Origin of the sequence: Aeromonas sp. QDB23, from assembly GCF_027707745.1 — a bacterium.
GTDB classification, from domain to species: domain Bacteria; phylum Pseudomonadota; class Gammaproteobacteria; order Enterobacterales; family Aeromonadaceae; genus Aeromonas; species Aeromonas allosaccharophila.
This window is the reverse complement of record NZ_JAPCJA010000005.1, coordinates 56,929-157,372: the sequence shown is the minus strand read 5'-3', so window position 1 is coordinate 157,372 and position 100,444 is coordinate 56,929. Positions and strand designations below refer to the sequence as shown.

The 100,444-nt window shown below is 58.5% G+C and carries 104 protein-coding genes (1 of these 104 cut by a window edge); 73 read left to right on the top strand and 31 right to left on the bottom strand.

The window, feature by feature from the left end; genetic code table 11:
• The first annotated feature begins 61 nt into the window (after window positions 1-61).
• Window positions 62-3,175 carry a pullulanase-type alpha-1,6-glucosidase gene (gene pulA / locus PG888_RS04345; protein WP_232093601.1) on the top strand — a complete coding sequence of 1,038 codons (3,114 nt, stop codon included), beginning with the start codon at window positions 62-64 and terminating at the stop codon, window positions 3,173-3,175.
• Between the two features lie 212 nt (window positions 3,176-3,387).
• Here the strand turns inward: pulA and PG888_RS04340 are convergent, their stop codons facing one another.
• The gene (locus tag PG888_RS04340; RefSeq protein WP_182938740.1) at window positions 3,388-5,841 is read right to left on the bottom strand and encodes a zinc/cadmium/mercury/lead-transporting ATPase; all 2,454 of its coding nucleotides are present in this window, start codon (window positions 5,839-5,841) and stop codon (window positions 3,388-3,390) included.
• Between the two features lie 186 nt (window positions 5,842-6,027).
• Between PG888_RS04340 and tpx the strand changes: the two genes are divergently transcribed.
• Window positions 6,028-6,528, top strand: a complete 501-nt coding sequence (gene tpx / locus PG888_RS04335; RefSeq protein ID WP_182938741.1) for a thiol peroxidase — start codon at window positions 6,028-6,030, stop codon at window positions 6,526-6,528.
• Between the two features lie 58 nt (window positions 6,529-6,586).
• Here tpx and PG888_RS04330 read toward each other — a convergent pair whose 3' ends face one another.
• On the bottom strand, window positions 6,587-7,414 hold the full coding sequence (locus PG888_RS04330; protein WP_182938742.1) for a transporter substrate-binding domain-containing protein: 828 nt from the start codon (window positions 7,412-7,414) through the stop codon (window positions 6,587-6,589).
• Window positions 7,415-7,558: 144 nt separating this feature from the next.
• On the opposite strand from PG888_RS04330, the gene PG888_RS04325 reads away from it, so the two are divergent.
• Complete coding sequence (locus PG888_RS04325; protein ID WP_182938743.1) at window positions 7,559-8,788, top strand: DEAD/DEAH box helicase; 1,230 nt, start codon at window positions 7,559-7,561, stop codon at window positions 8,786-8,788.
• Window positions 8,789-8,790: 2 nt separating this feature from the next.
• On the opposite strand, the gene PG888_RS04320 is transcribed toward PG888_RS04325, so the two are convergent.
• Window positions 8,791-9,621 carry a CPBP family intramembrane glutamic endopeptidase gene (locus PG888_RS04320; protein WP_182938744.1) on the bottom strand — a complete coding sequence of 277 codons (831 nt, stop codon included), beginning with the start codon at window positions 9,619-9,621 and terminating at the stop codon, window positions 8,791-8,793.
• 120 nt (window positions 9,622-9,741) lie between these two features.
• Here PG888_RS04320 and PG888_RS04315 point away from each other — a divergent pair, with 120 nt between their 5' ends.
• Entirely contained in the window at window positions 9,742-10,485 is a 744-nt protein-coding gene (locus PG888_RS04315) for a substrate-binding periplasmic protein (protein ID WP_139707424.1), read from the top strand.
• A gap of 220 nt (window positions 10,486-10,705) precedes the next feature.
• Window positions 10,706-11,455 carry a substrate-binding periplasmic protein gene (locus PG888_RS04310; RefSeq protein ID WP_182938745.1) on the top strand — a complete coding sequence of 250 codons (750 nt, stop codon included), beginning with the start codon at window positions 10,706-10,708 and terminating at the stop codon, window positions 11,453-11,455.
• Between the two features lie 42 nt (window positions 11,456-11,497).
• On the opposite strand, the gene PG888_RS04305 is transcribed toward PG888_RS04310, so the two are convergent.
• Entirely contained in the window at window positions 11,498-11,794 is a 297-nt protein-coding gene (locus PG888_RS04305; protein ID WP_033135544.1) for a hypothetical protein, read from the bottom strand.
• A gap of 79 nt (window positions 11,795-11,873) precedes the next feature.
• Window positions 11,874-12,248 carry a YacL family protein gene (locus tag PG888_RS04300; RefSeq protein ID WP_042656337.1) on the bottom strand — a complete coding sequence of 125 codons (375 nt, stop codon included), beginning with the start codon at window positions 12,246-12,248 and terminating at the stop codon, window positions 11,874-11,876.
• Window positions 12,249-12,457: 209 nt separating this feature from the next.
• Here PG888_RS04300 and PG888_RS04295 point away from each other — a divergent pair, with 209 nt between their 5' ends.
• The 7 genes from PG888_RS04295 (at window position 12,458) to PG888_RS04265 (ending at window position 19,878) form a co-directional block, all read left to right on the top strand.
• Entirely contained in the window at window positions 12,458-13,573 is a 1,116-nt protein-coding gene (locus tag PG888_RS04295; protein WP_182938746.1) for a sugar diacid recognition domain-containing protein, read from the top strand.
• Window positions 13,574-13,690: 117 nt separating this feature from the next.
• On the top strand, window positions 13,691-14,953 hold the full coding sequence (locus PG888_RS04290) for a GntP family permease (protein WP_058059709.1): 1,263 nt from the start codon (window positions 13,691-13,693) through the stop codon (window positions 14,951-14,953).
• 9 nt (window positions 14,954-14,962) lie between these two features.
• Window positions 14,963-16,096: a glycerate kinase gene (locus PG888_RS04285; RefSeq protein ID WP_182938747.1), complete on the top strand. Its 1,134-nt coding sequence runs from the start codon at window positions 14,963-14,965 to the stop codon at window positions 16,094-16,096.
• A 226-nt stretch (window positions 16,097-16,322) separates the two neighbouring features.
• Window positions 16,323-16,886, top strand: a complete 564-nt coding sequence (locus PG888_RS04280) for an NnrU family protein (RefSeq protein WP_182938748.1) — start codon at window positions 16,323-16,325, stop codon at window positions 16,884-16,886.
• Window positions 16,887-16,944: 58 nt separating this feature from the next.
• Window positions 16,945-17,481 (top strand): glutathione peroxidase, encoded by a 537-nt coding sequence (locus tag PG888_RS04275; RefSeq protein WP_182938749.1) that lies wholly within the window; start codon window positions 16,945-16,947, stop codon window positions 17,479-17,481.
• An 82-nt stretch (window positions 17,482-17,563) separates the two neighbouring features.
• Window positions 17,564-18,499, top strand: a complete 936-nt coding sequence (locus PG888_RS04270; RefSeq protein ID WP_042063184.1) for a LysR family transcriptional regulator — start codon at window positions 17,564-17,566, stop codon at window positions 18,497-18,499.
• A gap of 182 nt (window positions 18,500-18,681) precedes the next feature.
• Window positions 18,682-19,878, top strand: a complete 1,197-nt coding sequence (locus PG888_RS04265; protein WP_042063182.1) for a NupC/NupG family nucleoside CNT transporter — start codon at window positions 18,682-18,684, stop codon at window positions 19,876-19,878.
• A gap of 100 nt (window positions 19,879-19,978) precedes the next feature.
• On the opposite strand, the gene PG888_RS04260 is transcribed toward PG888_RS04265, so the two are convergent.
• The 5 genes from PG888_RS04260 to PG888_RS04240 all read right to left on the bottom strand — a co-directional run bounded on the left by PG888_RS04260 (window position 19,979) and on the right by PG888_RS04240 (window position 22,975).
• Window positions 19,979-20,398 (bottom strand): DUF4426 domain-containing protein, encoded by a 420-nt coding sequence (locus tag PG888_RS04260; protein ID WP_182938750.1) that lies wholly within the window; start codon window positions 20,396-20,398, stop codon window positions 19,979-19,981.
• A gap of 43 nt (window positions 20,399-20,441) precedes the next feature.
• The gene (gene yggU, locus PG888_RS04255; protein WP_005341417.1) at window positions 20,442-20,744 is read right to left on the bottom strand and encodes a DUF167 family protein YggU; all 303 of its coding nucleotides are present in this window, start codon (window positions 20,742-20,744) and stop codon (window positions 20,442-20,444) included.
• Complete coding sequence (locus PG888_RS04250; RefSeq protein ID WP_042011910.1) at window positions 20,744-21,295, bottom strand: YggT family protein; 552 nt, start codon at window positions 21,293-21,295, stop codon at window positions 20,744-20,746. Before PG888_RS04250 ends, yggU begins: the two co-directional genes overlap by 1 nt.
• Window positions 21,296-21,306: 11 nt before the next feature.
• Window positions 21,307-22,131 carry a pyrroline-5-carboxylate reductase gene (gene proC / locus PG888_RS04245; protein ID WP_182938751.1) on the bottom strand — a complete coding sequence of 275 codons (825 nt, stop codon included), beginning with the start codon at window positions 22,129-22,131 and terminating at the stop codon, window positions 21,307-21,309.
• A gap of 142 nt (window positions 22,132-22,273) precedes the next feature.
• Entirely contained in the window at window positions 22,274-22,975 is a 702-nt protein-coding gene (locus tag PG888_RS04240) for a YggS family pyridoxal phosphate-dependent enzyme (protein WP_182938752.1), read from the bottom strand.
• Between the two features lie 39 nt (window positions 22,976-23,014).
• Here PG888_RS04240 and tapT point away from each other — a divergent pair, with 39 nt between their 5' ends.
• The 4 genes from tapT (at window position 23,015) to PG888_RS04220 (ending at window position 26,628) form a co-directional block, all read left to right on the top strand.
• Window positions 23,015-24,049 carry a type IVa pilus ATPase TapT gene (gene tapT, locus PG888_RS04235; protein WP_042063177.1) on the top strand — a complete coding sequence of 345 codons (1,035 nt, stop codon included), beginning with the start codon at window positions 23,015-23,017 and terminating at the stop codon, window positions 24,047-24,049.
• A 28-nt stretch (window positions 24,050-24,077) separates the two neighbouring features.
• A complete protein-coding gene (gene tapU, locus PG888_RS04230; protein ID WP_111806244.1) occupies window positions 24,078-25,187 on the top strand; it encodes a type IVa pilus ATPase TapU in 1,110 nt (369 codons plus the stop codon).
• Window positions 25,188-25,234: 47 nt separating this feature from the next.
• Window positions 25,235-26,008: a peroxide stress protein YaaA gene (gene yaaA / locus PG888_RS04225; protein ID WP_182938753.1), complete on the top strand. Its 774-nt coding sequence runs from the start codon at window positions 25,235-25,237 to the stop codon at window positions 26,006-26,008.
• Window positions 26,009-26,202: 194 nt separating this feature from the next.
• Window positions 26,203-26,628 carry a hypothetical protein gene (locus tag PG888_RS04220; protein ID WP_042063174.1) on the top strand — a complete coding sequence of 142 codons (426 nt, stop codon included), beginning with the start codon at window positions 26,203-26,205 and terminating at the stop codon, window positions 26,626-26,628.
• Window positions 26,629-26,986: 358 nt separating this feature from the next.
• Here PG888_RS04220 and PG888_RS04215 read toward each other — a convergent pair whose 3' ends face one another.
• Entirely contained in the window at window positions 26,987-27,478 is a 492-nt protein-coding gene (locus tag PG888_RS04215; RefSeq protein WP_182938754.1) for a methylated-DNA--[protein]-cysteine S-methyltransferase, read from the bottom strand.
• A 28-nt stretch (window positions 27,479-27,506) separates the two neighbouring features.
• Window positions 27,507-27,923, bottom strand: a complete 417-nt coding sequence (gene arfB, locus PG888_RS04210; protein ID WP_075113904.1) for an alternative ribosome rescue aminoacyl-tRNA hydrolase ArfB — start codon at window positions 27,921-27,923, stop codon at window positions 27,507-27,509.
• Window positions 27,924-28,124: 201 nt separating this feature from the next.
• Here arfB and glnK point away from each other — a divergent pair, with 201 nt between their 5' ends.
• The 5 genes from glnK to PG888_RS04185 all read left to right on the top strand — a co-directional run bounded on the left by glnK (window position 28,125) and on the right by PG888_RS04185 (window position 33,520).
• A complete protein-coding gene (glnK, locus tag PG888_RS04205; protein WP_005341406.1) occupies window positions 28,125-28,463 on the top strand; it encodes a P-II family nitrogen regulator in 339 nt (112 codons plus the stop codon).
• Window positions 28,464-28,721: 258 nt separating this feature from the next.
• Window positions 28,722-29,729: a Fe(3+) ABC transporter substrate-binding protein gene (locus PG888_RS04200; RefSeq protein WP_197970805.1), complete on the top strand. Its 1,008-nt coding sequence runs from the start codon at window positions 28,722-28,724 to the stop codon at window positions 29,727-29,729.
• Window positions 29,730-29,768: 39 nt separating this feature from the next.
• Window positions 29,769-31,394, top strand: a complete 1,626-nt coding sequence (locus tag PG888_RS04195; RefSeq protein ID WP_182938756.1) for an ABC transporter permease — start codon at window positions 29,769-29,771, stop codon at window positions 31,392-31,394.
• An 82-nt stretch (window positions 31,395-31,476) separates the two neighbouring features.
• On the top strand, window positions 31,477-32,511 hold the full coding sequence (locus tag PG888_RS04190; RefSeq protein WP_182938757.1) for an ABC transporter ATP-binding protein: 1,035 nt from the start codon (window positions 31,477-31,479) through the stop codon (window positions 32,509-32,511).
• A 103-nt stretch (window positions 32,512-32,614) separates the two neighbouring features.
• Complete coding sequence (locus PG888_RS04185; RefSeq protein WP_182938758.1) at window positions 32,615-33,520, top strand: Dyp-type peroxidase; 906 nt, start codon at window positions 32,615-32,617, stop codon at window positions 33,518-33,520.
• A gap of 90 nt (window positions 33,521-33,610) precedes the next feature.
• Here the strand turns inward: PG888_RS04185 and argR are convergent, their stop codons facing one another.
• Complete coding sequence (gene argR, locus PG888_RS04180; protein WP_005340378.1) at window positions 33,611-34,081, bottom strand: transcriptional regulator ArgR; 471 nt, start codon at window positions 34,079-34,081, stop codon at window positions 33,611-33,613.
• A gap of 201 nt (window positions 34,082-34,282) precedes the next feature.
• On the opposite strand from argR, the gene PG888_RS04175 reads away from it, so the two are divergent.
• From PG888_RS04175 to PG888_RS04150, 6 genes are all read left to right on the top strand, one after another.
• Entirely contained in the window at window positions 34,283-35,023 is a 741-nt protein-coding gene (locus PG888_RS04175; RefSeq protein WP_111806084.1) for an ATP-binding cassette domain-containing protein, read from the top strand.
• Between the two features lie 24 nt (window positions 35,024-35,047).
• Window positions 35,048-35,785: a transporter substrate-binding domain-containing protein gene (locus PG888_RS04170; protein WP_042024243.1), complete on the top strand. Its 738-nt coding sequence runs from the start codon at window positions 35,048-35,050 to the stop codon at window positions 35,783-35,785.
• 3 nt (window positions 35,786-35,788) lie between these two features.
• A complete protein-coding gene (gene artQ, locus PG888_RS04165; protein ID WP_111806089.1) occupies window positions 35,789-36,439 on the top strand; it encodes an arginine ABC transporter permease ArtQ in 651 nt (216 codons plus the stop codon).
• 3 nt (window positions 36,440-36,442) lie between these two features.
• On the top strand, window positions 36,443-37,105 hold the full coding sequence (gene artM / locus PG888_RS04160; RefSeq protein WP_058053931.1) for an arginine ABC transporter permease ArtM: 663 nt from the start codon (window positions 36,443-36,445) through the stop codon (window positions 37,103-37,105).
• A gap of 221 nt (window positions 37,106-37,326) precedes the next feature.
• Window positions 37,327-38,262, top strand: coding sequence for a malate dehydrogenase (mdh, locus tag PG888_RS04155; RefSeq protein WP_005340384.1), 936 nt, complete (start codon window positions 37,327-37,329; stop codon window positions 38,260-38,262).
• Window positions 38,263-38,630: 368 nt separating this feature from the next.
• A complete protein-coding gene (locus tag PG888_RS04150; RefSeq protein WP_156129202.1) occupies window positions 38,631-39,242 on the top strand; it encodes a tetratricopeptide repeat protein in 612 nt (203 codons plus the stop codon).
• Window positions 39,243-39,341: 99 nt separating this feature from the next.
• Here the strand turns inward: PG888_RS04150 and hmpA are convergent, their stop codons facing one another.
• Window positions 39,342-40,535, bottom strand: a complete 1,194-nt coding sequence (hmpA, locus tag PG888_RS04145) for an NO-inducible flavohemoprotein (protein WP_182938759.1) — start codon at window positions 40,533-40,535, stop codon at window positions 39,342-39,344.
• A 111-nt stretch (window positions 40,536-40,646) separates the two neighbouring features.
• On the opposite strand from hmpA, the gene PG888_RS04140 reads away from it, so the two are divergent.
• Window positions 40,647-41,117, top strand: a complete 471-nt coding sequence (locus PG888_RS04140; RefSeq protein WP_182938760.1) for an Rrf2 family transcriptional regulator — start codon at window positions 40,647-40,649, stop codon at window positions 41,115-41,117.
• A gap of 40 nt (window positions 41,118-41,157) precedes the next feature.
• Here the strand turns inward: PG888_RS04140 and PG888_RS04135 are convergent, their stop codons facing one another.
• Together PG888_RS04135 and PG888_RS04130 are read right to left on the bottom strand one after the other, a co-directional pair.
• Window positions 41,158-42,438, bottom strand: coding sequence for an HlyC/CorC family transporter (locus tag PG888_RS04135; protein WP_270692735.1), 1,281 nt, complete (start codon window positions 42,436-42,438; stop codon window positions 41,158-41,160).
• Window positions 42,439-42,478: 40 nt separating this feature from the next.
• On the bottom strand, window positions 42,479-43,267 hold the full coding sequence (locus PG888_RS04130) for a cytochrome C assembly family protein (protein ID WP_042059703.1): 789 nt from the start codon (window positions 43,265-43,267) through the stop codon (window positions 42,479-42,481).
• A 202-nt stretch (window positions 43,268-43,469) separates the two neighbouring features.
• On the opposite strand from PG888_RS04130, the gene ffh reads away from it, so the two are divergent.
• The 5 genes from ffh (at window position 43,470) to rplS (ending at window position 46,982) form a co-directional block, all read left to right on the top strand.
• Window positions 43,470-44,846 (top strand): signal recognition particle protein, encoded by a 1,377-nt coding sequence (ffh, locus tag PG888_RS04125; protein WP_182938761.1) that lies wholly within the window; start codon window positions 43,470-43,472, stop codon window positions 44,844-44,846.
• Between the two features lie 177 nt (window positions 44,847-45,023).
• Window positions 45,024-45,272, top strand: a complete 249-nt coding sequence (rpsP, locus tag PG888_RS04120; RefSeq protein WP_042059663.1) for a 30S ribosomal protein S16 — start codon at window positions 45,024-45,026, stop codon at window positions 45,270-45,272.
• Window positions 45,273-45,296: 24 nt separating this feature from the next.
• Window positions 45,297-45,818 (top strand): ribosome maturation factor RimM, encoded by a 522-nt coding sequence (rimM, locus tag PG888_RS04115; protein WP_139406811.1) that lies wholly within the window; start codon window positions 45,297-45,299, stop codon window positions 45,816-45,818.
• Between the two features lie 34 nt (window positions 45,819-45,852).
• Window positions 45,853-46,602, top strand: a complete 750-nt coding sequence (trmD, locus tag PG888_RS04110; RefSeq protein ID WP_005340400.1) for a tRNA (guanosine(37)-N1)-methyltransferase TrmD — start codon at window positions 45,853-45,855, stop codon at window positions 46,600-46,602.
• A 32-nt stretch (window positions 46,603-46,634) separates the two neighbouring features.
• Window positions 46,635-46,982, top strand: a complete 348-nt coding sequence (gene rplS / locus PG888_RS04105) for a 50S ribosomal protein L19 (protein WP_005313505.1) — start codon at window positions 46,635-46,637, stop codon at window positions 46,980-46,982.
• A 108-nt stretch (window positions 46,983-47,090) separates the two neighbouring features.
• On the opposite strand, the gene PG888_RS04100 is transcribed toward rplS, so the two are convergent.
• Window positions 47,091-47,414 carry an isoamylase early set domain-containing protein gene (locus tag PG888_RS04100; protein WP_019445584.1) on the bottom strand — a complete coding sequence of 108 codons (324 nt, stop codon included), beginning with the start codon at window positions 47,412-47,414 and terminating at the stop codon, window positions 47,091-47,093.
• Window positions 47,415-47,494: 80 nt separating this feature from the next.
• Window positions 47,495-48,169, bottom strand: coding sequence for a DNA mismatch repair endonuclease MutH (gene mutH, locus PG888_RS04095; protein WP_182938762.1), 675 nt, complete (start codon window positions 48,167-48,169; stop codon window positions 47,495-47,497).
• A gap of 733 nt (window positions 48,170-48,902) precedes the next feature.
• Between mutH and rppH the strand changes: the two genes are divergently transcribed.
• The 8 genes from rppH to PG888_RS04055 all read left to right on the top strand — a co-directional run bounded on the left by rppH (window position 48,903) and on the right by PG888_RS04055 (window position 56,501).
• Entirely contained in the window at window positions 48,903-49,430 is a 528-nt protein-coding gene (rppH, locus tag PG888_RS04090) for an RNA pyrophosphohydrolase (RefSeq protein WP_033135511.1), read from the top strand.
• Between the two features lie 14 nt (window positions 49,431-49,444).
• The gene (ptsP, locus tag PG888_RS04085; RefSeq protein ID WP_182938763.1) at window positions 49,445-51,724 is read left to right on the top strand and encodes a phosphoenolpyruvate--protein phosphotransferase; all 2,280 of its coding nucleotides are present in this window, start codon (window positions 49,445-49,447) and stop codon (window positions 51,722-51,724) included.
• A gap of 67 nt (window positions 51,725-51,791) precedes the next feature.
• Entirely contained in the window at window positions 51,792-52,616 is an 825-nt protein-coding gene (gene lgt / locus PG888_RS04080; RefSeq protein ID WP_182938764.1) for a prolipoprotein diacylglyceryl transferase, read from the top strand.
• Complete coding sequence (gene thyA / locus PG888_RS04075) at window positions 52,616-53,410, top strand: thymidylate synthase (RefSeq protein ID WP_182938765.1); 795 nt, start codon at window positions 52,616-52,618, stop codon at window positions 53,408-53,410. Before lgt ends, thyA begins: the two co-directional genes overlap by 1 nt.
• 223 nt (window positions 53,411-53,633) lie before the next feature.
• On the top strand, window positions 53,634-54,824 hold the full coding sequence (gene nhaA / locus PG888_RS04070; protein ID WP_111806101.1) for a Na+/H+ antiporter NhaA: 1,191 nt from the start codon (window positions 53,634-53,636) through the stop codon (window positions 54,822-54,824).
• Entirely contained in the window at window positions 54,821-55,228 is a 408-nt protein-coding gene (locus PG888_RS04065) for a hypothetical protein (RefSeq protein WP_182938766.1), read from the top strand. The genes nhaA and PG888_RS04065 overlap by 4 nt, the downstream gene beginning before the upstream one ends.
• The gene (gene nhaR / locus PG888_RS04060; protein WP_005340434.1) at window positions 55,215-56,147 is read left to right on the top strand and encodes a transcriptional activator NhaR; all 933 of its coding nucleotides are present in this window, start codon (window positions 55,215-55,217) and stop codon (window positions 56,145-56,147) included. The genes PG888_RS04065 and nhaR overlap by 14 nt, the downstream gene beginning before the upstream one ends.
• Before the next feature lie 51 nt (window positions 56,148-56,198).
• Window positions 56,199-56,501, top strand: coding sequence for an ArsR/SmtB family transcription factor (locus PG888_RS04055; protein ID WP_182938767.1), 303 nt, complete (start codon window positions 56,199-56,201; stop codon window positions 56,499-56,501).
• A 49-nt stretch (window positions 56,502-56,550) separates the two neighbouring features.
• Here the strand turns inward: PG888_RS04055 and rpsT are convergent, their stop codons facing one another.
• Window positions 56,551-56,814, bottom strand: a complete 264-nt coding sequence (gene rpsT, locus PG888_RS04050) for a 30S ribosomal protein S20 (RefSeq protein ID WP_005308808.1) — start codon at window positions 56,812-56,814, stop codon at window positions 56,551-56,553.
• A gap of 191 nt (window positions 56,815-57,005) precedes the next feature.
• Between rpsT and murJ the strand changes: the two genes are divergently transcribed.
• From murJ to tapY2, 12 genes are all read left to right on the top strand, one after another.
• Window positions 57,006-58,568, top strand: coding sequence for a murein biosynthesis integral membrane protein MurJ (gene murJ, locus PG888_RS04045; protein WP_075113919.1), 1,563 nt, complete (start codon window positions 57,006-57,008; stop codon window positions 58,566-58,568).
• A 154-nt stretch (window positions 58,569-58,722) separates the two neighbouring features.
• Window positions 58,723-59,697, top strand: coding sequence for a bifunctional riboflavin kinase/FAD synthetase (gene ribF / locus PG888_RS04040; protein WP_163129015.1), 975 nt, complete (start codon window positions 58,723-58,725; stop codon window positions 59,695-59,697).
• On the top strand, window positions 59,697-62,558 hold the full coding sequence (gene ileS / locus PG888_RS04035) for an isoleucine--tRNA ligase (protein ID WP_270815642.1): 2,862 nt from the start codon (window positions 59,697-59,699) through the stop codon (window positions 62,556-62,558). Before ribF ends, ileS begins: the two co-directional genes overlap by 1 nt.
• On the top strand, window positions 62,558-63,055 hold the full coding sequence (gene lspA, locus PG888_RS04030; RefSeq protein WP_005340447.1) for a signal peptidase II: 498 nt from the start codon (window positions 62,558-62,560) through the stop codon (window positions 63,053-63,055). Before ileS ends, lspA begins: the two co-directional genes overlap by 1 nt.
• Window positions 63,052-63,504: an FKBP-type peptidyl-prolyl cis-trans isomerase gene (fkpB, locus tag PG888_RS04025; protein ID WP_182938769.1), complete on the top strand. Its 453-nt coding sequence runs from the start codon at window positions 63,052-63,054 to the stop codon at window positions 63,502-63,504. The genes lspA and fkpB overlap by 4 nt, the downstream gene beginning before the upstream one ends.
• Window positions 63,504-64,439, top strand: coding sequence for a 4-hydroxy-3-methylbut-2-enyl diphosphate reductase (gene ispH / locus PG888_RS04020; RefSeq protein WP_182938770.1), 936 nt, complete (start codon window positions 63,504-63,506; stop codon window positions 64,437-64,439). Before fkpB ends, ispH begins: the two co-directional genes overlap by 1 nt.
• A 110-nt stretch (window positions 64,440-64,549) precedes the next feature.
• Entirely contained in the window at window positions 64,550-64,954 is a 405-nt protein-coding gene (locus PG888_RS04015; protein ID WP_182938771.1) for a type IV pilin protein, read from the top strand.
• Window positions 64,955-64,957: 3 nt separating this feature from the next.
• A complete protein-coding gene (gene pilV, locus PG888_RS04010; protein WP_042059698.1) occupies window positions 64,958-65,527 on the top strand; it encodes a type IV pilus modification protein PilV in 570 nt (189 codons plus the stop codon).
• Window positions 65,524-66,519 carry a PilW family protein gene (locus PG888_RS04005; RefSeq protein ID WP_182938772.1) on the top strand — a complete coding sequence of 332 codons (996 nt, stop codon included), beginning with the start codon at window positions 65,524-65,526 and terminating at the stop codon, window positions 66,517-66,519. Before pilV ends, PG888_RS04005 begins: the two co-directional genes overlap by 4 nt.
• Entirely contained in the window at window positions 66,516-66,953 is a 438-nt protein-coding gene (tppD, locus tag PG888_RS04000; RefSeq protein WP_163128879.1) for a type IVa pilus pseudopilin TppD, read from the top strand. Before PG888_RS04005 ends, tppD begins: the two co-directional genes overlap by 4 nt.
• A gap of 10 nt (window positions 66,954-66,963) precedes the next feature.
• Window positions 66,964-70,650: a pilus assembly protein gene (locus tag PG888_RS03995; RefSeq protein ID WP_270692742.1), complete on the top strand. Its 3,687-nt coding sequence runs from the start codon at window positions 66,964-66,966 to the stop codon at window positions 70,648-70,650.
• Window positions 70,647-70,928 (top strand): type IVa secretion system protein TapY2, encoded by a 282-nt coding sequence (tapY2, locus tag PG888_RS03990; RefSeq protein WP_111806121.1) that lies wholly within the window; start codon window positions 70,647-70,649, stop codon window positions 70,926-70,928. Before PG888_RS03995 ends, tapY2 begins: the two co-directional genes overlap by 4 nt.
• 34 nt (window positions 70,929-70,962) lie before the next feature.
• On the opposite strand, the gene PG888_RS03985 is transcribed toward tapY2, so the two are convergent.
• Both PG888_RS03985 and PG888_RS03980 read right to left on the bottom strand, forming a co-directional pair.
• Entirely contained in the window at window positions 70,963-71,490 is a 528-nt protein-coding gene (locus PG888_RS03985; RefSeq protein WP_182938774.1) for a GspH/FimT family protein, read from the bottom strand.
• Window positions 71,491-71,588: 98 nt separating this feature from the next.
• The gene (locus PG888_RS03980) at window positions 71,589-72,260 is read right to left on the bottom strand and encodes a GspH/FimT family pseudopilin (RefSeq protein WP_232093602.1); all 672 of its coding nucleotides are present in this window, start codon (window positions 72,258-72,260) and stop codon (window positions 71,589-71,591) included.
• Between PG888_RS03980 and PG888_RS03975 the strand changes: the two genes are divergently transcribed.
• From PG888_RS03975 to luxS, 4 genes are read left to right on the top strand one after another with little or no spacing between them, the layout of a single operon-like run.
• On the top strand, window positions 72,254-73,876 hold the full coding sequence (locus PG888_RS03975; RefSeq protein WP_182938775.1) for an NAD+ synthase: 1,623 nt from the start codon (window positions 72,254-72,256) through the stop codon (window positions 73,874-73,876). The genes PG888_RS03980 and PG888_RS03975 overlap by 7 nt on opposite strands.
• 9 nt (window positions 73,877-73,885) lie before the next feature.
• Entirely contained in the window at window positions 73,886-74,224 is a 339-nt protein-coding gene (gene glnB, locus PG888_RS03970) for a nitrogen regulatory protein P-II (RefSeq protein WP_005308848.1), read from the top strand.
• A 59-nt stretch (window positions 74,225-74,283) separates the two neighbouring features.
• Window positions 74,284-74,877, top strand: a complete 594-nt coding sequence (locus tag PG888_RS03965; protein ID WP_332107294.1) for a transglycosylase SLT domain-containing protein — start codon at window positions 74,284-74,286, stop codon at window positions 74,875-74,877.
• A gap of 18 nt (window positions 74,878-74,895) precedes the next feature.
• A complete protein-coding gene (gene luxS / locus PG888_RS03960) occupies window positions 74,896-75,405 on the top strand; it encodes an S-ribosylhomocysteine lyase (RefSeq protein ID WP_005340462.1) in 510 nt (169 codons plus the stop codon).
• 324 nt (window positions 75,406-75,729) lie between these two features.
• Here the strand turns inward: luxS and tppF are convergent, their stop codons facing one another.
• Window positions 75,730-76,353 carry a type IVa pilus pseudopilin TppF gene (gene tppF / locus PG888_RS03955; protein WP_269475278.1) on the bottom strand — a complete coding sequence of 208 codons (624 nt, stop codon included), beginning with the start codon at window positions 76,351-76,353 and terminating at the stop codon, window positions 75,730-75,732.
• 41 nt (window positions 76,354-76,394) lie between these two features.
• Here tppF and PG888_RS03950 point away from each other — a divergent pair, with 41 nt between their 5' ends.
• The 7 genes from PG888_RS03950 (at window position 76,395) to deoD (ending at window position 83,615) form a co-directional block, all read left to right on the top strand.
• A complete protein-coding gene (locus PG888_RS03950; RefSeq protein WP_182938777.1) occupies window positions 76,395-77,174 on the top strand; it encodes a TatD family hydrolase in 780 nt (259 codons plus the stop codon).
• Between the two features lie 216 nt (window positions 77,175-77,390).
• A complete protein-coding gene (locus PG888_RS03945; RefSeq protein ID WP_058053950.1) occupies window positions 77,391-78,665 on the top strand; it encodes a NupC/NupG family nucleoside CNT transporter in 1,275 nt (424 codons plus the stop codon).
• A gap of 125 nt (window positions 78,666-78,790) precedes the next feature.
• Window positions 78,791-78,961: a XapX domain-containing protein gene (locus PG888_RS03940; RefSeq protein WP_005340467.1), complete on the top strand. Its 171-nt coding sequence runs from the start codon at window positions 78,791-78,793 to the stop codon at window positions 78,959-78,961.
• Window positions 78,962-79,385: 424 nt separating this feature from the next.
• Entirely contained in the window at window positions 79,386-80,159 is a 774-nt protein-coding gene (deoC, locus tag PG888_RS03935) for a deoxyribose-phosphate aldolase (RefSeq protein WP_058053951.1), read from the top strand.
• Window positions 80,160-80,268: 109 nt separating this feature from the next.
• On the top strand, window positions 80,269-81,600 hold the full coding sequence (deoA, locus tag PG888_RS03930; protein ID WP_042063211.1) for a thymidine phosphorylase: 1,332 nt from the start codon (window positions 80,269-80,271) through the stop codon (window positions 81,598-81,600).
• 14 nt (window positions 81,601-81,614) lie between these two features.
• Entirely contained in the window at window positions 81,615-82,823 is a 1,209-nt protein-coding gene (locus PG888_RS03925) for a phosphopentomutase (protein WP_182938778.1), read from the top strand.
• Between the two features lie 75 nt (window positions 82,824-82,898).
• Window positions 82,899-83,615, top strand: coding sequence for a purine-nucleoside phosphorylase (gene deoD / locus PG888_RS03920; protein WP_033135484.1), 717 nt, complete (start codon window positions 82,899-82,901; stop codon window positions 83,613-83,615).
• A gap of 75 nt (window positions 83,616-83,690) precedes the next feature.
• On the opposite strand, the gene PG888_RS03915 is transcribed toward deoD, so the two are convergent.
• Both PG888_RS03915 and PG888_RS03910 read right to left on the bottom strand, forming a co-directional pair.
• Window positions 83,691-85,556 carry a sensor domain-containing diguanylate cyclase gene (locus tag PG888_RS03915; RefSeq protein ID WP_182938779.1) on the bottom strand — a complete coding sequence of 622 codons (1,866 nt, stop codon included), beginning with the start codon at window positions 85,554-85,556 and terminating at the stop codon, window positions 83,691-83,693.
• Between the two features lie 66 nt (window positions 85,557-85,622).
• Complete coding sequence (locus PG888_RS03910) at window positions 85,623-86,234, bottom strand: AhpA/YtjB family protein (protein ID WP_111806135.1); 612 nt, start codon at window positions 86,232-86,234, stop codon at window positions 85,623-85,625.
• Window positions 86,235-86,354: 120 nt separating this feature from the next.
• Between PG888_RS03910 and serB the strand changes: the two genes are divergently transcribed.
• The gene (gene serB / locus PG888_RS03905) at window positions 86,355-87,365 is read left to right on the top strand and encodes a phosphoserine phosphatase SerB (protein WP_182938780.1); all 1,011 of its coding nucleotides are present in this window, start codon (window positions 86,355-86,357) and stop codon (window positions 87,363-87,365) included.
• A 28-nt stretch (window positions 87,366-87,393) separates the two neighbouring features.
• Window positions 87,394-88,299: an alpha/beta fold hydrolase gene (locus PG888_RS03900; RefSeq protein WP_182938781.1), complete on the top strand. Its 906-nt coding sequence runs from the start codon at window positions 87,394-87,396 to the stop codon at window positions 88,297-88,299.
• A 54-nt stretch (window positions 88,300-88,353) separates the two neighbouring features.
• Here the strand turns inward: PG888_RS03900 and PG888_RS03895 are convergent, their stop codons facing one another.
• Window positions 88,354-90,732, bottom strand: a complete 2,379-nt coding sequence (locus PG888_RS03895) for a PilZ domain-containing protein (protein ID WP_182938782.1) — start codon at window positions 90,730-90,732, stop codon at window positions 88,354-88,356.
• 100 nt (window positions 90,733-90,832) lie between these two features.
• Here PG888_RS03895 and radA point away from each other — a divergent pair, with 100 nt between their 5' ends.
• Window positions 90,833-92,200 (top strand): DNA repair protein RadA, encoded by a 1,368-nt coding sequence (gene radA, locus PG888_RS03890; protein WP_005340481.1) that lies wholly within the window; start codon window positions 90,833-90,835, stop codon window positions 92,198-92,200.
• Window positions 92,201-92,279: 79 nt separating this feature from the next.
• Here the strand turns inward: radA and PG888_RS03885 are convergent, their stop codons facing one another.
• Window positions 92,280-92,660, bottom strand: a complete 381-nt coding sequence (locus PG888_RS03885) for a PilZ domain-containing protein (protein WP_042063002.1) — start codon at window positions 92,658-92,660, stop codon at window positions 92,280-92,282.
• 100 nt (window positions 92,661-92,760) lie between these two features.
• Window positions 92,761-93,243 (bottom strand): Rsd/AlgQ family anti-sigma factor, encoded by a 483-nt coding sequence (locus PG888_RS03880; protein ID WP_042063003.1) that lies wholly within the window; start codon window positions 93,241-93,243, stop codon window positions 92,761-92,763.
• A gap of 330 nt (window positions 93,244-93,573) precedes the next feature.
• Here PG888_RS03880 and PG888_RS03875 point away from each other — a divergent pair, with 330 nt between their 5' ends.
• A complete protein-coding gene (locus tag PG888_RS03875) occupies window positions 93,574-93,846 on the top strand; it encodes an HU family DNA-binding protein (RefSeq protein WP_033135475.1) in 273 nt (90 codons plus the stop codon).
• Window positions 93,847-93,988: 142 nt separating this feature from the next.
• Here PG888_RS03875 and PG888_RS03870 read toward each other — a convergent pair whose 3' ends face one another.
• The 3 genes from PG888_RS03870 to PG888_RS03860 all read right to left on the bottom strand — a co-directional run bounded on the left by PG888_RS03870 (window position 93,989) and on the right by PG888_RS03860 (window position 96,778).
• Window positions 93,989-94,432, bottom strand: a complete 444-nt coding sequence (locus PG888_RS03870; protein ID WP_139406857.1) for a PACE efflux transporter — start codon at window positions 94,430-94,432, stop codon at window positions 93,989-93,991.
• A 152-nt stretch (window positions 94,433-94,584) separates the two neighbouring features.
• On the bottom strand, window positions 94,585-95,445 hold the full coding sequence (locus PG888_RS03865; protein WP_182938783.1) for a hypothetical protein: 861 nt from the start codon (window positions 95,443-95,445) through the stop codon (window positions 94,585-94,587).
• A 109-nt stretch (window positions 95,446-95,554) separates the two neighbouring features.
• The gene (locus PG888_RS03860; RefSeq protein ID WP_182938784.1) at window positions 95,555-96,778 is read right to left on the bottom strand and encodes an Nramp family divalent metal transporter; all 1,224 of its coding nucleotides are present in this window, start codon (window positions 96,776-96,778) and stop codon (window positions 95,555-95,557) included.
• Window positions 96,779-97,015: 237 nt separating this feature from the next.
• On the opposite strand from PG888_RS03860, the gene rpsF reads away from it, so the two are divergent.
• The 4 genes from rpsF to PG888_RS03840 all read left to right on the top strand — a co-directional run bounded on the left by rpsF (window position 97,016) and on the right by PG888_RS03840 (window position 99,004).
• Window positions 97,016-97,402 carry a 30S ribosomal protein S6 gene (rpsF, locus tag PG888_RS03855; RefSeq protein WP_033135470.1) on the top strand — a complete coding sequence of 129 codons (387 nt, stop codon included), beginning with the start codon at window positions 97,016-97,018 and terminating at the stop codon, window positions 97,400-97,402.
• Window positions 97,403-97,432: 30 nt separating this feature from the next.
• The gene (rpsR, locus tag PG888_RS03850) at window positions 97,433-97,663 is read left to right on the top strand and encodes a 30S ribosomal protein S18 (protein WP_005313392.1); all 231 of its coding nucleotides are present in this window, start codon (window positions 97,433-97,435) and stop codon (window positions 97,661-97,663) included.
• Window positions 97,664-97,712: 49 nt separating this feature from the next.
• On the top strand, window positions 97,713-98,159 hold the full coding sequence (gene rplI, locus PG888_RS03845; protein WP_042063007.1) for a 50S ribosomal protein L9: 447 nt from the start codon (window positions 97,713-97,715) through the stop codon (window positions 98,157-98,159).
• A gap of 101 nt (window positions 98,160-98,260) precedes the next feature.
• A complete protein-coding gene (locus tag PG888_RS03840; RefSeq protein ID WP_182938785.1) occupies window positions 98,261-99,004 on the top strand; it encodes a ferredoxin--NADP reductase in 744 nt (247 codons plus the stop codon).
• A 37-nt stretch (window positions 99,005-99,041) separates the two neighbouring features.
• Here the strand turns inward: PG888_RS03840 and PG888_RS03835 are convergent, their stop codons facing one another.
• Window positions 99,042-99,338, bottom strand: a complete 297-nt coding sequence (locus tag PG888_RS03835) for a hypothetical protein (RefSeq protein ID WP_111807709.1) — start codon at window positions 99,336-99,338, stop codon at window positions 99,042-99,044.
• Window positions 99,339-99,593: 255 nt separating this feature from the next.
• Between PG888_RS03835 and PG888_RS03830 the strand changes: the two genes are divergently transcribed.
• Window positions 99,594-100,444: the 5' portion of a Preprotein translocase subunit SecY gene (locus tag PG888_RS03830; RefSeq protein WP_182938786.1), read on the top strand. Its footprint extends 160 nt past the window's final position; only the first 851 of its 1,011 coding nucleotides appear in the window; its start codon is at window positions 99,594-99,596; its stop codon lies beyond the right edge, outside the window.

The following is a 100,444-nucleotide window of genomic DNA, read 5'->3' as shown; positions in this document are numbered from 1 at the left end:
AAGAGCCGGCTGGAATGACGACTATCGGGCTCAGTTATTCTTTGGTTAAAATATCAACAAAGTGTGCTCCCGCCCTGCGGGTGCCAGCGCCCATCTGATCGATGGCAATACCCTGATCTGGCAAGGGGGCAAGGACAAGCCCCACGTGCGCCTCTATTACACCGACTCGGGCACCATCAAGGCCAATGCCGATGGGGTGTTCGATTTCCCCTATGTCACTCTGACCGCGACCAGTCTGACTGCCGAGCAGCAGGCCAAATATCCGCACCTCAAGGATGCAGCCGCCTTTGCCCTGCCTGCCGGGAAAGATCTCAAGCCCCTGCTCAAGGGCGAACTGGTGGCTATCGGCACCGATGCTGACGGTATCCTGCAGGGGGCAACTCTGGTACAGAGCGCCGGAGCCCTCGATGCGCTCTATGCCCCCGAGGCGACCAAGCTGAGTTATGGCGCCGTGGTGGAGGGCAACCGGGTGACCTTCCGCCTCTGGGCGCCGACCGCCAAGTCGGTCAAGCTGGCCCTCTACAACGCCAGCCACCAGAAGAGTGGTGAAGTGGCGATGACCTTCGACAGCGCCAGCGGCAGCTGGAGTTACGAAGGGGGCAGCGAGCTGGTCGGCCAGTTCTACCGCTACGACATGGAGGTCTACCACCCGCTGAGCCGCAAGGTTGAGCACTACGAGGTGACCGATCCCTATTCCCTGAGTCTGGCGATGAACTCCGAGTTCAGTCAGGTGGTGGATCTCGACGATCCTTCCTTGAAACCGGAAGGGTGGGATAGCCTCAAGGCACCCCACAGCCAGCAGAACCCTGCCGACATCACCATCTATGAGGCCCATGTTCGTGACCTGACCGGTAACGATTCCTCCACCGATGAAGAGAAGCGCGGCAAATTTGTTGGTCTGACCCAACCCGATTCTGTACCGGTCAACCATCTGAAAGCGCTGGCAAAAAGCGGCGTCAGCCACCTGCACCTGCTGCCGGTGTTCGACATCGCCACCGTCAACGAGGATCCGGCCAAGGTGGCCAATATCGGCGATGACTTCAGCAAGCTCTGTCAGGTCAATCCGGATGTGAAAACATCCCAATTTGGCACCTACTGCGGTGGCGGCCAGACTGTCGGTCAGGTGCTGGATGCTCTCAAGTCAGGCGACGGCAAGGATAATCCGCAGGTGCAGGAGCTCTCCGGCTACCTGCGCGGCGTCGACTCCTTCAACTGGGGTTATGACCCCTACCACTACACCACGCCGGAAGGCTCCTATGCCACCAACGCCGAGGGTACCAAACGTATTCTGGAGTTCCGCGAGATGGTCAAGGCCATCAAGCAGAACATCGGTATGAACGTGGTGATGGACGTGGTCTACAACCATACCAACGAGGCGGGACTGGGGCCCAAGTCGGTGCTCGACAAGATCGTGCCCTGGTACTATCAGCGCCTCAATCCGGAGACCGGCTCGGTCGAGAACTCCACCTGCTGCTCCAACACGGCGCCGGAACACGCCATGTTCGCCAAGCTGATGGATGACTCGCTGGTGACCTGGGCGCGCGACTACAAGATCGACGCCTTCCGCTTCGACCTGATGGGCCACCACCCGAAAGATCAGATGGTGCAGGCACTGGCCGCGGTGAAGAAGGTCAACCCCGAGATGTACTTCTACGGCGAGGGGTGGAACTTCGGCGAGGTTCAGGATGACAAGCGCTTCGTGCAGGCGACCCAGAAGCATCTGGGCGGCACCGGCATCGGCTCTTTCTCCGACCGCTTGCGCGATGCGGTGCGTGGCGGCAGTCCGTTTGATAGTAAAGATGCCATTCGTGAAACCCAGGGATTTGGCAATGGAGCCTTCGTCGATCCTAACGAAATGAGCAAGGTGGAGCTGGCTACGGCCTTGCACCAGTCTGATCTGGTGCGGCTCGGCATGGCGGGCAACCTCAAGGAGTTCGTGCTGACCGACAAGGATGGCATGCCGAAGAAAGGCGCCGAGATTGACTACAACGGTCAGCCTGCCGGTTATGCCCAGGATCCGGTGGAAGTGCAGAACTATGTCGACAAGCACGACAACCAGACCCTGTTCGACAACCTGATCTACAAGGCGCCTGCCGGAGCCGATCTGGTGCGGATGCAGGGGGTCTCGCTGGCGACCGCCATGCTGGGTCAGGGCATTCCCTTCACCCACGCCGGTGTCGAGCTGCTGCGCTCCAAGTCCATGGAGCGGGACAGCTATGACTCGGGCGACTGGTACAACAAGGTCGACTACACCCTCGCCGACAACAACTTCGACAAGGGGTTGCCGCGCAAGGACAAGGATGGCGACAACTATCCGCTAATCGAGCAGGTGCTGGGCCAGCATGTCAAGCCGAGCGGTGCCGACATGGCGACCATGGTGAGCTTCTATCAGGAGCTGGCGGAGCTGCGCAACTCCTCCCGTCTGCTGCGTCTTGGCAGCGGTGCCGAGGTGATCAAGCGGGTCGACTTCCGCAACACCGGGCCGGATCAGGTGCCGGGCCTGATCGTGATGACGGTGGATGATGGTGCCAGCGTAGGGGCGGATCTGGATCCGACCATCGACGGCCTGGTGGTGATGATCAACGCCACCAACCAGAGCCAGAGCATCGGCGACTTCCGTGACGGTAACGATCAGCCTATCGATCTGACCAGCCTGCGGTTGAGCCCGGCCCACCATGCCAGCAACAGCATTGCCCGCGATGCCGTCGCCAATGGCGGTACCCTGACCCTGGGAGCCTGGTCGGCAGCGGTGTTCATCAAGCCACAGTCTGGCGAGCAAGGCCTGGGCCTGCCGGTGAGCAAGAAGACCGACCTGAGCACGCTGCCCCCGTTCGGGAAAACCGATATTTTTATTCGCGGTTTCCTTGGCCAGTGGGATCCGGTCAATCAGATGGCGTTTAGCGGCAACTATATGTATGAGCTGACCACCCCAGTGGCCGAAGGGCAACTGGGTGAGGCGACGCTCAAGATTGCCGATGCCAACTGGGGGGCGATCAACTACGGCAAGTGTGCGCCGAGCGACGTGCTGACCATTTCAGCCCCTCTTACCTTGTGCAAAGGGGGTGATAACGTTGGTATGACCCTGAGCAAGGCAGGCAACTACAAGTTTGTCTTTACCGCGATGAACAAGGAGAAGCCGACCCTGAGCGTCAGCGTGGCTGAGGCAACGCCATAGGCAAACCCATTGAGCCCGGGGGATGGCTCGGCGTCCCCGGGTTGAATTCCACCTTGCCAAGGGTGGGATAACTCCGAGAGAGTAAGCAAAGCGCGACTGCCGACCGGCAGGCGCGCTTTTTCTTTGTCGGGTGAGTCGCTTGCATAGAAAGAGAAAAGCCGTCCAGGTTGGGGACGGCTTCTGGATGATAGGTATTGGCTACCTTGTCCGGATCAGCGCTTGCGCAGCAGCCGCAAGGCGTTGGCGGTCACCAGCGCGGTGGCGCCGGTATCGGCCAGCACCGCAATCCACAGGCCGGTGATGCCGAGCAGACTGGTAACCAGGAAGATAGCCTTCAGTCCCAGCGCCAGCGCGATATTCTGGTGAATATTGGCCAGTGCCGCCCGCGACAACCGGATCATCGCGGCGATGCCACCGAGCTGGTTATGGGTCAGCGCCGCATCGGCGGTCTCCAGCGCCACGTCGGTGCCGCCCCCCATGGCGATGCCGATGCTGGCCCGCTTCATGGCAGGGGCATCGTTGATGCCATCGCCGATCATCGCGACTTTCTGCGAGCTGGCCAGCTTGGCGATCTCTTCCACCTTGTTCTCCGGCAGCAGACCGGCACGCCAGCCCATGCCCAGCTCGGTGGCGATCGCCTCGGCGGCACGGGGGTTGTCCCCGGTCAGCATGATGCTGTTGAGCCCGAGCCGATTAAGCTCTTGCAGCGCAGCCGCCGCCTCTGGCCGGATCTGATCCCGCAGCGCCAGCAGGGCGACCGGCAGCGCCTGGTCGCCGCGGCTCTGGCAGAGCACCACGACAGTTTTGCCCTGCTGCTCCAGCGTACCAATCCGGGTCTGCTGTTCCGCATTCAGGGTCGCTACCCGGCTCGGTGCCAGCAGTTGCCACAGCTCGCCATCGATACGCCCCTCAACCCCCATGCCCGGCAGGGCACGCAGGTCGCGGGCGTCGGCCAGCGTAAGCCCCTGTTCGGTCGCGTTGGCGACCACGGCGCGGGCCAGCGGGTGGTGGGAACCCTGCTCGATGGCAGCCGCCAGTGCCAGCAGTTCGGTTTCCGGCTGGCCATTAAGGCTCACCAGCTCGGTCAGTTGCGGCTTGCCCAGAGTCAGGGTGCCGGTCTTGTCAAACGCCACGGTATCGATATGAGCCAGTCGCTCCAGCGCGGCACCACCTTTGATCAGAGCCCCCTGACGGGTGGCCGCCGCCAGTGCCGAGGTAACCGCTGCCGGGGTGGAGATGACCAGCGCGCAGGGGCAACCGATCAGCAGCAGCGCCAGGCCGCGATAGATCCACTCATCCCAGCTCTGGCCAAAGACAAGGGGCGGCACCAGCACCACCAGCAGGGCAACCAGCATCATGGCCGGGGTGTACCAGCGGCTGAAGCGGTCGATAAAGCGCTCGATGGGGGCGCGCTGGCTTTCGGCCTCCTCGATGAGGTGCAGAATGCGGTCGATGGCGTTGTTGCCGGGCTCGGAGACGACTTCAAGACGTAGTACCCGATCGGCCGCCAGACTGCCGGCCGGCACCTTGTCACCCTGGCGGCGTTCCACCGGAATGGATTCGCCAGTCAGGGCGCTCTCGTCAAATCCACCGAGCTCATCGAGCAGACGGGCATCGGCGGCCAAGCGGGCACCCGGGGCGATTTCGATGATATCGCCGGGACGCAGCTGATCGGCAGCTACCTCTTCCCGCACCTCGCCCTCGGCAGTGGTACGGATGCGCAGCGCCTTGTCGGGCACCAGCGCCATCAGAGCGGTCACCCCGGCCCGGGCGCGTCCGGCGGCGTAGGCCTCCAGATGTTCCCCCAGCATAAAGAGCAGCAGCACCATGGCCGCTTCGGCGGTTTCACCGAGGAACAGGGCGCCCAGCGCTGCCACCGTCATCAGGGTCTCGATGGCGAAGGGGGAGCCGCTTTTGGTCAGCGCCCACGCCTTGCGGGAGATAGGCCACAGACCCCACAGGGTCGCCAGGGTAAACAGCGGCTTACCGATTTCGCTCGGTAGCAGAGCGGCGACCAGCATCAGACCCGCCAGTGACAGGGGCTGCCAGTATTTGCCCAAAAAGTTGCCGAGCGCCTTGCCAAACAGATTGCCCAGCAGGGTCGGTTGTGAAGCTTGCTCGCGGCCAGCGGCCTGCTTGCCAGCGCTTTCCCCCTTGAGCTGGAAACCGGCGGCCAGTACGGCGGCGGTGACGGGATCGGGGGAGAGGCCGGGGGCCAGATCCACAACCAGCTTCTCGGTGGCAAACAACACGCGCGCCTGCTGCACGCCGCTCACCCGGCTGACGGCGGTCTCGATCTTGCGAGCGCAGCTGGGGCAGTCCATCCCCAGCACCTGCCAGCTGTGGCGGCTGTTGCCTTGCTCTGGCGCAACCAGCGGGTCGGCAGGTGGCATATCGTGATCATGTTCATGATCGTGAGCCGACGATAAGGGGGCACTGCAGCACGCTTGATCGTGGCAACCTCCTCGGGGAGGCTCATCATCCCCGGGGGATTCATTGCCGTCACGGGATGCGTGCTCATGAGGCGATGTGGCTGAACCGCCACTGACGGGCGTAGCGTTGTCGCAGCAGTGGCTATCGTGGTGATGTTCACTCTGGCCGGAGGCCGCCTTGCTGACGGCCTTGATGGGGGCGGCGTGCTGATGATTGCAGCAGGATTTGCTCATGATGAGTCCCTCTTGATGGATCCCGCCCCTGCGAGATCCCTGATTACTGAGGGGGAGTCTAAACCTTGGTGTTAAGTCCAAGGTCAACCCCTTTTATTCCCCTGATGTTGTCGGGTGTTTGTGAGGTCGTGACAGGCTTATACTGGGGCACAGATTTTTACTACACCAATAAAAAGGACATAACACATGAGCAACTCAGTCACTCTGCAAGGCAACCCGGTTTCCGTCGCGGGTCACTTCCCGGTCGCCGGTGAGCAAGCCAAGCCCTTCTCCCTGGTGGCCAAGGATCTCTCCGATGTGACCCTGGCAAGCTTTGCCGGTCAGCGCAAAATCCTGAACATCTTCCCGAGCGTCGATACCCCGACCTGCGCCACCTCAGTGCGCAAGTTCAACGAGCAGGCCAGCGCGCTGGATAACACCGTTGTGCTGTGCATCTCCGCCGATCTGCCGTTCGCCCAGTCCCGCTTCTGCGGCGCCGAAGGTCTGGACAAGGTGGTGACCCTCTCCACCCTGCGCGGTGCGACCTTCATGGAAGATTACGGCGTTGCCTTCTCCTCCGGCCCGCTGGTCGGGCTGACCGCTCGCGCCATCGTGGTGTTGGATGGTGACAACAAGGTGCTGCACAGCGAGCTGGTCGCCGAAGTGGCCGACGAGCCGAACTACGCCGCCGCGCTGGCCGTGCTGTAAGGCTGCAAGCCATAAAAAATCCCGCTTCGGCGGGATTTTTTATGCGGGAATGGCCTGTTCAGGGCGTTGCGGGCGGGGTGGTCGCTGACTCAGCCTTGGCGGGAGGAGATGGTTGCCACTCCACATAGGGGCGGTGGATCTTCTGGTAGATCTCGGCCAGTTTGCCGCTGGCGGCCAGCTGGTCGATGGCGTTGCGGAGAAATTCATCCATCTCGTCACCCGCCGCCCCTTTCTGGATGATGAAGACATCTTCGAAATCACCGAAGAATTCGCGGCGGATATTGGTCAGCCCCAGATGCTTCAGCATCAGGTCGGCCTCCTCTTGCGCCCAGACAAAGGCGTCGATACGCCCACGGGAGAGTTTGCGCAGTGACTGTTCGATGCTCATCGAGCGCTGCACCGGGAAGGGCATATAGTCGGGAACAGCCTCGATCAGCTGATCCCGTTTGGTGGGGATTATGCCGTAGGCCATATCTGTGCTAACCGGATGGGTGGTATTGCTGTAAATCACATGAGCCACCTTGCCGAAACTACGGGTGCTGAAGCGATAGGGCAGCATCTCGGCATCTTTGAGGTTACGGATGGCGGGCAGGCCCAGGTCAGCCTTGCCGGCAATCACCCCCGCCATGGCGCGTGCGATGGGGTAGATGGTGATCTTGATGGTCACATCGGGGTAGAGATCATCGATGGCGTGCACCAGATCGACGAAGGGGCCTGTCTTGTCGGCATTGATCAGCCCCGGCAGCTCGCCAAGGTGGGCATTGAGAACGCGCACCGGTTTCGGTTGCTCTGTACCCTTGTCGCTCGCCGTCGTCTGCGACAGGCCGAGCGTCGCGCTGCCGAGCAGGGCAGCCACGAGCAGCAGGAGGGGGAGGTGTCTGGTCATGGCGGGTCTCTCTTGGCAAGGTGTCAGGTGAAGTGTAGTCAGCCTGCCGCCCGCACCGTGCGGTCGGTCCATGGTGGATAGGGTTTTACTTCTCTCCCCCCGCTCACTAGACTTCGCCTCCCACTTCTTTGTTGACGTAGCGCCATGACCTTTAGCGAACTAGCCCTCCATCCCGCCCTGTTGGCCTCTTTGCCCGCCACCTTGCAGACGCCGACCCGCATCCAGCAGTTGGCTATTCCGGCGGCACTGGCGGGGCAGGATCTGCTGGCGCTGGCCCAGACCGGCAGCGGAAAGACCCTGGCGTTTGGCTTGCCGCTGTTGCAGCGGCTGGATCCCGCCTCCAGTCTGGTGCAGGGGCTGGTGCTGGTGCCGACCCGCGAGCTGGCGATCCAGGTCACTGCTGCGCTAAAAGAGGGCGCCGAGGCGTTGGGGCTGCGCATCGTTACCCTCTGTGGTGGTGTGCCTCAAGAGCGGCAGCAGGCCGAACTGGCGCAGGGGCCACAGCTGCTGGTGGCGACGCCGGGGCGGCTGCGGGATCTGCTGACCCAGCAACTGCTGGGGCTGGATGGCCTGCAATTGCTGGTGCTGGATGAGGCGGATCGTCTGCTGGAGATGGGTTTTGCTCCCGACATCAAGGCGCTGCTCGGTTTTATTCCGGCAGATCGCCAGACCCTGCTCTTCTCTGCCACCCTGCCTGCCGAGCTGGAGGCACTGGCCAACGGCCTGCTGCGCGAGCCCACCCGCATCGAGGCCAACCCCCTCAACAGCGTGGTGAACGAGATCGAAGAGCGGCTCTATCTGGTCAACAAGAGCAGCAAGGTGCCGGCGCTCATCAGCTTGCTCAAGGATCAGGCGTGGCCGCAGGTGCTGGTCTTTATCAGTGCGCGGGATGATGCCGACGGGGTTGCCAGAAAGCTGGCCAAGGCGGGCATTGCGGTGGCCGCCCTCCATGGCGAGAAGGAGCAGGCGGTGCGCGAGCAGGCGCTCAATGATTTCAAGGAGAGTCAGGTGCGGGTGCTGGTCGCCACTGACCTGATGGCGCGTGGCATTCATGTGGAGGCGCTGCCGGTGGTGATCAATCTGGACTTGCCCGCCAGCGCCCCTGTCTATGTACACCGCATTGGCAGGACCGCCCGGGCTGGCCGTGAAGGGCTGGCCATCTCGCTGGTCTGTCATGGCGAGAGTGACATGCTGCAAGCCATTCGCACCCTGACCGGCCGCGAGCTGCCGCTGGGCGATCTGGCCGGATTCCCGGTCACCGACCAGCCCGCCAGCGGCGAGGGCAAGCGCCCGGCTCGCGACAAGCAGGCCAATCGGCGCACGCAGGCCAAGCGTAGCGTCAAGGCGTTCAAGGGCAAGACGCCACGCGGCTGAGATCAGGCCCGTGCCAGCGGGTAGGTAAACAGCGCCAGATGGGCGAAGTTGAAGGCGAAGTGCAGCAGGATCGCCACCGTGAGTCGCCCGCTCAGCTGGAGTGCCAAGCCGTAGCAGATGCCCGCTAGCGTGGCGAAGAGAGCCAATAGGGCGCCACCCGCCAGATGACCCGCCCCGAACAGGCTGGCGGCCACCACTATGCCAATCCAGGGGCGGTAGCGTTCGGCCAGCCCTTGCTGGATCGCCCCCCGAAACAGCGCCTCCTCCGCCACACAGGTGAACAGCAGGTTGTTCAGCGCGAACAACCACCACCAGTGAGGCAGCCCCACCTCCGGTTTCAGTGCCCCCAACTGCCAGGCGATGACCAGCAGGGCGGCCAGCGGCAGCAACAACAGGGCCAGTGGGCGCCAGCAGATGCTGCCTCCCTTGCCGAGCAGCGTCGGGCAGGCCAGCAGCAAGCCAAACAAGAGCAGCGGCTTGTCGAGGTTCAGATACATATTGAACGGCACGCTGGCGGGGCCTGCCAGCGCCTGATCCAGTACCTTGAAATTGCTGAATCCGGGGATCAGATGCAGGGTCAGCGCTACCGCCCATATCAGCAAGGCGCCCCATGCGATGGTACGGCCATGGCCGGGCAGTGAGGGCAGGCGCCAGGCTAGCAGCAGTGCGGCCAGTGTCACCAGCAGGGCGGTCGGAGTGATGCGAGCGAGCCAGAGCGCCAGCAGCAGGGCTACCCCCAGCAGCAGGAAACCGGGCCGCCGTTGCCGTGCCAGACAGAGCAGGGTGGCCAGCGCCAGCGCTCCCCAGATCAGTGTGTCGGGTAGGGGTAACATCGGAACTCCTTTGTAACAAAAGGGCCGCACCTTAGCAGGAGCATCGGCGCAAAGGCAACCAGAGCGGGTTATCCGGGCCAGCCTCCTATACTCAACAAGAGAGTAAAAAGAGGGATGGTGATGAAGCACTATGGCTGGTTGTTCTGTTGTTGGTGTGGATGGTTGTCATGCGCCCCCTTGTCGCTGGTGACCGGGGAGTTCTCACCCTATTCCGGGGCTGCGCTGCCTGATGGCGGCCTGAGTACCCGGCTGGTCACCACCCTGCTGCGTGAGGCGGGCTATGACGAGCTGAAGGTGGAGTTTTTGCCCTGGAACCGGGGTTACGAGCTGACGCGCAACGGTCTGGCGTCCGCCACCTTCCCCTATGCCTGGACGCGCGAGCGGGCCAAGCTCTTCTATTACAGTGCCCCCATCCACATCAATTACCTCTCCTGGTTCAGCTATCGCGCCAGCGATCGGGTGCTCGATGGCAAATGGCAGGGATTGCGGGTCTGCATTCCCGCAGGCTGGAGTACCAGTCATGCGGATGAGGTCATTGCCCGTTTTTCCTTGCAACTCACCCGCCCAAAGAGTCTGGCGCAGTGCTTGAAAATGCTGGAACTCAAACGGGTTGATCTGATGCCGATGAACGATGCGGTGACGGCAGAAGCCAGCATGCAGGTGTTCGGTGATCCCAACTATCTGCAACCACTCCCCTATTTTCGCCAGCGCGATACCTTCTATCTGCTGGTTTCGCGCAAGTTGCAAGGGGGGCATGAGCTGATTGAACGCTTCAACGAGGTGCTGGCTGAAGCTCGCGCCAGTGGTCATTACGACAAGCTGGTTCCCGGAGCCTTACCCCGGTTGCCCCGTTGCGATAGATGATGAGTGGGGGAGCATAAAACCATCAAGCCGGAGCCGTGACTCCGGCTTGATGGATCTTGGAGGGGCATCACAACGCAGATATCGGGATGCCGTGAAGCAACGGTTGACCGGTATGGAGGGCTTGACGTGCCCAGATACTGATAACAGCGTCAATTGTCGGTGTTGCGGCTAATATCAGGATCGTCTCCCTGTTCGCATGCACTGAATTTCAGAGGTCGGGATGAAGCACGGTTGGTGGCTGCTCGGTTGTTGGTGTGGATGGCTATCCAGTGCCCCGTTGACGCTGGTGACCGGCGACTATTCCCCCTATTCCGGCGCCGATTTACCGGAGGGCGGGCAGAGCACCCGACTGGTGACCAGAGTGCTGCACACTGCCGGCTATCACGATCTGGTTGTGGACTATCTGCCCTGGGCCCGGGGCTATCAACAGGCCCTCAATGGTCTGGCCACCGCGACCTACCCGTATGCTCGCACCCGCGAGCGCGAGCTTGATTTCTATTACAGCGATCCCATCCATCTCGATCACCTCTCATGGTTCACCTACCGAGGCAGTCAGGCAGTGCTGGCTGGCCGATGGCAGGGGTTGAAAGTCTGTATGCCTCTGGGCTGGCGTTCCAGCAACTTTGATAGCGTGGTAAAGCAGTTCGGGTTGATTGTTCAGAGCCCCAAGACCCTGACGCAGTGTCTGCAGTTGCTGGCGCGTCAACGGGTCGATCTGATCACCATGAATGATGCCGTGATGGCGGACGCCAGCCTGCAGGCATTTGGCGACCCCTGTCATTTGCAACCCTTGCCCTATTTTCGCGAGGCCGAGGCACTCTATCTGATTGTCTCGCGCAAATTACCCGATGGGGCCGATGTGGTACGGCGCTTCAACCGCGCGCTGGCAACATTACATGCCAACGGAAGTTATGATGAGCTGGTAGGGGGGCGTAACGGCGGGCGGTGCCATCTATGGCAGAAAAAATAAGCCGGAGCAATCGCGCCGGCTTATTTGCATTCAGAGGGGGGATTAGCGGCCGGATTCGGCGATCACGCGGGCGATGATATCGGCGCGCTTGCTGGCTTCCAGCTCACCCAGAGCGATCAGGCCAGCCTTGAAGATGACATTCTTCGGCAGGCTGACGTCGTCCAGGGTGGTGATGGCTTCAACGTGCATGCCGTTGAGGCGGCTTGCATCGCGCGGGCTCAGGTTGACCTGGGTGTTCATCACCTGCTTGCCTTTCTTCTTGGCAGGCGCAGCGGCTTTCTTGGTGGATTCCTGTTCTTCGTCTTCCGGCAGTTCGTCATCAAAATCGTAAATAGACATAGTCAATCCTGTTGAGTTAGGCAAAAGGGCATGTTTGCCCGACATATTCATTTCGTATTTTAACCCGATATCGGGTCAATCAGCCCATATCCTCGTTACGGATAAAGGCGCGCCAGGAGGCGAGCACCTGGGCAAAATCTTCCAGCCCGCACATGGCCAGCTGTTCATCATCGTAGTAGGCGAGATCGTCGAGATCCTCATCCAGCTCGATATTGAGGGCGTTGGCTTTCACCTCCGCCTCTTCGTGGGTCAGCAGCAGGGAGTAGTCACCGCCATTGAGCCGGTATTCGACTCGGGTGCGGTTGGATAGCTGGTCAATGATGGCGAAGAGCTCGTCGAGCTTCTCTTCATCCTTGCCAACCTCGTCGATCAACCACTGACCGATGGCTTCATGGCCCATGGAGAACCGGGCGCGATAGCCACCAAACGGGTCGCGGCGAAATTCATAATCCATAGCACAGTCCAGATCGGAGGGATGGGCCATCACGGGCAGGCGGGTGCAAGCACGCAATTCCTGCTCCATGGCGGGGCCCACATCGGGTAAAGTGGCCTATTCTAGCGATCCCCCTCTCGCTTGTCTTGATGATGTGGCATCTTTGCGCCCATGTGCTCTGAATCGGCCCGTAGTGGCACCGCCAGATCAGCCCCATGTCCGGAGATGTTATGCAGCTAAACGATAACCTTGCCCGCCAGATCGTCGCACGGGCGATGAAGATCCTCTCCTTTTCGGTCAACGTGATGGACGAACGCGGCCTCATTATTGCGTCCGGCAATCCGGAGCGGATCCATGAGCGCCACGAAGGTGCCGTGCTGGCGCTGACCGAAAACCGGGTGGTGGAGATCAGCGAAGCGACCGCCTTGCAGCTCAAGGGGGTGCGGCCCGGCATTAACCTGCCTATCGCCTATCAGGGGGAGCTGATCGGGGTGATCGGCATCTCCGGCGACCCGGATGAAGTGCGTGCTTACGCCGAACTGGTGCGGATGACCGCCGAGCTGATCCTGGAGCAGGCGGCGCTCACCGAGCAGTTGCAGTGGGACAAGCGCCACAAGGAGGAGCTGGTGCTGCAGCTCATTCGTGGTGAGGGGCGAGTCGATCAGTTGCAACAGGCGGCCCGTTTTCTCGGGCTGGACTTGGCCCAGCCTCGGGTGGTGGCGGTGCTGGCGCTGGAGGAGGCCGACCCTGCTCGTCTGCGGGAGCTGGTCCATCAGCTGGAGAACCCGGAGCGGGACAATCTGGTGGCCATCAACGGGCTCGACGAGATAGTGGTGCTCAAACCGGCGCAACTGAGCGAGGGGGTCTGGCAATCAGCGCAGGAGCGCAGCCGGATCAAGCAGTTACTGGCGCGCATTCCCCACTTCAAGGTGCATATCGCGGTGGGCGATTACTTCGCCGGGATCGACGGGCTGGCGCGCTCTTACCAGACGGCGCGGGATACCCTGCGTCGTGGCATGCGGCAGGCGCCGCGCAAGCAGGTCTACTTCTTTGAGGACTATCGCTTGCCGGTGCTGCTGGGGAGTCTGATGGACTCCTGGCAGGCGGATCAGCTGCGTGCTCCCTTGCTGAAACTGGCCGAAGAGGATAGCAAGGGGGCGCTGCAGAAGACCCTGTGCCACTATTTCTTGCAGGATTGTGATCTGCATCGCTGTGCCGAAGCCTTGTTCATTCACCCCAATACCCTGCGCTATCGGCTGGGTCGGATCGAGCAGATAACCGGGTTGAATTTCAACAAGTTAGACGACAAATTTCAGCTTTACCTGGGGCTTAATCTGAGCATGTAATTGTTGGTAATTACAATTAATATGCTTTTTAGCGCCTGTTATTTGTCGTTTCGTCTAAAGATTTATCGTTTTGCATCCCCATAATGGCGAGCACTCTATCTATTCAAGGTGTCCGTCATGATCCCGGTTACAGCCCTTGGCGCCATCGCGGCGCTCTCCATCGCCATCATCCTCATTTTGAAGAAGGTGCCGCCCGCTTACGGCATGATCGTGGGAGCCCTGGCCGGTGGCCTGATTGGCGGTGCCGATCTGACCCAGACCGTCGCCCTGATGATCGGCGGCGCCCAGGGGATCACCACCGCGGTGATGCGGATCCTGGCGGCCGGTGTGCTGGCTGGCGTGCTGATCGAATCGGGTGCGGCCACAACCATCGCCGAAACCATCGTCAAGAAACTGGGTGAAACCCGCGCCCTGCTGGCGCTGGCGCTGGCGACCCTGATCCTGACGGCGGTTGGCGTCTTCGTGGACGTGGCCGTCATCACGGTTGCGCCCATTGCGCTGGCCATCGCCCGCCGTGCGGATCTCTCCAAGGCGGCCATCCTGCTGGCGATGATCGGTGGCGGCAAGGCGGGTAACGTCATGTCACCCAATCCCAACGCCATTGCCGCGGCTGACGCCTTCCATCTGCCCCTCACTTCGGTGATGGCTGCGGGCATCATCCCGGGTCTGTTCGGTCTGGTGATGGCCTACTGGCTGGCCAAGCGTCTCAACAACAAGGGCAGCAAGGTCGCGGCCGACGAGGTAGTGAGCTTCGAGGGCACCAAACTGCCGGGCTTTGCCGCCGCCATCAGCGCACCGCTGGTCGCCATCCTGCTGCTGGCTCTGCGCCCGGTCGCCGGTATCGTGGTGGATCCGCTGATTGCACTGCCGCTCGGTGGTTTGGTCGGCGCCCTGATGATGGGTAAATTCAGCAAGGTGAACCAGTTTGCGGTCTCCGGCCTCGCCCGCATGGCTCCGGTCGCCATCATGCTGTTGGGTACCGGTACCCTTGCAGGCATCATCGCCAACTCCGGCCTGAAAGATGTGCTGATCAGTGGCCTGACCGCCTCCGGTCTGCCTTCTTACCTGCTGGCGCCTATCTCCGGTGCTCTGATGTCGCTGGCGACTGCCTCGACCACCGCCGGTACCGTGGTGGCCTCCAACGTCTTCAGCTCCACCCTGATTGAACTGGGGATCAGCAGTCTGGCCGGTGCGGCGATGATCCATGCCGGTGCCACTGTGTTTGACCACATGCCCCACGGCTCCTTCTTCCACGCCACCGGTGGCAGCGTCCACATGGGGGTGGGTGAACGCCTGAAACTTATCCCTTACGAAACTGCAGTCGGTCTGACCATTGCCACTGTCTCCACCCTGATGTTTGGCGTGTTTGGCCTCGCCTAAGGAATTGATATGAAAATTGTTATTGCCCCCGATTCATTCAAGGAGAGTCTGAGCGCCATGGCGGTGGCTGATGCCATCGAGGCTGGTTTCAAGCAGGTGTTGCCGAATGCCACCTACGTCAAATTGCCGATGGCCGATGGCGGCGAAGGCACGGTGCAATCGCTGGTTGATGCCACCGGTGGCCGCATTCTGCCGGTCGAAGTGACCGCACCGCTTGGCAACAAGGTACAGGGTTTCGTCGGCCTGCTGGGTGATGGCGAGCGTGCCGTCATCGAGATGGCCGCCGCCTCCGGCATCCATCTGGTTGCTCCCGAGCAGCGCAATCCGCTGCTCACCTCCAGCTTCGGTACCGGTGAGCTGATCCTGGCCGCGCTGGAGATGGGGGTGAAGCACCTGATCCTCGGTATCGGCGGCAGCGCCACCAATGACGGCGGTGCCGGCATGATCCAGGCACTCGGCGGCAAGCTGCTCAAAGCCGATGGCTCTGCCATCGAGCTGGGCGGTGGTGGTCTCAGTGAGCTCGCGACCATAGATCTGAGCGGTCTGGATCCGCGCTTGAGCGAGCTGGTTATCGAGGTGGCGTGCGATGTGAACAACCCGCTGTGCGGCCCGAAAGGTGCCTCCGCGGTGTTTGGCCCGCAGAAGGGGGCGACCCCGGAGATGGTGGCGCAGCTCGATGCCAACCTCTCCCGTTATGCCGACTGTATCGAACAGGCGCTCGGCTGCCGGGTGAAGGATATTCCGGGTGCGGGCGCTGCCGGTGGTATGGGGGCCGCGCTGGTCGGTCTGCTTGGTGCCGAGCTCAAGCCCGGTATCCAGATTGTGATTGAAGCGCTGAAGCTGGCCGAGGAAGTGGCCGACGCGGATCTGGTCATCACCGGTGAAGGTCGCATCGACAGCCAGACCATCCACGGCAAGACGCCAATCGGTGTCGCACGCTGTGCCAAGCAGTTTGGCAAGCCGGTGATCGGTATCTCCGGCTGCCTGACCGACGATTGCGGTGTGGTACACGAGCACGGGCTGGACGCGGTGTTCGCCGTGGTCAACCGCGCCATGTCCCTGCCGGAGGCGTTGGCCACCGCCAGCATCAATATCGAGCTGACCGCGCGCAACGTGGCCGCGCTCTATCGGTTGCCTCGCTGATATTTGGGTCTATGCCTGCTACCCGGGCATCGACCATCCCTCGCCCCGTGAGGGGGCCTTTCTCATCTGATGAGAAATCCGGTTGCCCTTAGCACTTTTCGCCGACCCTTCGAGGTCGGCTTTTTTGTCTCCTTCGCGTTTCCCGTATCCTGCCCTGCCACGGGTTTCTATAGGCGCATCTCTCCCTTTACGGCATAGTGGTCGTACCAAGTACAAGGAGAGACGCATGTTCCTGCTGACCCTGGGGGTTGCGCTGTTTACCCTGATCCATCTCTACCCCTGTTTTGCCGTGGCCCATCGGGCGCGGCTGCGCGAGCGGCTGGGTGAGAATCGCTACAAGGGGCTCTTCTCCCTGCTGGTGTTTGTCGCCATCGCCTGCATCATCGCCGGCTGGCGGTCGGCCAGCGCATTACCGCTCTACTTCCTGCCGGATTGGGGGCCGATGACCATGACGGTGATGATGCCCTTTGCGCTGATCCTCTTCTTCTCCGGTCAGGGGTCCAACCATCTGCGCCGCTGGCTGGTGCATCCCCAACTGCTCGGCACCCTGCTGTGGGCGGTGGCTCATCTGCTGGTCAATAGCGAGGCGCGATCTCTGGTGCTGTTTGGCGGTATCGGGATCTGGGCGCTGGTGAGCATCGTCTGGATTTCGGTGCGGGACTGGCAGCGATATCCCCGTCCGGCAGCCAACTGGACGGGCACCGGCATCAGCGTCGGTGCGGGATTGGCGGCCACCGCGTTGCTGGTCTTCTGGGGCCACGACTGGCTGACCGGCATTCCCCTGCATTGAGCGTGAACTGCGGCTCTGGTAACCGCGTATGATGGATAAAACAAAAGGAGTCTTGGCGATGAAATGGTTCACTCTGTTGCTGTTATTGGGTGCTGGTGCGGCCTCTGCGGCGTGCCCCGATTATTTCAATGTGGAGATGCGGGAGCTCAACAACTCTCAGCGCCACAACCTCTGTCAGCTGACCGAGGGCAAGGTGGTGCTGGTGGTCAATACCGCCTCCTATTGCGGTTACAGCGGCCAGTTCCGCGATCTGGAAAAGCTCTACCAGAGCTACAAGGATAAAGGGCTGATTATTCTCGGTTTCCCCTCCAACGACTTCTGGCAGGAGGCGGGTAACGAGACAAAGACCGCCGAGGTGTGTCGCCGCGACTATGGGGTGACCTTCCCGATGTTCAATCGGGTGGCGGTACGCGGCTCCGATGCGGTGCCGCTGTTCAAGGGGCTGGCTGCGGCCGCAGACGGGGATGAGCCGAACTGGAACTTCCACAAGTATCTGGTGGGGCGCGATGGCAAGCTGATCGCCAGCTACGGCGCCAACCAGAATCCGTCTGACGATCCCCTCAAACTGCAGATCACCCGGGCGCTGGGGCTCTGACCCTACCCCTTGGCGGGCGGCTCTGGAATAATGGGCGCCCGCCACTCACTCTGGTTATCTTGTGCTGCAACGTCTTCCCCAAATGGTCATCTTCGATGCGCTGGTGCGCGAGCAGGGGATCTCTGCTGCCGCCCGTCGTCTCGGGGTCTCCAAGTCCCATATCAGCAAGCAGTTGGCGCTGCTGGAGACCACCCTCGGCGCCCAGTTGGTGCAGCGTACCACCCGCCGCTTCGCCCTGACCGAGCTGGGGCAGGAGTATGCCCGTCATTGCCATGCGCTGGTGGCGGTGGCGCAGGAGGCTGACTCCATGATCGCCGAGCGGCGCGGCAAGGTGAGCGGCGTGCTCCATCTCGGGGTAGGCCAATCCTTCGGTCGTTTGCACGTCATTCCCCATCTCAAGGCGTTTCAGGACTGCTATCCCGAGCTGGAGCTGGAGGTCTCGCTGTTTGACCACAGAACCAGTCTGGTGGATGAGGGGCTGGATCTCTGGATCACCACTTACGAAGACAAGCCGGAAGGGCTGGTGGGGCAGCGGCTGGCCGACATCGGCTTCGTACTGGCGGCCTCGCCGGATTACCTGCTGAGCCACGGCACGCCGCTCCATCCGAAGGATCTGGCCCAGCACAACTGCATCACCTACCAGAGCCGGGAGCGCCGCTATCACCAGTGGGCGTTTCGTCAGGGCAAGGAGCGCCAGACGGTGCAGGTGGCCGGCAACTATCGGGTGGATATGGCGGAAGCGGTGCGGGATGCGGCGCTGGCCGGTCTCGGCATCGCCTATATCGCCAACTACCTGCTGGACAAGGAGCTGCAGAGCGGTCAGCTGATCCCGCTGTTGCCCCAGTGGCGGCCAAATCAGCAGATGGCGGTACACGCCGTTTACGCCCGGCGCGAGCATCTGGATCCCAAGATCCGTCTCTTCATCGATTTCCTCAAGGCCCGCTTTGGTCCCGAACCCTATTGGGAGCAGCGGTTGGCCCCCTGGCTCGGCGGTAAATTGTCCGGCAGCGAGGAATAATCGTTTCCATATAAAAACACTGGCTTTCGCGTGATACTAAAATTGAACCAAATCAGCCAGTTGGCGCAACCGATATCGTGAAAACGTTTTTGCTAACAGAGCTGTAACCAAGCGGACTTGCAGTGACGGGGTGAGAGGCGCAGAATCCGCGCCCATCTTTTGCCCCACCTGATGGAGTCCCTATGATTGCCCTGCTCGGCATCCTGAGTATCCTGGCGCTTGCCGTGATCTGCTCTGATAATCGTCGTCGTATCCCGCTGCGAACAGTTGGCTTTGCCCTCTGCCTGCAAGTCATGTTTGCCGGTCTGGTGCTCTGGCTGCCTGCCGGTCAGCACGTGCTGAACGGGGTCAGCGAAAGCGTCAGCAGCGTGATCGGTTATGGTCAGGAGGGGATTGCCTTCCTGTTCGGTGATCTGGCCAAGTTCAAACTGGGCTTCATCTTTGCCTTCAACGTATTGCCGGTCATCATCTTCTTCTCTGCAGTGATCGCCATCCTCTACCACATCGGCATCATGCCGCGGGTGATCGCCCTGCTGGGTGGTGGTCTGCAGAAGCTGCTGGGTACCGGTCGTGCCGAGAGCCTCTCCGCGACCGCCAACATCTTCGTCGGCATGGTGGAAGCGCCGCTGGTGGTCAAACCCTACCTCTCCAAGATGTCAGATTCCCAGTTCTTCGCGGTGATGAGCTGCGGCCTCGCCTCGGTCGCAGGCGGTACTCTGGTGGGTTACGCGAGTATCGGTGTCGAGCTGAAATACCTGATCGCCGCCGCCTTCATGTCGGCGCCTGCAGGTCTGGCGATGGCCAAGATTTTGGTGCCGCCTGAGGCTGAAGAAGTTGACCACTGTCAGGATGTAGAGATCCCCCGCGCCACCAACGTGATCGAAGCGGCGGCCGATGGCGCCATGTCCGGCCTCAATATCGCGGTGGCAGTCGGTGCGACCCTGCTGGCCTTCGTCGGCGTGATCGCCATGCTCAATGGCCTGCTCGGTTGGGCTGGCGGTCTGGTAGGGCTGGATCTGAGCTTCCAGATCATTCTGGGCTGGCTGTTTGCCCCCGTCTCCTGGCTGATCGGTGTGCCCTGGGAGCAGGCGCAGGCCGCTGGTGCCCTGATCGGTACCAAGATCGTGGTCAACGAGTTCGTCGCCTTCATCGGTCTGGTACAGGATCAGACCCTGAGCGAGTCGAGCAAGGCCATCGTCACCTTCGCCCTGTGCGGCTTTGCCAACATCTCCTCCATGGCGATCCTGATCGGTGGTCTCGGCTCCATGGTACCGGAGCGCAAATCCTTCATTGCCCGTTACGGCATGCGCGCCATTCTCTCCGGCGTGCTGGCGAACCTGATGAGCGCCTGTCTGGCCGGTCTGTTCCTCGCCCTGTAACAGCAGCGGCACGGAATGGATGCAACAAGGGCGCCGCGATGGCGCCCTTGTCATATAGATGAAATGAAGCCCGACCTTGGTCAGGGCTTCATGTTGCTGTTCAGTCGACGTAAAAGGTCTGCTGGAAGCTGAGGTTCTGCTGCTGCCCGCCGCCCATGATCTTCAGGGTGAACTGATAGGTATCTTCGTTGCGGTAGGGGAGGGTCGCCAGATAGTAGATGGCATCGCCCTCTTTTACCTCCTGAAAGCTCAGGGTGCGGATGGTGCCGGTCAGGTTCTTGGCCTCACCGGTGATCCCCACGGCTTGCGCCACTTTCTGCTTGTCCTGTACCGCGATATTGATGATGGCGTTGTAGCGGCTGCGCTCCAGTCCATACGCCTTGGCGACCTCGGGGGTGAGGAAGCTGGAGTTGAAGGCGTTGTAGTGCACCAGCCAGGGCCCCAGCTCCTTCATCTGTTCTGCCTTGAGTGGCAGGGTCATCAGCAGTGCCAGTAAGCCACTCATCCAGACTGTTTTCATCTGTCATCCCTCTCATATCTACGGTTGGCACAGGCCGACTCATTCAGCCTTGCGCGTCATTGAGCAGTGCACTCACTTCTTGCGGCAACTGTTTGGGGCTGTCGATGGCGACGGTTTTGTGCCGCCCCAGTTCGCCCCGCACTATGGTGACCTGTCCTTTGGCCACCTTGAACTGCTTGGCCAGAAACTTGATCAGATGGCTGTTGGCCTGGCCATCGACCGGCGGCGCCGTGATGGCCACTTTCAACTCTTCGCCATGCAGTCCGATGATCTGATCCCGACTCGCCTTGGGCTGGATCACCAGATGCAGTACCAATTCATCCCCTTGTTGCAGGACGGCTGGCATCAAATCATCCACCACAGCTGGCCGAACAGGTCACCCAGCAGGTAGTTGATGGCTTGCAGGCCGATAAAGGCGACCAGCACCGAGAGATCCAGCCCGCCCAGTGCCGGCAGTACACGGCGGATAGGGGCGAGGAACGGTTCGGTCAGCTGGTGCATCACGTATTCGATGGGGTTGCGGCCCTGGCTGACCCAGCTCAGGATGGCGCGGATCAGCAGTACCCAGAAGATCATCGAACCGGCTTTCTTCAGCACGGTCAGTGCGGCGAACAGGCTGATGCTGAGCCAGTCCGCCAGCAGCACGTTCATGCTCTTGAGCAGGGCCAGCTTGGCAAAGGCGATGACCAGCGCCAACACCACGGAGGCGAGATCGATGCCACCAAAGCCCGGGATAACGCGGCGCAGCGGGATCACCAGCGGATTGGTCAGCTTGACCACCATCTGGCTCATCGGATTGTAGAAGTCGGCGCGGGCCCACTGCAGCCAGACGCGCAGCAGGATCACCATCAGGTAGAGATCGAAAACGGTGTTAATCAGAAAGTAAGCAGTGTTCATCTGGGCTCCTGTTAGAAGAGGGTTTCCATTTCGGTGGCGCGAGCGACGGCCGCCTGCATGGCTTGCGCAGTCAGCGGCATCAGCCCCTGCTGCTGGAAGGTGTTGATGGCTTCGGCTGTGGTGCCGCCCTTGCTGGTCACCTGCTCACGCAGGGTTTGCAGCGCCAACTCGGGGTTCTGCTCCACCATGGCGGCTGCGCCCAGCGCGGTCTGCTGCACCAGCAGGCGTGCCTGCTCGGGCGAGAAGCCCATTGCCTCTGCCTCTTCGGCGATGGCCTGCATAAAGAGGAAGAAGTAGGCCGGGGCACTGCCCGCCGCGGCGATGACGCCGTTGATGCCGGACTCTTGATCCACCCAGAGGGTCTTGCCGACCGCCTGCATCATCTGCTCGGCAAACTCGCGATCGCGGGCTCCAATATGCTCGGGCGCATAGAGGCCGGTCATGCCCAGACCCAGCAGGGCAGGGGTATTGGGCATGGTGCGGATGATGCGGTCGTGGCCACCGGCCATCTCGCCAAGGCGCGCCACCTTGATACCGGCCGCGATGGAGATGAGCAGCTTGCCCTCAAGGGAGCCCAGCTCGGCAACCAGCGCTGCCAGCATGTCGGCCATCAACTGCGGTTTGACCGCCAGCACGATCACTTCGGCGTCGCGGGCCGCCTCGGCATTACTCTGGGTGATGCGAATGCCATGTTCGCTCGCCAGCGCCTCCAGCTTGGGCAGGCTGGGGTTGGCGGCAGTGATCTGCCCGGCGGGATAGCCTGCCTTGACCAGTCCGGCAATGATGCTGCGGCTCATGTTGCCCGCGCCGATAAAGGCCAGCGTTCTATGCTGCATCAGATGCTCCTGTAGCACATGGGGTCGCGGCGAAGTGGGTGCTGCCTGCACCACCTGACGCCAGAATTCGGTGTTCCATCAAACGCTCCTGTTGATGAAGTCGTGGCAAGAGGCGGATCTATCGGTTATCCGCTGGCCTTGCCTATGAGTAGTCACGGGCGCCGAAGATGGCGGTGCCGACCCGCACCATGGTGCTGCCATGGGCGATGGCCAGCTCGAGATCTTCGGTCATGCCCATCGAGAGGGTATCCACCGTGGGGTATTGTCGCGCAAGCTCGGTGAACAGAGTCTGCATGCGGGTCATTTGGGCGGCCAGGACGGTCTCGTCACTGGTGTGTTCGGGAATGGCCATCAGCCCCCGCAGCACCAGTCGGTCACTGAGGGAGACCAGCTCGGCAAGGCGGAAAATCTCTTGTTCCGACGTTCCGGATTTGCTGCTCTCTCCGCTAATATTGATTTGCAGACAAACATTTAGCGGTGCCATGCTGGCGGGACGCTGGTTGTTGAGGCGGTCGATCAACTTGTCCCGATCCACGCTCTGCACCCAGTCGAACCGTTCGGCGACCAGTTTGGATTTGTTCGATTGCAAAGGGCCGATAAAGTGCCACTCTATGTCGCAATATTCCGGCTGCTGGCGCAAGGTATCGATCTTGGTCGCCGCTTCCTGGGCGTAGGATTCGCCAAAGCAGCGCTGACCTGCGGCATGGGCGGCCATGACTGCCTCGACCGGTTTGGTCTTGCTCACGGCCAGCAGGCGGATCTGCTGCAGGTTGCGGCTCGCCCGTTCGGCGGCCTGGGCAATACGTTCCTTTACCTGAAACAGGTGCTGGGCAATCTGGTTCATATTTCGTTAGTGATCTTGTGATGGGAGAATGACAAGTCTATGGATATCACAGAGTTATTGGCTTTCAGTGTAAAGCATAAAGCCTCGGATCTACACCTCTCGGCCGGGGTTCCCCCGATGATCAGGGTTGATGGTGAGGTTCGCAAGATCAATTTGCCCGCCCTGGAACACCGGGAAGTGCATGCCCTCATTTATGACATCATGAACGACCATCAGCGCAAGGAGCTGGAGGAGAACTTCGAGGTCGACTTCTCGTTCGAGGTGCCCAATCTGGCCCGTTTCCGGGTTAACGCCTTCCAGCAGGCGCGCGGTTCCGGCGCGGTATTTCGTACCATCCCCAGCACGGTCTTGAGCCTCGAGGATCTCGATGCGCCGGAGATCTTTCGCAAGATCTCCGAATACCCGCGCGGTCTGGTGCTGGTGACCGGCCCGACCGGTTCCGGTAAATCGACCACCCTGGCGGCCATGGTCAACTACATCAACGAGAACTTCCATCACCACATTCTCACCATCGAAGACCCTATCGAATTCGTCCACGAGAACAAGCGCTGTCTGGTGAACCAGCGGGAAGTACACCGCGATACCAAGAGCTTCAGCAACGCCCTGCGCTCGGCACTGCGGGAAGACCCGGACATCATTCTGGTAGGCGAGATGCGTGACCTCGAGACCATTCGTCTGGCCATGACGGCCGCCGAAACCGGCCACCTGGTGTTTGGTACCCTGCACACCTCGTCGGCAGCCAAGACCATCGACCGTATCATCGATGTTTTCCCCGGTGCGGAGAAAGACATGGTGCGCTCCATGCTCTCCGAATCCCTGCGGGCGGTTATCTCCCAGACCCTGCTCAAGCGCATTGGTGGCGGCCGGGTGGCGGCACATGAGATCATGATGGGCATTCCGGCGGTGCGTAACCTCATCCGTGAGGACAAGATCGCCCAGCTCTACTCGGTGATCCAGACCGGGATGACCCACGGCATGCAGACCATGGATCAGAGCCTCAAGCAGCTGGTGAGCCGCGGCGTGGTGGCATCCCTCGATGCCAAGGCCAAGGCCGTCGATCCCAACAGCGTTTAAGAGCGTCGAACCCAGGGAGGGATAAATGATGAATCTGGATGAATTGCTGACCGAACTGGTCGAACGAAAGGGCTCGGATCTGTTTGTGACGGTGGGCTCGCCGCCCACTCTCAAGGTCAATGGTCATCTGGTGTCGCTGGGGGGCGAGGCGCTTGACAAGAAGGGGGCGCTGACGCTGGTCAGGGATACCCTCAGCAGCGATCACTTCGAGCGCTACATCCGTACCAAGGAGGCCAACTACGCCATCTATCGCGAGGCGCTTGGCCGTTTTCGGGTCAGCGCCTTCTGGCAGCAGGAGCTGCCCGGCATGGTGATACGGCGCATTGAGACCCGTATCCCCACCTTTGAAGATCTGCAGTTGCCCAACATCCTGCAGGAGGTCGCCATGGCCAAGCGGGGGTTGGTGCTGTTTGTCGGGGCCACCGGGGCGGGTAAGTCCACCACCCAGGCGGCGATGATCGGCTATCGCAACCAGCATGCCGATGGCCATATCCTGACGGTGGAAGACCCGGTGGAGTTCGTCCATCAGCATGGCCGCAGTCTGGTGACCCAGCGTGAAGTGGGGATCGATACCGAGTCGTTCGATGTGGCGCTGAAGAGCTCGCTGCGTCAGGCGCCGGACGTGATCCTGATCGGCGAGATCCGCAGTCAGGAGACCATGGAGTTTGCCCTGCAGTTTGCCGAGACCGGTCACCTTTGCCTCGCCACTCTGCATGCCAACAACGCCAACCAGGCGCTGGATCGGATCCTCCATCTGGTGCCGCAAGACAAACATCGCCAGTTCCTGTTCGATCTCTCCTTCAACCTGAAAGCCATCGTTGCCCAGCAACTGGTGCCAAGCATGGATGGCAAGCGGCGTTTTGCCGCGTTCGAGGTGCTGCTCAATACCCCGCTGATCACCGACATCATCCGCAAGGGTGAGATGCACCGCCTCAAAGAGGTGATGACCAAATCCACCGAACTGGGCATGCAGACCTTCGATCAGGCGCTGTTCAGCCTGTTCTGTGCCGGCCAGATTGGCTACAGTGAGGCCCTCGCTCATGCCGACTCGGCTAATGATTTGCGTCTGCAAATCAAGCTCTCTGGTCAGGATACGCTTGGCTCCGGCACGCTGGAGAATGTGACGCTGGATGAATGAATCATGGGGCCGTTTTGTCGTTCGGCCCCTCGCCATAAAGGAACGTTATGCTGATTGTGGTTTCCCCGGCCAAGACGCTGGATTACGAGTCACCGCTGGTGACCTCCCGTTTCACCCAACCCGAGCTGCTGGATCACTCTGCCGAACTGATTAGCCGGGCCCGCCAATTGAGCCCGGATCAGATTGCCAGCCTGATGAAGATCAGTGACAAGTTGGCGGGCCTCAACGCCGCCCGGTTTGCAGAGTGGCAGCCAGATTTTACCCCTGCCAACGCCCGTCAGGCGCTGCTGGCCTTCAAGGGGGATGTCTACACCGGATTGGCGGTAGAGGATTTCAGCGAGGCCGATTTTGACTTCGCTCAGGCGCACCTGCGGATGCTCTCCGGCCTCTATGGCGTGCTGCGCCCCCTCGATCTGATGATGCCTTACCGGCTGGAGATGGGGACCAGGCTCGACAATAGCCGCGGTAAGGATCTCTACCAGTTCTGGGGGGAGGTGATCACTCACCACCTCAATGATGCGCTGGCCGCACAGGGTGATGAGGTGCTGATCAATCTGGCCTCCGACGAGTATTTCAAGTCGGTACGGCCCAAGAGCCTGAAAGGGCGGATCGTCACGCCGGTGTTCAAGGATGAGAAGAACGGCCAGTTCAAGATCATCAGCTTCTACGCCAAGAAGGCGCGCGGCATGATGGCCCGCCATATCATCAAGCACCGTCTGACCGAGGTGGAGCAGCTGACCGGTTTCAACGCCGAGGGCTACTATTTCGTGCCGGAAGAGTCGGATGCCAATACCCTGATGTTTAAACGCGCCAAAAATTAATTACAAAAAGAGGGAACTAATCTTTCGACCCGCGGGTCTGAATATGTGAATCCTCTGTTGTAAGCACTTTTTATTCGCCGACGTTTGATACGTCGGCTTTTTTATTGCCGTTTTTATTGTCCATCGATTGCCTTCGCCGGGCCTATGTGGTTCAGATAGACTCAAGACAGGGAGTGAGTTGTCGCGAGGTGAATATGGAACAGAAAAATGCCATTCGGCAGCTTGCCGTACCTTGGGCTCCGTCCCGCCAGCTACCGCCCGGTCTGGTTGTGGCCGAGTTGCATCAGGATCTCTGGAGTGACTCCCTGACCATCATGCTGGGACGGGCGCGCAGTATCGATCTGCCCCCGCAAATCCTCTGCCGGGTCTATTTCCGCCACATCTATGCCCTGCGGGTGATCGAGGATTGCGATCTGGCCGAGGGGAAGGATAGCCACGCCATCGAAGAGCAGATCCAGCTCATCACCCCATCCCGTTTTGCCAGCTGGTTTCATCAGGAGTCGGACGGCCTGCATCTGGACGAAGATCTGCAGCACTATCGCATCTCGACCTGGGATTATTGCGCCGATGTGCTGACCTCCTCGGCACCGGAACTGCAGTTCCTGCCCCAGAGCGAGTAGCCAGCGGTCACGTCAGAGGCGAAGGGGATCCTTCGCCTCTTGTGTTTGTGGAGGTGCAGAGCGTGCGATGCTCAGGTCACTCTGCCAGAGGGGGCCTGTTGTGTTGGCACAAAAAAAGCGCCTCAGAGGAGGCGCGGGGAAAAAGACAGATTGGAAGCGTCACATGGGTGCTACTTGAATCAGCGAATGAGCCGTGCCATTCAAGTATGAAGCCATCATGCCAAGCTCAATCTGAAGGTGTTCTGAGGCGATTCTTCATTTTCTGTTCATCTTGTCAGTAAACACCGACCACTGGCTGAAAGCCTTTTCATTTCTGCGGCCAGAGGATGTGCAACTGGAGCATGAACAACACACAGGTTTACGGTGCCAGCTCGAAAGCCGTGCCTGTTTGTTCCAGAGCCAGCAACCAGCGCTTGATGGGAATGCCGCCTGCATAGCCGGTCATATCGCCGCTGCGTCCGATCACCCGATGGCAGGGTACTATGATGCTGAGCGGATTGCGGCCATTGGCAGCGCCCACCGCTCGCACCGCCTTGGGATTGCCGATGGATTGGGCTATCTCGAGGTAGCTGACGGTCTCGCCATAGGGAATATCGCACAAAGCGTTCCACACCGTTTGCTGGAACGGGGTGCCCCGAGCGGCCATGGGCAGGTCGAAAAGCTGCAACTTCCCGGCGAAATAGGCGTCGAACTGGGCAAGATAGGGGGCCAGCGCCTTGTCATCCCGTTGCCAGTCAGCTTGCGGCATGACGGGCCGCTCCCCGTGCATAAACTCGACGTGGCGCAGGCCATCCTGATCGATAGCGACCAGCAGGGGGCCTCGGGCGCTGTCGCAAAAACTGTATCTCATCGGCTGACATCCTTTGTAGGCTGGAGGCTCAGTCCAGAACCGGCTTGCCGCGGGCGGATTTGATATCCCCTTTGCGTTTCTTGGCATCGACCCGTTTGCGCTGGGAGCTGCGGGTCGGCTTGGTGGCATGACGAGCCTTGGGGCGCCAGGCTGCTTTCTTCAGCAACTCCACCAGACGGCTCATCGCCTCCTTGCGGTTCATGTCCTGGCTGCGATGGCTCTCGACCCGGATCATGATAAAGCCGTCGTGTACCCGGCTGTCGCTCAGCTTGTCGAGACCCTCCTTGTAGAGGGGCGTCAGGCTGGGAGAGCTGCGGTAATCGAAGCGCAACCAGACGGCGGAGTCGGTCTTGTTGACGTGTTGTCCGCCATTGCCCTGTGCCCGCATGGTCTGGAATTGCAGCTCATGCCAGGGAATCGTGACGCTGTTGGAGATAACTAACATGCTGTTTTGCTCTTGTTTGGTGCATACCCGCTGGCCGCTGCAGCATGGTGCCTCATTATGGGGCGCACTGGCCGGTTATGGGGATGTGCCTGGCGAATGGCGCTGGCATTAAACTCTATCTATATGAAATAAAACAATAAAAATACTTGGCATAAGAATTGAAACCCGATTCATGACACACCATGGATTGGGAGCAACCAGATGAAGCTGATTAGTGCGATTATCAAACCGTTCAAGTTGGACGATGTCCGCGAGGCGATTGCCAACCTGGGGGTGGAAGGGCTGACCGTGTCCGAGGTCAAGGGATTTGGCCGCCAGAAGGGACACACCGAATTATACCGGGGAGCCGAGTATCAGGTCGACTTCCTGCCCAAGGTGAAGCTGGAGATTGCCACCGCCGATGATAACGTGGAAGGGGTGATCGAGGCGATCTGCAAGGCGGCCTATACCGGCAAGATCGGCGACGGCAAGATTTTTGTCTACGACTTGCTGCAGGCGGTGCGCATCCGCACCGGCGAGAGTGACGACGAGGCGCTGTGATGAATTGCATCCGTGACGTGCAGATCTGCTGACCTCCCGACCTCGGGGAATCCCGATGGGGTGAGCGCTTATTGAAGCCTGATTAACAGAATGTGTTGGTCAGAAGAGGCCGGATGGGATTCCATCCGGCCTCTTTAATTTTATTGGCGATTAAATATGTGAAGTACGATGGCAAGCGTTCTTGATCCGCTTATAAGATGTATGCAGAATGCAAACGGCAATCGTTATCACTCTGTATAGCTAATCAAGGAATGGATGATGAAAATGAAGATGTTGGCACTGGCTTTCTCTGCGTTGGCTGCTCAGTCGGCATTGGCGGCCGGGGAAGTGAATGTCTACTCCAACCGGCAGGATGAGCTGATCAAGCCCATCATCCAGCAGTTCGAGAAGGAATCGGGCATCAAGGTGAACGTGGTGTTCGCCAAAGAGGGGTTGAACGAGCGTCTGGAGCGGGAAGGCAAACTCTCTCCGGCCGACCTGATGCTGACCGTCGATATCAGCCGTCTGACCGATCTGGTGGACAAGGGGCTGGTGCAGCCGGCGGACAGCAAGATCCTGCAGGAGAACATCCCCGCCATCTATCGTGATCCGGAGAATCGCTGGTTCGCCCTGACCACCCGGGTGCGCGCCATCTACTCCAGCAAGGATCGTCTCGGCAAGCTCGACACCATCAGCTACGAAGATCTGGCCAAGCCGGAATTCAAAGGGAAAATCTGCACCCGCAGCGGCAAGCATGAGTACAATGTGGCGCTGGTCTCCTCGATGATTGCCCATCACGGCATGGCCGAGACCAAAACCTGGCTGGAAGGAGTCAAGGCCAACCTGGCGCGCAAACCGCAGGGCAACGACCGGGATCAGGTCAAGGCGATCAAGGATGGTATCTGTGACGTGTCGCTCGGCAACAGCTACTATCTGGGCGCCATGTTGAAAGATCCGGCGCAGAAGTCCTGGGCGGATGCGGTTTATATCAACTTCCCGAATCAGGCTGACCGCGGTGCCCACGTCAACGTGAGCGGCGTGGCCATGACCAAGTATGCCAAGAACAAGGCCGAGGCCCAGAAGCTGATGGAGTTCCTCGCCGGCGATACCGCCCAGCACATGTATGCGGACGTGAACGCCGAGTATCCGGTCAAGGCCGGGGTCGAGCCTTCCGCCATGGTCAAGTCCTGGGGCAGTTTCAAGTCTGACGCACTACCGGTCAGCGATTATGCCAAGCACCGCAAGGACGCCTTGCAGTTGCTGGATGAAGTGAAGTTCGACTTGTAATCAGATGGGGCCAACGGCCCCATCAACCTCTGTGGTCTCATGAAAAATTTTGGATGGATGACCGGCAGCTGGGCCATCGCCCTGCTGCTGGGTTTACCGGTTATAGCCCTGCTTTTCTCAGCCTTCTCGGCTGAGGGAGATCTGTTTCGTCACCTCGCCGATACCGTGCTGCTCGATTATCTGGCCAATACCCTTGGGCTGGTGGTCGGCGTGGTGCTGCTCAGCCTGCTGTTTGGCGTGCCAACCGCCTGGCTGGTGGCCATGTGTCAGGTACCGGGGAGGCGCGCCCTGCAGTGGGCGCTGATGCTGCCGATGGCGATGCCCTCCTATATCGTTGCCTATGTCTATACCGACCTGCTCGACTACTCGGGCCCGCTACAGGCCGGGTTGCGCACACTCTTTGGCTGGAACACTCCGGCCGATTACTGGTTTCCTGCCATTCGCTCCCTTGGCGGCGCCGCCTGGGTGCTGGCTTTGGTGTTGTTTCCCTATGTCTATCTGCTGACCCGCGCCTCCTTTCTGGAGCAGTCGGTCAGCCTGATCCACTCCAGCCGCTTGCTCGGTTGTACCCCCTGGCAGAGTTTTCGCCGCCTCAGCCTGCCGCTGGCGCGCCCCGCCATCATGGTGGCGGTATCGCTGGTGGCGATGGAGACGTTGGCTGACTTCGCCACCGTCCACTTCTTTGCCATCAATACCCTGACCACGGCGGTCTACGACACCTGGCTCGGCTATGGCAGTCTGGCCACCGCGGCCAAACTCTCCTGCCTGATGCTGCTGGCAGTGGTACTGCTGATCGCGCTAGAGCGCCGCTCTCGCAGCCGGCAGCAGGTGTTCCAGAAGTCCATGGGTCATGAGCAGCCGCTGCGCTACCCGCTCAAGGGGATTCGCCGTTGGCTGGCTGGTCTCTGGTGCTGGGGTCTGGTGCTGGCCGGCTTCGGCCTGCCGTTCGTCATCCTGCTTGATTACGGGGTGCGCTACTTCGAGTTGTCGTGGACGCCGGAGTTCGTCCGCTTTGCCGGTAACAGTCTGCTCATCTCGGCGCTAACCGCCCTGCTAGCGATGGGGATTGCACTGCTGCTGGGCTTCTTCCGCCGTCTCGATGGCGGGATCAAGAGTCTGCTGCCCCTGCGCATCGCCGCCATGGGATACGCCATGCCGGGGACCGTGCTGGCCATCGGCGTGCTGGTGCCGCTCACCGCCCTCGACTTTGCCATCAACGATCTGGCCGAGTGGTTGGGGCGTCAGGGGCCGGGGCTGCTGCTGACCGGCACCATCACCGCCATCGTGTTCGGCTATCTGGTGCGCTTCGTGGCCATCGCCATCGGCTCGGTGGAGAGCAGCATGGGCAAGATCTCTCCCAGTCTCGACATGGCGGCCCGCTCCCTGGGGCAGGGTGATGGCGGCATGCTGCGGCGGGTGCACCTGCCGCTGGTGCGCCGCGGTCTGTTTGCCGGTGCCATGCTGGTGTTTATCGAATCCATGAAGGAGCTGCCTGCGGCGCTGCTGCTGCGGCCGTTCAACTTCGACACCCTGGCGACCCACGTCTACCAGTTCGTCTCGGACGAGATGCTGGAGCGCGGCGCGCTGGGCGCCATCGTTATCGTGCTGGTGGGGCTGTTGCCGCTGATCTGGGTCAACCGCACTCTGGACAGTCCGGGCCACTGAGTCGCCACGTCGGCCAATGAAATTGCATGTGGTGCGCTGAACCGAAAGGCAGCGCGCCGCCAGAAACGAGAGGAAGTCAGCCTTGTCCTGTTTGCAGGTTGAAAATGTCAGCTGCCGTTACAACGGTCGCAATGTGCTGGAACAGCTCTCCCTGACGGTGGCAGACAACGAGATCGTCTGTTTGCTGGGAGCGAGCGGCTGCGGCAAAACCACGCTGCTCAAGGCCATCGCCGGCCTGCTGCCGCTGGCAGAGGGTACGATCCGCCTCGGCGATACCCTGCTCGACGGGGCGGATGCCAGCGTGCCGCCCGAGGCGCGCAATATCGGGATGATCTTTCAGGATTACGCCCTCTTCCCCCACCTGACGGTGGCCGACAACGTCGGTTTCGGTCTGACCCGACTCGATCACCGAGCCCGCCAGCAGCAGGTGGACGAGGCGCTGGCGCTGGTCAATCTGCAGGGGCTGGGGGATCGTTATCCGCACCAGCTCTCCGGTGGCCAGCAGCAGCGGGTGGCCATCGCCCGGGCGCTGGTCTGCAAGCCGCGGCTGATGCTGCTGGATGAACCCTTCTCCAACATCGACACCCAGGTGCGGATGAAGTTGATCCTCGAGATCCGCGCCCTGCTCAAGCAGCAGGGGATCGGCGCCATCTTCGTCAGCCACAGCAAGGAGGAGGCATTCGCCTTCGCCGATCGGCTGGCGCTGTTTCGCGCCGGTCACATCGAGCAGGTGGGCCAGCCGGAGCAGCTCTATCGCCGCCCGCAAAACCGCTTCGTGGCGGAGTTTCTCGGCGGGGTCAACTATCTGGCCGCCGAGGTGGTGGACAGCCACTGCGTGCAGACGGCGCTCGGGGTCATCTGTGGCAGCGAACCCCATGGTCGTGCGGTGGGCGAGCAGTTGCAGTTGATGCTCAGACCCCAGCAACTGCTGCTGGAGAGCGCCGCAGAGGGCGAGCTCAAGGTGGTGGAGCAGCAGTTCCTCGGCCACCATTGCCGGGTGCTGTTCGAGTGTGGCGATCTGCAGCTGGAGGCGAGCATTGGCGAGCCCCTTGAAGGGATGCGGGCACGGATCAAGGTCGCCCCTCATGGGCTGGTGTTGTTCGACCCTTTACCCTGAACGCGTGATATCGTCGTGAAATCAAAGAACTGGAACAACTCTGGTTTATAATCGCGCAACGCTAATAGCCCGTAACGCTAACGCCTACTCAGGGGAGAGATATATGAAAGCCCAAGCCGGGATCTGCGCAGAGCCGAATCTGCACGCCCTCTATCTGATGTTCAATCGCACCGGCGATGCCGCCGAACTGGCCGGCCGTCTGGCCAAGTTGCCTGCCCTGTGGCAGGCGGTGGCCGCCGATTTCCCCGATGCCGGTTTCAGCGGGCTGGTTGCCGTTGGCGCCGATGCCTGGGATGGTCTCTACCCTGCCGCCCGTCCGCCCCAGTTCCGTAGCTTTATGGCGCAATCCGCCAACGGTCAGGAAGCGCCCAACACCCCGTTTGATCTCTTTATTCAGCTGCGTGCCGATCGGGTGGATGTACTGCACCACGTCGGTCACCGCGTGATGGCGCTGCTGGCCGGACTGGTCGAGCTGGCCGAAGAGGTGCGCGGTTTCCGCAATCTGGATTGCCGTGACCTGACCGGTTTCGTCGATGGCACCGAGAACCCGCAGGATGAGCATCGCGCCGAAGTGGCGTTGTTGGCCGATGGCGAGTTTGCCGGTGGATCCTACATTCACGTCCAGCGCTGGGTCCACGCCATGAGCGACTGGGAGAAGCTGGCGCAAAAAGAGCAGGAAGACATTATCGGTCGCACCAAGCCCGACAACATCGAGTATGAGTCTGCCGCCAAGCCGCTGACCGCCCACATCAAGCGGGTCAACCTCAAGACTCCGAAAGGGGAGTCTATGGAGATCCTGCGCCAGAGCATGCCCTGGGGCACCATGCGCGAGCAGGGGCTCTACTTCATCTCCTGCTGCCGCACACCGCAGCACTTCAACGCCATGCTGGCCAGCATGTACAAGGGGGAGGGCAGCCACTTCGATCACCTGCTGCGCTTCACCAAGGCAGTGACCGGCGCGGCTTTCTTCGCCCCATCGGAAGGCTTTTTGATGGCACAGGGCAAATAAGCCCGCCTGACGAAGCTGCAGAAAACAAAAATCCCGGCCTTGGCCGGGATTTTTCGTTCTGGCGTGATCGCTATGACGCGGTGGCCACCATTACGGGGTCTGTTCGAACAGCTCGAGTGCGGAGAGGTAGAGCTCTTCGATATCGGTATCGCTGGTCGGGGTGATGAAGATGGTGTCATCACCGGCGATGGTGCCGAGGATCCCCTCTGCCTTGCCGAGGGAGTCGAGCAGGCGGGCGATCAGCTGGGCCGCGCCCGGGCTGGTGTGGATCACCACCAGTGCGCCGTTGTGGTCGACGTCCAGTACCAGATTCTTGAGCGGGCTGGAGGTGGTGGGCACGCCCAGCTCCACCGGCAGGCAGTAGACCATCTCCATCTTGGCATTGCGAGTGCGAACGGCGCCGAAGCGGCTCAGCATGCGCGATACCTTGGACTGGTTGATGTTCTCGAAGCCCAGCTCTTGCAGGGCGGTGACGATCTCTGCCTGGGAGCCAAAGCGCTCTTCTTTCAGCAAGGCTTTAAAGGCCTTGGCCAGTTTTTCTTGCTTGTCGTTGTGTTTCATCTTGGTCTCACGAATGAGGAGGTGTGGCGGCCTGTGTGACACAGGCGGCAGATACGAACAGCGAGGCCATTTTGCATTCATATGCCGTTTTTTGCAAGGAAGCGGCGCTTGTTCTGCATATTGATTCAAAAATGGCTTGCATCAACCTCTATTAGGGATAGAATCGGGATGAAATTTTGAAAACTTATTCAATTGGGCTGTATGGGTATTGAATTAATAGGTATCGAGAAATCCTGGCACAAGGTGCCGGTTCTGCAACAGGTCAGCTTTCGGACATCCCCCGGTGAAACCTTGGTGTTGCTGGGCCCGAGCGGTGCTGGCAAGAGTTCCCTGCTACGGATGATGAACCTGCTGGATACCCCGGATGCGGGTGTTCTGCGGATTGGCGAAAGTGAATTTTCTTTCCCGAACGCCCTCTCTGCTGCCGAATTCAACCGCCAGTCCCAACTGCTGCGTCGCAAGGTGGGTATGGTGTTCCAGCAGTACAATCTCTGGCCACATCTCACTGTGATGGAGAATCTGATTGAAGCGCCGGTCAAGGTGCTCGGCATGAGCAAGGAGGCCGCCATCGAGAAGGGGGCCTATCTGCTGGCCCAGTTGCAGCTGGCCGACAAGCGCGATGCCTGGCCTGCCCGTCTCTCCGGCGGTCAGCAGCAGCGGGTGGCCATTGCCCGTACCCTGATGATGGACCCGGAAGTGCTGCTGTTTGACGAACCGACTGCCGCGCTGGATCCCGAGATCACCAAAGAGGTGGCCGAGATTATCCGCAACCTGAGCCAGACCGGCATTACCCAGGTGGTGGTGACCCACGAGGTCGATTTTGCCCGCAAGGTGGCCAGTCAGGTGATTTATCTGGAGAAGGGGCGGATCATCGAATCCGGCACCGCCGCCATTTTCCAATCCCCGCAAACCAGCCGGTTTGCCGAATTCTTGATGCATTGATATTGAATCGATAAGGAAGCTGTCATGAAAAAGAGTCTGTTGTTGGTTGCTGCCATGGGTCTGTTGAGTACCTCGGTCATGGCCAAAGAGATCAAGTTCGCCACCGAGGCCACCTACGCGCCGTTCGAATACCTGGATGACAAGAACGAGTTTCAGGGTTTTGACATCGATCTGGCTCGCGCCATCTGCGAGCAGGCCAAGCTGGAGTGCAGCTTCCACAACCAGGCCTTTGACAGCCTGATCCCCAGCCTGAAATTCCGTCGCTATGATGCCGCCATCGCCGCCATGGACGTGACTCCGGAGCGCTCCGCGCAGGTCGATTTCTCCGACATCTACTACGAGAACTCGGCAGTATTCGTCGCCAAGAAAGATGCCTTCAAGGGGCCGGAAGAGATGGTCGACAAGACTGTCGGTGTGCAGAACGGCACCTCTCACCAGTCCTATCTGGTGGATAACTGGGTGAGCAAGGGTCTGCTGACCGTGCCTTATGCCAGCTACCAGAGCGCCTTCCTCGACATGATGAATGGCCGTACCGACGGTGTGTTTGCCGATACCGCCGTTGCTGCCGACTGGCTGAAGCAACACAAGGAGTATGCGGTAGTGGGTACGCCGGTGACCGATGCCAAGTACTTCGGTACCGGCTTTGGCATCGCGGTCGCCAAGGGCAATCAGGAGCTGCTGACTCAGCTGAACAAGGGGCTGGCCGAGATCAAGGCCAACGGCACCTATCAGAAAATCTTCGACAAATACTTCGCGCAGTAAGCCATGTTGAGCCTGTTGTTGGATGCAGCCTGGATGACCCTCGGGCTGGCCTTGGCATCACTGGTCGGGGGCATGGTGTTGGCACTGGCGTTCAGTGCCGCCGAGCTCAGCAAGCAGCGTGCGCTGGTGTGGCCGGTGGCCACTCTGACCACGCTGATCCGTGGCCTGCCCGAGTTGCTGGTGGTGCTGTTCATCTACTTCGGCTCGACCCAGGTGCTGTTCCTCATCACCGGCGAGTATGTGGAGTTCAGCCCGTTTGCCTGCGGCGTGCTGGCGCTCTCCCTGCTGTTTGCCAGCTATGCGACCCAGACCCTGCGGGCGGCACTCAATGCAGTGCCTGCCGGGCAACGGTTGGCGGCGATGGCGCTGGGTCTTGGCAAGGGCCACATCTTCTTTCGTATCGTGTTGCCGCAGGCGTGGCGTCACGCCCTGCCGGGCCTCGGCAACCAGTGGCTGGTGCTGCTGAAAGACACCGCGCTGGTGTCGCTGATCGGGGTCAACGAGATGATGCGTCAGGCGCAGATGGCCTCGGCCAGTACCTATGAGCCGTTCACCTGGTATGCCGCCGCCGCCCTCATCTATCTGGCTATCAGTTTGGTGAGCGAGTACGGCCTCGGGCTCGCTGCCCGCTACACCCGCCGCTACGGAGGCTAACTGATGCAAGAGTATCTCGTTACGTTGCTGGGCGGTCTGGTCACCACACTGGAGCTGACTCTGTTCAGCCTGCTGCTGGGGATAGCTCTGGCGGCCCTGATGACCTGGGTGCTGGAGCTGCGCCTGCCGGTGGCGACCCAGCTGGTGCAGCTGTGGGTGCTGATCTTTACCGGTACGCCGCTGCTCATTCAGATCTTCCTGATTTACTACGGGCCGGGGCAGTTCGAGTGGCTGAAAGCCAGCCCGCTCTGGCCGCTGCTCAAGCAGCCTTGGTTCTGCGCCGTGCTGGCACTGGGTCTCAACACGGCGGCCTACTCCACCCGGTTGTTCAAGGGGGCGCTCGATGCCATCCCGGCCGGTGAGGTGGAAGCGTGCCGGGCGCTGGGTTTCTCCTCCGGGCAAACCCTCTGGATGAAGGTGCGCCACGCGGCCCGTCATCTGGTGCCTGCCTACTCCAACGAGGTGATCCTGGTGCTCAAGGGGAGTTCCCTCGCCAGTACCATCACCATCATGGACATCATGGGGCTGGCGCAGGGGTTGAATGCCCAGACCTACGATACCCTGGCGGTGTTCGGGGTGGCTGGCGGGCTGTATCTGGCGATGAACGGATTGTTAACAATTGGTTTTCGCTGGTGTGAAAAACGGGCGTTGGCATTTCAATCCTGAAACCTTCATAACTACCTCTTTATGGTAAGGAGAAGTGCAGAAAAACTGTGCTTCTCCTCCAACTTTTTGTATTTCCCTCCAATTTTTGCTCCCGCGTGTTTCGTGGCTCACAGAACCCGTGACTGCAACTGTTATCAGATTGTTTTTTATGGGGGGATCCATTAAGGTTGGGCGCACAACAAGAAACAACCTTAAACCTACGCTTAAACATGGAGTTGATCATGAAAGTTGCCGTTCTGGGTGCCGCTGGTGGCATCGGTCAAGCCCTCGCTCTGCTGTTGAAAAACCGTCTGCCGGCTGGCTCCGAGCTGAGCCTGTATGACATCGCCCCGGTCACCCCGGGTGTGGCCGTTGACCTCAGTCATATTCCTACCGACGTCGCCATCAAGGGCTTCTGCGGTGAAGATCCGACTCCTGCGCTGGTTGGGGCCGATGTGGTGCTGATCTCCGCCGGTGTGGCACGCAAGCCGGGGATGGATCGCTCCGACCTGTTCAACATCAACGCCGGTATCGTCAAGAATCTGGTCGAGAAGTGCGCGGCCACTTGTCCGAAAGCACTGATCGGCATCATCACCAACCCGGTCAACACCACTGTGGCCATCGCCGCCGAAGTGCTGAAGAAAGCCGGTGTCTATGACAAGCGCCGTCTGTTCGGTGTCACCACCCTGGACGTGATCCGCGCCGAGACCTTCGTGGCCGCCGCCAAAGGGCTGAACATCGACAAGGTTCGCGTCAACGTGATCGGTGGTCACAGTGGCGTGACCATTCTGCCGCTGCTCTCCCAGATTGAAGGCGCCTCCTTCACTGCAGAAGAAGTGGCTGCCATGACCAAGCGCATCCAGAATGCCGGTACCGAAGTGGTGGAAGCCAAAGCCGGTGGCGGTTCTGCGACCCTCTCCATGGGTCAGGCGGCTTGCCGTTTCGGTCTCTCCCTCATCAAGGGTCTGCAGGGTGAAGCCAACGTTGTTGAGTGCGCCTACGTGGAAGGCAACGGCGAGCACGCCACCTTCTTCGCGCAGCCGGTACTGCTGGGCAAGAACGGCGTCGAAACCGTACTGGATTACGGCAAGCTGAGCGCGTTCGAGCAAGAAGCGATGGAAGGCATGCTGGCTACCCTGAAAGCCGATATCCAGCTGGGTGTCGATTTCGTCAAGTAAGCGGGTCAACCGTGCCAACAAGGGAGCTTCGGCTCCCTTTTGTATTGATGAGATCCGCCCGGCAGGCTAAGGGGATGGGGGTTGGTGCCGATAACAGAGTGCAGCAGGAGATCCTTATGATGAAACCCCTTACCCTTCTCGTTCTTGTCGGTGCATTCAGCGCGCCCCTCTATGGTGCCGAGGCGGTATCGGCTGCCGTATCGAGCGATGCGCCAGCGGTCAGTGCCTCGATGCCGACTGAAAGCAGCGCTGCGGTGGCAACGGCGCCTGTCTCTGCGACTACACCTACGCCCTCTGAGGCTGCCCCCGTCTTGCTCCCGGCCGAGCCGACCACACCGGTCGCCAGCAGTGGCGAGGGTGCTGCGCCGCTGCCACAACCGGTGGAACCCGCTGCTGCGGTTGCACCTCCCGCGCCACTGGCCGCTGGCGAGTTGCAGGCGGTGCCGCTCTATCGTCAGGACGAACTGCTCAACTGGATTGAGCAGGGGCGTCATCTCACTCAGGTGAAGCAGGATCGCTGTCAGTTGACTCAGGATATCGAAGCGCGCGCCTCGGTGATGAAGATCCCGGCCTATCAGTACCTCTGGGGGGATATGTTGGCATGGGGCGTCTGTACCAAGCCCAATGCCGAACTCGGAGTGCAATATATGTGGGAGGCGGCCAATCAGGGGTTGGCGCCCGCGCTGGAGCAACTGGGCCGCTACTACTGGAAAGGAACCCTGGTGCAGAAGGATCTGGTGCGTGCCGAGACTCTGATGCGCGAGGCGGCCAGCCTCGGTTTTCTGCGCGCCCGCATCGAGTGGGTCGAGATGCTGTTGCAGGGGATGGGCAGCCCGCTCGATTATGAGGATGCCTACCGTTGGCTCCATGGTGCTGTCATCGGTGACAAGGCGCTGCACCAGAAGGCGGCGAGTCTGCTCAGTCGGCTTGGCAACCGGATGCCGGCCAACGTGGTAGCCCGCGCCAAGGCGATGCACTGATCCAACAAAATGACCCACAGATCTGCATCTGTGGGTCCGGTTCCAGCCGCCGTGCCATGACAGGCCGGAGCCTCCCTCCGTTATATGGCCGCCCGCGCCTTAGAGATCTTGATGGGGGCCAAAAACTTCGTAATGAAGCTGCCCGGCTGATACCCCAGCCGCCAGCAACTGCCGCTTGATCTCTTGCATGAAGCCCACGGGGCCACAGAAGTAGTAGTGGGCCTCTGGCGTGATGCGTTCCTTCACTGCGGTCAGATCCATGGTGCCGGAAAGGTCGTAATCTTCGTCCGGCACATCATTGGCCTCCGGCTCCCGATACCAGACCCGGCTCAGCAAGTTGGGATGCTGGCGGGATTTTTGCTGAATATCTTCCCTGAAAGCGTGCACAGCGCCCTGTTCGCAGGCGTGCAGCCAGGTGATATCGGCCTGATGGCCGCTCGCCAGCAGCTGGTTAAGCATGCTCATCATCGGCGTCACGCCGACACCGGCGGAGAGCAGTACCACCGGAGTCTGGCTGTCGGCTTTCAGATAGAAATCGCCAGTGGGGGGCATCACCTCGATCTTGTCACCCACCTGCAGGTGATCGTGCAGCAGATTGGAGACCTGACCCTGCGGCTCGCGCTTGACGCTGATGCGGTAATCCTGCCCGTTGGGGGCATTGGAGAGGGAGTACTGGCGGATCTCCTGATATTCGAGCTCGGGATGAACCAGCTTAATGCTGAGGTATTGGCCCGGTTTGAAGTCCAATACCGGCTTGCCATCTTCCGGCGCCAGCAGGAAGGAGGTGATGATGGCGCTCTCGGCCCGCTTCTCCTTGATGATGAAGCTGCGGGTACCTTGCCAGCCGCCATCCTGATTGGCCTTCTCCTGATAGATCTCCCGCTCGCGGCCGATGAAGATGTCGGCCAGCACACCATACGCCTTGCCCCATGCCTCCAGCACCTCGTCGGTGACCGCACTTCCGCCCAATTCTTTGAGCGTGGCCAAGAGATGACTACCTACAATGTGATATTGTTCCGGCTGGATCAGGAATCCGGTATGTTTGTGCGCAATCCGCTCGACCGCACCGGCGAGTGCCCCCAGATTGTCGATATTCCTGGCGTAAGCCGCGACCGCATTGAACAGGGCCAACGGCTGGCCGCCACTGCGTTGATGGGCCAGGTTGAAGATATCTTTCAGCTCCGGGTTATGGCTGAACATCCGCTGATAGAAGTGCTGGGTAAGGGCCGGACCTGCTGATTCGAGTAGCGGAATGGTGCTTTTGATGACGGCAACGGTGGTTTGATCTAGCATAGGGGCCTCGTTTTAATTGAACATATAAAATGTCATTTAATAAGTGGCATCCTAGATGTTTATTTGATTTGAATCAATACTCCACTTTTCGCATTGCGCTAATCAGGTTTTATGAGACTAACCAGTTATACAGATTTCGGATTGAGAGCCCTGCTCTATCTTGCCACCCTGCCGGAAGGGGAGTTGTCGAGCGTCGCCAAGGTATCGGCCCTGTATGGCGTTTCCCGCAACCACATGGTGAAGGTGGTCAATCAGCTGGTGAAGCTGGGCTATCTGCAATCCCAGCGGGGCAAGAATGGCGGTATTCGCATGGCTTGCGATCCGGCCACCATCAATATCGGGCAGGTTATCCGTGCGCTGGAAGGCAATCTGGACGGGATCGACTGCGGCTCGCCCGTTTGCCATATCGTCTCGGTTTGTCTGCTCAAGAGTGCGCTGCGAGAGGCAATGGATGCATTTTTGGCGGTGATGGACAGCTATACGCTGCAAGACCTGCTGGCCAACCGTGCCGAGTTGCAACGGGTCTTCGGCGAGTTGATCCCGACCCTGGTGCTGGAGCCGGATGACGAAGACGAACAATGAAAATGAGCAATAGAAAAGGGCTGCCACTGGCAGCCCTTTTTCAATATTGTGAATCTGTATCGGCCCGGTAAGATGCCGGCATGATCCGCGCCATCTTTACCATGTTGTTCTCCACATCGAGGATCTCGATAGGATAACCGGCCAGTCGGATCCCGATGTTGGGCTGGGGGATCTCCTCCAGATATTCGAGGATCAGACCGTTGAGGGTGCGCGGGCCGTCGATGGGCAGGTGCCAGTTCATCTCCTTGTTCAGCTCGCGCACACTGGCCGAGCCTTCCACCAAAAACGTGCCGTCCGGCTGGGGGTGGATCTCGTCGCTCGGCGCGGGCGTCATGGAGGTAGTGAAGTCGCCCACGATCTCTTCCAGAATGTCGTCCAGGGTGATCAGTCCCTGAATATCGCCATACTCATCGACAATCAGGCCGATCCGCTCCTTGTTGCGCTGGAACTTGGCCAGCTGCACGTTGAGCGGGGTCCCTTCCGGAATGAAGTAGATCTCGTCCACTTCCCGCAACAGACTCGATTTGTTGAACAGATCCCGAGCAACCAGTCTCAGGGCATCGCGCGCGTGTAAAAAGCCGACAACGTCATCGATATTGTCGCGATAGAGCAGGATTTTGGTGTGGGCGCAGTGAGCCAGCTGACGCTGGATGCTCTTCCAGTCATCGTTGATGTCGATGGCGTAGATGTCGCTGCGCGGCACCATGATGTCCTCGACCAGCATCTTGTCGAGATCCAGGATGCTGAGCAGCATCTCCTGATGACGCTTGGGGATCAGGTTGCCTGCCTCGTTGACGATGGTGCGCAGCTCCTCGGTGTTGAGGGAGTCATCCTTGTTGGGATTGATCTTCAGCATCTTGAGCAGGCCGCTGGTGATGCCGTTGATCAGCCAGACCAGCGGCGAGAGCGGCACCATCAATCCTTTCAGGATCCAGGAGGCGGGATAGGCGATCTTCTCCGGGAACATGGCGGCCAGGGTCTTGGGGGTCACTTCACCAAACACCAGCACCACCAGGGTCAGGCCGAAGGTGGCGATGGCGACGCCGAGATCACCAAACAGCCGGATGCAGACGATAGTGGCGATGGCTGAGGCGAGGATATTGACCAGATTGTTGCCGATCAGGATCAGCCCCAGCAGGCGATCGGGGCGGGCGAGCAGTTGTTCGACGCGGCGTGCGGCTTTGTGTTTGGTCTGTGCCAGATGCCGCAGCTTGTAGCGGTTGATGGACATCAGGCCGGTTTCGGAACTGGAGAAAAAAGCGGATAGAAGGATCAAGATAACGAGGACAATCAGTAATGTGCTCGTTGAGATGCTGTCCAAAAAGGGCTCCTGTTGGATGGTGTGACGAAAAGAGTAGGGGTCAGCTCAACAACACTTCTTTGACGAAGCGGCTGCCAAAGTAGGCAAGGGTCAGGATGACGCTGCCAATCAGACTGAGCGTGATGACTTTACGGCCGCGCCAGCCATAGGTGTGATGACCCCACAGCAACAGCACGTAGACACACCAGGCAAGAATGGAGAGCACCGCCTTGTGGGATTTGCCCTGGGCGAACATGTCTTCGAGGAAGAAGAGGCCGGAGGCGATGGAGAGGGTCAGCAGCAGCACCCCCGCAGAGATCAGCTGGAACAGCCGTTTCTCCACCGTCATCAGTGGTGGCATGGCTGGCAGATTACTGATTTTTCTCGATTTCAGCTGCTTGTCCAGACAGGCGAGCTGCAGCGCAAACAGACAGGCGATCATCAATACCGAGTAGGCCATCAGCGCGAGGCCGATGTGCAGCAACAGCTGGGGATGGGCCTCCAGATGGGTGATGTAGCGACCCGGGATCAGGGCACTGGCTGCCAGTAACAGGGCCGAGAAGCTGTAGACCACCGGCAGCAGGATCCAGCCGTTGAAGCGGCGGGTGACGCAGGTCATGAAGCAACTGATGATGAGGCTGACCAGCGAGGCAACGTTGAGCATGCTCAGGTTCTGGCCGGAACTCTGCAATACCTCTGAACCGAGGGCGCTGGCATGGGCGATCAGGGCCAATCCGATACAGGCAAACAGGGAGCGCTGTCCCACCGGCTTGGCGCTCAGTAACAGATGCAGGGAGGCGATGATGGCCAGCAGATAAAACGCCAGGGCCAGAACAGAGATTACGATCATAACCAGGTCGTTGTTGCACAAGCTTTTGAGGGTAAGAGGGGCAGTATACCTTGCACGAGAAGTGCTCGCCAGTTGTGCAACGGTCGATCTGCCCATATATAGGGAGAAGGTCCCTGCTGCTGCGGTGCGGTGAATAATCGTCCTCGCGCCCGCTCTGGGTTATAATGCCTCCAATTTATTACGCCAAGAACCGGAATCCGTCATGTTTGAGAATTTGACTGAACGACTCTCGCGCACCTTGCGCAATGTCAGTGGCCGTGGTCGCCTGACCGAAGAGAACATCAAGGAAACCCTGCGCGAAGTCCGCATGGCGCTGCTCGAGGCGGATGTCGCCCTGCCGGTAGTGCGTGATTTCGTGGCGCGCGTCAAAGAGCGCGCAGTCGGGCAGGAAGTGGCCAAATCCCTGAGCCCGGGCCAGGCATTCATCAAGATTGTGCACGGTGAACTGGTCACCGTGATGGGGGAGGCCAACGAACAGCTCAACCTGGCTGCCCAGCCGCCTGCGATCATCCTGATGGCCGGTCTGCAGGGTGCCGGTAAGACCACCACGGTTGGCAAACTGGCCAAACTGCTCAAAGAGCGCAGCAAGAAGAAAGTGCTGGTGGTCAGTGCTGACGTCTATCGCCCTGCGGCGATCAAGCAGCTGGAGACCCTGGCTAGCGACATCGGGGTCGACTTCTTCCCGAGCGACGCCAGCCAGAAGCCGGTCGACATCGCCACCGCCGCCATCGATCAGGCGCGCAAGAAGTTCTATGACGTGGTGATCGTCGATACCGCCGGTCGTCTGCACGTCGATAGCGAGATGATGGCCGAGATCCAGCATCTGCACGCCACCATCAAGCCGGTCGAAACCCTGTTCGTGGTCGATGCCATGACCGGTCAGGATGCCGCCAATACCGCCAAGGCGTTCAACGAAGCGTTGCTGCTTACCGGTGTGATCCTCACCAAGGCGGACGGCGACGCCCGTGGTGGTGCCGCGCTGTCGGTGCGTCACATCACTGGTAAACCGGTCAAGTTTATCGGTATGGGTGAGAAGACTGACGCGCTGGAGCCATTCCACCCGGATCGTCTCGCCTCCCGCATCCTCGGTATGGGCGATGTGCTCTCCCTTATCGAAGAGGTTGAGCGCAACGTCGATAAAGAGAAAGCGGCCAAGCTGGCCAGCAAGGTAAAGAGTGGTAAAGGCTTCGATCTGGAAGATTTCCGCGAGCAGCTGGCCCAGATGCGCAACATGGGCGGCATGATGGGGATGCTCGACAAGTTGCCCGGCATGTCCGGCTTGCCGGATAACGTGAAAGATCAGATGGATGACAAGCTCACTGTACGGATGGAGGCGATCATCAGCTCCATGACGCCCAAGGAGCGAGCCCACCCCGATCTCATCAAGGGTTCCCGCAAACGCCGTATCGCTGCAGGCTCCGGCATGCAGGTGCAGGACGTGAACAAGCTGCTCAAGCAGTTCACCGAGATGCAGCGCATGATGAAAAAAATGTCCGGCAAGGGCGGCATGCGCAAGATGATGAGCCAGATGAAGAACATGATGCCCCCCGGTTTCGGTGGCGGCCGCGGCCCGTTCTGATCCGGCCTGCGTGTTGATGGGGGTCTGCAGCGGCAGGCCCCTTTTCATTGCGGTTCTGCGCAAAAAATGGCTGGCTTGGTTGCAATTATTACGAATCCAAGTAGAATTACGCGGCTTATTTTAAGCTAGGGTCCGCGTGTTTGCGGGCCTTGTTCATTAGATGTTAATGAGGACGATATGGTAACCATTCGTTTACAACGTGGTGGCGCGAAAAAGCGTCCGTTTTACCAGGTAGTAGTTTCTGACAGCCGTTGCGCCCGTGACGGTCGCTTCATCGAGCGCGTTGGTTTCTTCAACCCGGTTGCTGCTGGTTCTGCTGAAAAGCTGAACCTGGACCTGGCTCGTATCGAGCATTGGGTTGCTACTGGTGCCGCTGTTTCTGACCGCGTTGCCAAGCTGATCAAAGACGCTAAAAAAGCTGCTTAATCAGCTAAACGGTAAGGAGTTAAGGTGGAAAAACCTATAGTTCTGGGCACCCTGGGTACCGTTTATGGCATCAAGGGCTGGCTTAAAGTGAACTCCTTCACCGATGTTGCCGAAGCGATTTTCGATTACAACCCCTGGCTGATTAATCAGAACGGGGCGTGGCGTGAAATTCGGGTTTCATCCTGGAAACGTCACAACAAGGGTCTGATCTGCAAGCTCGATGGTATCGATGTGCGCGAAGATGCCCTGGCATTGACCAATGTCGAGATTGGCGTACCCGCCGATCTGTTGCCTGCGTTGCCTGAAGGTGAGTTCTACTGGCGTGACCTGATTGGTTGCTCCGTGATGACCACCAAGGGATACGACCTGGGCAAGGTGACCGAATTGATGGAAACCGGCTCCAACGATGTGTTGGTGGTTGAGGCCAATGTAAAAGATGCCTTTGGTGCAAAGGAGCGGTTGATTCCGTTCCTGGAAGAGCAGGTGATCAAGAATATTGATCTGACTGCTCGAACAATCGAAGTTGATTGGGATCCTGGTTTCTAGTTTCCCGCGCTAACACGGGTGCCGGAGGTTTCTTATGTGGATTGGGGTCATTAGCCTCTTCCCTGAAATGTTCCGAGCCATTACCGAGCACGGGGTAACGGGTCGGGCCGTCAAGAGTGGCCTGCTGCAGATTGAGTGCTGGAACCCCCGGGAGTTTACCCACGATAAACACCGTACGGTCGATGATCGTCCTTATGGTGGTGGGCCCGGCATGTTAATGATGGTTCAGCCGCTGCGTGACGCGATTCATGCAGCCAAGCAAGCGGCGGGAGACGGGGCGAAAGTCATCTATCTCTCTCCTCAGGGACGCAAGCTGACTCAAGCGGGCGTAACCGAGTTGGCGACGAATCAGAAACTGATTCTGGTAGCCGGTCGATACGAAGGTATCGATGAACGCGTGATACAAACCGAAGTCGACGAAGAGTGGTCTATCGGGGATTACGTGTTAAGTGGTGGCGAGTTGCCTGCCATGACCCTGATCGATGCGGTTTCGCGTCTGGTCCCGGGGGTTTTGGGTGATCAGGCCAGTGCCGAGCAAGACTCCTTTACGGATGGCTTGCTGGATCATCCCCACTACACTCGGCCGGAGGTGTTGGATGGATTGGCGGTGCCCGAGGCGCTGACAAGCGGCAATCACGAAGTGATTCGACGCTGGCGTCTCAAACAGTCGCTCGGACGAACCTGGCAAAGAAGGCCGGAACTTATTAACAACCTAGCTCTGACTGACGAGCAAGAATCACTTCTTGCCGAGTATGTCCGCGAAGTGCGTGACAGCGTTAAGTAGAGTTTTCAGTTTATCCTAGGTAAGGAAAGACAATGAGCAAGATTATTCAGCAGCTTGAACAAGAGCAACTGCGTACCGACATCCCGGCTTTTGCCCAGGGCGACACTGTACGTGTTCAAGTTCGTGTTAAAGAAGGTGGTAAAGAGCGTCTGCAGGCTTTCGAAGGCATCGTTATTGCCAAGCGTAACCGCGGTCTGCACTCTGCTTTCACCGTTCGCAAGATCTCCAACGGCGAAGGTGTTGAGCGTGTATTCCAGACTCACTCTCCGCTGATCCACAGTGTAGAACTGAAGCGTCGTGGTGATGTTCGCCGCGCCAAACTGTACTACCTGCGCAACCTGTCCGGCAAAGCTGCTCGTATCAAAGAGAAGCTCAACTAATTCGATTCGAATTGGTGTCGGTATGTCGGCAAATAGCTCGACAGGTAGTGAAAAGGCTCGCCAATGGCGAGCCTTTTTTGTATCCGTCTATTGGCTATCTGGGTGCCGTTACTGGATGACCCGTACTACCGAGTTGTCGCGCCCGAAGGGGCCAGGTACATAGTCATCCGCTGCCCAGTCATTCTCGTAGAGGGTCTCCCCTTCCGGGGTGATGAGCTGGTAGCAATATTCGAAGTAACCCGGGCCGTCGGTCGGCAGATTGAGGGTGGCTTTGAACTCGCCGCTCTTCATGCGTTTCAGCTCGACCGGTTGCCACTGGGTGAACTCACCGATCAGCATCACCTGCTCCGCGCCTGCGGCGGCCTCCTTCTCTACGGCGAAGGTCACCTTGACCTCGGGCTTGGACTTTAAAAACTGTTTGATCAGTGGCATGACGCCTCCTTGTCTGTGAGTTAAAAATGGCTCCTGTCTATTTTTATACCATCATATGACAAAGATGTTGATAAGGCAGATCAAGTCGGCAAGGCAAAATAGCGTTGCAGCAGGCTGTGGGTGAAGTCGATCTTGAGATAGAAGCCGCGCGGCAGGGTCATGATGGGTTGACCATCGCGACCGATGGCTCTTGTCAGTGCCTTGTTGTTGGCGGCCTTGGGCCGCAGTTGCATCACCTGGCCGTGGCGCGCGCTGATCTGCTCCACTTCCCCCAGCACAATCATGTCCATCAGCTCCTCCCAGTCCTGACGCAGTAGCCGATCTTCCTCTTCATTCGGGCTCCACATCAGCGGCATGCCGACCCGCCGCTCGCCAACCGGGATCTCGCGACTGCCTTCCACCGGGATCCAGAGCACCCGGGAGAGCTTGTTGCGCACGTTTGACTCCTCCCAGCGCTGGCCGCTGACGCCGATCAGCGGGGCGACGCAGACGAAGGTGGTCTCCAGCGGTTTGCCCTGAGGATCCACGGGGATCGTCTTGAGCTCGATCCCCAGCTCAGGGAAGTCCTGTTCCGGCTTGCTCCCTGCGCTGGCCCCCAGTTGCAGCTCGATCAACTGACCGACCCACCCCTTGTCACGGCGCAGATCGTTGGGCACCGCGATGCCAGCCTCGGCGGCCAGCTGCGCCAGCGTGAAGCCAGCCATGGCATAGGCGCGGCTCAATAACTCCTGCTCGGATTGGGGATTGCTTGGCATAGTTGGCTCCATCTTGCTCGCCATATTCTAACAGGGGAGGATCCCGAGAAGGATCGCTGTTTTTATAACCGATCCTGAGTGGATAAGATCAAATGCAGAGAATTTGGGGGCTATCAGCTCATCGTGATGATTTTAAAGGGTTTTGTCTGTTTTATCGAGCAGTGATCCTGGCCTGGTTTGACCTCGAAATAGTTGTCCAAGGGTTTGTGCATGATGTTACACACAGTTATCCACAGAAATCTTGGATAAGTGGATGAAAGTGGGTGGAGTCGCTGATATGTTACAAAAAATTGTGAATGCCACCCCATTTTTATCGGGTAAACGGGGTAGATATTGTGCCACTCCTGTGGATAATTTCGCCGCGGTGGATCTTTGAGCAGTTGAACTTGTTCACAATCCGGATCATGGATCTGGCTCTTTGATTGACATGGATCTAGATCCAGTTGTTTTGATTTAACTATTTGTATGATAATGTTTTTTTGTCTTTTTATCTGCGAGATTGCGCGAAAGGTCGCTTTTTGCGTACAGTTAAAAAGTACTGTATATACCCGTTTGCTAACAGCTTTATGCACAGCCTGGGTGGGCAACTTGGGGGCGCGGATCCTTGGATTTGTTTATAAGTATGTTTGAAATTGAAAGTTATTCATGAAACAGGGGATTCACTCCTTGTTTGCTGCCACGGAGTGAATGTGGAACAATCTCCTTATAGATTCAGCCTTTATAAGGTGATCACGTGATTGATGGCGACGGATTTCGTCCCAATGTCGGTATCGTGATCTGTAACCGTGAAGGACAAGTGTTGTGGGCTAAACGCTATGGGCAGCACTCCTGGCAGTTTCCGCAGGGGGGGGTTGATGATGGTGAAACGCCAGAGCAGGCCATGTATCGAGAGCTGTATGAGGAGATTGGCCTCAAGCCCGAAGATGTGACCATCATGGCCACCAGTCGTAACTGGCTAAAGTACCGTTTACCCAAACGTCTTGTCCGCTGGGACAGTTCACCGGTCTGTATTGGCCAAAAGCAAAAATGGTTCCTGTTACAACTTGGTCCGGGCAGGGAATCGCGGATCCAGTTCGGCTGTCATGGCCATCCCGAATTTGACGACTGGCGTTGGGTCAGCTTCTGGTACCCGGTGCGTCAGGTCGTCTCGTTCAAGCGGGAGGTTTACCGCAGGGTCATGAAAGAGTTTGCCCCGCTGGCGATGCCGGTGCCGGCAGTGCAGGTCAACAAGAAGGATGGGCGGCGCAACCGCGCCCGTTAAGGAGCACAGATTAGTTGTTAACGGAACTGAGACGTATCGTCGAGAGCATGGCCGAGGCCAATACCCTCGAGCAGGCCTTGCAGGCATTGGTGAGCCAGACCCGGCACGCCATGGCAGTGGACTGCTGCTCCGTCTATGTCTCGGAACCCGAGGTGCGCCGCTATCGCCTGGCGGCTACCGACGGCTTAGCCCCGTCCGCGGTTGGCAAGGTGACCCTGCCCTACGAGCAGGGCATCGTCGGTCTGGTGGGTCAGCGGGAAGAGCTGATCAACCTGGCTGATGCCCCCGCGCACCCCAGTTTCAAATTCCTGCCCGATGTCGCCGAAGAGGCGTTCCGCTCCTTCCTGGGCGCCCCCATCATGCACCAGCGTCAGGTGGTCGGCATTCTGGTGGTGCAGCAGAAGGAGAGCCGCCGCTTCGATGAGGGGGAGGAGTCCTTTATGGTCACCCTGGCGGCCCAGCTGGCGGCGCGGATCGCCCAGGCGCAGGCCAAGGGGTGGTTGCAGAAGACCGACTGGAGCAAGCCGCTGCGCGGTATTGCCGGGGCCAGCGGTATCGCCATGGCCAAGGCCTGGGTGTGGCGGCCGCGCAAGGCGCTCTCGTCCATCACCCCGCGCAAGGATGAAGACCATGTCAGCCAGCTGGAGCGGCTGGAGCTGGCTGTGGAGGAGGTGCGCCACGATCTGGAGAGTCTGGCACTGCGTTTTCGCGAGAGCTACAGCCAGGATTCGGTGGCGATCTTCGATATCTACCTCCATCTGCTGAACGATCCCGGCTACATCAAGCCCATTCGCAACAAGGTGAGCAAGGAGCACTGGACTGCGGTCTCGGCGGTCAAGCTCATCAGCGATCGCTTGATCGAGCAGTTCAAGGGCATGAAGGATCCCTACCTGCAGGAGCGTTCCACCGACGTGAAGGATATTGCCCAGCGGCTGATCAGCCGACTGGTGCAGAATGAACCGGAACATATCTCCATCGGCGAGCCGGTGGTGCTGGTTGCCGACGAGGTGACCGCCACCATCCTTGCAGAAGTGCCCCGCGAGTATCTGACCGGGGTGGTCTCGCTCAAGGGGGGCACCAACTCCCACGCGGCCATTCTGGCCCGTGCCATGGGGGTCGCCGCCATCATGGGGGTCGATCTGCCCCTAGGCGACATCGGCGGTCGCATGCTGGTGGTCGATGGCTACAGCGGCGATCTCTTCATCGAACCCAATCAGGTGATCCTGACCGAGTATCGTCAGTTGCTCAATGAAGAGCGGGCACTCGATACCCTGGTGCGCAGTGTCGACAACCTGCCATCCGAGACGGCCGATGGTACCAAGGTCTCCCTGTTGCTCAACGCCGGTCTCAGTGCCGACACCGAGATCTCCCTCAATCAGCTGGCGGACGGGGTCGGGCTCTATCGCACCGAGATCCCCTTTATGCTGCAGGAGAGCTTCCCCTCCGAGTGGGAGCAGACTGCCCGCTATCGCGGCATTCTGGAGACCTACCGCAACCGGCCGGTCTGCATGCGGACGCTGGATGTGGGCGGCGACAAGCCGTTACCCTATTTCCCCATCGTCGAGGAAAACCCCTTCCTTGGCTGGCGGGGGATCCGGATCACCCTGGATCACCCCGAACTGTTTCTGGTGCAGCTCAAAGCGATGCTGCGGGCCAGTGAAGGGCTGGACAATCTGGCCATCATGCTGCCGATGATCAGCAGCGTCAGCGAAATCAAGGCCTCCCGCCGTCTGCTGGATCAAGCGTGGCGGGAAGTATCGGAAGAGGCGGCGAGCCGCGATGCGGTGATCCGCTACCCCAGCCTCGGGGTGATGATCGAGGTGCCCTCAGCCCTCTTTATCTTGCCGGAGATGGCGCCGCTCATCGACTTCTGGTCGGTGGGCAGCAATGACCTGACCCAGTACCTGCTGGCGGTGGATCGCAACAACTCCCGGGTTGCCAACATCTACGATGCCTTCCATCCTGCGGTGATCCGCGCTTTGCAACAGCTGGTTGATGCCTCCCATCGCTACCAGAAGCCGGTGTCGGTCTGTGGCGAGCTGGCCGGTGATCCGGTCGGTGTACTGCTGCTGCTGGCCATGGGCTATCGCCGCTTCAGTATGAACACCCACAACATCGCCCGGATCAAGTACGTGCTGCGTCAATCCACCCTGAGCGAGTTGACCGAACTGATGGCCGATGGCCTCAAGCATGACAATCCCCACGTGCTGCGCGGCCTGTTTGCCCGCTATCTGGAGGAGCATGGTTTGGGCGGTTTGCTGCGAGCCGGTCATAAATCGAAACAGAGTGATTGATAATCATGCCTTGTCCCTGCTGACGAATGATCGGAAAATGCGGCTTTTATTTTGACTGGGGCCGCTTATGCAGCACGATGGATATTGGGTTTTCTCGCAGATTGATCCCGTAGCATTCAGTTTGGGACCACTATCGGTACGCTGGTATGGTCTCATGTACCTGTTTGGTTTCGCTTTTGCCATGTGGCTTGCCGGCCGTCGCGCCGATACGCCGAACAGCGGCTGGACTCGCAACGAGGTGTCGGATCTGCTGTTCTACGGTTTCCTCGGGGTGATCCTCGGTGGCCGTATCGGTTACGTGCTGTTCTACAACTTCGATCTCTTCCTCGCGGATCCCACCTATTTGTTCAAGATCTGGACCGGCGGCATGTCGTTCCACGGTGGTCTGATCGGGGTTATCACCGCAATGATCTGGTTTGCCCACAAGACCAAGCGCCACTTCTTCACCGTGGCCGACTTTGTGGCGCCGCTCATTCCGTTTGGTCTCGGCGTTGGCCGGATCGGCAACTTCCTCAACGGCGAGTTGTGGGGGCGGATCACCGATGTGCCTTGGGCCATCATCTTCCCGGAAGCGGGCCCCGAGCCGCGTCACCCTTCCCAGCTCTACCAGTTCGCACTGGAAGGGGTGGTGCTGTTCATCATCCTCAACCTGTTCTGGCGCAAGAACCCGCCGCGCGGCGCCATCTCCGGCATGTTCCTGCTGTTCTACGGCCTGTTCCGCTTCCTGGTGGAGTTTGTGCGCCAGCCGGACAGCCAGCTTGGTCTCTACTTCCAGGAGATCAGCATGGGCCAGATCCTCTCCACCCCGATGATTATCGCCGGTGCCCTGATGATTTGGGTTGCCTACAAGCGTCCGCAGTTGTTCGGTAATGCCATCAAGGAGGCGAAATAATGCGAGCTTATCTCAACCTGATGCAGAAGATCCTCGATGAGGGTACCGTCAAGTCTGACCGTACCGGCACCGGTACCGTCTCCCTGTTCGGCCATCAGATGCGCTTCAATCTGGCGGAAGGCTTTCCGCTGGTTACCACCAAGAAGTGCCACCTGCGCTCCATCATTCACGAGCTGCTGTGGTTCCTTAATGGCGATACCAACACCGCCTACCTGAAAGAGCACGGCGTCAGCATCTGGGACGAGTGGGCCGACGAGAACGGCGATCTGGGGCCGGTATATGGCGCCCAGTGGCGCTCTTGGCCAGCGGTTGACGGGTCTGTCATCGATCAGATCCAGAAGGCGGTGGACGACATCAAGCACAATCCGGATTCGCGCCGCATCATCGTCTCCGCCTGGAACGTGGGCGAGCTGGACAAGATGGCGCTGGCTCCCTGCCACGCCTTCTTCCAGTTCTATGTGGCGGACGGCAAGCTCTCCTGCCAGCTCTACCAGCGCAGCTGTGATGTCTTCCTCGGCCTGCCGTTCAACATCGCCAGCTATGCCCTGCTGACCCACATGATGGCCCAGCAGTGCGATCTGGAAGTGGGTGACTTCGTCTGGACCGGCGGCGATGTGCACCTCTACTCCAACCACATGGAGCAGACTGCGCTGCAGCTTTCCCGTGAGCCGCGCCCGCTGCCGACCCTGGTGATCAAGCGCAAGCCGGACTCCATCTTCGACTACAAGTTCGAGGATTTCGAGATCGAGGGTTATGACCCCCATCCCGGGATCAAGGCGCCCGTCGCCATCTGATAGCAAGGCGCCTCAGGGCGCCTTTTTTATGCAGCTAAATAATTGAAAATTCATTTTATTGATTAATAAGACGGTAGCCAGAGACGAGGAAAAACCTGCTTATAGCAGGTATGTTTTATTTTGCCTTCGGTTTTTTCGTTGTGTTGAGCAGCAAGAAACGATTTTCCATTGGTTGTTGCAGGATATAGACTCAAATCAAAGCAATACGGTGGAAAATTTAACCATGAGTGACGTAATCAAAAAGTTCCTGAAGCTGGAGGCCGCCTCCGGAATTATTCTGATCATGGCTGCCATGCTGGCAATGATTTTAGCCAATACCGCGCTGGCTGGCGGGTATCAGGCGTTTCTCGACACGCCGGTGCAGGTGCGCATCGCAGCCCTCGACATCAACAAGCCGCTGCTGCTCTGGATCAACGATGGCTTCATGGCGATCTTCTTCCTGCTGGTTGGTCTGGAAGTGAAGCGTGAAATGCTGGAAGGGGCGCTTTCGACCCGGGTTCAGGCGACCTTCCCGGCCATTGCAGCGGTGGGCGGCATGCTGGCGCCGGCCTTGATCTACGCCTTTTTCAACTATTCGGACGACGTGGCGCGCGCTGGCTGGGCGATTCCGGCTGCGACCGACATCGCCTTTGCCCTCGGGGTGATGGCGCTGCTCGGCAAGCGGGTGCCGGTGAGCCTCAAGGTATTCCTGCTGGCACTGGCCATCATGGATGACCTCGGCGTCATCATCATCATCGCGCTCTTCTATACCCAGCAGCTGTCGCTGGAGGCGCTGGCTATCGGTATTCTGGCAACCCTCACCCTGCTTTGGATGAATCGCCGTGGTGAGGACAGGATCAGCCTCTACATGCTGGTCGGTCTGGTGCTCTGGGTGGCGGTACTCAAGTCTGGCGTCCATGCGACCCTGGCGGGTGTGGTGGTGGGCTTTATGGTTCCGCTTAACGGCAAGCGTTACGCCTCGCCGCTCAAGTATCTGGAGCACAAGTTGCACCCCTGGAGTGCCTATCTGATCCTGCCGCTGTTTGCGTTTGCCAACGCCGGGGTATCGCTGGAGGGGATTGGTCTCTCCTCCCTGTTGAGCCCGGTGCCGATGGGGATCATGCTGGGGCTGTTTATCGGCAAGCCGCTCGGGGTGTTCACCATCAGCTGGCTGTCGGTCAAACTGGGCATCGCCCAGTTGCCGCCCGGGGTCAACTTCAAGCAGATCTTTGCGGTCAGCATCCTCTGTGGCATCGGGTTTACCATGTCGATGTTTATCGCCTCGCTCGCCTTCGAGCACGGTGGGCTGGATTACGGCAGCTACTCGCGCCTAGGGATCCTGGTGGGTTCTACCATGGCGGCGGTGGTCGGCTATCTGGCCTTGCGCATGGCCCTTCCCAAGGGTGAAGGGGAACAGAGTACGGAGGGACTATGAAGCTACATACAGGGTTGTTGATGCTGTTGTTGAGCCCCGCGGCATGGGCCGGCGGGCTGGAGGATTGCAAGCAGGACGCCGCCTCGGCGAACTGCTCTGCCTATCTGAACGGAGTGGTCGATAGCGCCCTGCTGTTGGGGGACAAGCAGGCCAAGGCGCGCTTTGGCGAGACCTTCTCCGAGCGGGCGCTGAGCAGCCGGGCTGGCGAGCGGGTCAAACACTCCAACAAGCGTTATTGCGCTGACCGGATGCCGGACAAGGCACGCCTCAAGGCCAGCCTGATGGAGCAGTTTGGCGCGAACAAGGTTGACTCGGTCAGCGACATGTATGACATTCTGGCGGTTGAACTCAGCTGCTACCGGAGTCCGCGCACCGCGGGAACCTCATCGGATGTCACACCTTAACTACAACCACCTTTACTATTTTTGGATGACTCAGAAGAAGGGCTCCGTTACTCAGGCAGCGGAAGCCCTTTTTTTGACCCCGCAAACGGTCACCGGTCAGATCAAGCTGCTGGAGCAGCGTCTCGGCGGCAAGCTGCTCAAGCGCAAGGGGCGCTCGCTCGAGGCGACCGAGCTGGGCCAGCTGGTGTTTCGCTATGCCGACAAGATGTTCAGCCTCTCCTACGAGATGCTCGATATCGTTAACTACCGCAAGGAGAGCCAGATCCTGTTTGACGTCGGCATCGCCGATGCTCTATCCAAGCGCCTTGCCAGCCGCGTGCTGCTTTCTGTTATTCCGAATGATGGCTCCATCCACCTGCGCTGCTTCGAGTCGACCCACGAACTGCTGCTGGAGCAGCTGAGCGAGCACAAGCTCGACATGATCCTCTCCGACTGTCCGGTGGACTCCAGCCAGCATGCGGGGCTGCTTTCCAAGCGGTTGGGCGGCTGTGGCGTCAGCTTCTTCTGCAAGGCGCCGTTGCCCGAAAAGCCCTTTCCCGCCTGTCTGGAGGAGCGCAAGCTGCTGATCCCCGGTCGCCGTACCGCCATGGGGCGTCAGCTGACCCAGTGGTTCGAGCAGCAGGGGGTTTCTCCCAGCATTCTTGGCGAGTTCGATGATGCCGCCCTGATGAAGGCGTTTGGCTTCTTCAATCAGGGGATCTTCATGGCCCCCACCATCTATCGGGAGGAGATCCTCGAGGGGGAGGGGGTGATGCTGATCGGGGAGACCCAGGATCTGATGGAGGAGTATTACGTCATCTTCGCCGAGCGGATGATCCAGCATCCGGCGGTGAAGCGGGTCTGCGAGAGCGATTTTACCTTTCTCTTTTCCGGCCAAGAGAATTTCTCCGCCATCCAGCCTGCTACCCTGTCGTTTTAAAACGGCCCATCACCACGTATCATCGGCGATGAGTGGCAGAGGAGAGATGTGATGCAACTTGAAGAGATGGAAGCCAATGCGAGTAAAGCGGTGGCCTTGCTCAAGGCGCTGGCCAACGAACGGCGGCTGTTTATTCTGTGCCAGTTGCTGGAGCGGGAGCTGTCGGTGGGGGAGCTCAACGAGCGATTGGGATTGAGTCAGTCGGCCTTGTCACAGCATCTGGCGCTGTTGCGGCGGGATGAACTGGTGACGACGCGCAAAGAGGCCCAGACGGTCTACTATTCGCTGCGCAGCCATGAGGTGCGTGAAATGATCAGTTTGCTGCATCGACTTTATTGCTGCGCAGATAAATAAAAAACCGGCACTAAGGCCGGTTTTTTTAGCTTTGATCAGCAGAAGCTGATTAAGCCATAGCTTTGATCTGGGCAGACAGGCGGCTCTTGTGACGAGCAGCTTTGTTCTTGTGGATCAGGCCTTTGGTCGCCATACGATCCATGATCGGCTGAGCAACAGCGAAAGCGGCAGTCGCGGCAGCTTTGTCGCCAGAGGCGATAGCAGCGATGACTTTCTTCAGGTAGGTACGGGTCATGGAACGACGGCTGGCGTTGTGCTGACGGCGTTTTTCTGACTGAAGAGCGCGCTTCTTAGCAGATTTGATGTTAGCCAAGGTAAAACTCCTAAAACTGTCTTAGCGAGTGTATTGAAAAGGCCCGGAAATATGCCCTTCCAACCACATAATGTCAAATGATTTGTGCAAATAAACACCGCCTCCCGGTGGTGTGTCAGTAGGGAGACGGTTAAACTGTCGGCCGATTCTAGCAGCATTCTTTTCATTCTGACAGTTCCAGAGGCCTCGTCTTGAGTAAGAAATTGATCAAATCCGGCATGATAGTGTCCGGAATGACGCTGGCATCCCGCGTAATGGGCTTGGTTCGCGATGTGGTCATCGCCAATCTGCTCGGTGCCGGGGTGGCCGCAGACGTCTTCTTCTTTGCCAATCGCATTCCCAACTTTCTGCGTCGTCTGTTCGCCGAAGGTGCCTTCAACCAGGCCTTTGTTCCCGTGATGACGGAGTACAAGAAAAATGGCGACGAGGGGGAAGTGCGTGAATTGCTGGCCGCGGTGGCGGGTACGCTGGGGGGCATAGTGACGGTAGTTACCCTGCTCGGGGTGCTGGGGTCGGGTGTGCTGACCGCACTGTTTGGCTGGGGCTGGTTCTGGGACTGGTTGCACGGCGGCCCTGCGGCCGAGAAGTTCGAGCTCGCCAGTCTGATGCTCAAAATCACCTTCCCCTACCTCTGGTTCATCACCTTTACCGCCATGGCGGGGGCCATCCTCAACACCTTTGGCCGCTTTGCGGTCTCGTCGTTCACGCCGGTGTTTCTCAACATCACTATGATTGCGGCGGCCTGGTGGATTGCGCCACTGATGGACAAACCGGAGATCTCGCTGGCGATTGGTGTATTTTTGGGCGGTTTGGTGCAGTTTTTGTTCCAGTACCCCTTTTTGCGCCAAATCAACATGCTGGTGTGGCCCAAGTGGGGATGGCATCACCCGGGAGTGGTGAAGATCCGCACCCTGATGATCCCAGCCCTGTTTGGCGTTTCGGTCAGTCAGATCAACTTGCTGGTCAACACCATGCTCGCCTCTTTCCTGGCAACCGGTGCCATCAGCTACCTCTACTACTCGGATCGCCTGCTGGAGTTCCCCCTCGGCCTGTTTGCGGTGGCCATCAGTACCGTGATCCTGCCTGCGCTGGCGAAAAAGCATGTGGATGCCGATCCGGCCGACTTCTCCCGCACCATGGATTGGGGGGTGCGGATGGTGATGCTGCTCGGCCTGCCGGCCATGATAGGCATTGCGGTGATGCGCGAGCCGATTCTGCGGGTGCTGTTTATGCGCGGCGAGTTTGGCCTGCATGAAGTGGCCATGTCGAGCGCCAGCCTGCTGGCATCCACCACCGGTCTGCTCTCTCTGATGCTGATCAAGGTGCTGGCACCCGGCTATTACGCCCGTCAGGATACCAAGACGCCGGTGCGGATCGGGATGATGTCGATGGCAGCCAACATGGTCTGCAACCTCCTCTTCATCTATCCACTCGGTTACGTGGGACTGGCGCTCTCGACCGCCTGTTCGGGTACCCTGAATGCGGCCTTGCTGTTCAAGGGGTTGTACCAGCAGAGCGTCTATCGTCCCTCCCGCCATACCGGGGTGTTCTGCCTCAAGCTGCTGGTCGCCAGCGTACTTATGGGGGGCGTGCTCGCCTACCTGTCACCGGATCTGGCCCAATGGGGCGCATGGAGCATGGGCAAGGCCAGTTTGCAGCTGACCATGTTGCTGTCGCTGGGGGCTGCGGTCTACGCGGTGGTGTTGCTGCTGCTGGGTATTCGCCCGCGTCATCTTAAATCGGGGCAGCAGTAGTCGTGATCCTGCGGCGCCATGGGGATAGTGCCTCATGGCGCCACGGGGTGCGGGATTGGGCCCGGATAGTTGAAATCAGGCTATGAGGGCTGACCCTGCCTGCTGCCTGATATATAATCCGCCGATTTCCATGGCAGCAACGCACAAGGCACTGATGGAGCTTATTCGCGGCATTCACAATCTCAAGCCCCGTCACCGGGGATGTGTATTGACCATTGGCAACTTTGATGGGGTTCATCAGGGTCACCATGCGGTATTGGCACGTCTCAAGGAGAAAGCGGCCCAGCTGGGATTGCCCGCCTGCGTCATGCTGTTCGAACCGCAGCCGCTGGAGCTTTTTGCCGGCACGGCGGCGCCCGCCCGGCTGAGCCGGTTGCGGGAAAAGTATGAAGCACTGCGGGGGCTGCAGATCGACCGCATGCTCTGCGTGCGCTTCAGCCATCGCTTTGCCGAGCAAGCGGCTGCGACCTTCATCGAGCAGTTGCTGGTGGAGAAGCTCGGGGTTCGCTATCTGGTGGTTGGCGACGATTTTCGCTTCGGCAAGGGGCGGGAAGGGGACTTCCACCTGCTGGAAGAGGCGGGCCATCGCTTCGGGTTCGAGGTGATCAGTACCCAGAGCTTCCAGCTCGAACGGCAGCGGGTCAGCAGCACCCTGGTGCGCGAGGCCCTTAAGGCGGGCCGGATGGCGGAAGTGGAGCTGATGCTTGGCCGCCCATATACCATCAGCGGCCGGGTGGCCCACGGCGACAAGCTGGGGCGTACCATAGGTTTTCCCACCGCCAATCTGGCCCTCAAGCGCCAGGTGATCCCGGTCGGTGGCGTGTTTGCGGTGGAAGTGATATGTTCCGGCAAGACCTTCCCCGGTGTAGCCAATGTGGGTGTACGGCCGACCTTGAGCGGTACACAAGCCAGATTGGAAGTACATCTATTTGATTTTTCTGGTGATCTATATGGTCAGCAGGTCAAGGTGCTGCTTCGCCACAAGCTGCGCGAAGAGCAGAAGTTTGCCTCTTTCATTGCCTTGAAAGAGCAGATCGAACGAGATGCCCTGGCGGCCCGAGCCTGGTTCGGGCTGCCACAATTCAATTTACCCAGCACTCTTTTAGAAAAGAAGGGAACCCAGGACTGATGAGCGACTATAAACACACCCTGAATCTTCCGGAAACCGAGTTTCCGATGCGTGGCGATCTGGCCAAGCGCGAACCCAACATGCTGAAACGTTGGTACGATCAGGATCTCTACGGCGCTATTCGCCGCGCCAAAGCGGGCAAGCCTTCTTTCATTCTGCATGATGGCCCCCCCTATGCGAACGGCAACATTCACATCGGTCACTCGGTCAACAAGATCCTCAAAGACATCATCATCAAGTCCAAGGGCCTCTCCGGTTTCGATTCCCCCTATGTGCCGGGTTGGGATTGCCACGGTCTGCCTATCGAGCTGAAAGTGGAAGGCATGGTTGGCAAGCCGGGCGAGAAGGTTTCCGCTGCCGAATTCCGCGCCGAGTGCCGCAAATACGCCAAGACCCAGATCGAAGCGCAGAAGACCGACTTCATCCGTCTGGGTGTGCTGGGCGACTGGGAACACCCCTACCTGACCATGGATTTTGGCACCGAAGCCAACATCATCCGCTCCATGGCCAAGATCGTTGAAAACGGCCACCTGCACAAAGGCTCCAAGCCGGTGCACTGGTGTACCGATTGTGGCTCCGCGCTGGCTGAAGCCGAAGTGGAGTACTACGACAAGAACTCTCCCTCCATCGATGTGCGTTTCAAGGCCGTCGATGAGGCAACCGTTGCCGCCAAATTTGATTGCGCCGAAGGCCACACTGGCAAGGGCCCGCTCTCTGCGGTGATCTGGACCACCACTCCGTGGACTCTGCCAGCCAACCGCGCCATCGCCATGCACGCCGACCTCGACTACGCGCTGGTGCAGGTGGAAGGTGAGCACCCCGAGCGTCTGATCCTGGCCGCTGAGCTGGTCAAGGATGTGATGGATCGCGCCGGTATCGAGAAGTTCCACAATCTGGGCTACGCCAAGGGTGCCGCGCTCGAGCTGCTGCGCTTCAACCACCCCTTCTACAGCTTCGACGTGTCGGTGGTACTGGGTGACCACGTCACCCTGGATGCTGGTACCGGCGCCGTCCACACTGCGCCTGGCCACGGTCAGGAAGACTTTGTGGTCGGTCAGAAGTACGGTCTGGAAGTGGCCAACCCGGTTGGCAGCAACGGCGTTTATCTGCCGGATACCGAACTGTTTGCCGGCCAGCACGTATTCAAGGCCAACGCATCTGTGGTCGAGGTGCTGACCGAGCGTGGCGCCCTGCTGCATCACAAGGTGTTCAACCACTCCTACCCGCACTGCTGGCGTCACAAGACCCCGATCATCTTCCGTGCCACCCCGCAGTGGTTCATCAGCATGGAACAGAAGGGTCTGCGCAAGCGCGCGCTGGAAGAGATCGAGCGTATCGAGAAGGACGGTATCAAACAGCACGGCCAGAGCGGCTGGGTACCTGCCTGGGGTAAAAACCGCATTCAGGCGATGGTCGAGAACCGTCCTGACTGGTGTATCTCCCGTCAGCGTACTTGGGGCGTGCCTATCTCTCTGTTCGTCCACAAAGAGACTCAGGCGCTGCACCCGGAATCCGTGCGCTTGATGCACGAAGTGGCCAAGCGGGTCGAGCAGTCCGGCATCCAGGCATGGTGGGATCTGGACAAGGCCGAGCTGCTGGGCAGCGATGCCGACATGTACGACAAGGTGCCTGACACCCTGGACGTCTGGTTCGACTCCGGTTCAACCCACTCCTCCGTGGTCGATGCCCGTCCCGAGTTCAACGGCAACCCGGCCGACATGTATCTGGAAGGTTCTGACCAGCACCGCGGCTGGTTCATGTCCTCCCTGATGATCGGCGTGGCGATGAAAGACAAGGCCCCGTACAACCAGGTGTTGACTCACGGCTTCACCGTGGATGGTCAGGGGCGCAAGATGTCCAAGTCCATCGGCAACGTGGTCAGCCCGCAGGACGTAATGAACAAGCTGGGTGCCGACATCCTGCGTCTGTGGGTAGCGAGCACTGACTACACCGGCGAGATGACTGTCTCCGACGAGATCCTCAAGCGCTCCGCCGATGCTTATCGTCGCATCCGCAACACCGCCCGCTTCCTGCTGGCCAACCTGAACGGCTTCAATCCGGCGACCGACATGGTTGCGCCTGCCGACATGGTGGTGGTGGATCGCTGGGCCGTGGGTCGTGCCAAAGCGGTACAGGCCGAGATCATGGCAGCGTTCGATGAGTACAACTTCCACGGCGTGACCCAGAAGCTGATGCAGTTCTGCTCCATCGAGATGGGCTCCTTCTATCTGGATGTCATCAAGGATCGTCAGTACACCGCCAAGGCTGACAGCCTGGCCCGTCGCTCCTGCCAGACCGCGCTCTATCACATCGCCGAGGCAATGGTGCGCTGGATGGCGCCGATCATGAGCTTCACCGCCGATGAAATCTGGGCACTGCTGCCGGGTGAGCGCGGCGAGTTCGTCTTCACCGAAGAGTGGTACGACGGCTTGTTCGGTCTGGAAGCGGGTGAAACCCTCAACGACGATTTCTGGGCCGAGATCCTCACCGTGCGTGGTGAAGTGAACAAGGCGCTGGAAGTGGCCCGTGGCGAGAAGCGTATCGGCGGCTCCCTGCAGGCCGAACTGACCCTGTTCGCCAAGCCGGAGCTGGCTGCGCGCCTGAACGCCCTGGCCGATGAGCTGCGCTTCGTGCTGCTCACCTCCAAGGCCAAGGTGGTGGTGGCTGACACTGCACCGGAAGGCTCTGTGGCGACCGAGCGTGATGACCTGTGGCTGAGCGTTGCCCAGTCTGCCGCCGCCAAGTGCGACCGCTGCTGGCACCATGTGGAAGACGTGGGCACCATCGCGGGTCACGAAGAGATCTGTGGTCGCTGTGTGACCAACGTTGAGGGTGACGGCGAAACGCGTCAATTTGCCTGATGAACATGACTCAACATAAAAGCGGCCTGCGTTGGCTGTGGCTGGCAGTGCTGGCCTTTGTACTGGACCAGGCGAGCAAGCTCGCCGTGGTCAAGTTGCTGCCATTTGGTTACCCGGGGGTGGAGATCACCCCCTTCTTCAATCTGGTTCACGTTTACAACAAGGGCGCCGCATTCAGCTTTCTGGCTGATCAGGGGGGCTGGCAGCGCTGGTTCTTCGCGGTGCTGGCTTTTGCCATCTGTGGATTGCTGATCCACTGGCTGCGCAAGCAGTCGGTGACCCAGCGTTGGAGCGGTATCGCCTATTCACTCATCATCGGCGGCGCCCTTGGCAACGTCTTTGACCGACTGGTGCTGGGCCATGTGGTCGATTTCCTCGACTTCTACTGGCAGCGTGCGCATTGGCCGGCATTCAATCTGGCCGACAGCTTTATCTTTATCGGGGCCGCCATGATTGTGCTGGACGGGTTCCGTGGTGAGAAAAAGGAGCAGGCATGAGCCAGCAGATCACCGCTAACAGCAGCGTGCTGTTCCACTTCTCCATCAAGCTGGAAGATGGCTCGGTTGCCGACAGCACTACGCTGCACGGCAAACCGGCTCGCCTGCGGATGGGCGATGGCAGCCTGACCCCGACCTTCGAGCAGTGCCTGCAGGGGTTGCGTACAGGGGAGAGCAAGAGCTTCACGCTGGCGCCGGAGCAGGCGTTCGGTCTCTCCAATCCCGACAACATCTACCATCTCGACCGTGCCAAGTTTGGCGCCGATGTGGAGCCAAAAGTCGGCACCATCATCCTGTTCGATCAGCCCAATGGCAGCGAGCTGCCGGGCATCATCCGGGCGGTAGCCGGGATGTCGGTCACGGTCGATTTCAACCACCCGTTGGCCGGTCATACCGTTACCTTCGAGGTGGAGATCCTGGGCGTTGATGATGAGGAGAAGGTGCACTAATGGATATTCTGCTCGCTAACCCTCGCGGTTTTTGCGCCGGTGTAGATCGCGCCATCAGCATTGTCGAGAGCGCGCTGGAGAAGTTCGGGGCCCCCATCTATGTCCGCCATGAAGTGGTACATAACCGCTATGTGGTGAACAAGCTGAAAGAGGCGGGCGCCGTCTTCGTCGAGGAGCTTGATGAGGTGCCGGATGACAGCATCGTCATCTTCTCCGCCCACGGCGTGGCCAAGACGGTGCGCGAGATGGCCAAGTCCCGCGCCCTCAAGGTGTTCGATGCCACCTGTCCGCTGGTGACCAAGGTGCACATGGAGGTTCATCGCGCCAGCCGCAAGGGCTCCGAGGCTGTGCTGATCGGGCACGCCGGTCACCCCGAGGTGATCGGGACCATGGGGCAGTACGAGAATCGCGAAGGCGGCATGTATCTGGTGGAGACACCGGAAGATGTGGCCAGGCTCAAGGTGAAGAATCCGGATGACCTCTGTTTCGTCACCCAGACCACCCTGAGCGTGGATGAGACCTCGGACGTTATCGATGCGCTGCGCAAGCACTTCCCCAAGATCCAGGGGCCGCGCAAGGATGACATCTGCTACGCCACCCAGAACCGTCAGGATGCGGTGCGGGAGATGGCGGGGCTGGTGCAGGCCATGCTGGTGGTCGGGTCGCGCAACTCCTCCAACTCCAATCGTCTGCGCGAGCTGGCCGAGAAGGTGGGCGCCAGAGCCTATCTTATCGATGATGCGTCGATGATTGAGGCGAGCTGGCTGGAAGGCGTGAAAGCGATCGGCGTCACTGCTGGCGCCTCTGCCCCCGAGGTGCTGGTGCAATCCGTCATCACGCGCCTGCGCGAGCTGGGTGGTCAGGTCGTCGCCGAGCACCCCGGCCGTGAAGAGAACGTAGTCTTTGAGGTTCCTCCCGAACTTAGAATAATTTGAGTGCAGCCAGGAAGGCTTAAGAATAAAGTGTGTTAATAATGACGCCGGGTTTGTTCTAGTGACAGGCTCGGCGTTAAACTTATAAAGCAGTCAGTCACCAAGGATGGGATATGATTGGATACTTTCGTGGCTTTTCTCTTATTGAGCTGATGATTGTCGTCGCCATCGTGGCGATCCTCGGCACCATCGCTTACCCCTCTTATCAGCAATATGTGCTGCGTAGTCACCGTGTCGAAGCCAAGGCCATGTTGTTGAATGCGGCCAATCGGCAAGAAACCTATTTTATGGATTTCAATCAGTACGCATCTTCTGCTGCGGCACTTGGTATTAGTAGTGCGTCTGAGACCGGTTTGTATCAATTGTCCATTGCCGTATCAGGCAACACCTATACCTTGTCAGCGAGTGCTGGTGCGACGACGGCCCAGGCCAAAGATACCGATTGCACGGTTTTTTCCATTAATCAGATGGGCATCAAAAGTGCCTCTGGTACAGCTAGCAATAGCTGCTGGGAATAGCCTATGGCCATTCATGCTCCTTCACATCAGAGAGGATTCAGCCTGCTGGAAGTAATGATCACCGCAGTGATCCTGTCATTGGGGCTACTCGGTCTGGTTGCTTTGCAAACCCATTCCAAATTTGCCAGTTACGAAGCTCGCCAGCGCACTATTGCCAGCTGGCTGGCTAACGATATGGTCGAACGAGTACGGATAAATCGTGATAGCTGGAGTGCTACAGGCGCTGTGACGGTTAATCTGGCCGCTAATTTACCCCGACCTACATGCGCAGCAGCAGATGGCACAATCAGTGCGTGCAGTGCGGCAGATTTACGTAATGCCGACCTGCACTATTGGCAGCAGGCCTTGTTGGGAGCAAGTGTGACGGGGGCGGCCTCCGCATTGAACTCGCCGGTCGGTTGTGTGGTGCGGCGAGCCAATAATGTGCTGGCGGTCGGGATTTTCTGGGCTGGTAAACAAGATATATCCGATGGGGGGGCGGCCGGTGCGGCAGCAACCTTGATTAATGAGTGTCAATTGTCAACGGTCAACAATCTTGCGAGGCGTCAGTTTATTCTGACGACCACCTTATGAAATCCCGCGGTTTCACTCTGGTCGAGTGGCTGGTCGCCATGGTGCTCGGTCTATTCCTCTTGGCCGGGGTATTCACTGTTTTTGTTATGTCTCGCTCAAGCTCTGAAGATGCCTTTGATCAAAGCGAATTACAGGAAAATGGTCGATTAGCCATTCGGCTGATTAGCCAGGATATAAAATGGGCGGGCTTTTTTGGGGCCTATACCGGCCAGTCGACACAAGCTGGATCCTCTCTGACCCTCAGTGCTGGCAGCATTATTCCTGCCAGTAGCGATTGTCTGGATGAGCGTTCTGTGGGGAGTTTGCCATCAAATGCGGGTCCCATCAGAGGGCTATGGGTCAGTCGGGTATCAGCCAGCAAAGGGCTTGCCGGGTTTGCTTGTATTCTCGCGGCTGATCGGGTGGCAAATAGCGATGTAATTAGCATCAAGCGATTGGTGGGGCGTCCTATACCAGCATCAGAGGGATTGGATGCAAACCGCTTTTATATGGCAGCCAATAGTCAGGAAGCGAGAGTCATCAAGGGGAGCGAAACCCGACCACTATTTGGCGCTAATAATGAGAGCCAAGTCTGGGAATACCAGCACTATATTTATTATCTGTCGCAAGAAGATGGCATTCCTGTTTTGCGCAAGCGCTATTTGACCGTCAATGGTGGTTCTTCTCTGATTGGTGGCGCCATGGCTGAAGGGGTTGAACATATGGTGCTGATGTATGGTGTTGATGACTCCTTGATCCCTGACGGACGTATAGACCGATATATGTCAACGGATCAGATGACAACGCAGCGGTGGAATGAAGGGCGAGTATTGGGCGCCCGACTGTTCTTGCTAATTAGATCCGATCGGGAATCTAGTCGCTATAAGAATAACAATAGCTATCAACTCGGTAATATTACGGTCAATGGTGGAGGTGATGGTTATCGCCGTCTGTTATTGGAAAGTAGTATTGCACTACGTAATCAACAAATAGCTACCCGAGGTGGAACATGAGAGCGGTTAAAAAACATCAGGGAGTTGCGTTGATAGTCGCACTAGTCATTCTGGTTCCTTTGACTCTGATTGCCGTAGTCGTCATGCAGTCCAGTGGTATGAGTCTGAAAATGGCCAGTTCTAGCGCCAGTTTGCAACGAGCAGAACACGAAGTGGAAGGCACCCTGGAGTCTGCATTGGGTGACACTTCTCTCTCAACTCAAATTGCAACGCAGGCTATTGGCACTTCAGCTGCAATCGGTACGACCACTCCTGCGACCACCCTGACAATCAATACCGAAAGTGTATGCAAACGCAAATTTGAAGCCAGTAGCCAGAATGTAACACCAGCCTGTCGTTATGCTGAAGCGACCACATCCAGTGCTTATGGCAAAGTGAATAGCCAAATGACCTTTACTGCCGGGGTAGAACAACCCTTGCTCAGTGCCAATTAGGGGGCAGAATATGAACATCAGGAACTGTGTACTAACAAGCTTGCTGGTGTTGTGTAGTGGAATATCCAGCACATCTTTGGCTGTGGGCACTGGTTATTCAGATGATACCGAGTTATTTATTTACGATTTTGCAAAGGCCGGAGATTTTCGTCCCAAAGTGCTTTTTATATTCGATAACTCTGGCAGTATGGCTGACACTACCTTGATGGCAAAAGAGGAATATGACCCGGAATTTACTTATCCAGCTTTGTCATCTGATGATGGAAGTAATGATTATATCTACTTCACTACAGGAACACCGCCCAAAACGCTCAACTCAAGCAATTCAAAGCGATTTCTGAAAAATAAAAACGCATGCACAACCTCTGATGCAACTTTGAATTCGTCAGGCGCGTTCACTTCAATTTTTTGGAACTATGTTGTTACGGGTACAAGTAATGCAAATAGGAAGGGAAGTTGGTTGCAATTAAACTCCTATGTGCAAGATACGATTAATCTGGTGGATTGCAAACAGGACTTTAATGAAAAAAATGTTAGCAATGCTGGGTTTACAAACACATATCAATCTGTGTCAGGGACAACTACAGGCTATCCAATAAATACGTCTGGTACAGTTGCCGTGGTATCAAAGCCTTGGTCTGTCACAGCAACCACTTCGCCAGCAAATAATAATGACCTTAATCTTACCCTATACACCGCAAATTACCTTCGTTGGTATTATGCACCCAGCACAATACCTACTACGAGACTTAATGTTGCCAAGCAGGCACTGAGAGAGCTAGTTCGGACAACCCCTGCTGTTGATTTTGGCTTGGCCGTATTTAACTATAATGATAGTAGTGGTAGGAATGGTGGTCGTATTATTCGAAGTATTATTGGGAATGACGCTATATTGAGTGGCGGTAAAACTGGTGCGCAAGATATCATTGATAAGGCTAATAGTTTAAGTTCAGATACATGGACGCCTTTATGTGAAACTATGTATGAAGCCTATCGTTATTTTGGTGGTGGCGATGTGTATTTTGGTGATGATGATTCCAATCGTAATCCAAAGCGAGATCCTAATGCTGAGGTGTCGACTGGTAAATACAAATCACCTTACGATAAATGCTCAAATAATGGTTATGTTATATATATGACTGATGGTGCTCCAACCTATGATTCTGCTGCCGATAATTTGGTTAAGGGATTGTTGAATGGTTCTACTGACCCTAATAAACCAAGCTATAGCGGCACCGTTGGTTATGGCTCAGCTTATAATAAAGAACAGAGTTATCTAGCGGCTTTGGCTGGATACATGAAGAATAATGATGTAAATACATCTGCGACTGGTAAGCAGACGGTCACTACCTTTACCGTAGGTTTCGGTGATGAGGCTATCACGGGGGCTGGAACATTATTGGCAGAGACTGCTCGCCGTGGTGGTGGTAAATATTATCCTGCCACCGATGCGACTCAGTTGAACGAGGCGTTAAAGTCTTCATTATTAGCGATTTTAAAAATGAACACTTCACTTGTCTCACCAGCGATTGCCACCAATAACTTTGACCGTACTCGTAGCCTGAATAATATTTACTATGCCATGTTTGAACCGGGGGCTGGCCCGAGATGGAAAGGGAATCTGAAAAAGCTGGCTTTAGCCCCTGAAAAAGGATATGTGGTTGATCAAAGTGGTATGCCTGCGATCGCTAGCGACGGGACTATTCTTGAAGCTGCGATAACCTTCTGGTCCTCAACCAGCGATGGCAACAAGGTTGCTGAGGGGGGGATACAAGAGATGTTGGCAGCGAAAACTAATCGTAATATTTATATTATTCCGCCTTCCACAAGCACCACAAATGCATTAATCGCATTTAGCAAGTCTAACCTTGAAAGTATGGCGGGTGGGGCGACTCAGTTACGCACAGTAATGAGCCTCAATAGCACTGATAACATGGATGATCTGCTTAATTGGGTCAAGGGGGGGGATGCTTTTGATGAAAATCAGGATGGAAGCAAAACGGATATTCGGGAGCATATTCTTGGTGATCCTCTGCATTCTCGGCCATTAGTGATCAACTATGGTTGTACAAAGTTAACAGGACAGACATCGTGCACACCTGACCTGCGAATCGTGATGGGAACCAATGCTGGCTTCTTGCATATGTTCAAAGACAGCGGTACCACCGTTGATGAAAGCTGGGCCGCCATGCCTTATCAATTTATCGCTAATCAGAAAGCGTTGCGAGAGAACCTGGACTCATCGGTGCATCTCTATGGAGTGGATTCATCACCTACCGTGCTGGTCAATGAGCAAGTTAAAGATGGTCATATCAAGTCGTCACAAGGTGATAAGGTATGGTTATTTACCGGGTTACGGGGCGGTGGCAAGGCCTATTATGCTTTGAATATATCCAATCCGGATTCTCCCTCGCTGATGTGGCGGTTGGACAAAAATAGTGCTGGCTTTGGCAGGCTCGGTGAAACCTGGTCGATCCCTGAGGTAGCTTTTATCCCAGGTTATTACACAGAAACCGCTGGTAAAAAAAACTATAAGCCTGTTCTGATATTCTCTGGGGGTTATGACCAATCAAAGAGCTATTTGGGGCAAGGGGTTGAAGACAGTGAAGGGTTGGGTATTTATATCGTTGATGCTGAGGCTGGTACTCTGTTGTTCAGCTTCACTCCGGATCCGGCTAGTGCAACGAACAAGCAGGTTGCAGGCATGGTTTACAGCATGCCAGGCTCGGTCTCTGTGCTGGACAGTGATGGGGATGGTATTACAGATCGCATCTACGCAGGCGATACCGGTGGTCAGATCTGGCGTATCGATTTGAAAGGAACCGATAAGCCCAAGTGGACGGCCATCAAGTTCGCCAGTTTGGGGAATGCTCATTTGAGTGGAACGGCCAAAAAGTTGGAAGATGATCGCCGCTTTTTTACTCAACCTGTATTGGTACGCACCATCAACAAAGGTTGGAAATATGATGGTACAAAGTATCTGTACAGTGAGCGTCCGTTTGATGCTGTATTGATAGGCAGTGGTGATAGAAATCGTCCTTCCTCGGAAGCGACAACCCAAAATGTGTATGTGATGCTACGTGATTACAATGTCAATCCGACTTTGTTTGGCATAGATCCAGATACTGATGAAAGTCCTTCTGTCATTACGTTAGAGGATCTTTATGATGTGACCAGCGATCCATTTATCGGTTTGAATGAAGATCAGATCGTAAATACAACCAAGGCTTTGACCAGCAAGTTGGGATGGAAATTCTGGCTCAATGAAAGTGGTGAAAAATCCATGGGGGCTGGTTTGGTGTTGCAAGGCAAGCTCTATTTCACCTCTTTCCTGCCTCAGGTTCAGGATTTCCAGCAATGTACGATTCAATCAATCGGTGCCATGCGCCAGTATATGATTGATATGCACTACGGTACTTCGTTCAAATATGTGCTGGATAGCAACAATCAGGAAGTTATTCAGCGTTACGTTGAGGTGCAAAATAAGGTTGCTGATGATCTGGTTATTCATGGTGGGGATGATGGCCGGATCAGGATTATAGGTGGTGCTCCGGGCAAGGAGGTCATCCTTAAAGATGATGGACAGGGAGAGCCTGAACGTTGTACCGGTGAAGGTGAGTGCTCTCAGGGTGCGGAGGAGGCAAAAATGGATATGTCTCCCAAGAAAATCTATCTCTATGAAGGAGAACAGGGATGAAACGCATGCTGCTCTGGTGTGTGGGCCTACCCTTGTTGGTTCAGGCTCAAACTGAAGACATAAAATGTTATGTCACTCTGGAAGGTGGCGTGCAGATGGTGTTGCAGCAACCGGTCGCTGATACCAGCAAGGCAAATCTGGTCAGGGTGTTTAAACAGAAAGGTTATGAAATTGATGGAGTAGTGCATATTGTCACAGAGGTAATCGAGTGTGTTCCTTTGGCCGCCACTTTTTCGCTGGCTGATGCAAAAAAACAAGATGAAATCCAACCCAGATAACGCTGCTGGGAGATGGGAGAGAAGGGGATAGGGGCTAAGAACAACTCAGCCCCTTTTTTTCGCTTCTGTTTCTACCGGATGGCGAGATGATGATATCGACTCGGGGTGCCTGGTCGCTACAAAACTGGAGTGTCATGTTGGTGCCAATCGCAGTGCCATCCGGGCTAAAGCGTACAAATTGTCGATTGGCAGTGACGGTATGTTTTTCAAGAAAGGGTTCTGTTGCTGATAACAAGATATCGCCATTTGCAATATCGAATTGGCGATCCTGATTGGTGTCGATAAAAACAAGCATGCGCTGGGCGCCTGTTTGATTTGCGAGTACACAACCTTCTTTTGTGGAGTTCCTGACCGGCATGGCAAGACATGCTGTCACGGGTTGCTGCTGTGTAATGGCTTGCCGTTGACCGAAGATCAGATGATCCTGCAGGTTTCTGGTGTAGATGTCGCTGTCGGTGGTTGTCAGCAGATTCGCCAATGACGGCAGTCCCAAGGTCAGCAGGATGGTTGTCAGGCTTGCCGATATCAAAAACTCGAGTAAGGTAAATCCATTTCGTACCATAGCGTATGAGTCCTTGTTCAAAGGAGACTCTAATCATAGTTATTGGATTGAAATGGATCTCTTTGCGCTGGTGTGTTTTTAGCTGTAGCCAAATCCTGTCATGGGCATACAGCACTGCTTGCCTGGCTATGGGCACGTCCGGCAGGCATAACTTCAATCTCAATGCCCTTTTCACCGCTGATACAGAGTGAAAAAGTGACTGTATTGTCAGAAGTAATGGTGCCATCCGGGATGAAGTGCAGTGCCTGTGCATCTGCAGAAATGGCCAGCTCTGCGGGAAACGCGGGACTTGCGGCAAGCGTAACCTCGCTGCCATTAAGCTTCAGATCGCTATTGCTATCTATAAAGGCGAGTAGCCGATTCGCACCATGTTGAGCTGCTGGTATGCACTCCTCAGTAGCATTGTTGAGAGTGGTCAGGCAAAGAGTGACGGTCTGCTGGTTGGAGATGGCTTGTTGTCTGGCGTAGTTTAAGTGGTTTAGCAGGCTCTTTTCTTGGGTCGCCAAATTATTACTGCCAAGCAGGTTGGAGAGGGACGGAATACCAATCCCCAGCAGAATGACGCCCAGCGCAATGGCTATCATCAATTCCATAAGGGTAAATCCGGCGTTTTTCATATCTGCGAAGGCCTGTCGTTCCGTGACTACATACAGCTTATCTCTCCCGCTGATTGCTGTCACATGGTTACGCCCGTCTTGAACTGGCAGATTGCCCCCCTTTTCTTTATTATTCCCCATCATTTCTGATTTTAAGACCCATTGCCATGGCAAAAGCCCTCTCTCTGATGCTTGCCCAGTTGAATCTGACGGTAGGCGCCATCGAAGAAAACTGTGACAAGGTGCTGACTGCGGCTGCTCAAGCCGAACAGCAAGGTGCCGATCTGCTGGTCTGTTCCGAGTTGGCCCTGACCGGCTATCCACCGGAAGATCTGTTGCTGCGTGCCGATCTGATGATCCGGGTTGAGGCCGCGCTGGCTCGCGTTGCCGCATGGCAGGGGGCTTGCGCCATTCTGGTGGGTCATCCCTGGCGCGATGGGGAGGCACTTTACAACGCAGCCTCCCTCTACGAGCACGGCAAGCTGGTTGCCCGCTACTTCAAGCAGGACCTGCCCAACTACGGGGTATTCGACGAGAAGCGCTACTTCACCGCGGCAAGCGAGACCTGTGTGGTCCCCTTCCGTGGTCACAATCTGGGTCTACTTATCTGCGAAGACCTGTGGCAGCCGGGCCCAGCGCTGGCCGCCAAGGCGGCTGGGGCAGAGTTGCTGCTCACCATCAATGCGTCGCCCTACGATCAGGAGAAACCCTGGATCCGCCGCGAGCTGATGGCTGAGCGCTGCGATCAGACCGGTCTGCCGCTGGTCTACCTCAATCAGGTCTGTGGCCAGGATGAGCTGATCTTCGACGGCTGCTCCAAGGTGTTCAGCAGTCAGGGTGAGTTAACCCACAAGCTCGCCCCGTTTGCCGAAGAGCTGGCGCTGGTGCGCTTTGTCGATGGTCAACCGGTGAAAGAGTGTGAACCGGCTGCGCCGCTGGAGCCGCTGGCCGAGACCTATCAGGCGCTGGTGCTGGCGGTGCGCGACTATGTCACCAAGAACGGCTTCCACGGCGCCGTGCTGGGCCTCTCCGGCGGCATCGACTCGGCTCTGACACTCGCTATCGCGGCCGATGCCATCGGCGCCGACAAGGTGCAGGCGGTGATGATGCCGTTCCGCTACACCGCCCAGATGAGTGTGGAAGACGCCAAGGAGCAGGCCGAGCGGATGGGGGTGGAGTTCAACATCATCTCCATCGAGCCGATGTTCGAAGGGTTTATGACCCAGCTGGCGCCGTTGTTTGAAGGCACCGCCCGCGACACCACCGAAGAGAACCTGCAGGCACGCTGCCGCGGAGTGTTGCTGATGGCGCTCTCCAACAAGCGTCGTCGCATCGTGCTGACTACCGGCAACAAGAGCGAAATGGCGGTCGGTTATGCCACGCTGTACGGTGATATGGCGGGCGGTTTCGACGTGTTGAAAGATGTGCCCAAGACGCTGGTCTTCAAGTTGTGTGAATATCGCAACTCGGTTGACTACGTGATCCCGCAGCGGGTTATCGACCGTCCCCCTTCAGCGGAGCTGGCGCCGGATCAGGTGGATCAGGACAGCCTGCCCCCCTACGACATCCTCGATGCGATCCTCAAACGTTATGTAGAAGAGGATGCCTCGGTCGCCGACATGGTGGCAGAAGGCTTCGAGGAAGCTGTGGTGCGCAAGGTGATCCGGCTGGTGGATCTCAACGAATACAAGCGCCGTCAGGCGGCGGTCGGGCCCCGTATTACGGCTCGCAACTTTGGTAAGGATCGCCGTTACCCCATTACATCCGGGTTCGGCAAACAGAACTGGTAAGGAGTCACCATGAAGAAGATTGAAGCCATCATCAAACCGTTCAAGCTGGACGATGTGCGCGAGGCCCTGGCCGAGATCGGCATCAACGGCATGACCGTATCCGAAGTCAAAGGCTTCGGCCGCCAGAAGGGCCATACCGAGCTTTATCGCGGTGCCGAATATATGGTCGACTTCCTGCCGAAAGTGAAGGTGGAGCTGGTGGTGCAGGACGAGGATCTCGACGCCTGTCTGGAAGCGATCCAGAACACCGCCCGCACCGGCAAGATTGGTGATGGCAAGATCTTCGTCTGCGAGGTGGAGCGTGTCATTCGTATCCGTACCGGCGAAGAGAACGAAGACGCGATTTGACTTTGGCGATCTCTTTACCTGACCAGAGGCGCGAAGCGCGACCTCATTTGATGGGGTGGATGCGTTTTGTGGTGGTGGCCAGCCTGTTGGCGGGCCTGACCGCCTGCAGTACCCGACCACCTGCTCAGCCGGAGAATCTGTGCCAGATCTTTCGGGAGAAGCCGGAGTGGCACAAGGCCGCGCTCAAGATGAACGAGAAATGGGGGACGCCGGTCCATGTGGTGATGGCCATGATGTATCAGGAGTCCTCTTACGTACATGATGCCCAGCCGCCGATGCAGTATTTCCTCTTCATCCCGACCGGGCGGGCCAGTTCGGCTTATGGTTATGCTCAGGTCAAAGATGAAACCTGGGCTGACTACCAGCGGGAAACTGGCAACAGCTGGAGTGACCGCGATGACTTTGCCGACGCCATCGATTTTATGGGCTGGTACACTAACAAGGCCCAGCGGCTCAATGGCACCTCCAAGTGGGATGCCTATGGCCAGTACCTCAACTATCACGAAGGGTGGGGTGGCTACCGGCGTGGCAGCTATCGCAGCAAGGGGTGGTTGATGAAGACCTCTCGCAAGGTGGAAGCTCGCGCCCAGCGCTACGGCGCCCAGTACCGTCAATGCAAGGAGCAGCTCTCCCGTGGGGGCTGGTTCTGGTAACCAAATCAGGAGTCAGAAATGCCGTTATTGGACAGTTTTACCGTTGACCACACCCGTATGGAAGCGCCAGCGGTGCGTGTGGCCAAGACCATGCAGACCCCGAACAAGGACACCATTACCGTGTTCGACCTGCGTTTCTGTGTGCCGAACCAGGAGATCCTCTCCGAGCGCGGTATCCATACGCTGGAGCACCTGTTCGCCGGTTTCATGCGTGATCACCTGAACGGCAACGGCGTGGAGATCATCGATATCTCCCCCATGGGTTGCCGTACCGGCTTCTACATGAGCCTGATCGGCGCGCCGGACGAAGCTCGTGTTGGCGCAGCCTGGCAGGCGGCCATGAGCGACGTGCTGACCGTGCAGGATCAGGCCAAGATCCCCGAACTGAACGAGTATCAGTGCGGCACCTACAGCATGCACTCGCTGGAAGAGGCGCACGCCATTGCCCGTCATGTGCTGGAGCGCGGTATCGGCGTCAACCACAACGACGAGCTGGCCTTGCCGGAAGAGAAGTTGAAGAGCCTGTGAGGCGGATGAGCTGTCGCTCATCGGATAATCTCTTCGGGGAATGTTAAAAGAACCGGTCAGCCATGCTGACCGGTTCTTTTTATCTCGCCCGATCGCAAAAATGGGGATGACTTGCTCCCCTTGCCAACTCTGATTAGGATGGTTTTTGACCTGAACCTGTTGGCGGAGGTGTGACGATGAAAGGGGTATTGCTGCGTTGGCTGGCCCGTTACGATGCATGGTGCGAGGAGTGGGGGCTCACTCAGGAGAACCGGCGCTGCTGCACACCGGTTCGTTATGATGATGATTCAAGCAAAGAGCGAGTTTGCGCTGAAGAGGCTGAACTCAATCAAAATTGCGGGTCACGGCACCGGTAACACTGTTGTACTCGAAGCCGAGGCCGTTTAGATAATCCGAGTTGGTCTGGAAGCGGTTGATTGAGTCGCGCAGGATATAGCGGCAGTTATCGTGGCGAAGCGTGCCATCAGCCTGCCCGTTTGCCTGGATGAGTCGGGAGATGTAATCACTCTTTGAGTTGGTATGGAGTTCATCGACCGCCGTCAGATCGGTGTCGAGCAGGGCGCCGAACAGGCTCTCGCAGTCATCCCGGCTGTTGACGGAGATCTGATCGCTGTCGCCACCGGGGAATACGGCATCAGGCCCCTGACCATTCTGATCCTCCTTGGTGCCCACAGGCCAGCCGTAGTGGTTGATATCCAGATCTTTCTTGCCCATCCCGCTGAAGTTATACAGTGCGAGGTCTTGTCCCTGCACTTTCACCGCCCAGCCAGCATGGGCCAGCTGTACTGCACTGGCAAAGCTGCCAGCGGTCGCCGAGACTGTGCTTTTCAGGGCATCATCCTTGATATTGATAAAGCGGGGCAGGGCGGTGACGGCTAGGATCCCCAGCACTATGATCACCAGCACCAGTTCAATCAGGGTAAAGCCGTTGTTTCTGTTGTTCATCATGTTCAATGACCCATTAAAGACCGCAAACAGGTGTGAGTGATATGCAGCTGATAGATACCCATTGCCATCTCGACTTTCCGGTGTTTGACCATGACAGGGCGGCGCTGCTGGCCCGTTGTCGGGCATTGGGGGTGATGGAGTATATCATTCCTGCCATCGCAGAGGATAACTGGACTCGTGTGATGGCACTGGCAGATCAGCATGACGGCCTCTTTTATGGCCTGGGCATTCATCCCTGGTATGCCGGTGAGCAGAGGGAGGGGGTAATGGAGCGGCTGCGAACACTGGTAATGAGCCAGCCTGCCGGGCTGGTAGCCATTGGCGAGTGTGGGCTGGATCTGCGCTCTCAGGTGCCGCAGGAAGGGCAATTTGCGCTGTTTGAGGCTCAGATCCGGCTGGCCGCCGATGCCGGGCTACCCCTGATGATCCACTCGGTGCGCGCCAATGACACAGTGGTCAAGGTCTTGCGCCGCTTCAAGCCGCCCCGTGGCGGGGTGATCCACGCCTTCAGCGGTTCGTTGCAGCAGGCGGAGGCATTCTGGCAACTGGGTTTTCGACTCGGGGTGGGCGGAGTGATCAGTTTTGAGCGGGCGAACAAGACGCGAGAGGTATTTCGGATCATGCCGCTTGAGGCCCTGGTGCTGGAAACCGACTCGCCCGATATGCCGCTGCAAGGTGAACAAGGCACCCGAAATACCCCGGAAGCGCTGCCGAAAATAGCGGAAATATTGATGACGTTGCGGGGGGAATCATCGGCGGATGTTGCGAAGGTGTTATTTGAAACTGCCCAGCACATTTTCCATCACGATCAATTGCCATGAAACAAACCTGCAACACATGATTAAGTTATCAGGAAAAAAAACGAGCGTAAAAATCGTTTGCTGTCTAATTTTGTGACACTTGGACATTTTGATAACGATAAAATGTGACCAGCATTCTATTTTATCGGACTTTAATTAGTATAATGCGCTCCCCTTGATTAGTTGGGTTTAATAACAACTCGCTAACAAGCCAGGTGCTACTAGAGGAAGATAATAATGAATTTGTTCATGGGTCTGGTAGGGATGGCGACGCTCGTCCTTATCGCGGTGCTGTTCTCCAGCAATCGCAAGGCAATCAACGTGCGTACCGTTGTCGGTGCGTTCGTAATTCAAGCCGGTCTGGGTGCGTTCGTACTCTATGTGCCGGTTGGTCGCGATATCCTGGTCGGTGTGTCCGACGCGGTATCCAGCGTGATCAGCTACGGCCAGAACGGGATCGAATTCCTGTTCGGCGGTCTGGTCAGCAACAAGATGTTTGAAGTGTTCGGTGGCGGCGGCTTTATCTTTGCCTTCCGTGTTCTGCCGGTCATCATCTTCTTCTCTTCCCTGATTGCCGTGCTCTACTACCTGGGCATCATGCAGGTTGTCATCAAGTTGCTGGGCGGTGGCCTGCAGAAAGTGCTGGGTACTTCCCGCACCGAATCCCTGTCAGCCACAGCCAACATCTTCGTAGGCCAGACTGAAGCGCCGCTGGTGGTTCGTCCCTACATCTCCAAGATGACTGACTCCGAGCTGTTCGCCGTCATGTGTGGTGGTCTGGCTTCCGTTGCCGGCTCCGTACTGGCCGGTTACGCCTCCATGGGCGTCAAGATGGAGTACCTGATTGCAGCCTCCTTCATGGCCGCACCGGGTGGTCTGCTGTTCGCCAAGCTGCTGGTTCCCGAGACCGAGACCCCGAACTATGACGAAAGCTCTGCTGATGCCGAGCTGGACGACAAGCCTGCCAACGTCATTGACGCTGCTGCTGCTGGCGCCTCTGCCGGTATGCAGCTGGCCCTGAACGTCGGCGCCATGCTGCTGGCCTTCATCGGTCTGATCGCCATGATCAACGGCATCTTCTCCGGTGTGGGTGGCTGGTTCGGTTATCCGCAGCTCTCCCTGGAACTGCTGCTGGGCTGGATCTTCTCCCCGCTGGCCTTCCTGATCGGTGTGCCCTGGAATGAAGCCATCGTGGCGGGTTCCTTCATCGGTCAGAAGCTGGTGGTGAACGAGTTTGTTGCCTACCTGAACTTTGCTCCGTACCTGAAAGATGAAGTGCTGATCAACGGCGTGGCCATGTCTGCCCACACCAAGGCGATCATCTCCTTTGCCCTGTGTGGTTTTGCCAACCTCTCCTCTGTTGCCATCCTGCTGGGTGGTCTGGGGTCGATGGCACCGAACCGCCGCGGCACCATTGCACGTTTTGGTCTGAAAGCCGTACTGGCTGGCTCTCTGTCCAACCTGATGTCTGCCACTATCGCAGGCTTCTTCCTGGCTCTCTCCGCCATGTAATAGCGGCCTGATTGACAGGGTATAAACACGAACGCCACGGCATCTGCCGTGGCGTTCGCGTATGGATCGGTGACAACCGTTTTCCTATCTAAACTAATAATAAAATGAGTCAAATCGGAGGTTATATGAATGAAGTGCTACTGGCGATGGTGGCTGGCTTTATAGTCGGTTTGTTGTTTTCTTTCCTCAAATTGCCGATCCCGGCACCACCCGTTTTGTCTGGGGTAATGGGGATCGTCGGGGTCTATCTGGGGGGATTGGCCTACTCCTGGATCCTGACTCGGTTCTTTTCGTAAGGCTTTTTTAGACCTGGATTTGCCAGATGTGAGGTACCTCTGAAATTGGCAAATCCGGCTTGCAAACAGGGGGTATCTCGGCTGAAATAGGCGTTGCCAGCAGGGTGCTGGCAATGACTAATACTCGATGAAATCGGGTGTTGGCGGTCAAATGGAATTGATTGGGAAGTCGGGTCAGATGTTGTCGGCCTTTCTCAAGTCTTCATGGAACCAAGTCCGCACTTTTGTAAGAAAGTGACAGGGCTCTTGCCTTATTTACAGTCGCAGTGCCTGCAGGGTGCTTTGAATGGCATCCGGATAGTGGCGGTGCCTTCGCACTGTAATTCCATTCCCGTATAGCTGGGGATTACTGCCTGTGCATCCATCGCTGGATGGTCTGGTGGTGCCCGGTTATCTGGATTAAATCGAGACTTTGGAGAACAGAATGACTGATCTGAAAGTGGCCGCCCAGCGCGCCCTGAACCTGATGGACCTGACCACCCTGAACGATGACGACACCGATCAGAAGGTGATCGACCTGTGCCGCAAGGCCAAGTCACCGGCTGGCCTGACTGCCGCCGTCTGCATCTATCCCCGTTTTATCCCTATCGCTCGCAAGACTCTGCGTGAGATCGGCGCTGCCGACGTGCGCATTGCGACCGTGACCAACTTCCCTCACGGCAACGACGACATTGAGATCGCCGTGGCCGAAACCCGTGCCGCTGTCGCCTACGGTGCCGACGAAGTGGACGTGGTATTCCCGTACCGTGCCTTCATGGCGGGCAATGAACAGATCGGTTTTGATCTGGTCAAAGCTTGTAAAGAAGCCTGTGGCGCCAAGGTGCTGCTGAAAGTGATCATCGAAACTGGCGAGCTGAAAGAAGAGGCACTGATCCGTCGTGCTTCCGAGATCTGTATCGATGCCGGTGCCGACTTCATCAAGACCTCCACCGGCAAGGTGCCGGTCAATGCGACTCCGGAAGCGGCGCGCATCATGATGGAAGTGATCAAGGCCAAGAACCCGAAAGTCGGCTTCAAGCCTGCTGGTGGCGTGAAAGACGCAGCCGTTGCCGGTCAGTACCTGGCCATGGCCGAAGAGATCCTCGGCAAGGACTGGGTATCCGCCCGCACCTTCCGCTTCGGCGCATCCAGCCTGCTGGCCAGCTTGCTGGCAACACTGGGGCACGGCGACAAGCCGGCCAACACCAGCGGTTACTAATAAGTTGATGAGAGGGCGGGGGACTCCCGCCCTGTCTAGCCCCCACCATGCGGTGTGCGGGCAAGGATCCAGGCTTGTTTGACGCCAGCAATGGCGGAGGGAATGAAAGATGTTTTTGCCTCAAGAAATTATTCGCAAGAAGCGCAACGGCGAAGCGCTCAGTACCCAAGAGATTCAATTCTTCATTCAGGGCATTACCAACAACACCATCGGCGAGGGGCAGATTGCCGCGCTGGCGATGGCGGTCTACTTCAAAGACATGACCATGGATGAGCGGGTTGCCCTGACTTGCGCCATGCGTGACTCCGGCATGGTACTGACCTGGGATCACCTGAACCTGGGTGGCCCGATTGTCGACAAGCACTCCACCGGCGGTGTGGGTGATGTGGTCTCTCTGATGCTTGGCCCGATGGTCGCTGCGTGCGGAGGTTTCGTGCCGATGATCTCCGGTCGTGGCCTGGGCCACACTGGCGGTACGCTGGACAAGCTGGATGCCATTCCCGGCTACCAGACCTCGGTCGACAATGATCGTTTCCTGAAAGTGGTGAAAGAGGCGGGTGTCGCCATCATCGGCCAGACCGGCGATCTCGCTCCGGCTGACAAGCGTATCTATGCAGTACGGGACATCACCGCCACCGTCGAATCCATCGCGATGATCACCGGCTCCATCCTCTCCAAGAAGCTTGCCTCCGGGCTCGAAGCACTGGTAATGGATGTGAAAGTGGGTTCCGGCGCCTTTATGCCGACCTTCGAAGCGTCCGAAGAGCTGGCCAAGAGCATCGTGGCCGTGGCCAATGGTGCCGGTTGCCGCACCTCTGCGCTGCTCACCGATATGAACCAGGTGCTGGCCTCCAGCGCCGGTAACGCGGTGGAAGTGCGCGAAGCGGTGCGCTACCTGACCGGTGAATACCGCAACCCGCGCATCCACGAAGTGACCATGGCGCTGTGCGCCGAGATGCTGATCTCCGCAGGTCTGGCCAGCGACGACAGCGATGCCCGCCGCAAGCTGCAGGCGGTGCTGGATAACGGCAAGGCTGCCGAGATCTTCGGTCGCATGGTGACTGGCCTCGGTGGTCCGGCCGATTTCATGGAGCGTTATGACGCTTACCTGCCGAAAGCGGCCATCGTGCGTCCGGTCTTCGCGGCCAACAGCGGCTTCGTGACTGCCATGGACACCCGCGAGCTGGGTCTGGCCGTGGTGGCGATGGGCGGTGGTCGCCGCGCTGCCGGTGACAAACTTGATTATGCGGTCGGTCTGACCGACTTTATCCGCCTGGGTCAAAGCGTCGATGCTGACAAGCCGATCGCGATGATCCACGCTCAGACTGAAGAGCAATATGCTCAGGCTGCCAGCATGGTGCAGGCGGCTGTCCGGATTGGTGGCGAGCGGCCCGAGGCACTGCCTGAAGTGTACCGCCGTATCACCCTGGCTGATTTGTAACAAGGGGAAGACCCATGAAACGTACCTTTATTCTGATGATGGACTCTTTCGGTATTGGCGCTGCTGCCGACGCCGAGAAGTTCGGAGATGTGGGCGCCAACACCCTTGGCCATATCGCCAAGGCGTGTGCGGCAGGTGAAATTGAAGGCCGCGGTGCCCTCAGTCTGCCGAACCTCAACAAGCTGGGTCTGGGCCACGCCTGCGAGCAGGCCTCCGGCTACTTCCCAGCAGGGCTGAAGAAAGATATCGAGGTGGTCGGTGCCTATGGCTTTGCTCAGGAGCTCTCCTCCGGCAAGGACACCCCGTCCGGTCACTGGGAGATTGCCGGTGTACCCGTGCTGTTCGAGTGGGGCTACTTCAAGGATCACCACAACAGCTTCCCGCAGGAGCTGCTGGACGCCATCGTCGAGAAGGCCGGTCTGCCGGGCTATCTGGGCAACTGCCACGCCTCCGGTACCCAGGTGCTGGACGATCTGGGCGAAGAGCACATGAAGACCGGCAAGCCGATCCTCTACACCTCTGCCGACTCCGTGTTCCAGATTGCCTGCCACGAAGAGACCTACGGCCTCGAGAAGCTCTATGAGCTGTGCCACATCGTGCGCGAGCTGCTGGAGCCCTACAACATCGGCCGCGTGATTGCGCGTCCGTTCGTGGGCACTGGCAAGGGCAACTTCAAGCGTACCGGCAACCGTCACGACTACTCCGTGCTGCCGCCGGCGCCGACCGTGCTGGACTACATGAAAGATGCGGGTGGCCAGGTGGTCTCCATCGGCAAGATCGCCGACATCTATGCCGAGCAGGGCATCACCAAGAAGGTGAAGGGTACAGGTCTGGTTGAGCTATGGGATCGTACTCTGGAAGAGGTGAAAGCCGCCGGTGACAACACCATCGTCTTCACCAACTTTGTGGACTTCGACTCCTCTTACGGCCACCGTCGTGACGTGAAGGGTTACGCCGATGCACTGGAGTACTTCGACTCCCGCTTGCCGGAACTGTTCGAGCAGATGCAGGATGGCGACGTGGTGGTGCTGACCGCCGACCACGGCTGCGACCCGACCTGGGGTGGCACTGACCACACCCGTGAATATATTCCGGTGCTGTTCTTCGGCAAGCCGGTCAAGGCTGGCTCCGTCGGTCGTCGCGAGACCTTTGCCGATATCGGCCAGAGCATCGCGGCTTACCACAGTCTGCCGAAACTGGCATACGGTACCAGCTTCCTGTAATTTACCCGCCCGCCACTTCGGCGGCGGGCAATTTATAAAACAATAAAACTCAACCTGTGTGAAGGAATCAAGAGAATGGCAACTCCTCATATCAATGCGAAAGATGGCGCCTTTGCTGATACCGTGCTGATGCCGGGCGACCCCCTGCGCGCCAAGTACATCGCTGAAACTTTCCTGGAGAACGTCGAGCAGATCTGCGACGTGCGCAACATGTTCGGCTTTACCGGTACCTACAAGGGCCGTCGTATCTCCGTCATGGGTCACGGCATGGGTATCCCGTCCTGCTCCATCTACGCAAAAGAGCTGATCACCGATTACGGTGTGAAGACCCTGATCCGCGTGGGCTCCTGCGGTGCCGTGCGTGAAGATGTGAAACTGCGTGACGTGGTAATCGGTATGGGTGCCTGCACCGATTCCAAAGTAAACCGTCTGCGTTTCAAGGATCATGACTTCGCTGCCATCGCTGACTTCGACCTGGTTGCCAATGCTGTTCAGGCTGCCAAGAACAAGGGCACTCCGGTGCGCGTTGGTAACATCTTCTCCGCCGACCTGTTCTACACCCCGGATCCTTCCATGTTCGACGTCATGGAAAAATACGGTATCCTGGGTGTCGAGATGGAAGCGGCCGGTATCTACGGCGTGGCTGCAGAGTACGGTGCCAAAGCACTGACCATCTGCACCGTCTCCGACCATATCCGTACCGGCGAGCAGACCACTGCCGAAGAGCGTCAGCTGACCTTCAACGACATGATCGAGATCGCGCTGGACTCCGTCCTGCTGGGCGACAAGTAATCCGTCGTAGTGGCATGACAAGTGGAATGAAAACGGCGGCCTTGGGGCCGCCGTTTTGCATTTCTGAGGCTGGCGTCATAGGTCGAGGGCGAAGCGCCCCTTGCCCGCCAGCTTGGCCCGATACATGGCGGCATCCGCCCGGTGCAGCAGCTCATCGATGTGGCAGTGCTGACCATGACGACAGATCGCTCCGCCAATGCTGCCCGCCAGCGGTAGCCGGTGGCCAGCCACATCCCAGGGTTCGGCCATGGCGGCCAGCAGCCGCTGGCAAAGGGCTGGCAGCTCCTGCTCCGGGTGGCGCAAGTCGGGCAGTATGATGGTGAATTCGTCGCCTGCGAGGCGGGCCACCATATCGCCGGGGCGCACTTCGGCACAGAGCACGCTGGCGAAGCGGTGCAGCAGGGCGTCCCCCACATGGTGTCCCAACCGGTCGTTGATCTCCTTGAAGCCATCCAGATCGAGAAACAGCAGGCCGAGCGCCTCCCCGTCATGGTGTACCCGCTCCAGCTCGCGGGTCAGGCGCAGGGTGAACGCGCGCCGGTTGGGCAGAGTGGTGAGCGGGTCGTGGCTGGCATCATGTTCAAGCTGGCTCTGCAGCGCCTTGAACTGGGTGATATCGGCACCCAGGATATAGATCCCTGCCTCATCGCCCCGGCTCGGGATCATGGTGATCTTGAGATCGCGCGGGCCGATGGGCAGCTCGAAGCGGTATTCGAAGCTCACCTGCTCCCCCGCCTGTGCCCGGGCCAGATAGGTCATGGCATTGGCATAGGCGGCTTCACCGATCACTTCCCGCGCGCTCATATCCAGCATGCGTTCGGGATCGAGCCCGAAATAGCGGCAGTAAGCCTGATTGGCAAACAGGTAGCGCCCCTCTGGCGAAAGCATGCTGATGGTGACCGGCAGGCCGTCGGTGATGGCGCGCAGTCGGGCACGGTTGCGCTCCACCTCGGCCATTGCGATGTGCAGTTGCTCGACGGCTGCCGACTGCTCGCGGGTGCGTTCCCGCACCTGCATCGCCAGCCCCAGCTGCAGCTGCAGCAGCTTCTCTTCGGCCAGCTTGCGCTCGGTGAGATCGGCAAACACGGCGATCAGGTGGGGGGCCACGGTGCGGCTTTTGCACAGGGTTACGCTCAGTTGTACCCAACAGTGGCGGCCATCGGCACGCAACATCCGCTTCTCCAGCCGGTAGTGCTGGCGCTTGCCATCGATCAGCTCTTGAAAGATCGGCAACTCTCGCGGCAGATCGTCGGGATGGGTCATGGCTTGCCAGGTTTGATTCAGCATCTCCTGTTCGCGATAACCGAGCAGCTGTTGCAGTCCCGGATTGGCTTTGAGCCACACCCCCTCCATAGAGGAGAGCGCCATGCCGACCGCCGACTGGTTGAAGGTCTGGGTGAAGAGATGCTCCTGATCTTCCAGCACGTTGCTGAGGCTGCGTACTTGATGGCGCCGCTCGAGATCGTGCAGGGTGCTCTCTACCAGCAGGCCGAAATCATCGAGATCCTGGCGCTGCGCCTCATCGAGGGTACGCGGCTTGCTGTCTACCAGACAGAGGGTACCGAGCACTACTCCGTCCAGCGCCCGCAGGGGGCGACCGGCGTAGAACACCACATGGGGTGGGCCGAGCACCAGCGGGTTGTCGGCAAAGCGGGGATCGATACGGGCATCCGGCACCTGCATGATGCCGGGCTGCAAAATGGCGTGGCCACAGAAGGAGTGCTCCCGGCTGATTTCGCACAGCGGGATGCCGGTGCGGGAGAGAAACCACTGGCGATCCACATCGGTCAGGGAGACCAGTGCCACGGGCAGATCAAAATGGCGGCTGATGAGGCGGGTCAGGCGATCCAGCTGGGCGATGGGCTCGCGGTCGAGCAGCCCGAGGATCCGCAGTCGTGCCAGCCGACTCTCTTCATCCACGGGTAAAGTGGGGGCAATCATGCAGCTCTCCTGCTGGTTGTGCCATCAAGGATATATATACAAGGTGGCAGGGGGATCTGCGCCGGTCTACGGCTGATCGGCAGGTTTGCTCTTTTTCTTGTGTTTGCGCACCCGCATGTAGTTGCGGCGCACGCCGTAGGAGATGAGTAGCCCGGCCAGCAGGGCAACCAGCAGCATCAGCCGCTGTTTCTCCTGCACTACTTTGAGCCGGGTATCCTTGTCTGCCAGCAGCTTTTGCTCTTCCAGGGTGATGCGCAGGTAGCCGATGGTCTGAGCGCCATCGAGGATCTCCTGCACGAACTGGATCCGCCCCTTGCCCTGATCCGGCAGCGACTTGTTGTCGCTGCCGATGGGCAGCAGGCTCTCCAGCGGCACCGCCTGCTCCGACTGGGCGAGGGGAATGCCACGTCCGTCATAGAGGGTGACATCGAGGATCTCCGGCTCGGCAGCCAGATCCCGTGCCAGCCGCTCCAGCTCGCTGCTTTTGTCTTCCTTGATCCAGCGCTTCATGTCGCGGGCGGCATAGGCGACCAGTGCCTGCGCCCTGTTGCGCGCCTCACTGTGCAGTGATGCCTGGCTTTCACCCTGCATATGGATGAGCACGCCGAGTACCCAGCAGCCGAGCAGAATGCCGGCGGCCAGGCTGAGAACACGTTTGATGGGAAGATGACGCTGCAAGCGTGAGACCTCATGGTGACAAGGAGTGGCGGGATCTTGGCGCTTGCCTGTACAAAAAGCAATACGCTACTCTGGGCCAGCATTGTTAACCCCCTGATCACCAAGGAAGGCGTATCCCTTATGTTGTTGTCCCGGCTCCCCCCTCTGTTATCCGATTGGCCCGCGTTGTTGTCCGGCGCACCCTGCTGGCAGCTCAACGTTGATGCGTTGCAGCCGACAGAGACCCCGCAGGCGGGGGGCTGGCTGGTGCTATTTGGCAAGGGGCTGGGCGCATCCCATCTGGCGCGTCTGTCGCCACTGTTGGCCGCGCAGGGGCTGGCAGCCACCCTCTATCCTCCCAGCGAGGTGGCGGGTGTGCCGCTGCTGCTGCTTGGCTGCGATCGCTTCTCACCCGCGCTGGTGGCCGAGCTCAAGAGCGGTGTGTGGGAGATCGATCTCTGTCATTTGCCCGCGCTGCCGACCCTGAGCGAACCCGGCCTGCTGGTGATGGACATGGATTCCACCGCGATCCGCATCGAGTGTATCGACGAGATTGCCCGCCTTGCCGGGGTGGGGGAGCAGGTGGCGGCGGTAACGGCCGCGGCCATGCAGGGTAAGCTGGAGTTCTCCGACAGCCTGCGCAACCGGGTGGCCCTGCTGGCAGGGGCGCCGGTCACCATTCTCGACCAGGTAGCCGCCAACATGCCGTGGATGCCCGGCTTGCAGTTGATGGTCGATACCCTCAAAGGGGCGGGTTGGAAGGTGGCCATCGCCTCCGGTGGTTTTACCCGTTTTGCTGGCCAGTTGCAGCGCGAGCTGGGGCTCGATGCTATTTTCGCCAACGAGCTGGCGGTGGAAGGGGGTCAGCTGACCGGCAAGGTGAGCGGGCGCATCGTCGATGCCAGCGTCAAGGCCGAGGTGTTGCAGCAGTTGGCGCAGGAGTACGGCATTGCTGCCGCCCAGACTGTGGCCATCGGCGATGGCGCCAACGATCTCAAGATGATGAGCGTTGCCGGCCTTGGCATCGCTATTCACGCCAAACCGCTGGTGCGGGCGCAGGCGGCGGCCACCCTCAATCATCACGATCTGGAAGGGGTGATCTGCTTGCTGGCGGCGCGGGCCTGCAGCGAGCGGCGCTGGGACCAGCGCTGATCGTGTTTCAAGGAGGAAACCCATAAAAATGGAATTGTTGCAGCAGTCTCTATTTATCCCCTGTGGCGCCCATCAACTGCATGTTCGCCACATCAAACCCCGGGTCGCCGTGCATGGCGAGCCGATCCTGATGGTGCACGGCGCCATCGAGAACGGCCGGATCTTCTACACTGAATCGGGCAAGGGGCTGGCCTGTTTTCTGGCCCGCCACGGCTATCAGGTCTATGTGGCTGATTTGCGGGGGCGGGGGCTCAGCACCCCGGCCATCGCCGAGCAGGCGGAGCACGGTCAGCACGAACTGATCACCGAGGATCTGCCCGCCCTGCACCGCTGGATTGCCGCGCGCCATCACGGCTTCAAGGTGCACTGGGTGGCCCACTCCTGGGGCGGTGTCATCATGGCCTCGACTCTGGTGCGCTTTCCCGAGCTGGCGGAGCAGGTGGCCAGTCTGCTGTTTTTTGGCACCAAGCGCGGAGTGTCGGTGCACAATCCCGAGCGCTGGCTGAAGGTGGATCTGATCTGGAATCGGTTGGCCCCCTGGCTGGCCCGCCGCCGCGGTTTTCTGGCGGCTCGCAATCTGAAGATCGGGGCGGACGACGAGCCGCTGCGCTATCTGCAGGAGACCATCCCCTGGGTCAAGTGTGGCCCCTGGCAGGATCCCTACGACGGTTTTGCCTATGACGAGGCGGCAGCACGGGTCAACTGGCCGCCGCTCTGGATGATTTCGGCCAAAGCGGACAAGGTGCTGGGTCACCCGACCGATGTGCGCCGTTTCAGCGCCGAGATGGGCTCGGTCACCCGCCACACTCGCCTTGGCAGGGACAATGGTAACCGCCTCGATTATGACCACATCAACATGCTGACCGCCCCGCAGGCGCAGGAGGATCACTTCCCCCAGATCCTTGACTGGCTGCTCAATCCGCAGGCGGCATGACAAAAAACAGGGCGCATCGTGCGCCCTGCGTCATTTGGGTATGCTCCGAGATCTTCAGCTCAGCGGCGGCGTGATGCCAAAGCGGAACAGGGTGGCCCGGGTGGTATCGGTCAGCTCGCCGACACCCACCACGCTCCACAGCTCCTCTTCCAGCTTCTTGGCCTTGTGGATGGCGAACTTGGCTATGTAGTCCAGCTCGTTGGCGATGAAGTTGGTGTCGGGCCGCCCGGTGCGGGAGATGCCGACCAGTACCGAGTAAAACTCTCCCTGTTGTTGTGCCAGTTCGATGAACTGACGTTTCTCCTTGCTGCTGACAAAGCTGCTGGCCAGCCGGCTGTTGAAGATGGGCAGGCCCGCCTTGGTCTGGATGCTGGCGATGTAGACCTCGTCTTCTCTCGGTTTGTCCTCCCGCTCGATGGCGCGCAGCGGGTTCATCAGCAGCTCCTTGAGCAGTTCCCCCTGAAACAGCGGGTAGAGGTTCTCCTGCTCCGGCAGCTCGGCACAGGCTTGCAGCAGCCGCTGCAGACTGCGCGGTTGCAGCGACTTGCCGATGGAGGCCGGTTTGGGCGCCCCTTTCAGCTTGTTGACGTAGACCGGCGAGTTGAACAGGTGATGGGTGTAGATGTTGCGCAGTGCCCGCGCCAGCCCCCGATAGCGGCGCTGCTCCTGCGCCGCCTTGAGCTTGTTCTGGTTGCTCTCGATCAGCAGGCTGAAGAATTGGCGGCCGGTATGGCGATCCGAATCCCCTTCGATGCAGAGGTGCAGCACGGTACGGGTCATGTTGAGGCTGACCAGCCGGTAGGAGAGGTGCTGCAGATCCATGCTCTTGGAGAGCTCCTGCAAACGGGGCAGGGCGATGGTCACCACATCGTTCTTCTCGCCGATGAAGGCCTCTTCCAGCTCGATTTGCAGGCCGTGAGTCGAGATGTCGCGGGTCCAGCCGATCCAGGATTTGCCATTGTGGTGGATGGCGACCGCCGTCTTGTGGATGTAGCGCAGCTCCTTGCGCAACTGGACATAGTGCAGGGTTTCGAGCTCGAACGGGGCGACGCCCTGCTCGTGGCCAAAGCGCTGCAGCTCGTTGGCATTGTGATTGACCCCCTCCTGATGAAACTCCTCGCGCTGGGACTCCAGGCCGATCTCCTGCAGCAGGCCGCAATAGCCGATCTGCTTGAGCCGCTCGAGCAGCAGGATATCTTGCAACTGCGGGTTGTCCTGCCCCTGTAGTTGGCCCACATCCGCCTCGACCAAATCACACGCCTCCAGCGAAAATTTGTAGACGCGCCAGCTGGGGCGGCGCGAGCCCACCTGGAAAAAGAGGGCTGTAAGGCCACTCTGGCGCAGCTCCTCGGCGGTCGCGGAGAAGAAGTAGATATGGCTGCGCACAGTGTGGGTAAAGCAGTAGATGATGACCTCGGTGGTGGTGCCGGGGGCCGGGCAGAGCCGTTTCATCCGCTCGGCATTGAAGAGGCCCGCGAGGGCATCGCGGTTCTTTTCGTCGCGCCAATACTCCAGCAGGTGCTGGTTGTTCTCGGTACGCAGGGCTATCTCGAGGTTGGGGCTGTCGCCGGTGCCGAAGAAGAGCGGCATGCCGGTCATCCGCGGCAGGTAGAATTGCTCATAGCCCTTGATGATGGCGGCGGAGAGCAGGTAGTCAACGCTGACCCGATAGCGGATCTTGTTGGCCTCGATAAAGTCGCTGAGGAAGGCATCGAAGGCGGGCTGCTCGCCCGATCGCACCAGTCTTAGCCAATATTTCCCCTCTTTGCTCTCTTCACCGAGTATCTGGTAGCCGACCGGTTGGTGCAGCACCGGATTGGGGGTGTCCCGCTCCAGCCCGGTAAAGAAGACCTCCACCTGGGCGCCGGTGTGGTAGTTGGGCATATAGGGGACCGAGACCCGCATGCCTCCAAGTGATAGGTCAGAACTCTTGGCGAACAGCTTCTCACCGTCCTGAAACTTGATCAGCACCGGCGAGCTGAAGTGCATCCGCTCCTGACGGCGGCCGTAGTAGCTGGCAAAGGCGATGGTATTGACGTCATATTGCCGGAAGGGGCTGGCAGGGGGAGATAGCTGACCATCCACGCGGGCGTTATGGTGCTGTTTTTGCCACTGTTGCAGCGCCTCGTAGACACCGAGAGTATAGATATCGCGGTAGAGATAGCATTGGGACTGAAACAGGCCGATCGCCTCGGCGGGCATGAAGTGGGTGATGCCGTCGAATTCATGCACCAGGCACTCATCCCCCAGCTCATCGCGCATGTCGATGACCCTGCGGCAGGGTGAGCACTTGCGCTTGAGCTCCATCTTGATCAGAAAACGGCTGTTGCTATTTTCCTCCTGGGTCATGCGGTTGAAGATCTCGTCGAAATCTTTCTCCCGCAACAAGGGGACGAGTTGTTCAATCAGATGTTGCTGGTGTTCTGAATCCATGTGTTCCTGCCACGGAAAGTCACTTTTCCGATTCTGGGTTTGATCTGTCGGTCGCAAACAAGTATATCAAGCAGGAATTCATCCTGTCCCCGAGTTATCAATGGCCAAAAATAAAACTGCTTATGTTTGTTCCGAATGTGGTGCCGACTTCACACGCTGGCAAGGTCAATGCAGCGAATGCAAGGAGTGGAATACCATCACCGAGGTGCGTCTCGGGTCGGTGAGCCCCGCTGGCAAGAGTGCCCGATACACCGGTTATGCCGGCGCGGTCGGCAGTCAGGTACAAACATTGGCAGAGATCGCCACCACCGAAATCCCCCGTTTTACCTCAGGTTTCAAGGAGCTGGATCGGGTGCTTGGCGGTGGCGTGGTGCCCGGTTCGGCGATTCTGATCGGCGGCAACCCGGGGGCGGGCAAGTCGACCCTGCTGCTGCAGACCATGTGTGGTCTGGCCGAGCGGATGAAAACCCTCTATGTCACCGGCGAGGAGTCGCTCCAGCAGGTGGCGATGCGGGCCAACCGCCTCGGGCTGCCCACCGACAAGCTGCGGATGCTCTCCGAGACCAGCGTCGAGCAGATCTGCCTGATTGCCCAGCAGGAGCAGCCGCAGATCATGGTGATCGACTCCATTCAGGTGATGCATGTGGCGGATGTGCAATCATCCCCCGGTTCGGTCTCACAGGTGCGTGAAGCGGCGGCGCTGCTGACCCGCTACGCCAAACAGAATCATGTGGCCATCTTCATGGTGGGTCACGTGACCAAGGATGGCAGTCTGGCCGGCCCCAAGGTGCTGGAGCACTGCATCGACTGCTCGGTGCTGCTCGATGGTGGCCATGACTCCCGTTTTCGGACCCTGCGCTCCCACAAGAACCGCTTCGGCGCGGTCAACGAGCTGGGGGTCTTTGCCATGACCGAGCAGGGGATGCGCGAGGTGAGCAACCCCTCCGCCATCTTCCTCAGTCGGGGTCAGGAGCAGGCACCCGGATCCATCGTCATGGTGATCTGGGAGGGCACCCGGCCGCTGCTGGTGGAGTTGCAGGCGCTGGTGGACTACTCCCAGCTCTCCAACCCGCGCCGAGTGGCGGTGGGCATGGATCATAACCGGCTCGCTATGCTGCTGGCGGTGCTGCATCGTCACGGTGGGCTGCAGATGGCGGATCAGGATGTCTTCATCAACGTGGTCGGCGGGGTCAAGGTCGAGGAGACCAGTGCGGATCTGGCGCTGCTGCTGGCGATGGTCTCCAGTTTCCGGGATCAGGCACTGCCTAAGGATCTGGTGGTGTTCGGCGAAGTGGGCCTTTCCGGTGAGATTCGTCCGGTGCCGTCTGGTCAGGAGCGGTTGCAGGAGGCAGCCAAGCACGGTTTCCGTCGCGCCATCGTGCCGCACGCCAATGCCCCCAAGCACCCCATCGAAGGGATGGAAGTGGTGCCGGTCAAGAAGCTGTCCGAGGCTCTCGAGGCGCTGTAATCGTCCCGCATTGTAATTGAGACAACAGAACAGCAAAAAAGAGCGCCTCGGCGCTCTTTTTACGGGGTGGAACCTGCCATCAGGGCTGGCTATGCTCCAGATGCTCGCTCAGCAGTTGTTCCAGCTCGCGGTGGAGCAGCTCTTCGTCGCCGACGTTGAGCTCGATCATCCGCTTGAGGTGGGTGGCGCTGTCGATGTCGATGTGGTGGCAATAGAAACCCAGCTTCTTGCTGGCCTCGTGGGTCAGCTCGACCTGCATCTTGATTTCGATATCGCTACCGCTGAGCACAAAGCTGAGCTGGTACTCTTTGTTGTCACGACTCTCCCAGTCGTCGGGGCGGATCAACAGGGCTCCCTGCAAGGAGACATCGACCAGCTGAGTCTGCCACTTCTGTTCCCCCTGAGTTAGTTCTGCCATGGTCAAGTAGAGGATCCGTGCAAAACGGCGGCGCTCAGACATGCTCATCTCCTGTATGCAATAAGTGTGGACGCTAGGGTCATTGCTCTGAGTGTAATCCACCTTGGTTGCCAGTATCTTGAACTTGCTCCGAAAATGGCGTTCAGGCTTGCTGGGTAGTCAAGGATTCCACCACATGGAGCGCCTTGACCAGACGATCTTCCTGTTTGAAGCGCTCCTCCAGTACCGGACCCAGCTCGTTGAGATCGTCATCCAGCAGCAGCAGTTGGGCCTCGTCGGCATCGCTGTATTTGTCGTTGAACTCGAGAGCGAATTCGGTGCTGGTACGAATGTGGGGATAGATTCGCTTGGCCAGCTCCAGCGTTTCGCCGCTGGCTTGCTCGAAGGCGGTGACCACATGGTGGTAGATCTCGAAATGACCGGCGCTGACATAGTCGACCAGCTTTTCGCAAAAGTGCTGCAGCTCTTCCGTTTTTGGCAGGTTGCGTTGCTTGGTGCGGGCCGGGGTGAGGCCTGCCAGCCGCATATACTCGACCAGCAACGCTTGCCTTGCATCCAGCCAGTCATCGATAGCCTTATGCTTGCCAGCCAGCGCCTGTTTGGTCTGTTCCAGTTTCGTCAACATAATCCCTCCGTGGGGCAAAGGCTGGGCGTTTGATGGGCTTCCGAGCCGTTTGAGCAGTGACATTACCTATAACTAGGGAAAATCTGACCAAGCGTCAATAGCCATGCCGGGATATTGTTAAGTGACGAAGAAATAGGCTCTCTATCGTTTCCCCATGCCTGCAGCTTTCAGGCCGGTCCGCAGTTTTTCTGGTGTGGAATGTGACTATTTCCGCAGATCTTGATGAAAACCCCAGCGTTTGACGCGTTCGGCTCGATAAAGGCTTTGCCTGTGCGTTTTTTTTTGCATAGAGTGACCCAGCGCTAAATGCCCGATCATAAAGGAAATGTTATGAACAAAGCTCAACTTGTCGATGCGATTGCCGCCAAAGCAGATCTGAGCAAAGCTCAGGCCAAAGTGGCTCTGGAAGAGATCATCAATGGTATTACCCAGAGCTTGAAAGAAGGCGATGCTGTGCAACTGGTCGGTTTTGGCACCTTCAAGGTCACCCACCGCGCAGGCCGCACCGGTCGTAACCCGCAAACTGGTAACGAGATCCAGATTGCTGCTGCCAACGTGCCTTCATTCGTGGCTGGCAAGGCTCTGAAAGACGCCGTCAAGTAAGTCCGAAAGTCTGTTTTGTCCAATGCCAGTCAGCTTGCTGACTGGCATTGTTTTTATGGGGTTCTCACATCCTTCCGGTTAGTGCTTCCTGACTTTTCCTGCTGTGCCAGTTCCTTCTGTCAGCCTTGTTGTGGCTGAGGATTCATGCCGTCTGCGGGCTGGATGGCAGCGGCCAGATCCGTTCATAGGCCCAGGTAAAGAGCATGATGTAGACGAGGTAGAAGGCGACGAAGCCGAGATCCAGCATCAGGGCGTCCCACAGCCCCAGATCGAGCCAGAACATGACACAGGGGAGGGAGAGCATCATAAAGCTCGCCTCGTAGCCAAAAGCGTGCAGGAAGCGGTCGAGTGGTCGCTTGTTGGCGCGCCCGCAAAGTTTGAGCAACCCCTTGTCGAACAACAGGTTCCAGCCGTAGGTCCAGGCGGTGGCGACGATGGAGAAGAAGATGGCCAGCGAACCGACCTCGGCGACGCCCTGACCAAACAGCTGGCTGATCAGCGGTGCGACCAGCGCCAGCCCGATGCCTTCGTAGAGAACCAGATAACGAAGTCGATCCGGGGTGGTGCGCAGTTGGGTACTACTCATGTGATGTGCCTCCTGTGGGAGGCGCATTCTAATCAGGGAGTGGTTAAAAGAGAAGCACCCCGGCTCGTCAGGGCTGGCGTTGAGGGGGCATGATGATGCCCCCTCTTTGCGATACGTCTCTATTGCCAACTCTGGGCGCTGACCCCTGGTGGTCAACAGGCGCCGGTTGGCGTGACATGGGTCAGCATGGCAAAGCCCTCTTCCACCTGAGTGAGCTGTACCTTGACCTCTCCCAACTCGGCGAGCGAGGCAACATGGGTACCGCCACAGGGGATGGTCACCTCCTGACCTTCCAGCGTGCAGTGCCAGTAGCGGGAATCGATGATCGCCTCGCCAGCGCGGCTGCGGCGGATCTCGCCCCCGGCGGCGATCCAGTCGGCCAGTTGCTGATTGACCTGCTCTTCAATCAGCGCCAGATCCGCCAGCAGCGCTTCGCTGTTGACCCCCTTCTTGCGCAGACTCTTGCCGATGCGGTACTGCTCGCGTGAGCCCATGGGCTCGACCCGTGAACTCTGAATGGCAAGGCGGTCGAAGTCGGGCTGGCCCAGCGCATCACGCTCGCTTACCTCCTTGCGCCAGTAGGGGATGAGTACCCGATTGAGCGCCAGCGCGGCCAGATGGCAGCCACTGTGGCCCAGACTCAGGGCGTAGCGGGCAGCGCTATCCACTTGCAATTCGACTTGGCTGCCGGCGGCCAGTGCGTGGTCACCGGTCAGCGGATGGACCACCACGAAACGCCACCCTTCAGCCCCCCGTTTGACCGGAATGGCAGTATCGACGAACAGCTCGCCATCCGGGCTGATAGCCCCCATCCGGCAAGGGGCAATGGCGGCTTCGCCCCCTTCCCAGCGAGCATGGCCCACATCCCCCGGCTGATCGGGCCAGAGATGGCTTTGGGGATGAAAGGGGGTGAGGTCGGTGACCAGCAGCGTGGTGTCACCGCGCTGGCAGCAGACCACGCTGGCCTGCTCCTGATGATGGCCCAGCACGAAGCTGGCTCGGGTATGTTCCATGGCAAGGCTCCCGCAACGATAAATGAGAAGAGAAAGCGGCAGCATACGCCAAAGTGCGAAAGGGCTCATTAACCAGCGTTAATGAGCCCCTCTGTTGCTTGACGGTTTGCTAGATCATGGCAACCAGCAGGTAGGCGTTGAGGCCGATCACCAGCGCGACGATAAGGCGGCCTACCGCCTGGGTGACGGGGTGGTTGCGATGTTCCCCCATCAGCGCCCGATCGCCGGTCAGCATCAACAGCGGAATGAGGGCCAGTGCGATACCAAAGCTCAGGACCACCTGACTCAGCACCAGAATGTCGGTGGTGTTGAGCCCCATGGCGATCACCACGAAGGCGGGAGCCATGGTGATTGCGCGACGCAGCCAGAGTGGGATGGTAAAGCGGACAAAGCCCTGCATCACCACTTGCCCGGCCAGGGTGCCCACCACAGTAGAGCTGATGCCGGAGGCGACCAGAGAGAGGCCAAACAGGGTGGCAGCCGCCTGACCCAGCAGCGGGGTGAGGGTCTGGTAGGCAGATTCCAGCTCCGCAACCTGCTGGTGGCCCGAACTGTGGAACGCTGCAGCCGCCATCGCCATCATCGCCAGATTGACGAAGCCTGCGATGGTCATGGCAATCGCCACATCGACCCGGGTGGTGTGCAGCCGCTGGCTGACCGAGCCCTGATCCTGCGTGTGCTGGGTCAGTGCCGAGTGCAGGTAGATGACGTGGGGCATCACGGTGGCACCGAGCACCCCGGCGGCCAGATAGACGGCATCGCTGTTGGGCAGGCCGGGGAAGAGGGCGCCCTCCAGCAGGCTGGGCAGATGGGGGCGGGAGAAGATCAGCTCAACGATGTAGGCTGCCGCAACGAACAGCAGCAGGCCACCGACTACGAACTCCAGCGGTTTCTGGCCGCGGGATTGCAACATCAGGATCCCCCAGGTCACCACGGCGGTGATGCAGGCCCCCTCCAGCAGGGTGACGCCAAGCAGCAGCTTGAAGCCTACTGCGGCGCCAATGAATTCGGCGAGATCGGTGGCTATGGCGATGATCTCTGCCTGCACCCAGTAGGCCCACACCGCCGGCTTCGGCAGTCGGTCGCGAATGTGCTCCGCCAGATTCTTGCCGGTGACGATGCCGAGCTTGGCCGAGAGGGTCTGCACCACCATGGCCATCAGGTTCGCCCACACCACCACCCACAGTAGCTGGTAGCCGAAGGTAGAGCCCGCCTGGATATTGGTGGCGAAGTTGCCCGGATCGATGTAACCGATGGCGGCGATAAAGGCAGGCCCGAGCAGGGTCAGTTTGAATTTGCGGGCCGGGATCGTTGTCGTCAGTGCGGGTTGCATGGCATCACCCTCCATAAGGATATGGAGAGAGAATAGATCTAAATGATAATTATTATCAATTGGTCTTTTGTATCATTTCCATCGGGAAAAACATTTGAGGCAGTCAGTTGCAGTGAAGGATGTGATTTTGTACAATATGCCGCCCTAGAAAAGCAGCGACTAAACACCTTTATGTTCCTTGCCTCCGAGGTCTGGCTGCACCTGGGCGGAGGCTGAATTAATCCGTAAGGAGCTAAAATGCGTCATTACGAAATCGTCTTCATGGTTCATCCGGACCAGAGCGAGCAAGTACCCGGCATGATCGAGCGTTACACCGGCGCTATCACCACCTCCGGTGGCACCATTCATCGCCTGGAAGATTGGGGCCGTCGTCAGCTGGCTTACCCGATCGACAAACTGCACAAAGCCCACTACGTTCTGATGAACGTAGAAGCAGAGCAAGCCGTTATCGATGAGCTGGAAACCAACTTCCGCTTCAACGATGCCGTTATCCGCAACATGATCATGCGCACCAAGCACGCTGTGACTGAAGTTTCTCCGATGGCCAAGGCCAAGGAAGAGCGTTTTGTCCGTCGTGACGACGAGCGCCGTGAAGAAGCTACTGAAGCTGCTTCCGAAGAGTAATTCTGGATCACTGAATAGAGGATAAAGGCCATGGCACGTTATTTCCGTCGTCGTAAGTTCTGCCGCTTCACCGCCGAGAACGTTACCGAGATCGACTACAAAGATATCGTTACTCTGAAAAACTACGTCACTGAATCTGGCAAGATCGTACCAAGCCGTATCACCGGTACCCGCGCCAAGTATCAGCGTCAGCTGGCACGCGCCATCAAGCGTGCTCGTTACCTGGCTCTGCTGCCGTACACCGATCTGCACAACAAGTAAGAATCGGTCCGGCACTTAAGCCTAACTCAACTTCTCTAGAGGAAAGGTAATGCAAGTTATCCTGCTCGACAAAATCGCCAAACTGGGCGGTCTGGGTGATCAAGTCGCTGTTAAAGCTGGCTACGCCCGTAACTATCTGATCCCGCAAGGCAAAGCTGTTATGGCTACCAAGGCTAACATCGAATCTTTCGATGCTCGCCGTGCTGAACTGGAAGCCAAACTGGCTGCCGGTAAAGCTGCCGCTGAAGAGCGCGCTGCCAAGCTGGCCGAACTGGCTGCCGTTGTTATCGCCTCCAAATCTGGCGACGAAGGCAAGCTGTTCGGTTCCATCGGTACCCGTGACGTGGCTGAAGCCATCACTGCTGCTGGTGTTGCTGTTGCCAAGAGCGAAGTCCGTATGGGCAACGTTCTGCGTAACACCGGTGAGTACGAAGTTGCCGTTCAGCTGCACGCTGACGTTAAAGCAACCGTACAGATCCAGGTTGTTGCCCTGTAATAGCGATTCGCTTTTGCAGAAAAAACCCGCGCTCTTGCGCGGGTTTTTTATTTTGGGGTCCGGGGGTAGAGTGAAGGTCTGTTCCACTGGAGGAGATCCTTATGGCAGCCTGGGTCGAAGGTCGCGTCATCGAACGCATCGAATGGACACCCACCCTGTTTTCCCTGCGCGTAGCGGCCGATCTGGCCCCCTACAAGGCAGGTCAATTCACCAAGCTGGCCCTCGAGCAGGGCGATCGCCGCATTCAGCGCGCTTACTCCTTCGTCAATCCTCCCTCTGCGCCATACCACGAGTTCTATCTGGTCGAGATCCCCAGTGGTGAACTGACCCCCTCGCTCGGCTCGCTACAAGCCGGTGATACCCTGCTGGTGCAATCCCAGGCGACCGGCTTCCTGACGCTCGATGAGGTGCCCGCCGGGCGCGATCTCTGGCTGCTCTCGACCGGTACGGCCATCGGTCCGTTCCTCTCCATGCTGGCCGATGGCGAGGTGTTTAACCGTTTCGAGAATCTGGTGCTGGTGCACGGGGTGCGCAAAGGCGAAGAGCTAAGTTATCAGCCACTTATCGCCAGCTTTGCCGGGCAATATAGCGAACGCTTTTGTTATGTTCCCTTTGTCAGCCGTGAGCCGTGGCCCGAGGCGATGGCAGGGCGGATCCCGGCTGCCATCGCCGAAGGTCGGTTGCAGGCGCGAGTGGGGCTGGAATTTTCACCCGAGCTGAGCCAGGTGCTGATCTGTGGCAACCCGGAGATGGTGAAAGAGACCCAGCAGACCTTGCTGGCGCTGGGGTTGGCCAAGAATCTGCGGCGGGCGCCGGGTAATATCAGTGCGGAGAACTACTGGTAATAGTCGTGGAGTCGGGGCCACGATTGGCCCCTGACCATTACTGGTTATTACCCTGAGGGGCGGAGAGCTGGTTGGTGCTGGGTGGCTGATTGCGGTTCTCTTCATCTTCCAGATTGAATTTGACCGCCTTGCAGTCGGCCGGAGCGGTTTCGCCGATCCCCAGATCGAGGCAGTCGTTCTGGGTCCAGCCGAACTGCTTGTCATCCCAGTCCAGATTGAATTTAAGCTCATCGACGGAGAATTCGGAGCCACTGCTCTCTTGATATTGCTGTGTCGCAGCGGCGCTGCCGGTAATCAGAAGAAGGGAGAGTAGCAAAGTGGTCTTACTGTTCATGATGGCCTCGGATAATTGCAACGGTGGATGAGTCTACTGATCGGGGCTGAACCCGAGCGGAACCGTAGTGCATCTCACCATTCGATTAAGTCAGGAGGGGATTGTATCGCGTTTCTGCTGCCGATTTGTCCGTTTTGGTCGCACTCTGGGCAGCTGGTTGTCAATCTGAAGGAATTCAGTCATTTGCCCTTCTCTACGCGGGCTCGACGACTATAATCGGCAGCCAACTTTTCCTGCACAGCACACCCCTTCATCATGACCACACAGGACTCCTCCGCGCTGCGCTACCCCAAGGGGTGGTTTGCTCTGACGACGGTATACAGTTTCACCGGGTTGGCCATTCTGGCCTCCATCATCTTCTCCCTGCTGCTGTTCCTCTCCATCGATGACAATCCGCTGATGAAGTGGCTGTTTGGCGGGCTGGCCATCATCTTCGAACTGGGCAAGTTTTACGTCTGGTACGAGTACGGTGAGCGCAAGGCGCGGCGGGATCTGGGCGGCGCTTTCTGGTCTCTGCTGTTCTACAGCGTGCTGGCGGCCATCTCCATTGGCGGCAGTATCGGTGGCATCAACAGTGCCACCAACACGGTATTGAGCCAGCAGGCACGCCACGAGCGGGAGCTTGCCCGTTTCGACGAGCAGATCGCCAGCATCGAGCGGCAGATCCAGCTCAACGAAGAGGCGGCCCGCAAATATATCGAGCTGGAGCGCATCTCTAGCGGTGTCTCCTCGTTGCAGCACGCCAACACCAAGCTGCGCTTGCAGCAGGATGAGCTGCGCCAGCAGCGCGATGCCAAGCCGGTCAACGAACAATCCTCCATGCTGGGGCTGATGAGCAGTCTGGCGGACGGGGTGGGGATGAGCATCAGTCAGGTGCAGTTCCTGTTGGTCTGCTTCCTCTCGGTGCTGCTCGACGTGTTTGGCGCCTTCTTCGTCAGCTTGATCGGCGAGGAGAACCGCTTTCGCCGGATGTGGCGCTGGCAGCAAGAGCAAGCCCGCCTTGCTGCGCAGGAAGCGCTGGCGATGGCGGCTCAGCACGAGCCGATGATACCCCCCGAGCCCGCTCCCGAAGTGCTGGCGCAGGTTCACGGTGCGCTGGTGAGCGG

What these genes read in the sequence shown, in the direction of transcription:
- PG888_RS04340 (WP_182938740.1), bottom strand. Translation starts at nt 5,841, where the DNA reads ATGAGCAAATCCTGCTGCAATCATCAGCACGCCGCCCCCATCAAGGCC.
- tpx (WP_182938741.1), top strand. Translation starts at nt 6,028, where the DNA reads ATGAGCAACTCAGTCACTCTGCAAGGCAACCCGGTTTCCGTCGCGGGT.
- PG888_RS04330 (WP_182938742.1), bottom strand. Translation starts at nt 7,414, where the DNA reads ATGACCAGACACCTCCCCCTCCTGCTGCTCGTGGCTGCCCTGCTCGGC.
- PG888_RS04325 (WP_182938743.1), top strand. Translation starts at nt 7,559, where the DNA reads ATGACCTTTAGCGAACTAGCCCTCCATCCCGCCCTGTTGGCCTCTTTG.
- PG888_RS04320 (WP_182938744.1), bottom strand. Translation starts at nt 9,621, where the DNA reads ATGTTACCCCTACCCGACACACTGATCTGGGGAGCGCTGGCGCTGGCC.
- PG888_RS04315 (WP_139707424.1), top strand. Translation starts at nt 9,742, where the DNA reads ATGAAGCACTATGGCTGGTTGTTCTGTTGTTGGTGTGGATGGTTGTCA.
- PG888_RS04310 (WP_182938745.1), top strand. Translation starts at nt 10,706, where the DNA reads ATGAAGCACGGTTGGTGGCTGCTCGGTTGTTGGTGTGGATGGCTATCC.
- PG888_RS04305 (WP_033135544.1), bottom strand. Translation starts at nt 11,794, where the DNA reads ATGTCTATTTACGATTTTGATGACGAACTGCCGGAAGACGAAGAACAG.
- PG888_RS04300 (WP_042656337.1), bottom strand. Translation starts at nt 12,248, where the DNA reads ATGGATTATGAATTTCGCCGCGACCCGTTTGGTGGCTATCGCGCCCGG.
- PG888_RS04295 (WP_182938746.1), top strand. Translation starts at nt 12,458, where the DNA reads ATGCAGCTAAACGATAACCTTGCCCGCCAGATCGTCGCACGGGCGATG.
- PG888_RS04290 (WP_058059709.1), top strand. Translation starts at nt 13,691, where the DNA reads ATGATCCCGGTTACAGCCCTTGGCGCCATCGCGGCGCTCTCCATCGCC.
- PG888_RS04285 (WP_182938747.1), top strand. Translation starts at nt 14,963, where the DNA reads ATGAAAATTGTTATTGCCCCCGATTCATTCAAGGAGAGTCTGAGCGCC.
- PG888_RS04280 (WP_182938748.1), top strand. Translation starts at nt 16,323, where the DNA reads ATGTTCCTGCTGACCCTGGGGGTTGCGCTGTTTACCCTGATCCATCTC.
- PG888_RS04275 (WP_182938749.1), top strand. Translation starts at nt 16,945, where the DNA reads ATGAAATGGTTCACTCTGTTGCTGTTATTGGGTGCTGGTGCGGCCTCT.
- PG888_RS04270 (WP_042063184.1), top strand. Translation starts at nt 17,564, where the DNA reads ATGGTCATCTTCGATGCGCTGGTGCGCGAGCAGGGGATCTCTGCTGCC.
- PG888_RS04265 (WP_042063182.1), top strand. Translation starts at nt 18,682, where the DNA reads ATGATTGCCCTGCTCGGCATCCTGAGTATCCTGGCGCTTGCCGTGATC.
- PG888_RS04260 (WP_182938750.1), bottom strand. Translation starts at nt 20,398, where the DNA reads ATGAAAACAGTCTGGATGAGTGGCTTACTGGCACTGCTGATGACCCTG.
- yggU (WP_005341417.1), bottom strand. Translation starts at nt 20,744, where the DNA reads ATGCCAGCCGTCCTGCAACAAGGGGATGAATTGGTACTGCATCTGGTG.
- PG888_RS04250 (WP_042011910.1), bottom strand. Translation starts at nt 21,295, where the DNA reads ATGAACACTGCTTACTTTCTGATTAACACCGTTTTCGATCTCTACCTG.
- proC (WP_182938751.1), bottom strand. Translation starts at nt 22,131, where the DNA reads ATGCAGCATAGAACGCTGGCCTTTATCGGCGCGGGCAACATGAGCCGC.
- PG888_RS04240 (WP_182938752.1), bottom strand. Translation starts at nt 22,975, where the DNA reads ATGAACCAGATTGCCCAGCACCTGTTTCAGGTAAAGGAACGTATTGCC.
- tapT (WP_042063177.1), top strand. Translation starts at nt 23,015, where the DNA reads ATGGATATCACAGAGTTATTGGCTTTCAGTGTAAAGCATAAAGCCTCG.
- tapU (WP_111806244.1), top strand. Translation starts at nt 24,078, where the DNA reads ATGAATCTGGATGAATTGCTGACCGAACTGGTCGAACGAAAGGGCTCG.
- yaaA (WP_182938753.1), top strand. Translation starts at nt 25,235, where the DNA reads ATGCTGATTGTGGTTTCCCCGGCCAAGACGCTGGATTACGAGTCACCG.
- PG888_RS04220 (WP_042063174.1), top strand. Translation starts at nt 26,203, where the DNA reads ATGGAACAGAAAAATGCCATTCGGCAGCTTGCCGTACCTTGGGCTCCG.
- PG888_RS04215 (WP_182938754.1), bottom strand. Translation starts at nt 27,478, where the DNA reads ATGAGATACAGTTTTTGCGACAGCGCCCGAGGCCCCCTGCTGGTCGCT.
- arfB (WP_075113904.1), bottom strand. Translation starts at nt 27,923, where the DNA reads ATGTTAGTTATCTCCAACAGCGTCACGATTCCCTGGCATGAGCTGCAA.
- glnK (WP_005341406.1), top strand. Translation starts at nt 28,125, where the DNA reads ATGAAGCTGATTAGTGCGATTATCAAACCGTTCAAGTTGGACGATGTC.
- PG888_RS04200 (WP_197970805.1), top strand. Translation starts at nt 28,722, where the DNA reads ATGAAAATGAAGATGTTGGCACTGGCTTTCTCTGCGTTGGCTGCTCAG.
- PG888_RS04195 (WP_182938756.1), top strand. Translation starts at nt 29,769, where the DNA reads ATGAAAAATTTTGGATGGATGACCGGCAGCTGGGCCATCGCCCTGCTG.
- PG888_RS04185 (WP_182938758.1), top strand. Translation starts at nt 32,615, where the DNA reads ATGAAAGCCCAAGCCGGGATCTGCGCAGAGCCGAATCTGCACGCCCTC.
- argR (WP_005340378.1), bottom strand. Translation starts at nt 34,081, where the DNA reads ATGAAACACAACGACAAGCAAGAAAAACTGGCCAAGGCCTTTAAAGCC.
- PG888_RS04175 (WP_111806084.1), top strand. Translation starts at nt 34,283, where the DNA reads ATGGGTATTGAATTAATAGGTATCGAGAAATCCTGGCACAAGGTGCCG.
- PG888_RS04170 (WP_042024243.1), top strand. Translation starts at nt 35,048, where the DNA reads ATGAAAAAGAGTCTGTTGTTGGTTGCTGCCATGGGTCTGTTGAGTACC.
- artQ (WP_111806089.1), top strand. Translation starts at nt 35,789, where the DNA reads ATGTTGAGCCTGTTGTTGGATGCAGCCTGGATGACCCTCGGGCTGGCC.
- artM (WP_058053931.1), top strand. Translation starts at nt 36,443, where the DNA reads ATGCAAGAGTATCTCGTTACGTTGCTGGGCGGTCTGGTCACCACACTG.
- mdh (WP_005340384.1), top strand. Translation starts at nt 37,327, where the DNA reads ATGAAAGTTGCCGTTCTGGGTGCCGCTGGTGGCATCGGTCAAGCCCTC.
- hmpA (WP_182938759.1), bottom strand. Translation starts at nt 40,535, where the DNA reads ATGCTAGATCAAACCACCGTTGCCGTCATCAAAAGCACCATTCCGCTA.
- PG888_RS04140 (WP_182938760.1), top strand. Translation starts at nt 40,647, where the DNA reads ATGAGACTAACCAGTTATACAGATTTCGGATTGAGAGCCCTGCTCTAT.
- PG888_RS04130 (WP_042059703.1), bottom strand. Translation starts at nt 43,267, where the DNA reads ATGATCGTAATCTCTGTTCTGGCCCTGGCGTTTTATCTGCTGGCCATC.
- ffh (WP_182938761.1), top strand. Translation starts at nt 43,470, where the DNA reads ATGTTTGAGAATTTGACTGAACGACTCTCGCGCACCTTGCGCAATGTC.
- rpsP (WP_042059663.1), top strand. Translation starts at nt 45,024, where the DNA reads ATGGTAACCATTCGTTTACAACGTGGTGGCGCGAAAAAGCGTCCGTTT.
- trmD (WP_005340400.1), top strand. Translation starts at nt 45,853, where the DNA reads ATGTGGATTGGGGTCATTAGCCTCTTCCCTGAAATGTTCCGAGCCATT.
- rplS (WP_005313505.1), top strand. Translation starts at nt 46,635, where the DNA reads ATGAGCAAGATTATTCAGCAGCTTGAACAAGAGCAACTGCGTACCGAC.
- PG888_RS04100 (WP_019445584.1), bottom strand. Translation starts at nt 47,414, where the DNA reads ATGCCACTGATCAAACAGTTTTTAAAGTCCAAGCCCGAGGTCAAGGTG.
- mutH (WP_182938762.1), bottom strand. Translation starts at nt 48,169, where the DNA reads ATGCCAAGCAATCCCCAATCCGAGCAGGAGTTATTGAGCCGCGCCTAT.
- lgt (WP_182938764.1), top strand. Translation starts at nt 51,792, where the DNA reads ATGCAGCACGATGGATATTGGGTTTTCTCGCAGATTGATCCCGTAGCA.
- thyA (WP_182938765.1), top strand. Translation starts at nt 52,616, where the DNA reads ATGCGAGCTTATCTCAACCTGATGCAGAAGATCCTCGATGAGGGTACC.
- nhaA (WP_111806101.1), top strand. Translation starts at nt 53,634, where the DNA reads ATGAGTGACGTAATCAAAAAGTTCCTGAAGCTGGAGGCCGCCTCCGGA.
- PG888_RS04065 (WP_182938766.1), top strand. Translation starts at nt 54,821, where the DNA reads ATGAAGCTACATACAGGGTTGTTGATGCTGTTGTTGAGCCCCGCGGCA.
- nhaR (WP_005340434.1), top strand. Translation starts at nt 55,215, where the DNA reads ATGTCACACCTTAACTACAACCACCTTTACTATTTTTGGATGACTCAG.
- PG888_RS04055 (WP_182938767.1), top strand. Translation starts at nt 56,199, where the DNA reads ATGCAACTTGAAGAGATGGAAGCCAATGCGAGTAAAGCGGTGGCCTTG.
- ribF (WP_163129015.1), top strand. Translation starts at nt 58,723, where the DNA reads ATGGAGCTTATTCGCGGCATTCACAATCTCAAGCCCCGTCACCGGGGA.
- ileS (WP_270815642.1), top strand. Translation starts at nt 59,697, where the DNA reads ATGAGCGACTATAAACACACCCTGAATCTTCCGGAAACCGAGTTTCCG.
- lspA (WP_005340447.1), top strand. Translation starts at nt 62,558, where the DNA reads ATGAACATGACTCAACATAAAAGCGGCCTGCGTTGGCTGTGGCTGGCA.
- fkpB (WP_182938769.1), top strand. Translation starts at nt 63,052, where the DNA reads ATGAGCCAGCAGATCACCGCTAACAGCAGCGTGCTGTTCCACTTCTCC.
- ispH (WP_182938770.1), top strand. Translation starts at nt 63,504, where the DNA reads ATGGATATTCTGCTCGCTAACCCTCGCGGTTTTTGCGCCGGTGTAGAT.
- PG888_RS04015 (WP_182938771.1), top strand. Translation starts at nt 64,550, where the DNA reads ATGATTGGATACTTTCGTGGCTTTTCTCTTATTGAGCTGATGATTGTC.
- pilV (WP_042059698.1), top strand. Translation starts at nt 64,958, where the DNA reads ATGGCCATTCATGCTCCTTCACATCAGAGAGGATTCAGCCTGCTGGAA.
- PG888_RS04005 (WP_182938772.1), top strand. Translation starts at nt 65,524, where the DNA reads ATGAAATCCCGCGGTTTCACTCTGGTCGAGTGGCTGGTCGCCATGGTG.
- tppD (WP_163128879.1), top strand. Translation starts at nt 66,516, where the DNA reads ATGAGAGCGGTTAAAAAACATCAGGGAGTTGCGTTGATAGTCGCACTA.
- PG888_RS03995 (WP_270692742.1), top strand. Translation starts at nt 66,964, where the DNA reads ATGAACATCAGGAACTGTGTACTAACAAGCTTGCTGGTGTTGTGTAGT.
- tapY2 (WP_111806121.1), top strand. Translation starts at nt 70,647, where the DNA reads ATGAAACGCATGCTGCTCTGGTGTGTGGGCCTACCCTTGTTGGTTCAG.
- PG888_RS03985 (WP_182938774.1), bottom strand. Translation starts at nt 71,490, where the DNA reads ATGGTACGAAATGGATTTACCTTACTCGAGTTTTTGATATCGGCAAGC.
- PG888_RS03975 (WP_182938775.1), top strand. Translation starts at nt 72,254, where the DNA reads ATGGCAAAAGCCCTCTCTCTGATGCTTGCCCAGTTGAATCTGACGGTA.
- glnB (WP_005308848.1), top strand. Translation starts at nt 73,886, where the DNA reads ATGAAGAAGATTGAAGCCATCATCAAACCGTTCAAGCTGGACGATGTG.
- PG888_RS03965 (WP_332107294.1), top strand. Translation starts at nt 74,284, where the DNA reads ATGCGTTTTGTGGTGGTGGCCAGCCTGTTGGCGGGCCTGACCGCCTGC.
- luxS (WP_005340462.1), top strand. Translation starts at nt 74,896, where the DNA reads ATGCCGTTATTGGACAGTTTTACCGTTGACCACACCCGTATGGAAGCG.
- tppF (WP_269475278.1), bottom strand. Translation starts at nt 76,353, where the DNA reads ATGATGAACAACAGAAACAACGGCTTTACCCTGATTGAACTGGTGCTG.
- PG888_RS03950 (WP_182938777.1), top strand. Translation starts at nt 76,395, where the DNA reads ATGCAGCTGATAGATACCCATTGCCATCTCGACTTTCCGGTGTTTGAC.
- PG888_RS03945 (WP_058053950.1), top strand. Translation starts at nt 77,391, where the DNA reads ATGAATTTGTTCATGGGTCTGGTAGGGATGGCGACGCTCGTCCTTATC.
- PG888_RS03940 (WP_005340467.1), top strand. Translation starts at nt 78,791, where the DNA reads ATGAATGAAGTGCTACTGGCGATGGTGGCTGGCTTTATAGTCGGTTTG.
- deoC (WP_058053951.1), top strand. Translation starts at nt 79,386, where the DNA reads ATGACTGATCTGAAAGTGGCCGCCCAGCGCGCCCTGAACCTGATGGAC.
- deoA (WP_042063211.1), top strand. Translation starts at nt 80,269, where the DNA reads ATGTTTTTGCCTCAAGAAATTATTCGCAAGAAGCGCAACGGCGAAGCG.
- PG888_RS03925 (WP_182938778.1), top strand. Translation starts at nt 81,615, where the DNA reads ATGAAACGTACCTTTATTCTGATGATGGACTCTTTCGGTATTGGCGCT.
- deoD (WP_033135484.1), top strand. Translation starts at nt 82,899, where the DNA reads ATGGCAACTCCTCATATCAATGCGAAAGATGGCGCCTTTGCTGATACC.
- PG888_RS03915 (WP_182938779.1), bottom strand. Translation starts at nt 85,556, where the DNA reads ATGATTGCCCCCACTTTACCCGTGGATGAAGAGAGTCGGCTGGCACGA.
- serB (WP_182938780.1), top strand. Translation starts at nt 86,355, where the DNA reads ATGTTGTTGTCCCGGCTCCCCCCTCTGTTATCCGATTGGCCCGCGTTG.
- PG888_RS03900 (WP_182938781.1), top strand. Translation starts at nt 87,394, where the DNA reads ATGGAATTGTTGCAGCAGTCTCTATTTATCCCCTGTGGCGCCCATCAA.
- PG888_RS03895 (WP_182938782.1), bottom strand. Translation starts at nt 90,732, where the DNA reads ATGGATTCAGAACACCAGCAACATCTGATTGAACAACTCGTCCCCTTG.
- radA (WP_005340481.1), top strand. Translation starts at nt 90,833, where the DNA reads ATGGCCAAAAATAAAACTGCTTATGTTTGTTCCGAATGTGGTGCCGAC.
- PG888_RS03885 (WP_042063002.1), bottom strand. Translation starts at nt 92,660, where the DNA reads ATGTCTGAGCGCCGCCGTTTTGCACGGATCCTCTACTTGACCATGGCA.
- PG888_RS03880 (WP_042063003.1), bottom strand. Translation starts at nt 93,243, where the DNA reads ATGTTGACGAAACTGGAACAGACCAAACAGGCGCTGGCTGGCAAGCAT.
- PG888_RS03875 (WP_033135475.1), top strand. Translation starts at nt 93,574, where the DNA reads ATGAACAAAGCTCAACTTGTCGATGCGATTGCCGCCAAAGCAGATCTG.
- PG888_RS03870 (WP_139406857.1), bottom strand. Translation starts at nt 94,432, where the DNA reads ATGAGTAGTACCCAACTGCGCACCACCCCGGATCGACTTCGTTATCTG.
- PG888_RS03865 (WP_182938783.1), bottom strand. Translation starts at nt 95,445, where the DNA reads ATGGAACATACCCGAGCCAGCTTCGTGCTGGGCCATCATCAGGAGCAG.
- PG888_RS03860 (WP_182938784.1), bottom strand. Translation starts at nt 96,778, where the DNA reads ATGCAACCCGCACTGACGACAACGATCCCGGCCCGCAAATTCAAACTG.
- rpsF (WP_033135470.1), top strand. Translation starts at nt 97,016, where the DNA reads ATGCGTCATTACGAAATCGTCTTCATGGTTCATCCGGACCAGAGCGAG.
- rpsR (WP_005313392.1), top strand. Translation starts at nt 97,433, where the DNA reads ATGGCACGTTATTTCCGTCGTCGTAAGTTCTGCCGCTTCACCGCCGAG.
- rplI (WP_042063007.1), top strand. Translation starts at nt 97,713, where the DNA reads ATGCAAGTTATCCTGCTCGACAAAATCGCCAAACTGGGCGGTCTGGGT.
- PG888_RS03840 (WP_182938785.1), top strand. Translation starts at nt 98,261, where the DNA reads ATGGCAGCCTGGGTCGAAGGTCGCGTCATCGAACGCATCGAATGGACA.
- PG888_RS03835 (WP_111807709.1), bottom strand. Translation starts at nt 99,338, where the DNA reads ATGAACAGTAAGACCACTTTGCTACTCTCCCTTCTTCTGATTACCGGC.